This window comes from Buchnera aphidicola (Kaburagia rhusicola ensigallis), assembly GCA_039830025.1.
Taxonomy (GTDB): Bacteria; Pseudomonadota; Gammaproteobacteria; order Enterobacterales; family Enterobacteriaceae; genus Buchnera_B; species Buchnera_B aphidicola_AW.
This window is the reverse complement of record CP140040.1, coordinates 519,042-617,138: the sequence shown is the minus strand read 5'-3', so window position 1 is coordinate 617,138 and position 98,097 is coordinate 519,042. Positions and strand designations below refer to the sequence as shown.

100 protein-coding genes, 8 tRNA genes and 1 pseudogene (1 of these 109 cut by a window edge) are annotated in these 98,097 nt (G+C 26.2%); 83 read left to right on the top strand and 26 right to left on the bottom strand.

The features are described 5' to 3' along the window. The first annotated feature begins 490 nt into the window (after positions 1–490). The 3 genes from U0T55_02815 (at position 491) to der (ending at position 2,532) form a co-directional block, all read left to right on the top strand. Positions 491–1,096: a tetratricopeptide repeat protein gene (locus U0T55_02815; GenBank protein XBC42820.1), complete on the top strand. Its 606-nt coding sequence runs from the start codon at positions 491–493 to the stop codon at positions 1,094–1,096. 63 nt (positions 1,097–1,159) lie between these two features. Continuing rightward, a complete protein-coding gene (locus U0T55_02810) occupies positions 1,160–1,360 on the top strand; it encodes a GTPase (protein ID XBC42819.1) in 201 nt (66 codons plus the stop codon). 47 nt (positions 1,361–1,407) lie between these two features. Continuing rightward, a complete protein-coding gene (gene der / locus U0T55_02805) occupies positions 1,408–2,532 on the top strand; it encodes a ribosome biogenesis GTPase Der (GenBank protein XBC42818.1) in 1,125 nt (374 codons plus the stop codon). 182 nt (positions 2,533–2,714) lie between these two features. Here der and fdx read toward each other — a convergent pair whose 3' ends face one another. The 5 genes from fdx to U0T55_02780 form a co-directional block, all read right to left on the bottom strand. After that, positions 2,715–3,041, bottom strand: a complete 327-nt coding sequence (gene fdx, locus U0T55_02800; protein ID XBC42817.1) for an ISC system 2Fe-2S type ferredoxin — start codon at positions 3,039–3,041, stop codon at positions 2,715–2,717. A gap of 42 nt (positions 3,042–3,083) precedes the next feature. Beyond that, positions 3,084–4,637, bottom strand: coding sequence for a Fe-S protein assembly chaperone HscA (gene hscA / locus U0T55_02795; GenBank protein ID XBC42816.1), 1,554 nt, complete (start codon positions 4,635–4,637; stop codon positions 3,084–3,086). Between the two features lie 27 nt (positions 4,638–4,664). Further along, entirely contained in the window at positions 4,665–5,171 is a 507-nt protein-coding gene (gene hscB / locus U0T55_02790; protein ID XBC42815.1) for a Fe-S protein assembly co-chaperone HscB, read from the bottom strand. Positions 5,172–5,286: 115 nt separating this feature from the next. Beyond that, positions 5,287–5,673, bottom strand: coding sequence for a Fe-S cluster assembly scaffold IscU (gene iscU, locus U0T55_02785; protein ID XBC42814.1), 387 nt, complete (start codon positions 5,671–5,673; stop codon positions 5,287–5,289). Positions 5,674–5,703: 30 nt separating this feature from the next. After that, entirely contained in the window at positions 5,704–6,918 is a 1,215-nt protein-coding gene (locus U0T55_02780; protein ID XBC42813.1) for an IscS subfamily cysteine desulfurase, read from the bottom strand. A 268-nt stretch (positions 6,919–7,186) separates the two neighbouring features. On the opposite strand from U0T55_02780, the gene U0T55_02775 reads away from it, so the two are divergent. The 9 genes from U0T55_02775 to U0T55_02735 all read left to right on the top strand — a co-directional run bounded on the left by U0T55_02775 (position 7,187) and on the right by U0T55_02735 (position 15,589). After that, positions 7,187–7,259 (top strand) — tRNA-Trp (locus U0T55_02775). A gap of 327 nt (positions 7,260–7,586) precedes the next feature. Beyond that, the gene (gene ilvD / locus U0T55_02770; protein XBC42812.1) at positions 7,587–9,422 is read left to right on the top strand and encodes a dihydroxy-acid dehydratase; all 1,836 of its coding nucleotides are present in this window, start codon (positions 7,587–7,589) and stop codon (positions 9,420–9,422) included. A 104-nt stretch (positions 9,423–9,526) separates the two neighbouring features. Next, positions 9,527–10,999: a ketol-acid reductoisomerase gene (ilvC, locus tag U0T55_02765; protein XBC42811.1), complete on the top strand. Its 1,473-nt coding sequence runs from the start codon at positions 9,527–9,529 to the stop codon at positions 10,997–10,999. A 107-nt stretch (positions 11,000–11,106) separates the two neighbouring features. Next, positions 11,107–13,098, top strand: a complete 1,992-nt coding sequence (locus U0T55_02760; GenBank protein XBC42810.1) for a 3'-5' exonuclease — start codon at positions 11,107–11,109, stop codon at positions 13,096–13,098. 90 nt (positions 13,099–13,188) lie between these two features. Continuing rightward, positions 13,189–13,524 carry a thioredoxin TrxA gene (gene trxA, locus U0T55_02755; GenBank protein ID XBC42809.1) on the top strand — a complete coding sequence of 112 codons (336 nt, stop codon included), beginning with the start codon at positions 13,189–13,191 and terminating at the stop codon, positions 13,522–13,524. 200 nt (positions 13,525–13,724) lie between these two features. Next, positions 13,725–14,984, top strand: coding sequence for a transcription termination factor Rho (gene rho, locus U0T55_02750; protein ID XBC42808.1), 1,260 nt, complete (start codon positions 13,725–13,727; stop codon positions 14,982–14,984). A gap of 289 nt (positions 14,985–15,273) precedes the next feature. After that, positions 15,274–15,347 (top strand) — tRNA-Arg (locus tag U0T55_02745). Positions 15,348–15,399: 52 nt separating this feature from the next. Beyond that, positions 15,400–15,475, top strand: a tRNA-His gene (locus U0T55_02740). Between the two features lie 40 nt (positions 15,476–15,515). Then, positions 15,516–15,589, top strand: a tRNA-Pro gene (locus tag U0T55_02735). 824 nt (positions 15,590–16,413) lie between these two features. Here U0T55_02735 and cyaY read toward each other — a convergent pair. Then, positions 16,414–16,749, bottom strand: coding sequence for an iron donor protein CyaY (gene cyaY, locus U0T55_02730; protein ID XBC42807.1), 336 nt, complete (start codon positions 16,747–16,749; stop codon positions 16,414–16,416). A gap of 255 nt (positions 16,750–17,004) precedes the next feature. Here cyaY and dapF point away from each other — a divergent pair, with 255 nt between their 5' ends. The 4 genes from dapF to U0T55_02710 all read left to right on the top strand — a co-directional run bounded on the left by dapF (position 17,005) and on the right by U0T55_02710 (position 22,962). After that, positions 17,005–17,829: a diaminopimelate epimerase gene (dapF, locus tag U0T55_02725; protein XBC43086.1), complete on the top strand. Its 825-nt coding sequence runs from the start codon at positions 17,005–17,007 to the stop codon at positions 17,827–17,829. A 229-nt stretch (positions 17,830–18,058) separates the two neighbouring features. Then, positions 18,059–19,348, top strand: a complete 1,290-nt coding sequence (locus U0T55_02720) for an MFS transporter (protein ID XBC42806.1) — start codon at positions 18,059–18,061, stop codon at positions 19,346–19,348. Positions 19,349–19,561: 213 nt separating this feature from the next. Continuing rightward, positions 19,562–21,061 carry an inorganic phosphate transporter gene (locus U0T55_02715; protein XBC42805.1) on the top strand — a complete coding sequence of 500 codons (1,500 nt, stop codon included), beginning with the start codon at positions 19,562–19,564 and terminating at the stop codon, positions 21,059–21,061. Between the two features lie 728 nt (positions 21,062–21,789). After that, positions 21,790–22,962, top strand: a complete 1,173-nt coding sequence (locus tag U0T55_02710; protein XBC42804.1) for a hypothetical protein — start codon at positions 21,790–21,792, stop codon at positions 22,960–22,962. Between the two features lie 136 nt (positions 22,963–23,098). Here U0T55_02710 and coaD read toward each other — a convergent pair whose 3' ends face one another. Then, positions 23,099–23,539, bottom strand: coding sequence for a pantetheine-phosphate adenylyltransferase (gene coaD / locus U0T55_02705; GenBank protein XBC43085.1), 441 nt, complete (start codon positions 23,537–23,539; stop codon positions 23,099–23,101). Between the two features lie 412 nt (positions 23,540–23,951). Beyond that, on the bottom strand, positions 23,952–24,701 hold the full coding sequence (locus U0T55_02700) for a ferredoxin--NADP(+) reductase (GenBank protein ID XBC42803.1): 750 nt from the start codon (positions 24,699–24,701) through the stop codon (positions 23,952–23,954). Between the two features lie 580 nt (positions 24,702–25,281). Here U0T55_02700 and U0T55_02695 point away from each other — a divergent pair. The 3 genes and pseudogenes from U0T55_02695 to zapB all read left to right on the top strand — a co-directional run bounded on the left by U0T55_02695 (position 25,282) and on the right by zapB (position 28,087). Next, on the top strand, positions 25,282–26,862 hold the full coding sequence (locus U0T55_02695) for an anthranilate synthase component 1 (GenBank protein ID XBC42802.1): 1,581 nt from the start codon (positions 25,282–25,284) through the stop codon (positions 26,860–26,862). A 2-nt stretch (positions 26,863–26,864) separates the two neighbouring features. Then, positions 26,865–27,431, top strand: a pseudogene (locus tag U0T55_02690) (gamma-glutamyl-gamma-aminobutyrate hydrolase family protein). A 416-nt stretch (positions 27,432–27,847) separates the two neighbouring features. Continuing rightward, positions 27,848–28,087 (top strand): cell division protein ZapB, encoded by a 240-nt coding sequence (gene zapB / locus U0T55_02685; protein ID XBC42801.1) that lies wholly within the window; start codon positions 27,848–27,850, stop codon positions 28,085–28,087. A gap of 232 nt (positions 28,088–28,319) precedes the next feature. On the opposite strand, the gene hslU is transcribed toward zapB, so the two are convergent. From hslU to U0T55_02670, 3 genes are all read right to left on the bottom strand, one after another. Next, positions 28,320–29,654 (bottom strand): HslU--HslV peptidase ATPase subunit, encoded by a 1,335-nt coding sequence (gene hslU, locus U0T55_02680; GenBank protein XBC42800.1) that lies wholly within the window; start codon positions 29,652–29,654, stop codon positions 28,320–28,322. Positions 29,655–29,665: 11 nt separating this feature from the next. Continuing rightward, on the bottom strand, positions 29,666–30,196 hold the full coding sequence (gene hslV, locus U0T55_02675) for an ATP-dependent protease subunit HslV (protein XBC42799.1): 531 nt from the start codon (positions 30,194–30,196) through the stop codon (positions 29,666–29,668). Positions 30,197–30,525: 329 nt separating this feature from the next. Beyond that, entirely contained in the window at positions 30,526–30,804 is a 279-nt protein-coding gene (locus U0T55_02670) for a hypothetical protein (protein XBC42798.1), read from the bottom strand. A 305-nt stretch (positions 30,805–31,109) separates the two neighbouring features. Between U0T55_02670 and rpmE the strand changes: the two genes are divergently transcribed. Continuing rightward, positions 31,110–31,316: a 50S ribosomal protein L31 gene (gene rpmE / locus U0T55_02665; protein ID XBC42797.1), complete on the top strand. Its 207-nt coding sequence runs from the start codon at positions 31,110–31,112 to the stop codon at positions 31,314–31,316. A gap of 57 nt (positions 31,317–31,373) precedes the next feature. On the opposite strand, the gene U0T55_02660 is transcribed toward rpmE, so the two are convergent. The 3 genes from U0T55_02660 to orn form a co-directional block, all read right to left on the bottom strand. Then, positions 31,374–32,024: an N-acetylmuramoyl-L-alanine amidase gene (locus U0T55_02660; protein ID XBC43084.1), complete on the bottom strand. Its 651-nt coding sequence runs from the start codon at positions 32,022–32,024 to the stop codon at positions 31,374–31,376. Positions 32,025–32,434: 410 nt separating this feature from the next. Continuing rightward, positions 32,435–32,507: transfer RNA gene (locus U0T55_02655), tRNA-Gly, on the bottom strand. 107 nt (positions 32,508–32,614) lie between these two features. Then, on the bottom strand, positions 32,615–33,166 hold the full coding sequence (gene orn / locus U0T55_02650; protein XBC42796.1) for an oligoribonuclease: 552 nt from the start codon (positions 33,164–33,166) through the stop codon (positions 32,615–32,617). Positions 33,167–33,671: 505 nt separating this feature from the next. Between orn and pgi the strand changes: the two genes are divergently transcribed. From pgi to dut, 12 genes are all read left to right on the top strand, one after another. After that, entirely contained in the window at positions 33,672–35,321 is a 1,650-nt protein-coding gene (pgi, locus tag U0T55_02645) for a glucose-6-phosphate isomerase (GenBank protein ID XBC42795.1), read from the top strand. 453 nt (positions 35,322–35,774) lie between these two features. Then, positions 35,775–37,694, top strand: a complete 1,920-nt coding sequence (locus tag U0T55_02640) for a PTS mannitol transporter subunit IICBA (protein XBC42794.1) — start codon at positions 35,775–35,777, stop codon at positions 37,692–37,694. A 99-nt stretch (positions 37,695–37,793) separates the two neighbouring features. Beyond that, the gene (locus U0T55_02635; protein XBC42793.1) at positions 37,794–38,972 is read left to right on the top strand and encodes a mannitol-1-phosphate 5-dehydrogenase; all 1,179 of its coding nucleotides are present in this window, start codon (positions 37,794–37,796) and stop codon (positions 38,970–38,972) included. Between the two features lie 645 nt (positions 38,973–39,617). Then, on the top strand, positions 39,618–39,812 hold the full coding sequence (locus tag U0T55_02630; protein XBC42792.1) for a hypothetical protein: 195 nt from the start codon (positions 39,618–39,620) through the stop codon (positions 39,810–39,812). Between the two features lie 1,088 nt (positions 39,813–40,900). Next, positions 40,901–41,800 (top strand): tRNA (adenosine(37)-N6)-dimethylallyltransferase MiaA, encoded by a 900-nt coding sequence (miaA, locus tag U0T55_02625; GenBank protein XBC43083.1) that lies wholly within the window; start codon positions 40,901–40,903, stop codon positions 41,798–41,800. A gap of 443 nt (positions 41,801–42,243) precedes the next feature. Next, positions 42,244–43,455 (top strand): FtsH protease activity modulator HflK, encoded by a 1,212-nt coding sequence (gene hflK, locus U0T55_02620; protein XBC42791.1) that lies wholly within the window; start codon positions 42,244–42,246, stop codon positions 43,453–43,455. Positions 43,456–43,458: 3 nt separating this feature from the next. Further along, complete coding sequence (gene hflC / locus U0T55_02615; GenBank protein XBC42790.1) at positions 43,459–44,439, top strand: protease modulator HflC; 981 nt, start codon at positions 43,459–43,461, stop codon at positions 44,437–44,439. Positions 44,440–44,526: 87 nt separating this feature from the next. After that, the gene (locus tag U0T55_02610) at positions 44,527–45,816 is read left to right on the top strand and encodes an adenylosuccinate synthase (GenBank protein XBC43082.1); all 1,290 of its coding nucleotides are present in this window, start codon (positions 44,527–44,529) and stop codon (positions 45,814–45,816) included. Positions 45,817–46,138: 322 nt separating this feature from the next. Beyond that, positions 46,139–46,489 carry a 30S ribosomal protein S6 gene (rpsF, locus tag U0T55_02605; GenBank protein ID XBC42789.1) on the top strand — a complete coding sequence of 117 codons (351 nt, stop codon included), beginning with the start codon at positions 46,139–46,141 and terminating at the stop codon, positions 46,487–46,489. A gap of 108 nt (positions 46,490–46,597) precedes the next feature. Further along, the gene (gene rpsR, locus U0T55_02600) at positions 46,598–46,825 is read left to right on the top strand and encodes a 30S ribosomal protein S18 (protein ID XBC42788.1); all 228 of its coding nucleotides are present in this window, start codon (positions 46,598–46,600) and stop codon (positions 46,823–46,825) included. A gap of 26 nt (positions 46,826–46,851) precedes the next feature. After that, positions 46,852–47,313 carry a 50S ribosomal protein L9 gene (gene rplI, locus U0T55_02595; protein XBC42787.1) on the top strand — a complete coding sequence of 154 codons (462 nt, stop codon included), beginning with the start codon at positions 46,852–46,854 and terminating at the stop codon, positions 47,311–47,313. Between the two features lie 540 nt (positions 47,314–47,853). Then, positions 47,854–48,312, top strand: coding sequence for a dUTP diphosphatase (dut, locus tag U0T55_02590; protein XBC42786.1), 459 nt, complete (start codon positions 47,854–47,856; stop codon positions 48,310–48,312). Positions 48,313–48,361: 49 nt separating this feature from the next. Here the strand turns inward: dut and pyrE are convergent, their stop codons facing one another. After that, on the bottom strand, positions 48,362–49,003 hold the full coding sequence (gene pyrE, locus U0T55_02585) for an orotate phosphoribosyltransferase (protein ID XBC42785.1): 642 nt from the start codon (positions 49,001–49,003) through the stop codon (positions 48,362–48,364). Between the two features lie 47 nt (positions 49,004–49,050). Then, positions 49,051–49,123 (bottom strand) — tRNA-Ile (locus U0T55_02580). A gap of 186 nt (positions 49,124–49,309) precedes the next feature. Between U0T55_02580 and U0T55_02575 the strand changes: the two genes are divergently transcribed. Both U0T55_02575 and sbcB read left to right on the top strand, forming a co-directional pair. Beyond that, positions 49,310–49,382: transfer RNA gene (locus U0T55_02575), tRNA-Asn, on the top strand. Positions 49,383–49,537: 155 nt separating this feature from the next. Continuing rightward, positions 49,538–50,974, top strand: coding sequence for an exodeoxyribonuclease I (sbcB, locus tag U0T55_02570; protein XBC42784.1), 1,437 nt, complete (start codon positions 49,538–49,540; stop codon positions 50,972–50,974). Positions 50,975–51,055: 81 nt separating this feature from the next. On the opposite strand, the gene murI is transcribed toward sbcB, so the two are convergent. The 3 genes from murI to mutY all read right to left on the bottom strand — a co-directional run bounded on the left by murI (position 51,056) and on the right by mutY (position 53,280). Then, positions 51,056–51,868 (bottom strand): glutamate racemase, encoded by an 813-nt coding sequence (gene murI / locus U0T55_02565; GenBank protein XBC42783.1) that lies wholly within the window; start codon positions 51,866–51,868, stop codon positions 51,056–51,058. Between the two features lie 67 nt (positions 51,869–51,935). After that, positions 51,936–52,205: an oxidative damage protection protein gene (locus tag U0T55_02560; protein ID XBC42782.1), complete on the bottom strand. Its 270-nt coding sequence runs from the start codon at positions 52,203–52,205 to the stop codon at positions 51,936–51,938. Then, on the bottom strand, positions 52,198–53,280 hold the full coding sequence (gene mutY / locus U0T55_02555; protein XBC42781.1) for an A/G-specific adenine glycosylase: 1,083 nt from the start codon (positions 53,278–53,280) through the stop codon (positions 52,198–52,200). The genes U0T55_02560 and mutY overlap by 8 nt, the downstream gene beginning before the upstream one ends. Positions 53,281–53,426: 146 nt before the next feature. Here mutY and trmB point away from each other — a divergent pair, with 146 nt between their 5' ends. Continuing rightward, on the top strand, positions 53,427–54,143 hold the full coding sequence (gene trmB / locus U0T55_02550; GenBank protein XBC42780.1) for a tRNA (guanosine(46)-N7)-methyltransferase TrmB: 717 nt from the start codon (positions 53,427–53,429) through the stop codon (positions 54,141–54,143). 575 nt (positions 54,144–54,718) lie between these two features. On the opposite strand, the gene U0T55_02545 is transcribed toward trmB, so the two are convergent. Continuing rightward, positions 54,719–55,387: a YggS family pyridoxal phosphate-dependent enzyme gene (locus U0T55_02545; protein ID XBC42779.1), complete on the bottom strand. Its 669-nt coding sequence runs from the start codon at positions 55,385–55,387 to the stop codon at positions 54,719–54,721. A 294-nt stretch (positions 55,388–55,681) separates the two neighbouring features. Between U0T55_02545 and leuB the strand changes: the two genes are divergently transcribed. The 4 genes from leuB (at position 55,682) to leuA (ending at position 60,824) form a co-directional block, all read left to right on the top strand. Further along, on the top strand, positions 55,682–56,782 hold the full coding sequence (gene leuB, locus U0T55_02540; protein XBC42778.1) for a 3-isopropylmalate dehydrogenase: 1,101 nt from the start codon (positions 55,682–55,684) through the stop codon (positions 56,780–56,782). Next, a complete protein-coding gene (gene leuC, locus U0T55_02535; GenBank protein XBC42777.1) occupies positions 56,779–58,176 on the top strand; it encodes a 3-isopropylmalate dehydratase large subunit in 1,398 nt (465 codons plus the stop codon). Before leuB ends, leuC begins: the two co-directional genes overlap by 4 nt. A 39-nt stretch (positions 58,177–58,215) precedes the next feature. Next, positions 58,216–58,824, top strand: coding sequence for a 3-isopropylmalate dehydratase small subunit (leuD, locus tag U0T55_02530; GenBank protein ID XBC42776.1), 609 nt, complete (start codon positions 58,216–58,218; stop codon positions 58,822–58,824). A gap of 446 nt (positions 58,825–59,270) precedes the next feature. Continuing rightward, the gene (leuA, locus tag U0T55_02525; GenBank protein ID XBC42775.1) at positions 59,271–60,824 is read left to right on the top strand and encodes a 2-isopropylmalate synthase; all 1,554 of its coding nucleotides are present in this window, start codon (positions 59,271–59,273) and stop codon (positions 60,822–60,824) included. A gap of 112 nt (positions 60,825–60,936) precedes the next feature. Here the strand turns inward: leuA and ruvX are convergent, their stop codons facing one another. From ruvX to dnaB, 3 genes are all read right to left on the bottom strand, one after another. Beyond that, positions 60,937–61,395 (bottom strand): Holliday junction resolvase RuvX, encoded by a 459-nt coding sequence (ruvX, locus tag U0T55_02520; GenBank protein ID XBC43081.1) that lies wholly within the window; start codon positions 61,393–61,395, stop codon positions 60,937–60,939. Between the two features lie 537 nt (positions 61,396–61,932). Next, positions 61,933–62,904: a glutathione synthase gene (gene gshB, locus U0T55_02515; protein ID XBC43080.1), complete on the bottom strand. Its 972-nt coding sequence runs from the start codon at positions 62,902–62,904 to the stop codon at positions 61,933–61,935. Positions 62,905–63,370: 466 nt separating this feature from the next. Beyond that, positions 63,371–64,756 (bottom strand): replicative DNA helicase, encoded by a 1,386-nt coding sequence (gene dnaB / locus U0T55_02510; GenBank protein ID XBC42774.1) that lies wholly within the window; start codon positions 64,754–64,756, stop codon positions 63,371–63,373. Positions 64,757–65,692: 936 nt separating this feature from the next. Here dnaB and ssb point away from each other — a divergent pair. Further along, positions 65,693–66,202, top strand: coding sequence for a single-stranded DNA-binding protein (gene ssb, locus U0T55_02505; GenBank protein ID XBC42773.1), 510 nt, complete (start codon positions 65,693–65,695; stop codon positions 66,200–66,202). A gap of 119 nt (positions 66,203–66,321) precedes the next feature. Here the strand turns inward: ssb and bioH are convergent, their stop codons facing one another. Continuing rightward, positions 66,322–67,104, bottom strand: coding sequence for a pimeloyl-ACP methyl ester esterase BioH (gene bioH, locus U0T55_02500; GenBank protein ID XBC42772.1), 783 nt, complete (start codon positions 67,102–67,104; stop codon positions 66,322–66,324). A gap of 285 nt (positions 67,105–67,389) precedes the next feature. Here bioH and U0T55_02495 point away from each other — a divergent pair, with 285 nt between their 5' ends. The 3 genes from U0T55_02495 to deoD all read left to right on the top strand — a co-directional run bounded on the left by U0T55_02495 (position 67,390) and on the right by deoD (position 71,156). Continuing rightward, positions 67,390–67,965: an NfuA family Fe-S biogenesis protein gene (locus U0T55_02495; GenBank protein XBC42771.1), complete on the top strand. Its 576-nt coding sequence runs from the start codon at positions 67,390–67,392 to the stop codon at positions 67,963–67,965. A 1,199-nt stretch (positions 67,966–69,164) separates the two neighbouring features. Beyond that, the gene (locus tag U0T55_02490) at positions 69,165–70,394 is read left to right on the top strand and encodes a phosphopentomutase (GenBank protein ID XBC42770.1); all 1,230 of its coding nucleotides are present in this window, start codon (positions 69,165–69,167) and stop codon (positions 70,392–70,394) included. A 51-nt stretch (positions 70,395–70,445) separates the two neighbouring features. After that, the gene (gene deoD / locus U0T55_02485; GenBank protein ID XBC42769.1) at positions 70,446–71,156 is read left to right on the top strand and encodes a purine-nucleoside phosphorylase; all 711 of its coding nucleotides are present in this window, start codon (positions 70,446–70,448) and stop codon (positions 71,154–71,156) included. A 95-nt stretch (positions 71,157–71,251) separates the two neighbouring features. Here deoD and U0T55_02480 read toward each other — a convergent pair. After that, positions 71,252–71,337 (bottom strand) — tRNA-Ser (locus U0T55_02480). 802 nt (positions 71,338–72,139) lie between these two features. Between U0T55_02480 and aroK the strand changes: the two genes are divergently transcribed. The 4 genes from aroK to trpS all read left to right on the top strand — a co-directional run bounded on the left by aroK (position 72,140) and on the right by trpS (position 75,803). Then, complete coding sequence (gene aroK, locus U0T55_02475; protein XBC43079.1) at positions 72,140–72,664, top strand: shikimate kinase AroK; 525 nt, start codon at positions 72,140–72,142, stop codon at positions 72,662–72,664. Positions 72,665–72,706: 42 nt separating this feature from the next. Continuing rightward, complete coding sequence (aroB, locus tag U0T55_02470; protein XBC42768.1) at positions 72,707–73,789, top strand: 3-dehydroquinate synthase; 1,083 nt, start codon at positions 72,707–72,709, stop codon at positions 73,787–73,789. Between the two features lie 283 nt (positions 73,790–74,072). Beyond that, positions 74,073–74,762, top strand: a complete 690-nt coding sequence (rpe, locus tag U0T55_02465) for a ribulose-phosphate 3-epimerase (GenBank protein ID XBC42767.1) — start codon at positions 74,073–74,075, stop codon at positions 74,760–74,762. Between the two features lie 39 nt (positions 74,763–74,801). Continuing rightward, positions 74,802–75,803, top strand: coding sequence for a tryptophan--tRNA ligase (gene trpS, locus U0T55_02460; GenBank protein XBC42766.1), 1,002 nt, complete (start codon positions 74,802–74,804; stop codon positions 75,801–75,803). On the opposite strand, the gene tsgA is transcribed toward trpS, so the two are convergent. Then, complete coding sequence (tsgA, locus tag U0T55_02455) at positions 75,796–76,956, bottom strand: MFS transporter TsgA (protein XBC42765.1); 1,161 nt, start codon at positions 76,954–76,956, stop codon at positions 75,796–75,798. The genes trpS and tsgA overlap by 8 nt on opposite strands. A gap of 622 nt (positions 76,957–77,578) precedes the next feature. On the opposite strand from tsgA, the gene fkpA reads away from it, so the two are divergent. The 36 genes from fkpA to rplQ form a co-directional block, all read left to right on the top strand. After that, on the top strand, positions 77,579–78,346 hold the full coding sequence (fkpA, locus tag U0T55_02450; protein ID XBC42764.1) for an FKBP-type peptidyl-prolyl cis-trans isomerase: 768 nt from the start codon (positions 77,579–77,581) through the stop codon (positions 78,344–78,346). Positions 78,347–78,412: 66 nt separating this feature from the next. Continuing rightward, a complete protein-coding gene (gene tusD / locus U0T55_02445) occupies positions 78,413–78,799 on the top strand; it encodes a sulfurtransferase complex subunit TusD (GenBank protein XBC42763.1) in 387 nt (128 codons plus the stop codon). 11 nt (positions 78,800–78,810) lie between these two features. Continuing rightward, positions 78,811–79,170, top strand: a complete 360-nt coding sequence (gene tusC / locus U0T55_02440; protein ID XBC42762.1) for a sulfurtransferase complex subunit TusC — start codon at positions 78,811–78,813, stop codon at positions 79,168–79,170. Between the two features lie 9 nt (positions 79,171–79,179). Further along, positions 79,180–79,467, top strand: coding sequence for a sulfurtransferase complex subunit TusB (gene tusB / locus U0T55_02435; protein XBC42761.1), 288 nt, complete (start codon positions 79,180–79,182; stop codon positions 79,465–79,467). A 107-nt stretch (positions 79,468–79,574) separates the two neighbouring features. Beyond that, entirely contained in the window at positions 79,575–79,949 is a 375-nt protein-coding gene (gene rpsL / locus U0T55_02430) for a 30S ribosomal protein S12 (GenBank protein XBC42760.1), read from the top strand. A gap of 93 nt (positions 79,950–80,042) precedes the next feature. Further along, on the top strand, positions 80,043–80,513 hold the full coding sequence (rpsG, locus tag U0T55_02425; protein XBC42759.1) for a 30S ribosomal protein S7: 471 nt from the start codon (positions 80,043–80,045) through the stop codon (positions 80,511–80,513). Positions 80,514–80,609: 96 nt separating this feature from the next. Further along, complete coding sequence (gene fusA, locus U0T55_02420; protein ID XBC42758.1) at positions 80,610–82,721, top strand: elongation factor G; 2,112 nt, start codon at positions 80,610–80,612, stop codon at positions 82,719–82,721. A gap of 43 nt (positions 82,722–82,764) precedes the next feature. Further along, positions 82,765–83,949 (top strand): elongation factor Tu, encoded by a 1,185-nt coding sequence (tuf, locus tag U0T55_02415; protein ID XBC42757.1) that lies wholly within the window; start codon positions 82,765–82,767, stop codon positions 83,947–83,949. Between the two features lie 482 nt (positions 83,950–84,431). Beyond that, positions 84,432–84,746, top strand: a complete 315-nt coding sequence (gene rpsJ / locus U0T55_02410) for a 30S ribosomal protein S10 (protein ID XBC42756.1) — start codon at positions 84,432–84,434, stop codon at positions 84,744–84,746. A gap of 36 nt (positions 84,747–84,782) precedes the next feature. Then, positions 84,783–85,451, top strand: a complete 669-nt coding sequence (gene rplC, locus U0T55_02405; GenBank protein ID XBC42755.1) for a 50S ribosomal protein L3 — start codon at positions 84,783–84,785, stop codon at positions 85,449–85,451. After that, the gene (rplD, locus tag U0T55_02400) at positions 85,429–86,034 is read left to right on the top strand and encodes a 50S ribosomal protein L4 (protein ID XBC42754.1); all 606 of its coding nucleotides are present in this window, start codon (positions 85,429–85,431) and stop codon (positions 86,032–86,034) included. Before rplC ends, rplD begins: the two co-directional genes overlap by 23 nt. Then, positions 86,031–86,333 carry a 50S ribosomal protein L23 gene (locus U0T55_02395; GenBank protein XBC42753.1) on the top strand — a complete coding sequence of 101 codons (303 nt, stop codon included), beginning with the start codon at positions 86,031–86,033 and terminating at the stop codon, positions 86,331–86,333. The genes rplD and U0T55_02395 overlap by 4 nt, the downstream gene beginning before the upstream one ends. Positions 86,334–86,355: 22 nt before the next feature. Further along, the gene (rplB, locus tag U0T55_02390) at positions 86,356–87,177 is read left to right on the top strand and encodes a 50S ribosomal protein L2 (GenBank protein XBC42752.1); all 822 of its coding nucleotides are present in this window, start codon (positions 86,356–86,358) and stop codon (positions 87,175–87,177) included. A gap of 18 nt (positions 87,178–87,195) precedes the next feature. Continuing rightward, entirely contained in the window at positions 87,196–87,474 is a 279-nt protein-coding gene (gene rpsS / locus U0T55_02385) for a 30S ribosomal protein S19 (GenBank protein ID XBC42751.1), read from the top strand. Positions 87,475–87,488: 14 nt separating this feature from the next. Further along, the gene (gene rplV, locus U0T55_02380) at positions 87,489–87,824 is read left to right on the top strand and encodes a 50S ribosomal protein L22 (protein XBC42750.1); all 336 of its coding nucleotides are present in this window, start codon (positions 87,489–87,491) and stop codon (positions 87,822–87,824) included. A gap of 19 nt (positions 87,825–87,843) precedes the next feature. Beyond that, entirely contained in the window at positions 87,844–88,545 is a 702-nt protein-coding gene (gene rpsC / locus U0T55_02375) for a 30S ribosomal protein S3 (protein XBC42749.1), read from the top strand. Between the two features lie 12 nt (positions 88,546–88,557). Then, positions 88,558–88,971 carry a 50S ribosomal protein L16 gene (rplP, locus tag U0T55_02370; protein XBC42748.1) on the top strand — a complete coding sequence of 138 codons (414 nt, stop codon included), beginning with the start codon at positions 88,558–88,560 and terminating at the stop codon, positions 88,969–88,971. A 34-nt stretch (positions 88,972–89,005) separates the two neighbouring features. Beyond that, on the top strand, positions 89,006–89,164 hold the full coding sequence (rpmC, locus tag U0T55_02365; GenBank protein XBC42747.1) for a 50S ribosomal protein L29: 159 nt from the start codon (positions 89,006–89,008) through the stop codon (positions 89,162–89,164). Then, complete coding sequence (gene rpsQ, locus U0T55_02360; protein ID XBC42746.1) at positions 89,157–89,411, top strand: 30S ribosomal protein S17; 255 nt, start codon at positions 89,157–89,159, stop codon at positions 89,409–89,411. The genes rpmC and rpsQ overlap by 8 nt, the downstream gene beginning before the upstream one ends. A gap of 166 nt (positions 89,412–89,577) precedes the next feature. Beyond that, a complete protein-coding gene (rplN, locus tag U0T55_02355) occupies positions 89,578–89,946 on the top strand; it encodes a 50S ribosomal protein L14 (protein XBC42745.1) in 369 nt (122 codons plus the stop codon). 15 nt (positions 89,947–89,961) lie between these two features. After that, the gene (rplX, locus tag U0T55_02350) at positions 89,962–90,276 is read left to right on the top strand and encodes a 50S ribosomal protein L24 (protein XBC42744.1); all 315 of its coding nucleotides are present in this window, start codon (positions 89,962–89,964) and stop codon (positions 90,274–90,276) included. 15 nt (positions 90,277–90,291) lie between these two features. Beyond that, on the top strand, positions 90,292–90,831 hold the full coding sequence (gene rplE / locus U0T55_02345) for a 50S ribosomal protein L5 (protein XBC42743.1): 540 nt from the start codon (positions 90,292–90,294) through the stop codon (positions 90,829–90,831). A gap of 15 nt (positions 90,832–90,846) precedes the next feature. Continuing rightward, positions 90,847–91,152, top strand: a complete 306-nt coding sequence (gene rpsN / locus U0T55_02340) for a 30S ribosomal protein S14 (protein XBC42742.1) — start codon at positions 90,847–90,849, stop codon at positions 91,150–91,152. A gap of 31 nt (positions 91,153–91,183) precedes the next feature. Continuing rightward, positions 91,184–91,579 (top strand): 30S ribosomal protein S8, encoded by a 396-nt coding sequence (gene rpsH / locus U0T55_02335; GenBank protein ID XBC42741.1) that lies wholly within the window; start codon positions 91,184–91,186, stop codon positions 91,577–91,579. Positions 91,580–91,591: 12 nt separating this feature from the next. Continuing rightward, complete coding sequence (gene rplF / locus U0T55_02330) at positions 91,592–92,128, top strand: 50S ribosomal protein L6 (protein XBC42740.1); 537 nt, start codon at positions 91,592–91,594, stop codon at positions 92,126–92,128. A gap of 13 nt (positions 92,129–92,141) precedes the next feature. After that, positions 92,142–92,495, top strand: coding sequence for a 50S ribosomal protein L18 (gene rplR, locus U0T55_02325; protein ID XBC42739.1), 354 nt, complete (start codon positions 92,142–92,144; stop codon positions 92,493–92,495). 20 nt (positions 92,496–92,515) lie between these two features. After that, positions 92,516–93,016 carry a 30S ribosomal protein S5 gene (rpsE, locus tag U0T55_02320; protein XBC43078.1) on the top strand — a complete coding sequence of 167 codons (501 nt, stop codon included), beginning with the start codon at positions 92,516–92,518 and terminating at the stop codon, positions 93,014–93,016. A gap of 4 nt (positions 93,017–93,020) precedes the next feature. Next, positions 93,021–93,212 carry a 50S ribosomal protein L30 gene (gene rpmD, locus U0T55_02315; protein XBC42738.1) on the top strand — a complete coding sequence of 64 codons (192 nt, stop codon included), beginning with the start codon at positions 93,021–93,023 and terminating at the stop codon, positions 93,210–93,212. 11 nt (positions 93,213–93,223) lie between these two features. Continuing rightward, positions 93,224–93,658 carry a 50S ribosomal protein L15 gene (gene rplO, locus U0T55_02310; GenBank protein ID XBC42737.1) on the top strand — a complete coding sequence of 145 codons (435 nt, stop codon included), beginning with the start codon at positions 93,224–93,226 and terminating at the stop codon, positions 93,656–93,658. Between the two features lie 14 nt (positions 93,659–93,672). After that, positions 93,673–94,998 carry a preprotein translocase subunit SecY gene (secY, locus tag U0T55_02305; protein XBC42736.1) on the top strand — a complete coding sequence of 442 codons (1,326 nt, stop codon included), beginning with the start codon at positions 93,673–93,675 and terminating at the stop codon, positions 94,996–94,998. Positions 94,999–95,035: 37 nt separating this feature from the next. Then, positions 95,036–95,152 (top strand): 50S ribosomal protein L36, encoded by a 117-nt coding sequence (gene rpmJ / locus U0T55_02300; protein XBC42735.1) that lies wholly within the window; start codon positions 95,036–95,038, stop codon positions 95,150–95,152. Between the two features lie 119 nt (positions 95,153–95,271). Further along, complete coding sequence (rpsM, locus tag U0T55_02295; protein XBC42734.1) at positions 95,272–95,628, top strand: 30S ribosomal protein S13; 357 nt, start codon at positions 95,272–95,274, stop codon at positions 95,626–95,628. Positions 95,629–95,645: 17 nt separating this feature from the next. Continuing rightward, a complete protein-coding gene (gene rpsK, locus U0T55_02290; protein XBC42733.1) occupies positions 95,646–96,035 on the top strand; it encodes a 30S ribosomal protein S11 in 390 nt (129 codons plus the stop codon). A gap of 26 nt (positions 96,036–96,061) precedes the next feature. After that, positions 96,062–96,682: a 30S ribosomal protein S4 gene (gene rpsD / locus U0T55_02285; protein ID XBC42732.1), complete on the top strand. Its 621-nt coding sequence runs from the start codon at positions 96,062–96,064 to the stop codon at positions 96,680–96,682. Positions 96,683–96,710: 28 nt separating this feature from the next. Further along, a complete protein-coding gene (rpoA, locus tag U0T55_02280; GenBank protein ID XBC42731.1) occupies positions 96,711–97,700 on the top strand; it encodes a DNA-directed RNA polymerase subunit alpha in 990 nt (329 codons plus the stop codon). A gap of 42 nt (positions 97,701–97,742) precedes the next feature. After that, a protein-coding gene (rplQ, locus tag U0T55_02275) for a 50S ribosomal protein L17 (GenBank protein ID XBC42730.1) crosses the window boundary here: on the top strand, positions 97,743–98,097 show its 5' portion. 35 nt of this gene lie beyond the right edge of the window; the window shows 355 of its 390 coding nt (coding positions 1–355); it begins with the start codon at positions 97,743–97,745; its stop codon lies beyond the right edge, outside the window.

The window sequence follows — 98,097 nt, the reverse complement described above, 5'->3', positions numbered from 1 at the left end:
TAATATTTCCTAATTAAAATGTTTAATGCAAAATTACATGTATTTAAGTATATATTTATATATTTAAGTATATATTTATATATTTAAGTATATATTTATATATTTAAGTATATATTTATATATTTAAGTATATATTTATATATTTAAGTATATATTTATATATTTAAGTATATATTTATATATTTAAGTATATATTTATATATTTAAGTATATATTTATATATTTAAGTATATATTTATATATTTAAGTAGTATATATTTATATATTTAAGTATATATTTATATGTTTAAGTATACATGTACTTAAATATGTCTTACATATTTAAGTACATGTATACATGTATATATAAATATATTTATATATACTATTAATTTTGCATGTTTAATTCATAAGTCATTTTTTTAAAAACTAGAATTTATTTTAAAGTGTTGATATTTTTAATTAAAAATTTTATAGTTTAATGTTTTCTTAATACTGAAGAAGTTTTAATATGTTTAAAAGAAAAGATATAGAAATTAATTATGGTCTTAATTATATTCAAAAAATTAGTATATTTTTTTTATTTCTAGTTCTTATATTGATAATTTTTTACTTCAAAAAAGTATATTCTGAAAGTTCTATTTATTTAGACAATTATGAAAGTATTATTCAACAAAATAATATTAGTGATCCAAGTTCAATTGTTAAATTTATTAAATTTATTCAAAACAATAAAAATAGTATTGATGGATCTTTAGCTGCCTTACAATTATCTAAAATGTATGTGTATAAAAATGATTTAAATAGTGCTTTATTAATATTGAAAAAAAGTTTAAAATATACGCCTGATGTTAATATTTTTAATATGATGATATTGAATATTTCTAGGATAAAATTTCAATTATTTCATAACACACAAGCTATAAAAATTATCAATTTAGTTTCAGATAGTTCCTGGGAAAGTTTCAAAAACGATCTTAAAGGAGATATGTTTTTTTTATTAAATAATAAAAAAATGGCTTTTTTATCATGGAAAAAAAGTTTAGATTTTCAAAGTGATTTGGAACTAAAAGAAATAATTAGTATGAAGTTAAATAGAATTAAAAATGAGTATTAGTAAAAACTATTTTAGATAAATAATAATATTTTTCACTTTGTAACGTTTAAGAGGTAATGTGTTATGGTTCCTTTAGTTGTGTTAGTTGGAAGAACTAATGTTGGAAAGTCTACTTTGTTCAATAAGTTAACTTGTTCAAAAGATGCATTGGTATCCAATGTTCCAGAATTAACTCGAGATCGAAAATATGGATATTTAAGAATTCAGAATAATGTAATTTCTGTTATTGATACAGCTGGGATAAATGATAAAAAAAAAATATAGATAAAAAAATATTTGAACAAGTTTTATTTTCTCTTGAAGAAGCACATTTGATTTGTTTTATAGTTGATGCCAGAGATGGATTAGTCCATGAAGATTTAAATATTGCAAAAAAAATCAGAAGATATAAAAAAGATGTGTTAGTTGTAGTTAATAAAATAGATGGATTAAATTTTGATTTAGTAAAATTAGAGTTCTATTCATTAGGATTTTCTAATATTCATGCTATTTCAGCTACTAATGGAATAGGAATTAAAAATTTAGTTCAAGATCATTTTTTACGTTTATTGAGTGGCTCTTTTAAAAAAAATAAAGTAATTGCTTTAGATTCTTATTTTTTAGAGAAAAGAAAAGAAAATATAGCATTAAGTAATAATTTTAATATTATAAAAATTGCTATTGTTGGAAAACCTAATGTAGGGAAATCTACTTTAGTAAATAAGCTACTTAATACGAATAGAATGATTATTGATGATCAACCTGGAACTACTAGAGATAGCATTTGGAGTAATGTTGTATACAAAAAATATAACTATATTTTTGCTGATACAGCAGGAATTAGAAGAAAAAATAAAGTTACCGATTTTATAGAACAATTTTCAGTTAAAAAATCATTAAATTCTATTAAATTTTCTAACGTTGTTATACTTATGTTGGATGCTACAGATGTTATATCAGATCAAGATATAATATTGTTTAATTACATTATTAATTATGGATGTGGAATTATAATAATATTTAATAAATGCGATCAATTGTCTAAATATGATAGAAAAAATCTTGTCAAATCTAAAAAATTAAAGATTATGAATATTGGAATGGTTCATTTTATTTCTGCTATGAATGGATTAGGAGTGAATAAAATTTTTACATTAATAAACCAAGTATTTCATAGTTCTATGAAAAAATTAAGTACTTCAACGTTAACTGAAATTATGAAATTAGCTGTAGAGAAACATCAACCTCCTATTGTTAAAGGTAATAAAATTAAGTTAAAATATGCGCATGTAGGAAAGCAAAATCCATTAACTATTATTATTCATGGAAAAAAATTAAATTATTTATCATGCGTTTATAAGAAATATATTTCTAATTATTTTAAAAAAGAACTAAATTTAATAGGTAATCCTATACATTTCTATTTTAAAAATAATAGCAGTTCTTTCTTAAAGTAAATTTTTATAAGATATATTAGATTTTGTGGAATATGTTTTTGCAATTAATAATCTAAATTTTTTCATAACTTTTTAAATGAAATTAAATTATATTATAACAAATAACTATATTTTATTCAAAAAGTTTCATAATTAATGTTATGAACATATATTGCAATGATATAACAGCTTTTAATAAAATATTAAAATTGATTTATAGTATATACAGGAATTTCAATTTCTACATCTTGATTCATGATTTTAGCTTGACAACTAAGTCGACTATCCAATTGAACCCCCCATGCTTTATCAAGTATATCTTCTTCTTCTTCTTGACAGATTGATAAAGAAAAATATCCTTTTTTTATAAAACAATGGCATGTAGTGCATACACATGCTTTATTACAGGCATGTTCAATGTTGATGTTATTTCTTAATGCAATATCTAAAATAGTTTCTCCTTTTTTAGCGTGAAAAACTCCACCTTTTGGTAGCAATATTTTATGAGGTAAAAATGTGATTTTTGGCATATTATAGTTATATAGTTATATTTTTAAAAAATATTTTTTATTTTAAGTTATTGTTTTTGTTATGTTAAATACTGGAGATTTATTTAATCCATAGGTAGACTTTATTAATATATTTTTTTCAATGTTTGTTGATTTTATTTTGGCTGTTACTGATAGTAGTCCATCGACATCTATTTGAAATTTTACAATGATAATTATTTTTCCAGCAGGTTTTTCTGGAATTCCAGTTAATACAAATTTTGATAAAGACTCACAGTCTTTGACTAAATTTTTTTCACCTTGTAAAATATGAATTAATATGGATTTTTGTTTATCCTTAAAAGTAGTGAATTCTCGAGTTTGTGATATGGGAATTTTAGTATTTTTAAAAATGATTTTTTCAACTACATTTCCCATTACTTCAATTCCTAATGATAAAGGAACTACGTCTAATAATATAACATTATTTTTTTTGTTTTTTTGAGTTAACATATTAGCTTGAATAGCAGCTCCTATTGCCACAACTTGATCTGGATTAATTGAAAATAAAGGAGTTTTTTTAAAATATTTCATGACATGTTGTCTTATTGTGGGAATATAAGTAGATCCTCCTACTAAAATAATGTGATCGATATTCTCAACGAGAGTATTAGCTGCTTTTAATGTATGTTTACAAATAGCTAATGTTTTTAAGACTATAGGTTGAATTATATTATTGAATTCCATTCGAGTAATACAAAAATTATGTGATTTAAATGTAGCAGTAACATAATGTTTGGAACTTAATTGAATTTTAATAGATTGAGCGAGATGTAGTAGTTCTTTATTCAAGGATATATCTTCTGAATGAAATGATATTATTTTATTTTTAATGTAATTCAATAATGCATAGTCAATATCTTCTCCTCCCAAATTAGTATTTCCAGAAGTGGATAACACTTCAAAGATATTTTCATTTAAGTTAAGTATGGAAATATCAAACGTGCCTCCTCCAAGATCATATATTGCGATAGTTCCTTTTTTGTTCAAATGCAATCCATAAGCAATTGCAGCTGCAGTAGGTTCGTTTAATAAACGTAATACATTTAAATGCGCTAATTGTGCTGATGTTTTTATTTCTTGTCTTTGTATATCATTAAAATGAGCTGGTACAGTAATCACTATTCCGCTAATTTGCTTATTAAATATAGAATTTATACGTTTCTTTAATGTTTTGAAAATTTGGCTAGATACGTCAACAGTTTTTATTATAGTATTATTTATGATAAATGAAACTATATTATTTTTATCATTTTTAAAATTATATGGCAAATAAGGATATAGTGTTTTGATTTCTTTTAGCGGGCGTCCAATTAAACGTTTTATTGAAGTAATTGTATTTATAGGATCACTTATAATCATTTTTTGAGCTTCCCATCCAACAATAGGTTTAACATCATTATAGTTGACTATTGAAGGTAAAAGAACACGGTTTTTTTCGTCAGAAATAATAATTATATCATCCAATATAGTAGTTGCTATTAAGGAGTACGTAGTACCGAAATCAATACCAAATGACATAGTACTATTATCTATATTTATTCTTGAATTTTTATTACAATTTCTAATTGTAATCATAATTTTTCCTTTTTAGTTTGTAGTTATTTACTCATATTTCAGTTCGTTTAGTTTATTTTCAAATTTTTTATAAAATAGCAGTTTATATAATGTTATTCCTGCTAGTTTCCATTTTTTTTCATTGAACATTAACTCTAATTCTAATAAATAATGTTTTTTTTTATGTTCAATTATATTAGAAAGATAATGTAACTCTGCTTTTTTCTTTTTTGTTTTTTTTATCGTATCTAATTTTTCATACAATTTTAGTTGTTCATTAAGAAAAATGTTTTGAGATAAGTTTTTTTGTTCCTTTTTGAAATTATATGAGTTTAAAAATAATAAATATTCAGCTCTTTTTAATGGATCTTTAAGAATATGGTAACCTTTATTAATATGCATAGATTTGTTTAAATAGTTTTTATGTTTATGTGTAGAATTATTATATTGTGCGTCGGGATGATATTTTTCTTGTAATTCATAAAATTTTAATAAAAGGTTTTTTATGTCAATTTTAAATTCTTGAGAAATATTGAACAATTGAAAATAATTCATATATTTGTTCCATTTAAATATGTTTGTTGTTGATTTCTTTTAAACGTGTTGAAATGAATTTGAAATTTTCAACACGTTTTATTTTTTAAGTTTATTTTAGGTAGTTTTTATGAAATTATTTATTTGTTTTCTTGTCTCGGTAATCAGCAATAGCTGCTTTAATTGCATCTTCAGCTAAAATAGAACAATGTATTTTCACTGGAGGTAAATCTAGTTCTTTTGCAATATTAGTGTTTTTTATACGCGAAGCTTCTGATAATGATTTTCCTATAATCCATTCTGTTATTAAAGAACTAGAAGCTATTGCAGATCCGCATCCATAAGTTTTAAAACAAGCATCTTTGATAATTTCGTTTTCATCTACTTTTATTTGTAATTTCATAACGTCTCCACATGCTGGAGCTCCTACTAAACCACTTCCTATATTAGGATCTGAATTTGAAAATGAACCTACGTTTCGTGGATTTTCATAGTGATCTAGTACTTTTTTACTATACGCCATTTTATTTTTCCTATTTTTAAATAATTAAAATTAATTATGTGTCCAATTTACAGAATCTAAATTAATTCCAGACTTAAACATTTCCCATAGTGGTGATAAATTTCTCAAGCGATTAATAGCTTTGTGTACCGTTTGAATAGTATAATTTATTTCTTGTTTGGTGGTAAAACGTCCAATTGAAAAGCGAATAGAACTATGAGCTAATTCATCTTTTATACCTAAAGCTCGCAAAACGTATGACGGTTCTAAACTTGCAGATGTGCACGCAGAACCTGATGATATTGCTATATTTTTTAATGCCATAATCAAAGATTCACCTTCTACATAATTAAAACTAATATTCAATATATGTGGAGCTCCATGTTTCATGCTGCTATTTAAATATACTTCTTCAATGTTTTTTAAGCCATTCCATAAATAGTTCCGAAGGTTTGTTAAATTTTTATAATCATTATTAATGTTTTTTTTTGCAAGGTAATATGCCATACCCATACCTGCAATTTGATGTACAGGTAGAGTTCCTGATCTCATACCTTTTTCATGCCCTCCTCCATGAATTTGCGCAGACAATCGTACGCGTGGTTTTCGTCGAACATATAGTCCTCCAATACCTTTAGGGCCATATATTTTGTGTGCAGAAAATGACATTAAATCTATTTTTAATTTTTTAAGATCGATATGTAACTTGCCTATACTTTGGGTAGCGTCTACATGGAATATTACTCCATGATGAGCACAAATATCAGATATGTTTTGTATATCTTGTATTACACCTGTTTCATTATTTACATGCATAATAGAAACAAGTATAGTTTTTTTATTAATTTTTTCTTTTAGTTCTTTTAAGTCAATCGTCCCACTTTTTAGTGGACTAAGATATGTTACATTAAATCCTTTACTTTCTAAATATTTACAAGGATCTAGTACTGCTTTGTGTTCTGTTTTGCTAGTGATAATGTGATTTCCTTTTGTTTTATAGAAATCTGCGATACCTTTAATAGCTAAATTGTTTGATTCAGTAGCACCTGATGTAAAAATTATTTCTCTAAAGTCTGCATTAATTAACTCAGCAATTTGGTTTCTTGCAATGTCAACTGCTTCTTCTGCTTTCCATCCAAATTGATGTGAGCGAGACGCTGGATTTCCAAATGTACCGTTTAATGTTAAAAATCTCATCATTGTTTCCATTACTTGGAATTCCATTGGTGTAGTTGCTGCATAGTCTAAGTAAATTGGAAGTTTCATTACATATTACCTATTGTTATAAATATTAAATTATATCTATTGGTTTTTTGATAATTAATATTTTAGTTAAGTTTTTTTAATTACAAAAAATATTCTAGATATTTTTAATAATAAAGAACATATTAAAAATAAATAATTAGTGAATTTGATAGTAGCAAATGCTAACCTATCAAAATAGGTTGATTCTAGACTTGAATTGTATTTAATAGTATACTAATATTTCATAAAACATTTTTTAGTTATTGTAATAATTTTAACATATTAATTTAGGGGTGTAGTTCAATTGGTAGAGCATCGGTCTCCAAAACCGAAAGTTATGGGTTCGATTCCCTTCACCCCTGAAAATAGTTATTCAAACATTTTTTATAAATCATCATGATGAGTTTTAACTGAAATATTACTTGACAATATTTTTAAAAATATTTTTTTCATTTTTTTAAAGTGATATTTTTCTTAATGTATTTATCAATGATATTTTGCATCAGATTTGCGAAAATATTGTCTATCTATTTTGAATATTTTATATCTACTTTTTAAACATTATTGTTAAGATATGATTTTTTATATTTCTTATAATAAATGTATTTTTATACATACATTTATTATAAGAAATTTAAGATAATCATTTGCAATTTTTAAAAAACTATTTTGTAAAGGAACAAACAATTATGCCAAAGTATCGTTCTTCAACAACTACTCAAGGACGCAATATGTCGGGAGCGAGATCATTATGGAGAGCTACAGGCATGACTGATTTAGATTTTAGTAAGCCTATTATTGCAGTTGTGAATTCTTTTACTGAATTTGTTCCTGGACATATTCATTTACGAACGTTAGGTAAACTTGTTTCTAATGAAATTCATGCAGAAGGAGGAGTGGCTAAAGAATTTAATACTATTGCTATAGATGATGGAATTGCTATGGGACATTCCGGAATGTTGTATTCTCTTCCATCTCGCGAATTAATAGCAGATTCTGTAGAATATATGATTAATGCGCATTGTGCAGACGCTATGATATGTATTTCAAATTGTGATAAAATTACTCCAGGTATGTTGATGGCAGCTATGCGTTTAAATATTCCATCTGTATTTATTTCTGGTGGACCAATGGAGTCTGGACGAATTAATATAAAAGGAAAAGTTAAAAAATTGGATTTAATAGATGCTATTGTACATAGTGCTAACCCAGATATTTCAGATGATTTAGTTAATGAAATCGAGCATTCTGCTTGTCCTACTTGTGGTTCTTGTTCTGGTCTATTTACTGCTAATTCTATGAATTGTCTTACGGAAGTACTAGGTTTATCGTTACCTGGTAATGGTACATTATTAGCAACACATATAGATAGAAAAAAATTGTTTATTGAATCAGGAAAATTAATCGTTAAAATAACTAAAGAGTATTATGAGCATAATAATCAAAATGTGTTACCTCGAAATATAGCTTCAAAAGAAGCTTTTTTAAATGCTATGACTTTAGATATTGCTATGGGTGGATCCACGAATACTATATTACATTTGTTAGCAGCCGCTCAAGAAGGGAAAATTAACTTTAGAATGTCAGATGTTGACGTTTTATCTAGAAAAACTCCTCATTTATGCAAAATAGCTCCAAATAGTCCTATATATCATATGGAAGATTTTCATCGTTCTGGTGGAGTAATGGGTTTACTTGCAGAATTAAATCGTATTTGTTTATTAAATAAAAATACATACAATATACTTGGATTAAATTTGGAAGAAACATTAAACAAATATGATATTTTAACAACAAAAGATAAAAATGTTATAGATATGTTTCATGCAGGCCCTTTTGGAAAAAAAACAGTGCAACCATTTACTCAAGCATATAAATGGAAATCACTAGATAAAGATCGTCAATATGGATGTATTCGATCTTATCAGTTTGCTTTTAGTCATGATGGAGGATTAGCTATATTATATGGTAATATTGCAAAAAATGGTTGTGTTGTTAAAACTGCTGGAGTTAAAAAACAAAATTTAGTGTTTAGAGGTAATGCAATCGTATTTGAAAGTCAAGAAGATGCAGTAACAGCAATTCTAAAAGGAAAAATTAAAAAAGGTAGTGTCATTGTTATACGTTATGAAGGTCCAAAAGGAGGCCCTGGTATGCAAGAAATGTTGTATCCTACTACTTATTTAAAGGCAATGGGTTTACATGAATGTTGTGCTTTAATAACAGATGGTCGATTCTCTGGAGGTACTTCTGGCTTATCTATAGGACATATTTCTCCTGAAGCAGCTAGTAAGGGAAATATTGCTTTAATTGAAAATAATGATGTTATTGATATTGATATACCTCGTCGTGTTATACATTTGAATATTACTCAAGATGAACTATCATTGAGAACAGAAAAAGAATGTAAAAGAAAGCAATCATCTTATACTCCTAAATTTCGGAAACGTTATATATCGTCTGCATTGAAAATGTATGCATTGTTTGCTACAAGTGCAGATCAGGGTGCGATTAGAAAAATATAATTTTTAAATTTATTTTTTTTGAGTTAATTATTTTTTAGTATAACGAAATTTTTTAGTTTCTTACATGTGTAATTTTTTTTATTTTATTAAATAATGGATTTTTTATGAAAAATTATTTCAATTTACTTAATTTTCGTCAAAAATTAAGTAATCTGCAACAATGTCAATTGATAGAAAAACGTTTTTTTTCTGAAAAAAGCAACGTTTTAAAAAATAAAAATATCGTTATTGTCGGATGTGGTTCGCAAGGTTTAAATCAAGGTTTAAATATGCGAGATTCAGGTCTACATGTTTCTTTTGCATTACGGCATACTTCTATTTTAGAAAAAAATCAGTCTTGGATGAATGCTACTACTCATGGGTTTTTTGTAGGTACATATGAAGATATTATTCCTACAGCAGATTTAGTTATAAATTTAACTCCTGATAAACAACATAAACAAGTAGTAACATTGTTGCAAAAGTTTATGAAAAAAAACGCTGTTCTTGGTTATTCTCATGGATTTAATATCGTTGAGATGGGTCAATCTATACGAAGCGATATTACAGTAATTATGGTTGCTCCGAAATGTCCAGGAACAGAAGTAAGACAAGAATATATGCGAGGTTTCGGCGTGCCTGCTTTGATTGCTGTGCATTCTGAAAATGATCCATTTCAAATTGGACTTGATATTGCAAAATCTTGGGCTATTTCTATTGGTAGTCATCGCGCAGGCATTTTACACTCTTCTTTTGTAGCAGAAGTGAAATCAGATTTAATGGGTGAGCAGACTATTTTATGTGGGATGTTACAAGCTAGTTCTTTAGTTTTTTATGAATATCTTGTTTCTCAAAATATTAATTCAAATTATGCAGGAAAATTAGTGCAATCAGGATGGGAAGTTATTACTGAATCACTTAAACACGGTGGAATTACATTAATGCTAGACAGGTTGTCTAATACTGCGAAAATTAGAGCATGTGTTCTATCTACGCAATTAAAACGCATGTTTGCTTCTTTATTTAGAAAGCATATGGATGATATTATTTCAGGCGAATTTTCTAAATGCATGATGAATGATTGGGAAAATAATGATAAAAAATTGAAAGAATGGAGATTAGAGACACGAAATACTGATTTCGAGAAATGCAATACGTATTATAGTAATATACTAGAACAAGAATATTTTGATCATGGGTTATTGATGGTTGCGGTATTAAAGGCTGGTATTGAATTGTCATTTGAAGTTATGATTGAATCAGGAATTAAGGAAGAATCAGCATATTATGAATCTTTGCATGAATTGCCGTTAATAGCTAATACTATTTCTCGAAAACGTCTTTATGAAATGAATTTAGTCATTTCTGATACTGCTGAGTATGGAAGTTATCTTTTTGCGAATACAGCTATGCCTTTATTAAAAGAATTTGTAAATGAACTACAACCAGGTGATCTTGGAAAAAAAATTTTTGATGCAAAAGTGGACAATTTAGTCTTAAACAAGATAAACAATGATGTTAGAAATCATCCTATAGAGTTAGTTGGTAAAAAATTGAGGCAATATATGACTGATATGAAACCTATTAAAATCAGTTAATAAACATGATATTTTTCGAATTTTGTATTATGAGTATAAAATTTTAAAATAAAAAATAATATTGCTGTATGGTAATTTTAGATTAAATGTAACGTTATAAATTTTCTATGGATTTAAATATAAACCAAAATAAAGCTGTTCATTACATTTCAGGTCCTTGTTTAATATTAGCTGGAGCAGGATCAGGAAAAACACAAGTAATTATAAAAAAAATTATTCACTTAGTTGATAAATGTCATTTTAATCCAAAAAATATTTTTGCTATCACCTTTACTAATAAAGCTGCAAATGAAATGAAAAATAGAATTACTAATCAATTAGCTTCTCATGTTGTAAAGCAACTTACTGTTTCAACATTTCATGCGTTAGGATTAAATATTATTAAATGTGAACGTAATTATCTAAATATTCAATCTAATTTTTCTATCTTTGACGAACAAGATCAAATATCTGTATTAAAAAATATTACGAAAAAAAAAGATAAGACATTTTTAAAAACAGTTCGTTTTGCTATTTCTAGTTGGAAAAATAAATTGATGGATTCTTATAACGCAAAAATTAATGCGCAATCTGATTTGGAAAAAGATTATGCATCTTATTATGAATTATATGAATTATATCTCAAGTCATGTAATACATTAGATTTTGATGATTTACTTTTTTTGCCTACATTGTTGTTAAAAAGTAAAACATTTTTACAACAGAAATGGGAAAAAAAAATTCAATATTTATTAGTTGATGAATATCAAGATACTAATAGTATTCAATATGAATTAATAAAGTTGTTAAACATTAATTGTCCAAATTTTACTTTAGTAGGTGATGACGATCAATCTATTTATTCTTGGAGAGGAGCTAGAGTACATAACTTTTTATTATTAAAAACAGATTATCCAAAATTACGTATAATAAAATTAGAACATAATTATCGTTCTTCCGGTAGAATTTTAAAAATTGCAAACTATTTAATAAAAAAAAATCCACATATTTTTGAAAAAAAATTATTTTCTAACTTAGAATATGGATCTATTGTAAATATAATATCTGCTAAAAATGAAGAAGAAGAAGCTAAATTAGTACTAAGAAGAATATTAGCTCATAAGTATCTTAATACAAATAAATACCAAGATTATGCCATATTATATCGAAATAATTATCAAGTTAAAATATTTGAAAAAACATTAATAAATTTTAAAATTCCATATAATATTGTAACTAGTTCATCCTTTTTTTCTCGTCCTGAAATTAAAGATTTATTAGCATATTTAAAATTAATACTTAATCCAAATGATGATATAGCTTTTTTAAAAATAATAAATAAACCCCCTAGAGGGATAGGTATCATTACTTTAAATAAATTAAAAGAATGGAGTAAAAAGAGAAAACAAAGTTTGTTTTATTCCAGTAGTGACTTCGGTTTACAGTTTATTTTAACACCTCGCAGTTTTGATGCGCTACAAAAATTTTTGTTTTTAATCAAAACATTGACAGAAGATATTTATACCCAACCTATAGTTATGTTGAATAATCTTGTTTCTAATATAGAATATGATACATGGCTATTTAAAACTGTGAAAAGTTTAAAATTGTATGAAATTAGCATAAAAAATATGCATATGTTGTTGAATTGGATGGTTGAGTTAATAAAGAAACACAAAAATCCAGATAAATCTCATGCTCTTTCAGAAATTTTAACTCAATTTATTCTTCACAATGAGTTGGAAGATAAAAATCGTAATGGCGATAAAGTTCAATTAATGACGTTGCATGCTTCTAAAGGATTGGAGTTTGCTTATGTATTTATAGTAGGAATGGAAGAGGGAGTTTTGCCCCATAAAAGTTCTGTAAGCAACAATATAGATGAAGAACGACGATTAATGTATGTTGGTATTACTAGAGCTAAAAAAGAACTGTTTCTTAGTTATTCTGAAACGCGTTATCAGTATGGAGAAACAATTTATACTTCTCCTAGTCGGTTTTTGTTAGAATTGCCAAAAAACGATGTATTTTGGACAATAAATCCAGTTAAAGATAATATTAGAAATTTTCATAATAAAAATGTTTTTTGTATTAAAAATATACGTAAACGTTTAGAATAAATGTATGTAATTTATGCAGTTATTTTTAATATGTATTTTTTAATATAGATAATTTTATGTATAACTAATTATTTTTTGTTAAGGATCATTATGAAAGGAAATATAATTAATTTAAATGATGAAAACTTTAATGAAAAAGTTTTGGAATCTAATAAGACAGTATTAGTTGATTTTTGGGCGAATTGGTGCCATCCGTGCAAAATATTATCTCCTATTTTAGAAGAAATATCTATAGAATATAATCAGAATTTAATTATTGCAAAAATAGATATTGATGCTAATCCTAATATTGCGCCTAAATATTCAATTAGAGGAATTCCTGCATTATTGTTATTTCAAAAAGGTAAATTAATAGCTACTAAAATTGGTTCTTTGTCTAAAAGTCAGTTAAAAGATTTTTTGGATACTAATTTAAAACACACATAAAATTCGTATTCTTATTTTAAATATTAAAATTTTTTAAAACTTATAGATTTAATACTACCAGTATGGTAGTATTAAATGTTGCTTAATTTTGAAATATTGTAAACAACAAATTAGTTCTATATGGGTTATTTTATTTGTTTTATTCTATATGTCAAATATCATTTCGAAATCGATTCTGATTTTACTAAGAACCTATCATTATGAATCTTACTGCATTAAAAAATATACCAGTTTCTGAATTAATCATTCTTGGTGATAATGCAGGATTGGAAAATTTAGCACGTATGAGAAAACAAGATATTATTTTTTCCATATTAAAACAACATGCAAAAAGTGGAGAAGATATATTTGGAGACGGTGTTTTAGAAATTTTACAAGATGGATTTGGTTTTTTGCGTTCTTCTGATAGTTCGTATTTAGCAGGTCCTGATGACATTTATGTTTCTCCTAGTCAAATTCGGAGATTTAATTTACGAACAGGTGATACTATTTCTGGTAAAATTCGTCCTCCAAAAGAAGGTGAAAGATATTTTGCATTATTGAAAGTTAATAAAGTAAATTATGATAAACCTGAAAATGCTAGGAGTAAAATTTTATTTGAAAATTTAACTCCTTTGCATGCTAATTCTCGTTTGCGAATGGAAAGGGGTAATGGTTCTACTGAAGATTTAACCGCACGAGTATTAGATTTAGCATCTCCTATTGGAAGAGGACAAAGAGGTTTGATTGTAGCCCCTCCTAAAGCTGGTAAAACAATGCTTTTACAAAATATAGCGCAAAGTATTGCTTACAATCATCCTGATTGTGTTTTAATGGTTTTGCTTATAGATGAAAGACCAGAAGAAGTAACTGAAATGTGTAGATTAGTTAAAGGAGAAGTAGTTGCTTCTACATTTGATGAACCAGCTTCTAGACATGTGCAAGTGGCAGAAATGGTAATTGAAAAAGCAAAAAGATTGGTAGAACATAGAAAAGATGTTATTATATTGTTAGATTCTATTACAAGATTGGCTAGAGCTTATAATACTGTAGTACCAGCATCAGGTAAAGTATTAACAGGTGGAGTAGATGCAAATGCTTTGCATAGACCTAAGCGTTTTTTTGGTGCTGCGCGTAATGTAGAAGAAGGAGGTAGTTTAACTATCATAGCAACAGCATTAATCGATACGGGTTCAAAAATGGATGAAGTGATTTATGAAGAATTTAAAGGAACAGGAAATATGGAACTACCTTTATCAAGAAAAATAGCAGAAAAACGTGTTTTTCCAGCAATTGATTATAATAGATCAGGAACGAGAAAAGAAGAATTATTGACTCAACCTGATGAATTACAAAAGATGTGGATTTTGCGAAAAATAATCCATCCTATGAGTGAAATTGACGCTATGGAGTTCTTAATAGACAAGTTGGCAATGACTAAAACTAATAATGAATTTTTTGATATGATGAAACGTTCTTAATTTTTTTAGTAACTGTTAATGTTATTTTTTAGTAATCATGAATTAAATGCTATCAATTGATATTTAAAATTAGGTTATTTTAGAATCATTATTTAGATTTATAAATTGAATATAAAAAATATCATTATAATAGATAATTTTTTATATTCAATTTTTTCGATATATTTATAGATTTAAATAATTTTAAATTGATTGAAATATGCAATAAAATATGTTAGTTTAAAAATCTAGATTGTAAATAAATAAAATATTTATAGCATAAAATAATACTTTACATTATAAACAAGAAGCGTTCGTAGCTCAGTTGGATAGAGCGCTACCCTCCGAAGGTAGAGGTCTCAGGTTCAAATCCTGTCGAACGCAAATATTGATTTTAAATTTTGTAATATTTTTTATTTACTTTACATCTATTATGGTGGCCATAGCTCAGTTGGTAGAGTCCTGGATTGTGATTCCAGATGTCATGGGTTCGAATCCCATTGGTCACCCCATTTAATATTTTATTAGTTTTTTGTTCAAAAACATTTATCTCGGTGAGTAGCGCAGTTTGGTAGCGCAACTGGTTTGGGACCAGTAGGTCAGAGGTTCAAATCCTCTCTCACCGAAGTTTATTTTTTTAGAATAGTATTATTTCAGTAATAAATAATTAATTATTAATAATTGGTTATTTATTTTTTTTTGAACTTTTATTGAGTTTGCAATGTGTGCATTTTTTACGCGTTCTTTATATTTCTATATTTAATATATTTGAGATTATTTCAATTTTTATTTTATTATTTTTTGAATTACAAAAAGAACTATAATGACTTATTACGATTATGAATAATTATTTTATTATACAATATTTTTAGATAGTTAATTAATTTTTTTATTTTGCTTTTTAAGATTTGCAAAAAATGTATCTAATGCTTATTTTAAATAAAATTTTATGAATGTAGTTCATTTTTTAATTTTTTGTAACATTTATAATTTAATAAATATTGCTTATTTTTTTGGATAAAATTTTTAAAGAATTTTTTTTGATTATTGAATTTATGCTAAATGATGTTTATTATTACAGCAATAATTTATATAAGTATTAATTAGTACTTTATGTAATGTGTGTTATATTTTTGAAATTTTATTTTTTTGAATTTAGCTATACAAGATTGTAGTTGTACTATTATAATCGCCTTTTAAATTAAGATTAATAGAAAATTTGCTTTAATACGTATGGATATTCATTTAAATATTAAATTTTTCTAATTTATATTTAATAAATTTTTACTAAAAAATTTTTAAGATATATTTTTTAGTAATTTTTTATATCGTTTAGTGTTTTATGCAAGTATGTATTTTTAAAGATGTATTGATAGTTTTGAAGTGGTTTAGTAGCATATCGTTGTTTAAAATAGTTTTTTATTTAGTTATGAAAGAATTTATTAATGTCTTATCGTACGTTTAAATTGGAAAATTTAATGTTTTCATGGGTTTGATTTGAACACGATTTTCCTAAAACATACCAGAATTCTTGTTGAGTACGATTACATATCCATTGAGGTTTTTTGTATTCAAAATGGTATCCTAAATCGTGTGTAGCTAACCAAACTTGGTGTAATGGTTCTTGTTTATTAATAATAATTCTTTTTTTATTTTCAAAAGTTATTGTTATTACATTATAATTTTTTTCATAATCAATGTCTGATTTTCCTCTATAATTATCAATATTGTATTCTATCGAAAGAAATAGTTGATCAGTTAATTTATGAAAGTTAAAATTGTTCATCATATATGTTTCTTTTTTCATTATAGTTTTTTAAAAATTTGTATGAAATATAACAATAGTATTATTATAAATAATATACAAGGAAAATGTTTTCACTTGATGTAGTTAATATAAAAAATAAAACGTTTTATAATGTTATTTAAAACGTATAGTACTTTCAAATAAATTATAATTGAATTATATTGTTAAAATAGTACAATTTATTATATTGAAAATAGGAATAAATACAATGATGTTATCTAAAAAAAAATGCGGATAAATTTTTCTAAAATGCATGGATTGGAAAATGATTTTATAGTTTTAAATAATATTGTGGGTAATTTATATTTTACGCCTCAAATTATACAATGTTTATCCCATCGACGTACAGGAATTGGTTTTGATCAATTATTAATGTTAGAATCCCCTATAAAAGAAAAAACGGATTTTCATTATCGTATTTTTAATGCAAATGGAATGGAGGTATCGCAATGCGGAAATGGTGCTCGATGCTTGGCGTTATTTTTAATATTAAATAAAATTGTTAAGAAGAAAATAATTTGTGTTAGTACTAACACTAGGATAATGATTTTACGTATATTAAAAAATCAACAAGTGTGCGTAGATATGGGTGTTCCATTATTTAAACCACAATATATACCTTATTTAGGATTTAGTATTAAAAATTATTTTTCTACTTTAATTTTAGGGAAAACAATAAAATATTATATTGCTTCAATGGGTAACCCTCATTGTATTATTATTGTAAAAGACGTTACAAATTATCCAGTAAAAGAAGTTGGTTCTATTCTGAGTATTCATAAATTGTTTCCTGAAGGAGTAAATGTTGGTTTTATGGAAATTGTATCAACAACACAAATCTTGCTTCGAGTTTACGAAAGAGGAGTAGGGGAAACACGATCATGCGGTAGTGGTGCTTGTGCTGCTGTTGCAGTAGGAATTAAGGAAAAAATATTGTCTAGAAAAGTTCAAGTAGATTTATTGGGTGGGCAATTGAAAATATATTGGAATGGACATTTAGAGCATTTATATATGATAGGTTCAGCTACGCATGTGTATGATGGATATTTTTGTTTATGATGTTACTATAGATTTTTAAATAATATATTTTTATTAATATGCATGATGTACATTTCTTTTTTATATGTTAGTGTAAAAATTTTTCAAATGGAGAAGTATAGTATAATTACCAAGAAAGACTCGATATATACAATATTTCTTTTAGATGATATAAAAATTTTAAATATAATATTTCTAAATATATTTAAAATATTTGATTAAGAATTGTATCCTTAAAAAGGAATATATTTTGCATTTTTTAAATAAAAAATTGATTTTAAAGAATCAACGTCATATTAGTAAATATAAAGATATGCAAATTCAAGAAAGTATAAATGATAATAAATATTATATAGAAAAAGGTACAAAAAAGTTTATAGAAGTAACAATTTCTTTTTTTTTAGCAGGTTTTGCAACATTTTCTATTTTATATTGTGTGCAGCCTATTTTATTTTTATTCTCTAAGAGTTTTTCTTTAACCCCTGCAGAAAGTAGTTTGTCGTTATCATCTTCTACTGCTATGATGGCAATAGGTATGTTATTTACAGGTCCATTATCAGATAGAATAGGCAGAAAGAAAGTTATGTCTATCTCTTTATTACTGGCAACTTTTTTTACTTTTTGTTGTTCTCAAATGAGTAGTTGGGAAAATATTATATTTATGAGAGCCCTAACAGGGTTAGCATTAAGCGGTGTAGCAGCTGTAGCTATGACATATCTCAGCGAAGAAATACATCCAAGTACTTTATCGTTTTCTATGGGATTATATATTAGTGGAAATACTATTGGTGGTTTTTTTGGTAGATTTTTGAGTAGTTTTTTAGCAGAAAGTTTTTCATGGAGATTAGCATTAGAGTGGATTAGTATTTTAGCGTTTATTTTTTCAGTTTTTTTTATATATTTATTACCACATTCAGAAAATTTTCGTTCTGTTTCGTTACATCCCCGAAAGATTTTTACTCATTTTATATTACAATGGAAAAACCCTGTTTTATCTAAATTATTTATGATGGGGTTTCTTTTAATGGGTAGTTTTATTACAATTTTTAATTATATTGGATATAGATTGTTGTCCAAACCATTTTATGTAGATCATAATACGATAGGTATGTTATCAATTATTTATTTAATAGGTGTATACAGTTCTCCTAAAGCAGGTATTCTTATTAAAAAATATACTAAAGGTATCATGCTAATATCATCTTTAATCATGATGATTATCGGTATTTTAATTTCGCAATGGAATGAAATAATTTTAGTTGTATTAGGCTTAATATTTTTTGCAGCTGGATTTTTTGCAGCACATTCCGTGACTAGTACGTGGATAGGACAACATGGAAATAACAATAAGGGTTATACTTCATCTATTTATTTGTTTTCATATTATTTAGGATCTAGTGTTTTAGGTACAATTAGTGGCATGTTTTGGATAATGGGAAAATGGATAGGAATTTCAGTTTTTGTTATTATTGCTTTATGTATTGGAATCATATTAGCAATACGATTAAATAGTATAACTTACAATATAAGAAAACAATAGTATTTTCAAACTAACTTTATTAAATTATTAATATTTATAAAATATTTTTTATAAGGTATTTATGAAATAATACAACGTTTATTTTGTAATTAATGTCATTATTTTTATATAATATTTACATTTATTTTGATTGTATATAATTATCTCTTTCTCTATCTAGATTTCTCGCAGATAATGAATTAAATCTATATCTTTAAAAATGGTTTAAGGATTATGTCTTTTCTGTTTTCTTATTCGAATTATAATAGTAATTTTTTAATAATTATTGCTTTTTTAATGATTTTATCATATGAAGTAATTAATGGTTTTCATGATTCTGCTAATGCCATAGCTACTATAATTTATACTCATACACTTAGTTCAGAGTTAGCTGTTATAGTTTCTGGAATTTTTAATTTTTTAGGAGTCATGTTTGGAGGATTGAGTGTTGCTTATACTATCGTACATCTTCTCTCTATTGACTTATTATTAAATATTAATTCGTTACATGGTTTAAAAGCTATTTTTTCTATTTTATTTGCTGCTATGTTATGGAATTTATGTACGTGGTTTTTTTATTTACCTACTTCTAGTTCTCATACATTGATTGGAACCATTATTGGAATTAACATTACTTATGCTATAAGTAATCATTTTTCTATTATTAACTCTTTTAATTTTAGTAAATTATTAAATGTATTTTTATCTTTGATCATTTCTCCAATATTAGGTCTAGTATTTTCTGGAATTTTAGTTTTACTTTTTCAACGTTTTTGGAAGATTAGTAACAATAATAGTTGTTATTATACTACTAATACAATTCAAAATAGTTATGATCAGTATCATCAACATGTTAGTCCTCCATTTTTAGTTAAAACTGTATTAATTTTATCTTCAATAGGAGTTAGTTATTCGCATGGAGCAAATGACGGTCAAAAAGGAATTGGATTAATTATGTTAGTTTTAATATGTCTTTTTCCATCTGAATATTTTGTAAATTTAAATGCATCGCAATGCGATATCCATCAAACTAAAAGTTCTGTTTTAAATTTAAAAAAATATTATATGCATAATAAATTTAGTTTACAAAAAAGTATAGATATTATGTCTCAACGCGCAACAGATATTAAATTAACGTCTTTTAAACGATCTTCTGATGAAAAAATATTAGAAATTTGTCATTATACATATAATTTATTGCAAGGCAAATCAAGTTATACAGAATTAAATATCGATCAACGTTATAGATTACGTCAGTCATTACTTTATATTACTGAATTTATAGATATAGTTAATCAAGATTTTATGATTAAATCCAACGACAAACGTTTTTTAAATAATTTGAAAAAAGATTTGTCATATACTATTGAATATGCTCCTATATGGATAATTGTATTGGTAGCATTATCATTGTCTATTGGAACTGTTATAGGGTGGAGAAGAATAGCAATGACATTTGGAGAAAAAATTGGAAAGAAAAATATGACATATGCACAAGCTATGGCATCTCAATTAACATCTGCTATTTCTATAGGTACAGCTAGTTATACTGGAATCCCGGTTTCAACTACTCATATTGTTTCTTCGTCTATTACTGGAACTATATTGATTAATGGAGATGAAGTACAAATGCGTACTATAAAAAATATTATTGTTGCTTGGATATTAACTTTTCCTATTTCTATGATATTGTCTAGTAGTTTATATTGGATTAGTTTAAAATTTATTAGTTAAAATTTATAAAATCAGTATAATAATGCATGTTACCACTGTTTAATTTCAGATAAACGTTGAAATTTTAATGTTTATCTGACAGTCTGTAATAATTAAATTTTTTAATAAAAATGTATTATTATGCAGAAATAGGTGTATAATGTTAACGATCTAATAAGACTTTTTATTACATTTTTTAATATTTAGTATTTAAAGACTTTTGATTTAATAATTTGTTGACGTTTTAAAATTTTTATTTATATAATGAATTAATTTTTTATATTTTTAAAATTTAATTTATTTTAGTACAATAATTTACTAGATACCAATTTCTCAAAGTTTATTACGTTTCTATTTTATTGTTATCATAAATATATAATATTATTAAGTTAATTTATGATACGGTCAAATTCATAATATATTATAAAATATATTTTTAACATAATATTTAACATTTTGAATTCTTGTTTTTCGTCTTGAATTAATAGTTTAAATTTTGATCAAATAAATAGAATATTAATAGATACAATTAAATGTATTATCATATATAAATGCATACCTTAAAATAATAGTTAATGAAAAATGAGATTTTTTTAAGGTTTTAAGTAAATTTTAAAAAGTTAATGTGTTTAAAACGGTTAGTTATTTTTATTTTTTAAATATTTTCAATAAAGTTTAATACAAAACTTGACTAAAAAATTAAATTAAAGTAAAAGTAACTAATAAAAAGAGTTAGAGGACGTAATATTATGTCATCAATGTCAGTTGTAGATAGTGTACAATCTGTAAATGTGAATAAAAACACACACCCTCAAGATATTTCAAAAAATAAAAATGCTGTTTATTTTCCTTCTAAACAAAACGATATAGTGCAATTATCTTCTTATCAGGACGACGTTAATGTCACGTATCCTGATGCTTCTAATAGTCAAATTATAGATTTTCCAATGGATGCTACCATGATCCGTGATTTTTCATTAATAAATGAAGATTCACAAAAAACAGATCAATTAAAAGGTTTTGCTTCATTTCTTGTTCCTGCTTTTGCCTTTGTCAAAAGAATTACGCCAGATTTTGTTTTGCCAAGTATGTTACAATTTAATTTTACTCCTTTATCGAATTTTTTTGATTCAATATTAAGTTCAGTATCAGATACTTGCGCATTAATATATGATACTGGAGAACAGGCTTTTAATGCAACTGTTAAATTTATAAAAAATACCAGTGAGTCTGTATTTAACACTTCTGTAGATTTTGGAAAAAGTGTAATATCTACTGTTACTGATTTGTATAATAGTTTGACTTCTAGTTCAGATGATTCTGAAATTCAATCTAATAGTATACCTGTAGCAGATAGTTCTACTCAAGTTAACGAAAAAATAGAAAGTGAAAATTTTAAAAAACCTTATTGGTATGCTTTAAATAAAACCAGCGATGGCAAGGATCAAATATTTTTAGGAAATAAATTTCAAAATTATTTTAATCAATTGCGACAAACTTCTCAATTAAATGATAGTTTTCTTTTTGAAGGTGATGATTCTGTATTACAAGTTAATGGACAACAAATTTCTAATTATTCTCCAGAAGAAATGTTAAATAATTTTAAATATGCAGTTCCTAACTTAGAATCAAGACAATTAATTTCTGCATATTCTAATAAAGATTTGTTTTCTAAACCATATACTGAACTGTTTTCTATACGTCCAGAATTAGCTGATTTAAAAGTGCAAGATGTAAAAACGTCTTATGTTATTGATGAATTAAATGATGGGACATTTCAACTTGTTGCTACTAGTAAATCAAAGTTAGATTCAAGTCATAAGATAGATGGAAATATGCATGATTCCTTTGGATTACAAGCATCAACAATTTTATCTAAAGATAAAATTTCAGATATAGAATATGCGTATTTTTTAATGTAATGTTTAGTAAATAAGTATCTATTCAGATATGTTGTTATGTTTTTAAAGTGTTGGAGTATATAAAATGTCTTTAATTTATATACTCCATTTTTATTATATTTTAGTTTTATACGTGATGTGTAATCAAAAATAGTATTTATTTATAATATTTTACTTTTTTGTACTTTTTTAATAAAGCATTTTGTACTAGTTTTGGAATATAATCTTTTGCATTTCCCCCGTATTTAACGATTTCTTTTATTAATGATGAAGAAATACAAGCGAATTTTGGAGATGGAAAAAATAAAATATTTTCTAAATTTGGAGCTAGTTTTTTATTTATGGTAAACATTTTTAATTCATATTCAAAGTCTAATGATGTTCGAATTCCTCGGATTATATAATTTGTTTTTTCAGTTTGAGTAATATGAACCAGTAGACTTTTAAAACTTATAATTTTTGTGATATCTTTAAATTTGTAAGTAGCTTGTTTTATTAATTTTATACGTTCTTTTATATTAAATAGGGTTTGTTTGTCAGAATCTTCAAAAACAGCAACTATAATAAAATTAAATATTTTTGTTGCTTTCTTTAGGATATCTAAATGACCATAGGTAATTGGATCGAATGTGCCAGGATAAATTGCTTTTTTTTTTCATGGATTACAATGTTTATAGATTATTTTATTAGTGTATAAAATGTTAAAATACATCTTTAAAAATGATTATAATAAGAAAATTAATTGATAGTTTTTATCAATATTATCAATGTATTTAATGAGTACGATTTGTTATTAATGTATAATTTTTAATCATTTTATTATAGTATTTAATCTTTTTAGTTGATGATTTACAAACTTTAAAAATGTGTATAATGATATTTTAAATAAAAAATTGCTTAAATAAGTTTTTAAATAGTATTTTTAAAATTTTTTATGGTATGAATTTAAACATTAAGGTTGCATTAATTTTCATGTATGGTAGATTTTTTATATAGTATAGAATAATATTTTACCAGTAGTTTTCGCTAGTAATTTGACCTGGACTTTTTCGAAGATGTTTTTTCATTTCTCTATTTTCTATAAGAAATTTTTTTGTATCTTTTACCATGTTGGGATTTCCACATAACATCACATGACATGTGTTTTTGTTAATTTTAAATCCTAGTTTATTTTCTAGCATGTTGTTTTCTAGTAATTTTGGAATTCTTCCATGTAACGAAAAACTGGTTATTTCTCGGCTTATAATTATTTGTATATGTAATTTTCCATCATATTTTTTTTTTAATTTGCTAATTAAAGGTAAATATATTAAATCATTGTAATATCGTACTGCATGTACGAGTATAATATTTTTAAATTTGCTAGTATTTTTTTTATTTTTTAAAATAGAAAGATAAGGACCAACTCCTGTTCCAGTAGCAAACATCCATAGGTTTTTACAGCATGGGATTTCGTTTAAAATAAAAAATCCTAGTGCTGTTTTTCTAATCATTATTTTATCCATGTATGATAAGCAATGCAACTTGGGAGTTAATTGACCTTGTGGTATCAGTGTTATATAGAATTCTAAATTAATATCTTCAGGCGCATTGACATATGAATATGCTCTTTGAATTTTTTTTCCATTTTTTTGAATGTACAATAGTCTAGTGAATTGTCCTGGAATAAAGGGATGAATAGATGCATTTAAAACTAAACTGAATAAAGTATTGTTCCATTTTTTAATTTTTATTATTTTAGCTGTAGTCCAATCGTCCATATTATATGCCCCTATTTAATATTATTATACATAGATTTATAAAGTGTCGTATCATTCGCAAATGGTAATTAATTTTATATATTAGATATAAAATTAATTGACTCAATAAAACTATATTTTTTTGAATATAGATTTAAATTATATTTATCATTATAAGTGAAAGTTTGGTAATTCAATGTAAAAAATAAAAGTAATAATTTTAAAAATATTTGTATCTAGTAAAATATTTCTTTTTTTAATTTTATTAATAGGATAACATATTTTATAATTACTATTATTCTCTATGTTTAAAATTTATAAATATATTTTATTTAATCAAACATATCGCAACATTAAATTTTTTAGTATTTTGGTGTTTTTAAATGTTATATATAAAATTATATGTAAAAATAATTGATAACATCATGTAATATCATATTGAACAATTTTAACATTAAAATATTTAAATAAGTCTAATTTATTGTTGTCATAGATCATGTGTTATAATTTTTTGTATAATCATAAGATAACTATATTAGTGTAATAGAAATGCAACATAATGTTTTGCAAATATTTACACTGAATATAGATGTAAAATAATATGAAACAACATAAAAAAATAAATAAACATCTTAATAAAATGGATGTTTTGAAAGTTGAAGCGCAGTACCAATCGAATCCAACAGCTATTTTCCATCATATTTGTCGTGGAAAAAATAATACATTACTTTTAGAATCAGCTGAAATTAATAAAAGGCGTAATTTAGAAAGTATGATGATTATAGATTCTGCTTTACGAATTTCAGCATTAAACCAAATAGTAAAATTAGAAGCATTAACGAAAAATGGAGAGGATTTATTACCTATTTTTAAATCTTTATTACCAAAAGAAGTAAAAATATTATCTTATAGAAAATGTTTAAGAGTGCAATTTCCTGAGATTCCAAAAAATATAGATGAAGATCAAAAATTACATGTATTATCTGTATTAGATTCAATACGGTTTTTAATAAAAAGTGTTGCAAATAATAATATGGATTCTAAATCTATGTTTTTTGGAGGTTTATTTGCATACGATTTAGTATCTCATTTTGAGTCATTACCAAAATTAAAAACAACTCAATCTTGTCCCGATTTTTGTTTTTATTTAGCTGAAACGTTATTAGTTTTAAATCATAAGAAAAAAACTTGTTATATACAAGCTAGTATATTTTCTATGGATATTTTTGAAAAGAGTAGGTTAAAATATAGATTATTAGAAGTAAAAAAGCAACTGTCTCAATATTTGCATTTATTAAAACCTGTAATGTTAAAAAAAATGGTTTTAAAATATAACAAAACAGATCGAGAGTATAGTAATATTATTAAAAACATGCAAAAATCAATATTGATTGGAGATGTTTTTCAAGTAGTTCCTTCGAGACGGTTTTATTTACCATGTATTAATTCATTAGCTGCTTACGATGTATTGAAAAAGAATAATCCTAGTCCATATATGTTTTTCATGCGAGATACTAATTTTACTTTATTTGGAGCATCTCCAGAAAGCGCTTTAAAATATGATGAATCATCTAGACAGATTGAGATTTATCCTATTGCAGGAACTAGACCAAGAGGGAGAAAAATAGATGGATCTTTAGATTTAGATTTAGATAGCAGAATAGAATTAGAAATGCGTACTAATCATAAAGAATTATCTGAACATTTAATGTTGGTAGATTTAGCTCGTAATGATTTAGCTAAAATTTGTGATCCAGGTACTCGCTATGTAGCAGATTTAACCCAAGTAGATCGCTATTCTCATGTGATGCACTTAGTTTCTAGAGTAGTAGGAAGACTAAGATCTAATTTAGATGCATTTCATGCATATCAAGCATGCATGAACATGGGGACTTTAAGCGGTGCTCCTAAAATTCGAGCAATGGAATTAATTGCTAATGTAGAAGGAGAAAAAAGAGGCAGTTATGGAGGATCTATAGGATATTTTACTGCTTCAGGGTCTTTAGATACATGCATTGTAATTAGATCTGCATATGTTGAACATAATATTGCTACTATTCAAGTAGGAGCGGGAATAGTTTTAGATTCTATACCAAAATCAGAAGTAGATGAAAGTAAAAATAAAGCTCAAGCAGTATTACAAGCAATTGCTGAATCGCACTCTTGTCATATAGAGTATTGATAATGAATAATGTACTTTTATTAGATAATATTGATTCGTTTACTTATAATTTAGTTGATCAACTTCGAACTAACAATCATAGTGTTGTTATTTATCGTAATACAACTCCTATTGATATTATTTTAAAAAAAATTTCTAAAATGTTTAATCCAGTGTTAATGTTATCTCCAGGTCCTGGAAATCCTGATAATGCAGGCTGTATGCCTGATTTATTAAAAGAAATGCGAGGAAAGATTCCAATTGTTGGTATTTGTTTAGGACATCAAGCTATTGTAAAGATGTATGGAGGAAACATAGAATATGCTGGAGAAATATTACATGGAAAATCTTCTTTAATTACGCATGACGAAAAAGCAATGTTTTTTGGCATGCCTAATCCTTTTTCTGTAGCGCGGTATCATTCTCTTATTTGTAGTAATGTTCCTAAAACATTGATTGTAAATGCTTATTATAATAATATGGTAATGGCTGTTCGTAACGATAGTGAAAAAATTTGTGGCTTTCAATTTCATCCTGAATCTATATTAACTACACAAGGTGCAGAGTTTTTGAAGAAAGTAATGGTATGGATTTCGGAATAAATAAATTTATATTTCTATAAAATTTTTATATAATGCATTATATAAGGTAAATTTTACGTAATTGAGTTGTTTGTTTATTGATATCTGGAAATATTTTGTCTTATAAAGTATATTAACATTTTATGTTTTAGTTAGTATTATAGTTTTCATTATAAGGGTTTTTAAAAAATAGATTATTTGAATAAATGAGATATTATTATAATAATCTGTATGTAAGCATTAAAAATTTTTATGATATTATTTAACTTAAATGATAGAATTATTAAAAATTATTGTTGCATAAATTCAGAAAAATTTTTAATAATTCTAAAACATAAATATTTTTTTTCTTTTATAAGTTTAATTAAAAGTATTTTTTTAATATAAAAATAAAAATAGCAATATTTTTATAAGGAAATTAATTAATGATTTTTGAAACGTTTTCGAAATTAGAAGAAAAAATACAACAAGCTATTGATACTATTTTGTTATTACAAATGGAAGTAAAAGAACTAAAGGAAAAAAATGATGATCAAAAACAAGAAATTGATTTAATATTATCAAATGGTGTTAAATTGGAAGAAGAAAATAAAAAATTAAAAGAAGAAAGAGATATTTGGAAAGATATGCTAAATGGATTATTGAGTAAAATAAATAATATGTAAAATTTTTTATATGATTTATTAAAATTATTGAAAGATAGTGTATTATGTACATATATTATTCATGCATAAAATTATTACATATTATATCTTGAATATTTAAATTAATATTTATTTTTAACATAATTTTTAAATGAATAACATTTCTTTTTTACAAGTACAATATCTTTCCTATCTTTATGCCTAAGATAGGAAAGTGATTCATTTCTTATTAAAAAATTACTCATTGAAATAATTAAAGAATAAATCGGTTTAGATCATTGTTTAAAACAAGGTTGTCTAAATGTTCACTTACATATTTTTCGTCTATATTAATTGTTAATTCATTTTCATTGTCACTAGCATTAAATGAAATATCTTCCATTAAATGCTCTAATACAGTATATAGTCGACGAGCTCCAATGTTTTCTATTGACTCATTTACTTTCCATGCTGCTTCAGCAATATGTCGAATTCCTTCTTTAGTAAAGTTTATTTGAACTTTTTCTGTTTGCATTAAAGCTTTGTATTGGACAGTGATTGACGCTTTTGGTTCTGTTAAGATTAATTCAAAATCGTCAATTGTTAATGCTTGTAATTCTACTCTGATTGGAAGTCGGCCTTGTAGTTCTGGAATTAAATCTGAAGGGGTAGCAATTTGAAAAGCTCCTGATGCGATAAATAAAATATGATCTGTTCTGACCATACCATGCTTAGTAGAAATTGTACAACCTTCAATTAATGGTAACAAATCACGTTGCACTCCTTCTCGCGAAATGTCAGGTCCTGTTGATCCTCTATTTTTGCATATTTTGTCGATTTCATCAATAAATACAATTCCATGTTGTTCTACTGCATAGATTGCTTCTCGTTTGAGTACTTCTAAATTAATTAATTTGGTTGATTCTTCTTCTATTAGTAATTTCATTGCATCTTTAATTTTTAGTTTCTTGATATTTTTTTTCCTACCTCCCAAATTTTGGAATAATGATTGTAATTGATTAGTTAGCTCTTCCATTCCTGGTGGAGCCATGATTTCTACCCCCATGGGTGCTGTAGAAATGTTTATTTCAATTTCTTTTTCATCCAATTGTCCTTCTCGTAATTTTTTTTTAAATAATTGAATAGCTGCAGTAGGTTTATTAGATATTTCTGATTCTTTCCATTCTTTTTCAATAGTAGGAACTAAAACATTTAAAATGCGTTCTTCTGCCATTTCTTTTGCTTTGTTTTTATTTTTTTTAAATGCTTGATTGCGTATCATTTTTATGGATAGTTCTGTTAGATCTCTAATGATTGAATCTACTTCTTTTCCTACATATCCTATTTCTGTAAATTTTGTAGCTTCTACTTTAATAAATGGAGCCTTAGCTAATGTTGCTAATCGTCTAGCAATTTCTGTCTTTCCTACTCCAGTAGGACCTATCATTAGAATATTTTTTGGTGTTACTTCAGATCTTAATTCTTTTTTTAATTTCATACGACGCCAGCGATTTCGTAAAGCAATGGCTACAGCTCGTTTTGCTTTTTCTTGGCCGATTATGAATCGATTAAGTTCTGTAACTATTTCGCGGGGAGTCATGTCTGACATAAAGATAATCCTTACTTTTCTGAAGTTAGTTCTTTAATAGTAAAAACATCATTTGTGTATATGCAAATTTTAGAGGTAATTTTAAGTGCTGCTTTTACGATCTGTTTTGCAGTAAGAGAAGTGTTTTCTAACATTGCTTGCGCTGCTGCTTGCGCATAAGGACCACCGGAACCGATAGCCATAAGATCGTTTTCTGGTTGAATTATATCTCCGTTCCCTGTAATAATAAATGATTTTTCTTTATTTGCTACTGCGAGCAAAGCTTCGAGCTTACGTAATATTTTATCAGTACGCCAATCTTTAGCTAATTCAATTGCTGCGCGTTGTAGGTGTCCTTGATACATTAATAACTTTTTTTCAAATAATTCAAACAACGTAAATGCATCAGCTGTTCCTCCAGCAAATCCTGCAATGACCTTATCATGATATAATGTTCTTACTTTTTTAACATTACTTTTCATAATAGTATTACCCAATGTTGCTTGTCCATCTCCTCCAATAACTACTTTTTTTTTAAGGCGCACACCAATAATAGTTGTCATAAAATGTATTTCCTTATATACACTTTGATCACATTAAATGTTAATGGTTAAATTTTAACATTTGTAAGAAGAACGTTTAAAATATTTATTGTTGTAATTGTTTTGTATACTATATTTAATAGTTTATTTTTTTACAGAAAAAGTTATTGTTTGTGCTATATGTATGATGTTTTTAGTTTTTTCATTTTTAAAAACAGTAGTTAAGACTGATTAATGTTTTTGATAGGTTATATGAGCAAACACAATATACTAAATACAAACATTATTGCATTAGTTTAATCAGTTAGGTTATTCATATGTTATTTATTTTAAATGAATAAATCATATATTCACGTGTCATTTTTCAACTCATACATGTATTTCCATTTTTCTCTAGGTTGTTTGGGAATACTATCTATGTTTCTTTTTTTTAGTTCTTTAGTTTTTAAAAAACTACTTTTATTTTGTAATATTTTTTGTCCAAATAATATATTGATTGATATGATTAATGATAATATTATAATTGATATTAGCATGGTAATTATAACAATGTTATTAGTTTTAGTATTATTTTTTTTTAGAGTAGTATGCTTAAATGTATTATAGAATAAAAAATCTTTGTTAATCATTTTTTAAAAATGTTATATTGTTTGGAATAAATGTATTATTTTTAATTAAAAATAAATATAAAACAAATTATTTTTTAGGTAATATTTATTTTTAAAAATTTATTAGATAAATGTATATTATAAAATTTAAAAATAAGTATATTAATTTCAGTAGTTTTAAATATATAATAGCAGCATACTTATTTAAAAAAAATAACTTTTTTTGTTCATGATTGTTGATATTATTGTGTTCCATTAAAGTTCGTTTTTTAAAAGTATATTGCGGTATTAAAATTTTTATTTAAAATATAAAAATGGACGGTTTTATGAAAAAAAATATTCATCCTAATTATTCTGAAATATCAGTTGTGTGTTCGTGTGGTAATTCTATTAAAATTTTTTCTACGTTGTGTAAAAATATAAATATTGATATATGTTCTCAATGTCATCCTTTTTATACTGGTAAACAAAGAGTAGCAGATACTGGTGGTCGTATTGAAAAGTTTAATAAAAAATTTAAAATGAATAGTTAAATAGTAAGACCAATTTTTTTAAAATAAAATATGAACTTGTTTTTTAAAGATGATGTTTTATTTTTTTGTTTTGCATAATATTTTGAAAAAGTATTTCGTTAGTCCGAGATATATAGAATCAACAATTTTTTTTTGATAAATTTCATTATTTAATTTTTTTTCTTCTAATTTATTGCTTATAAATCCTGTTTCTATGAGTATAGATGGAAAGTTAGGGGATTTTAATATTCCAAAACTAGCACGTTTAGGATGAGGTTCGTATATACAATTAGTACTTTTAAGTTCTTTTATAATTTTTTTTGCTAATAAGTAACCTGATTTTTGAATATGATTGAATTGTAAGTCTAACATAATTGATTTTAAGTATGGACTTGTATTTTTTTTTGAAAAATGTTTTTTGCTTCTTTTAAATAGTTGTATTTTTTTCGTGTTTTTTTTTGACAAGTAATTTATTTCAGAGTTAATTCTTTTTTTTGATAAAATCCACATAGATAATCCAGATATTCTTGGATTATTTGATGAATTAGTATGAATAGAAATTAATAAATTAACGTTTTTCTTTTTAGCGATGTTAATACGTTTTTCAATAGATAAGTAATAATTTCCATTTCTTATCATAACTACTTTGAATAATTTTGATTTGTTTAATTTGTATTTTAATTTTTCGGAAATTTCAAGATTGATATTTTTTTCTTGAGTGTTATTGATTCCAATTGCTCCAGGATCTTGCCCTCCATGTCCAGCATCAATAGCAATTATAATTTTTTTTATATTTTGATATTTTTGGATACAACTTTTTTTATGAAATGCTTTTCTTTTATAATTTTTATTATTTATATCTGAATTAGCTGAGATTAAATGTTTAAATTGAAAATTTTTAGTTTTAGGACAAATTTTATAAAAAAAATTTTTTAAAAATATAACAAGAACGATAGTGATGCAATGATATTGCGTTATTTTTTATACTAAATGCATATATATTGTTATTATGTTTTTTGCAATTAGACAATGATTTAGATGATGCGCATACAGAATTTAAAGAAATTACATTAAATAAAAAAAATATCACATAAAATACATAATGCAGCATAAATTTTTCCTAAATTTAACATTAAAATAGCGGGAAACGAGATTCGAACTCGCGACCTCAACCTTGGCAAGGTTGCACTCTACCAACTGAGCTATTCCCGCATTAGAATAAACTTTATTATAAAAATAAAAAAAATTCAAGTATTAATTAATAAAATTTATGAATGGTTTTAAAAATGCGATTTTATATAAATCTTTTGTATGTATAATTATAATTCATTTTTTAAGAAATATTTTTTATAGTGTTTTAATTCATATACTGATTCATATAGGTCATTTAATGCTTTATGATCATGGTTTTTTTTAAATTTTTTGTACATTTCAGGATTCCATCTTATAGCTAGTTCTTTTATTGTACTAACGTCTATTTGCCTATAGTGAAAATATTTTTCTAAAGTAGGCATATATTTAAATAAAAACTGTCTATCTTTACTCACTGTGTTTCCACACATTGGAGATGCATTTTTAGGAACCCATTTTTTGAGAAAAGAGATAGTTTTAAGTTCAGCTAATTTGTCGTTGTAAAAACTATTTTTTATTCTTTTTATAAGTCCGCTTTTGTGATGAGTATTATGATTCCATGGATTCATTTGCATTAATTGGGTATGTTTTTGGTAAATAGCTATAACTGGTCCAGTAGATAATATTTCTAAGTTAATATTGGTTATTAATGTAGCAATTTCAATAATTTTATGTTTTTCAGGATTTAGACCTGTCATTTCTAAATCAATCCATATTAAATTATGTTGAGTAATATTCATTTTTCTGTTGCGATAAGCAATAATTAATCATATTCGTCTTATAGTTGTTATGCTATTGTGAAAATTTTAATATAACATATAATTTTAGGAATTTTAAATAATGTAACATTGTTATGTATCATATTATAGACCACTATATATTTATTAATGTTTCAAAATTATTATAAAATTTTTATGCATGTGTGTTTCCATTAGAATAAGTATAATTATTAAAAATGAGATTATGTTAGAATTTTTCTATTTTGTTAAGGTTATTTTTAAAAAAGTAGAAAAAATATGTGTTCTAATAAGTGTAACTGTCCACTTGTTTTAAAAAAATAAATTACGATATGTTGTAGAAACAATATTGTCAATCTTTTATAAGTTATAAATATGATACAAAATATATTTAAAAAATAATGTTAATTTAATCAACAATTTTATATATGAAATGTATTAAAAACATTTTAATATAAAAGTTCTAGAATAACGATGTTTTAAAAATGTTAAATTAGTGAGAGATTTTATGAAAAATATTAATCCTGTTGATACTCATGCATGGAAAAATTTAAAAAAACATTTTCATGATATAAAGAATGTGCATATGAAAGATTTGTTTTATCAAGATAAAGAGAGATTTCATAAATTTTCAATAAATTTTAATGATCAGATGTTAGTTGATTTTTCTAAGAATAGAATTACTAGCGATACAATAGTTAAATTATTAATGTTAGCAAAAGAAGTGGATTTAGTTAATGCAATTCAACTTATGTTTAACGGAGAAAAAATTAATCGAACTGAAAATCGTGCTGCGCTACATACAGCATTAAGAAACAGTAGTCAAAATCCTATTATGTATAATGATAAAGATGTCATGATCGATATTCGCAAAATGCTTAAAAAAATGAAACTATTTTCAAAAGCAGTTATTGGTGGAGAGTGGAAAGGATATACAGGAAAATCAATAACTGATGTAGTAAATATTGGCATTGGAGGATCAGATTTAGGTCCATCTATGGTAGTAACAGCATTGAGTGCTTATAAAAATCATCTAAAAATACATTTTGTTTCCAATATGGATGGCGCGCACATTTCTAGTATTTTGAAAAAAGTTCATCCAGAAACGACTTTATTTTTGATTGTTTCTAAAACATTTACCACGCAAGAAACTATTATGAATGCTAATACTGCTAAATTATGGATGACTGAGTATTTTCATACAAATACATTTTTTGATCAACATTTTATTGCGATATCTGCTAGTGTAACGAATGTTATTAATTTTGGAATTAAACTAGATAATACATTTATATTTTGGGATTGGGTAGGTGGTCGCTATTCACTATGGTCTTCTGTAGGATTATCTGTATCTCTTGCTATCGGATTTGACAACTTTTTACTTCTTTTAAATGGTGCTTATTCTATGGATCAGCATTATTTAAATACAAATTTGAGTCAAAATATACCTGTTTTATTAGCATTAATTGGTATTTGGTATAATAATTTTTTTTTATCAGAAACAGAAGCAATTTTACCTTATGATCAAAATATGCGCCGTTTTCCTACTTTTTTACAGCAAACTAATATGGAATCAAATGGAAAAAATATTGATAGAAACGGTAATCGTGTTGGTTGGCAAACAGGACCTATTGTTTGGGGAGAGCAAGGTACTAATGGACAACACGCGTTTTATCAATTGTTACATCAAGGTACTAAATTAATTCCTTGTGATTTTATTGCATCTGTATGTCCTAATAATAATTCTTTAGTTGATCATCATGTTCAATTACTTTCTCATTTTTTTTCGCAAACTCAAGCTTTAGCTTTTGGACAATCTCACAAAATTGAAAAAAATGAGTTCAATAATGTTAGAACACGATCACAAAAATTATGGAATATATCTCCATACAAAACGTTTGAAGGTAATAGGCCTAGTAATTCTATTTTATTATATAAGATTGATCCTTATAATTTAGGTTCATTAATTGCATTGTATGAACATAAAGTTTTTACTCAAGGTGTAATATTTAATATTTTTACTTTTGATCAGTGGGGAGTTGAGTTAGGTAAAAAACTTGCAAAATCTATTTCTTTTAGTTTAATAAATGATGTTAAAGAAACGACGTACGATTCTTCTACTAATGGATTAATTAATTTTTATAAATCTCTTCGTTAATATGTAATACATAAACTTTTATTGCATGTAGCTTTGATTTTTCCATAATGTTATTGTTTAGGAATAATAAATCTTTTTAGATGCATCAAAGAAATATTTGTTTTATGTATATTTTCGGTAGTCTTACTTTGTATGTTTTTTAAAGCGAGTTGTTTAGGTATAATATGTTGGAAATAATTTAGTATTAAGTTTGCAAAGATATTACAATAATTTATATTTTGATATTTAATTTAATTAAAAACTTTTATTATAAAAAATGTTTGTGGTATTTGATTACCATAAATTATATGTGTATTTTTTTATATATTTGACAGTTGATTATTTAATGTTAAAAGATGATGTTTTAAAGATCGCAGATTTAGGGATATTATTATTAGTATTTTTTAGTTTATATCTATATTGTAAAACAACAATTATTTTTATAAAGTTAATCAATAGGATTGAGGAACAAACATGTCAATGTTAATAAAAGTTAAAATTCAAAATATTGGTCGTTTTTTAAGTAAAATGATTATGCCAAATATTAGTGCTTTTATTGCATGGGGATTGATTAGTGGATTATTTCTTCATTCTGGGTGGATACCAAATGAAAATTTAAAAAAAATAATAAATCCGATGATAATTTATCTTTTTCCGATCTTAATTGCTAGTACTGGTGGTCGGTTAATGTGCGGAAAAAGAGGGGCAATTGTTGGAAGCATAGCTGTAATGGGGGCTATAGTTAATACTACTGTGCCAATGTTGCTAGGAGCAATGATAATTGGACCATTAGGAGGCTGGGCTGTTTTTTGGTTTGATAAAATGGTTAAAAGTAAAGTTTCTAGTAGTTTTGAAATGTTAATAAATAACTTTTCAGCTGGGATAATTGGAATACTATTGTCAATAGTATCTTTTTTTGTTATAGGTCCAGCAATTGAAGAATTTTCTCATATTTTAGAATATGGTGTTAATTTAATGATTAAAAACAATTGTTTGCCTTTAATTTCAATTTTTATTGAACCTGCAAAAATATTGTTTTTAAACAATGCTGTTAATCATGGTATTTTTTCTTCTTTAGGTATGCAAGAAGTAGATATATTTAATAGATCTATTTTCTTTTTGATTGAATCCAATCCAGGTCCAGGAATTGGTGCACTTATGGCTTTATTTTTTATAGGATATAGAAATAAAGACGTTAAACTCTCTTTGAGAAATGCCGTAATTATTCAGTTATTTGGAGGAATACATGAAGTATATTTTCCTTATATTTTATTAAATCCTAAACTAATTATAGCATTAATTTTAGGTGGAATGGCTAATATATTTATATTAATGTTATTTAAAGGTGGATTAATGTCTACAGCTTCTCCTGGTTCTATTATATCAATTTTAGCTATGACTCCAAGGGGTTCATATTTTGTTAATGTTTCTGCAGTTACTGTATCTTTCTTGGTATCTTTTTTAATTTCTTTCATAACATTAAAAATTTTTAATAAAAAAACTCATATAAACATTATAAATCCTCTTAAAGAACATACTAAAGAAAATACTGGATTGAATCATAGTATGAGAGAAATTAGTAGTAGTAATCTCAATTTTTCTAAACAAGTAAAAAATATAGTTGTTGCTTGCGATGCAGGTATGGGATCTAGCGCAATAGGAGCAGGAATATTAAGAAAGAAATTAAATAACTTAAATATTAATGTTGTTGTGGCTAATTTTGCTATTGATTCAATTCCTAATGACATTGATTTAGTGATTACACATAAGAATCTCACTGCACGAGCAAAGATACAACACCCTAAATCTCAGCACTTATCTTTAAATAATTTTTTAGATAATGATTTTTATGAAGCATTAGGAAGTTATTTAATTACAAGAAACATTTGCGATTCTACTGATTTAGTAGAAAATACTACATTAAAAGAAAAAACAGAAGTAGGGCCAAATAATAGTTTATTTTATTTTACTGAACAGAATATATTTCTCAATCAAACTGCTAGAAATAAAGAGGAAGCTATTAAATTCATAGGTATGCAATTAGTAAATCAGGGATATGTAAAAGAAGAATATATTACAGCAATGTTAGAAAGAGAAGAAATCATGTCTACTTGGTTAGGAGAATCAATAGCTTTACCTCATGGAACTATAGCAGCAAAAGATTCTATATTGAAAACTGGAGCTATTTTTTGTCAATTTCCAAAAGGTGTACGTTTTGGAGATTACCCAGATGATATTGCTTTTTTAGTAATTGGTATTGCAGCTCGTAATAACGAACATGTTACAGTAGTAAGTAATATTACGAGTATTTTAGATGATAGTAAAGTAATTAAACATTTGTCTAATACTAGTTGCGTTAGTGATGTATTAAGATTATTTTCTCGAAATACTTAATAATAATTATTTAAAATTTAATATAAATATTCAAAATAAATGTTGTTTTAAAATTAGTGATAGGAATAGATTTATTAATTATTATAACTAGGAATTATGATGAAAGCATTACATTTTGGCGCTGGGAATATAGGTAGAGGATTTATTGGACAGATATTGGTACATTCGGGATTTCATTTAACTTTTTCTGATATTAATGAGGATATTGTTAATTCTATTAATGCGCGTCGCAAATATGATATTGAAATATTGAGTAAAAATCTTTTTTTAGATTCAATTCAAGGAGTACAGGCTATACATATTCATGATCCTAATATTTCATCTATCATAGCAGAATCGGATATAATTACTACAGCAGTAGGAGTAAATAATGTTAATACGTTAGCGAACGTAATTTCGAAAGGAATTATACATAAAATAGAAATAAAAAAAAACAATTGTGTTAATATTATTGCGTGCGAAAATTCTTTTCGTTGCAGTTCGGAATTAAAAAAATGTGTTCTAGGTTTATTATCTAAAAAATATCATCAATATTTAGAGAATAACATTGGATTTGTAGATGCAGTAGTGGATAGAATTATATCATGTAATGATAAAAGAAAGGATGATATATTATTTGTAAGAGTAGAACCGTTTAAAGAATTAATATGCGATATAAATCAATTTCGAGGTAATATTCCTAAAATTGTTGATATGCAATTAAGTAATGATTTAGATGCGTGCGTTGAAAGAAAATTATTTACTTTAAATACTGGGCATGCAATTACCGCATATTTAGGTTTATTATATGGGTATAGTAACGTTTATAGTGCTATTTTAGATAAGAGAATATATGATGTTGTGTATGGTGCTATGAGTGAAAGCGGAAATGTATTAGAATTGCGATATAATTGGGATAAAATTGTACACAATAAATATATTCATTCAATTTTATCTAGGTTTAGAAATGATTATTTAATTGATGATTTAATACGAATAGGTCGTAATCCTTTGAGAAAATTACGTAAAAATGATCGTTTGATAAAACCTATTTTAGGAACTTTAGAGTATCAATGTTCTAACATTAACTTAACAAAAGGCGTAGCTGCTGCATTATGTTATAAAAATTTTTATGATAGTGAAGCAATACAATTGAGTAATCTAATTGAAACTAAAGGAGTTAATTATATTTTATCTGAGATTAGTGGATTAGATTTAAGGTTACCTGTAGTAGATTCAATTAATAAAAATTTTTTCTTTTTTAAAAATCAGTTATGTAACAATAGAAATTTTATTTAATGTTGAGTTTATTTTAAGTATATTAACTTCATTGTATTATAGTTCTATTAGCTTAAATATGTATTTGTACTCATCTACATATTAACTTTAATAAAATACATGTTACATTTAGTGAATGTTTTAGAACTAATGCTGTTTTGCTTATTGCGTATAGACTTGAGCATATGTTTATTTGCATATTACCTAAGATGGTTTTAAATTATATTTTTTACAAGAGAAACGATTTATTTTCCAGCATCTGTAGTAAAAGAATTAGTGAAAAACAGTGTTATAAATTTTAGTGTTGCGTGCATTGGTATTAATGTTTAACAATGGTATATTAGGTTTGGTACATATTAGAGATAATAGTATTGGAATTCGAAAACAAGATTTAGTTTTTTATAGTATTGAACAAATGAAATTTATTTTATACAAGATTTAAAATATGTAATTACTTTAGGACTTCGTGGCGAAGTTATTGCCTAGTATTAGTTCGATATCTCGATTAACATTATCTTTTTTGTTATTATTTAGAAAGAAAAGGATGAAGTGTTGGTATTGATGAAAAATTTTGAGACTTTTTATATTCAATAGCTCGTTTTCAAAAAACGACGCTAGTTTTTTTTAGATTTGTGGTGCAATGAGTTAGTTGGTCGAAAGTAGATCATGCCTAAATATTCTGAATTTATAAAAATTGATGAAATGGTTTGTTACTTATCTTTATCTAGACATTCGGTGAGTGTATGTTTAAAACATAATAGTAAATTAATTTTATATTGTTATAAGTATTCAAATCAAGATGAAAAACAAAGTAGAATTAATATAATTTTTGGATTTGATTTAAATAAGATAACATTTTAGTAACGAATACGGTAACATACATGTTCGCGAGTGGATATATTCATGTTAATAATACTCACAAAATATATTCAATATTGTTATGTTAACAAACTATATTGTTTAAAATAGCGTCATTTAATGTGTGTTTTTCAAGTAGTATAAGAATAATATAATCATGAATATAAAGTTTTATATTTTGTATTTTAATATTAATCTTAATGAATTAAATGTTAATATACATCTTAAAAAAAGAAAGTCAATATTTTTCACATGTATAGCTTATGGATTCATATATTAAGTGATTTTGTATCTTTTAAAAACAAGTTAGTCATTATTTTACTTCAACGTTAAAGTTGCAGTAAATTTTAAAAAAATAAAATTAGTTTTGGCACAAGTCTTTTCTAAAAAGCTCAAGCCAAATAGTATGTTATTTTTGTAGTCTAATGCATAAAACATGAAATTAAATATGAATTAGTTAATTTTGAGTAATAATAGAAAAAATTATCTTATGAAAACTGTTATTTTGTAAAACATTCTATTCTATTTAAAAATTTACTTATAATTATTTATTAATGAAAAAAATAAAAAATTTTGTTGTTATCATTATCTATGGCTAAATGACTAGTATATAAATTTAAGTTGGAGTTAGAAATAAAAACTAATAGAATTAAATTAAGATTTTTTGATATTCTTCATTTTGTTATCATAAATTTAGATTTAAAGCAGATTTTTTATATATGTAAAAATTTGTTATCTTAAATTGGTTTACATTACTTTTCTTTCATAAATTTGATTAATTTTTTTGTTTTTTGTTTTTTATTATAGTTTAGATAACATAATTTTAATTATATGTAAGTTTTTAACTAAACAAGAAATAATATTGTTTTAGTTAATCACAAATGTTTTTGAAAATATTGAAGCTAAGATTTATATTGAAATCATGTATAAATTGCAGTGCTGTTATTGGAATTGAGTAAATATCGTCAGGTGTTTTTAGACTATTCTACTCCAATACTTGTGTAGTCAATTGATATTGATTTAATACTAAGTTTATTAAAAATATGATTGTTGAGTATATAAATTCAGATTTCCCATTAGTAATATTTTTAATGGGTCCTACTGCATGTGGCAAAAGCGCCATTGCGATGAAATTAAAACGATTACTTCCAGTTGAATTAATTAGTGTTGATTCAGCATTGATTTACCGCGAAATGGACATTGGTACAGATAAACCAACAAATTCAGAACTATTATGTAATCCGTATCATTTAATTAATATTAAGGATCCTTCAGAAGTATATTCAGTAGGTGCATTTCAAAAAGACGTATTAAAAGTAATCAAATATGTCCTTTCTTTAGGAAAGATACCTTTATTGGTAGGTGGTACAATGTTTTATTTTAAAACGTTATTGGAGGGATTACCAAGATTACCTGCTTCTAATTATGATTTACGTTCATATTTGTATTTGACCAATAAAAAGAATAAAACAATTTTATACAATAAATTAAGAAAAATTGATCCCATATCTTCAAAAAGAATTCATCCTCATGATTTGCAAAGAGTGTTAAGAGCGTTAGAAATATTTTATATATCAGGAAAAACTTTAACTGAATTAACTCAGCTTAAAAATTATATATTTCCGTATAAGGTAGTTCAATTTTCTATTGTTCCAAAAGATAAAAATTGGCTAGTGGACAATATTTATGCTCGTTTTAAAAAAATGTTATTGCTGGGATTTCAAAGCGAAGTAGAACGTTTGTTACATCGTGGTGATTTAAATTCTGAGCTACCTTCTATGCGTTGTGTTGGATATCGGCAGATGTGGAGTTATCTTACAAAAAATATAAGTTATGAAGAAATGGTATACACGTCAATAATTGCTACTCAAAAATTAGCTAAAAATCAATTAACATGGTTAAAGAATTGGAAAAGTTTACATAAGTTAAAGAGTCATAATAATTCAGATGTTTTAAGTTATAAAATAGTTCAAATTCTCAAAAATTTGTAATGTGTAAAAGTGAATGTGTATTTTATTATATTACAAACGTATAAGTTATATATTTTATAAAATTTTAATGCATAAAATTTTTGATCATAACAAGTATTATCATTTTTATGATATTTGGATCGAATGTTTTATATTTATTTTTTAAAAAAATTTTTATTAAATAAAATCTGATAGTAGTCTTGTACCATGTTTTTTAGTAGATATAATAAAGTATTTTTTTATATCTGCATCAAAGAGTGTATTAGATACTGTTTTTTATGCAATTTAAGGCAGATTTTTAGATGTTTTTCTAATTTGTGTTAAAATTATCTATATAAAACGTATTTTATGGATATAATTTTAGTTGATTAATATAGAACTAAGGTATGTCAATATTTTATGAAATAAATTTTTTATAAACAATTTTAGTTAAAGGAAAATATTAATAATAAATGGAGATAAATATGGTCTGGAATCAGCCAAGTAACAATAAACCTGAACTAGATCCTTGGAGTAATAAAAATCGAAATTCAGAAGATTTTAAAAATAAAAAAAGTAATTTTTTTATTTTTATTGAATTAAAGAAGTTATTCAATTTATTAAAAATGAGAACACAATCGTTTTATAGTGGCTCAGGATCTTTTAAATGTATTAAAAATCCTGTAATATTAATTTCTATTATGATTATATCAGTTTTGATAATTAATGGTTTTTATACCATTAAAGAAGCAGAACGTGGTGTAATTATGCGTTTTGGAAAATTTAGTCATTTAGTAGAACCTGGATTAAATTGGAGGCCAATATTTATTGATCAAGTAATTCCTATTAATGTTAAATCAGTTAGAGAATTAGCTACATCTGGCATCATGTTAACATCTGATGAGAATGTTGTTCGAGTAGAAATGAATATACAATATCGTATCACTAATCCATTTCAATATTTATTTTCAGTAACTCACCCTGATAATAGTTTAAGAGAAGCTACTGATAGTGCATTACGTGGGGTAATTGGTCATTCTACTATGGATCGAGTTTTAACTGAAGGTCGTACTGTTGTTAGAAGTGATACGCAAAAAGAAATAGAAAAAACAATACAACCGTATAACATGGGCATAACTATATTAGATGTAAATTTTCAAACTGCTCGTCCACCTGAAGAAGTAAAATCTGCTTTTGATGATGCCATTGCAGCTAGAGAAAATAGAGAACAATATATTAGGGAAGCAGAAGCTTATGCTAATGAGGTAAAACCCAAAGCTAATGGTCAAGCGCAACGTATTTTAGAAGAAGCAAGAGCTTATAAATCTCGTATTATATCTGAAGCAAGAGGAGAAGTAGTTAGATTTTCGAAAATATTACCTGCATATAGAGCTGCAAAAAGCGTTACTTTAAAAAGATTGTATATCGAATCTATGGAAAGAATTTTTAGCAGTACTAGAAAAATATTTGTTAATAATAATGCATTGCTGTTGTCTTTAGATGGCTTGTTTTTAAAAAACAATACTTTGTTAAAAAATTCTAATTCTACTCAAGAAAATACTCCTTCAAACGATACGTCAACTTCGAAGAAAAAGGTGAGTGATGATATTATTTCTGACGTAGTTCCAAAGAATACAGTCAATCAGGAAGATAATCATTCTATTCAAGTTGATATTTCTAGAAAAGGAAGACAATAAAATATGAATAAAGTTTTTGCGGTAATTTTTAGTACAATATTGATTTTTTTATTTCTTGGTTTTTTTATTGTTCAAGAAGGACAAAAAGGAATTATATTGCGATTTGGTAAAGTTTTGCGTAACAATCAAAATGAACCTTTAGTATATGATCCTGGTTTGTACGTCAAGTTTCCAGTTATTGATACGGTAAAAATGTTAGATGCTAGAATTCAAACTATGGATAATCAGGCAGATCGTTTCGTTACAAAAGAAAAAAAAGATTTAATTGTTGATTCTTATATAAAATGGAAAATCAGTGATTTTAGTCGATATTATCTAGCTACAGGAGGAGGCGATATTTCTCAAGCAGAAATATTATTAAAACGAAAATTTAGTGATCGACTACGATCGGAAATGGGGCGTCTAAACGTAAAAGAAATTGTTACTGATTCTAGAGGTCGATTAACTACTGATGTAAGAGATGCTTTGAACACTGGAAGTATAGATTATTCTTCTGATCATGTAAGAAAACAAAATGAATATATGATGTTAGATATTAAAAAAAATAGGTATAATAGAGTGTTAATTAACACTAATAGTATGACTGAATTAGGAATTAAAGTTGTTGACGTACGTATTAAGCAAATTAATTTACCGGTCGAAGTATCCGATGCAATATATAATAGAATGAGAGCAGAACGCGAAGCTGTTGCTCGGAGTCAGCGTTCGAAAGGTCAAGAAGAAGCAGAAAAGTTACGAGCGTCGGCTGATTATGAGGTTATCAAAGTATTATCAGAAGCACAAAGAAAAGCGTTAATTATAAAAGGTGAGGGAGAGGCCACAGTAGCTAAATTATTTTCTGATTCTGTTAATCGAGAACCTAACTTTTATAGTTTCATTCGTAGTCTATTAGCATATGAAAATAGTTTTAAAAGTGGAAAAGATGTTTTAATCATTAATCCTGAAAATAATTATTTTTTTAAGTATATGAAAAAAATTCAGTAACATTATTGTTTTACAGTTTTGCTTTTTTGTTAAATACTATAGTGTTCATACTAAATTAATGCGTAGAAATAAGGTAATCGCTTAATGATTAAAGATAATATCGTTGTTTTAGGTACTCAGTGGGGAGATGAAGGAAAAGGGAAAATTGTAGATTGTTTAACTGAAAATGCAGATTATGTTGTTCGATATCAAGGTGGTCATAATGCTGGTCATACATTAGTAGTTAATGGAAAAAAAATTGTTTTACATATTTTACCTTCTGGTATTTTACGCAGTAATGTTACTGCTTTAGTTGCTAATGGTGTTGTATTATCACCTATGCATTTTATAAATGAAATTAATTTGTTGAAAAAATACAATTATAATGTAGAAGATCGTATTGTCATATCAGAATCTTGTCATTTAATACTAAGCTATCATGTTGCTATGGACATAGCTAGAGAACAAAAGCGGGGTGAATATTCTATTGGAACCACTAAATGTGGAATTGGACCGGCTTATGAAGATAAAATGGCTAGACGGGGGTTACGTGTAGGTGATTTAAGAGATTGGTCTTATTTTTCTCGTCAATTACAAGATAATGTAGACTATTATAATCATCAATTGGTACATTTTTATCATGCTAAAAGTGTAGATTACAAAAGTATTTCTGCTGATATATTTAAAACAAAAGATATTCTAGTACGAATGTCAGATGATGTTTCTAAAATTTTAGAAACAGCTCAAAATAATAAGAAATTAGTTGTATTCGAAGGTGCTCAGGGAACATTATTGGATATAGATCACGGTATGTATCCATATGTTACCTCTTCCAATAGTATTGCTGGTAGTGCATATATTGGTTCTGGAATAGGACCATCTCATATAAAACATGTGTTTGGAGTGGTTAAATCATATTCTACTAGAGTGGGCAATGGGCCATTTCCAACAGAATTTTTTGGTGATTTAGATGCATATTTTTGTAAAAAAGGAAATGAGTTTGGTTCTACTACTGGAAGAAAGCGCCGTATTGGTTGGTTAGATACTGTTTTGCTTAAAAGATCTATAAACATTAATTCTTTATCTAATTTATGTTTAACAAAATTGGATGTATTAGATGATTTAAGAGAAATTAAGGTTTGTATAGGTTATAAAAATAGAGAAGGTTTTGAACATGATAAGATTCCATGTTGCTATAAGGATTGGCAAGCAATTACTCCTATTTATGAAACTATGAAAGGTTGGAATGATAAGACATTAGGTATTACTAATTTTGATAGTTTACCCATTTTAGCCAAAAATTTTATTTTTCGTATTGAAGAAATATTAGGTGTATCTATTAATATTATATCTACTGGCCCTAATAGAAACGATACTATTTTTAGAAATATATTATAGTATTTTATAGCTAGAGTTAAGAAGTATGATTTAATTCTAGCTTTGAGTGTTTAATATTTGCCTTCTTATTATAATAGGTAATTTTTTGATTATGACTAGCATATATTTAGTATACAACTTTATTTTAAATGTTATAGTATGATTGAATACTATTTTTAAACGTTGATTTTATAGAATATTAAATTTTATGTTAACTTTATATCTTGTATTGAATATTTTTTATTATTGATGTATATTATATATTTATTTTTTACTTTTTTTGTATTGAATATAATTTTTAATGATATTTTAGGAATTAAATCAAGTTATAAGGAGCGATCTAGTGAGGCATTATGAAATAATATTTCTGATTCATCCTGATCATAGTGAACAACTTTTAAGTATTGTAGAACAATATAAAAAGTTAATTTATGATGATCAAGGCATAATTCATAGATTTGAAGATTGGGGGAGGCGTCAGTTAGCATATTCTATTGCTAAACTTCGTAAAGCGCACTATATATTAATGAATATTGAAGTTTCTTCAAATACTATTAAACAATTATCAGATAAGTTTCGATTTAATGATTTTATAGTGCGAAATATGATTATATGTTTAAAGAAACCGATAACAGAAGCATCTCCTATGATGCGTTTTCGAGATGATAAGAAACTTAATAGTGATGTTCATTGAAGTATTTTGTAGATTTTTTTAAAAAGTTGATTTTTATTAAAACATGTTTTTAAAAACGTATCAAAAATTATATTCATGATTTATAAAATTATAAAAGGATATTTCGTCATGGTTCGTTATTTTCGTCGTCGTAAATTTTGTAGATTTACTGCTGATGGAATTCAAGAAATAGATTATAAAGACATTTCTATATTAAAAAATTATATTTCAGAAAGTGGGAAAATAGTTCCTAGCAGGATAACAGGAACTAAAGCAAAATATCAACGTCAATTAGCTCGCGCTATAAAACGTGCCCGTTACCTTGCATTAATACCATATACAGATCAACATCAATAATATAAATTCATAAGGTTATTTCATTCATGCAAATTGTTCTCCTTACTAAATTAGAAAATTTAGGTAATTTAGGCGATGTAATACATGTTAAATCAGGTTATGCACGTAACTTTTTAGTACCTCGTGGTAAAGCAATACCAGCTACTCCACAAAATATTGCATTAGCTTTGAGAAAAAAAGATGAAATGAAACAAAAATTATTAGATAAATTATCCTTGGCTCAGATTCGTGCTAAAAAAGTTCAGTTGGTGTCACAACCAATTATTATATATTCAAAGTCTAGAAAAGAAGGCAAGTTATTTGGTTCTATAGGGTCTCGTGATATTTCTGAATTATTATCTAAGTTAAGTGGAATAGAAGTAAAAAAACGAGAAATTTATCTTTCAAATGGAGTTTTTCGAAAATTAGGACAGTATGATGTTTTTTTTAAACCTCATTATGATGTTTCAATAGCGATTGCGATTAATATTTTATCTAAAGAAGAGTAATTTTTGTATAAAGATAACTAATTGATATTACAATGAGTAATTTAATTGGAATAAAAGTTTTAAGTCAATTTTGTTATTTAAAATTTAAAGTAATATAGATTTTTAGAAGTTATGAAAAAAATCTATTTAAAATAGATAGTTTTTAATAAGGATCTGTAAATATATTATATAAAAATTATGTCTGAATCTAAAAATATAACTGAAATATTAATTTAAAATTTTTAAACTATAATGAGTAATAGGTTAATTATTTAAAATTGTGAACTTATTTTATTTTGTTTGATATTAGCATAGATTTATTTTATTTTCTCAATGTTTTATTAAAAATAACATAGTTTTTATTAATTTATAGTATAAATAACGTTTTAGTTATAGTTTTAAATATAGTTATGTTATTCGTTTAAACTATATAAATTTGCAGAAATAATAATAACACAACGGTATAAAAGTTTATTCTTTTAAAACTGATTTGAATTTAACATTATATGTATTTTAACATACGTTGATTAAAAAATTTATAAAAAGTGACAGTATTAACAAATGAAAATTAATATTAAAATTTTGGATTCTCGTATAAACAATGAATTTTCTGTTCCGAATTATGCTACTACAGGATCTTCAGGTTTAGATTTAAGGGCTTGTATTACGTATAAAAAAGACGTGTTACCGAATACTACCGTTTTGTTACCCACTGGTATCGCTATACACATAGATAATTCACATGTTTCTGCTTTAATTTTACCTAGATCTGGATTAGGACATAAAAATGGAATTGTTTTAGGGAACTTGACAGGATTAATAGATTCTGATTATCAAGGTCAAATTATGGTGTCGATTTGGAACAGAAGTACTAAACGATTTACGATAACTGCTGGCATGAGGATAGCTCAAATAGTTTTTATTCCTATTATTAAGCCTATTTTTAATTTTGTAAAAGATTTCAGTATCAGTAATAGTAACAGAAAAGAACAAGGATTTGGTCATTCAGGATTAGATTAATGTAATTTATAAAAATATGTTTAAAAAATAGAAAGTTTGTAATTATATTTTAATCATGTGTTTTACAAGATGTTTGTTCTATATATTCTAAGTAGTGATATAAATGTTTATTATTTTTTATATAATTAATGATATCTTTTATGTTGATTATAGAAGTTATTTTAAAATTATATTTATGTTCTATATTTATTAGATTTACATTTTTATAAATTCGTCTATCTAAAGCGACTACAATATTTGATATAAGATTTTTATAATTTTCATATGATTCGATGATTTTTATTGTGTTTTGTATAGATGATCCAGATGTAATGACATCATCTAATATAAGAATATTTTGAGTCAAATGATTTCCGACGAACATCCCTTTTTCTCCATGATTTTTAATTTCTTTCCTATTAAAACAATATTTTACATTAATATTAAAATATTTTTTTAATGCTATAGTAGTTGATATAGCAATAGGTATTCCTTTATATGCAATTCCGAATAATAAATTGTAATTAATGTTATTTTGCACTATAGCTTTAGCATAAAAAAATCCAAGTTTTTCAAGATCATGACCTGTATTAAATAAACTGAAATTAAAAAAAAATGAACTTTCTCTTCCTGATTTTAGCTTAAATTTACCAAATTGTAATATTTTTTTTTCAAAGCAAAATTGAATAAATTTCTGGTTCCAATTACTCATTGTATATTTCCGAAATTTAAAAATTCTCTTTAATAGGATTTATTTTTTGGCCCCTGCTGGATTTGAACCAGCGACCAAGCGATTATGAGTCGCCTGCTCTTACCACTGAGCTAAGGGGCCGCCTATATATTTTACAATGTAATATTTTATGTAATATATGAAACTTTATTTATGGTATATTGTAAACAAATTTTTCAATAAAATATATAATAATTGTAATTATACATGTGTTTTATTTAAAAATATATATTTTTTTAAATTTTAACTTATTGACAATATAAAATTTTTTTGTTAAGATTTTATCTTTCCTCTGTAGTTCAGTTGGTAGAACGGCGGACTGTTAATCCGTATGTCACTGGTTCGAATCCAGTCAGGGGAGATAGTATTTTAATTATTTAAATTTTATAGTTCTTAATGTTTTAATAGTATGTAGTAAAATATATGAATATCTAAGAAGTATAAAATTAATCATTTATTTTTTTATATAAGTTTTAAATATTTGAAATAGATTTAAATCCAGTTAATATATAACTTATGAATACTGTTTTAAATTTAAATAGTTCAAGTTTTTTATTTTATGATTATGAAACTTTTGGAATTCATCCAGCTTTAGATAAACCTGCACAGTTTGCATGTATTCGTACTGATATCAATTTTAACATAATTGATACTCCTAATGAGTTTTTTTGTTATCCTCCTATTGATTATTTTCCTGATCCCAATGCTATTCTAATTACTGGAATTTCTCCTTTTTATACGCGTAAATATGGATCTAACGAATTTGAGTTTGCAAGTAAAATTTGTAATCAATTCATGCAACCAAATACTTGTATTATTGGATATAATAATATACATTTTGATGATGAAATTACCAGGAATGTTTTTTATCGTAATTTCATTGATCCTTATGAATGGAGTTGGAAGAACGGAAATTCTAGATGGGATATTTTGGATGTATTGCGTGCGTGTTATGCGTTGCGTCCTGAAGGAATTAATTGGCCTAGCGGTGTACATAATTATTATCCTAGTTTCAAGTTATCAGATATATCAAAGTCCAATGGAATTATTCATGATAAGGCGCACAGTGCTATTAGTGACGTTTTTGCCACTCTACAAATTACGAAATTGTTAAAAAAAATACAACCAAAATTATTCGATTATTTTTTTAAATATCGTAAAAAAAAAGAATTATTGAAGATAATTGATATTTATAATATTAAACCTATGATATATATATCTCGATTTTTTGGATCGTTGCGAAATAATATTAGTTATATCGCTCCAATTTTATGGGATCCCAATAATTCAAACGTATTAATTAGTATTGATTTGGCTAAAGATATTGAGAGTCTCCTTATATATCTTTCAGATGTTACTATTAAAGCTATAAATTATAATTATATTTTTCAGAAAGGCATTGTGTTAATACATGTTAATCGTTGTCCGATATTAGCTCCTATTAATGTGATTGGTATTGAAGACAGATTGCGTTTGAACATAAATTATGAAGTATGTAAAAAAAATTTATTTTTAATACGTAGTAGTGTTTTTTTAAAAAACAAATTAAAAATTATTAATCATAAAGTTCCACAATTACATTTGGAAAACGTTGATTTACAGATGTATAACGCCTTTTTTGGGAATTTAGAAAAAAAATTAATAAAAATTATACATGCATTACTCACAAAACGTTCTTTAAATAGGAGGACATTGCCTATTTTAAGTAGTAGAATTAGACTATTATTATTGCGTTGTATAGCTCGTAATTATCCTCATATTTTGAACGCGAGAGAAAAGTTGTTGTGGAAAAAACATTGTAATGTAGTTGTAAATTCTAAAAGTATATATAAATATGTTAAAAAAATTTTAAATTTGTTAGAGTTAAATAAAAATGATTCTAAAAAAGTGTCTTTATTAAAAGATTTATTGGAATACGTACATATCATTAAACGAGATATCAGAAATATCTAGTATGATAAATATTTAATATTATATAAATATTTAATATCTAAATTGCAGTGTTTTATATATATTTTAATAGTTAAATCGGTGTTATAAATTCAGTTCTGTAAACTTTGTGAAGTTATATTTATTAAATAATCGTAATAAACGTATATTATTTTTAATATCTTTTGAAAAAAAAGCAATATTTTTATTTGTGATAATGCTATTTTTTAAAATTTTGCAGAGTTTTTTTGGTATTACAATATTAGAATCAATTACTTTAGTTTTTTTTAAAAATAAACTTTTAATTTCATGTTTTAAAAAATAAAAATGCGTACATCCTAGTATAATCGTATCTGGAATTTGTGGTGAGATTAACCATGGTTTTAGTATGTTTTTTATGTTTTTTATCTCTAAAAAATTATATTTTAATTTTTTTTCTGCCATGACTACTAATTCTGGGTTGTGTAGTGTTTTTATAGTGATGTTAGGATAGAATGATAAAATTTTGTTTTGAATGTTACAATGATGAATAGTAGTTTTAGTTGCTAGCAATCCAATAATTTTATTTTTTGTTACTTTAACGGATTTTTCTATGTCTGGAATAATTCCAATGATAGGAAAAGGAAAATGATTTTGTAATGTTAATAAACTAGTAATACTAGCTGTATTGCATGCAAGTATTACTGCAGTAATATCTACATTATTGGATATAATATTGATTATTTTAAAACATCGTTTTATAATGAATAGTTCTTTTTTTTCTCCATATGGAAATTCATTATTATCGCATGCATAAACATAATTTACATTTGGAAAGCGATGTTTTATTTTTTTGTATATAGATAACCCACCTAGACCTGAATCAAATATTAAAACATTACATTTCATACTTTTTTTAAAGTTTACTTTGTGGTCCATAATTTTATTATAATATTTTGAATAGTTTTTTAAATTATTTATTAGTTACAAAGATTTTTTATATGTTTCATTCGTGATTTTTCTTATTTTTATCACATATATTTGTATTATTGAAAAGAAAATCGATCATGCTGTGTTCTAACATTTGTCGATGTTCTTTGTTGATCATGCTTAATTTTTTTTCATTAATTATTTTTGTTTGTTGAGATGTCCATTGTTTCCATGCTAATTTTGATATTTTTTTATAAATTTTTTTTCCAAGTTTACCTGGATATGGTTGCGCATCTAAACCAATATCAAATTTTTTTAAGAAGTGACAAAATATATTTCTATTCATGTTGATTAAATTCCTTGAAATTAAGTATGAAGGCATGAAAAATTGTTTTAAATAATTTTATTATTGGTGATGGTAAGCCTATTGTATTTTCTTGACTATACATATTGAACCAAATTTCATTTTTAGATGGATCAGTATAGAACATTTTTTTTATCTGAATGCGTATTGGGATACAAAAAAATTGAAGGTGTGAAAATTTATGCAAAAAAGATTTAAACATTTCTTGTTGAACGAGTTTAATTTTTTTTTCTTTTATCCATATTAAAATTTCTGTTTGGTTGTAAAATATTGGAAAACAATATAGTCCTTTCCATATTCCTGTTAATGTATTTTTTTTTAAAAATATGAAATTTTGATATTGAATAATTAAAAAATATACATTTTTTTGGTTTATAATAATTTTTTTTTGTACATATGGATATGTAGACCAGTCATTTTTTATAAATGATGTACATGTTTTTTTTAACGGACATATATTACATTTTGGTTTAGATTTTATGCAAATTAAAGCACCTATGTCTATTATAGCCTGATTGAATTGTTTTGTATTATATATTGGTGTTATTGATTCTATTTTTTTCCATAATTTTTTTTCAGTTATCGTTTTTGTTTTTTCTCTTATACTAAAATGTCTTAATAAAATTCTTTTTACGTTTCCATCTAGAATACAGGCATGAAAATTAAATCCGAATGATAAAATGGCACCTGCTGTAGTTCGTCCAATTCCTGGTAGTTTAATGATATTGGAGAAATGATTTGGAAATTGTCCATGATATTTTTTTTCAATAATTTGAGCTGTATAATAAATGTTATGAGCTCTATTGTAATACCCCAATCCACTCCATATGTTAAGTATATTATTAATAGAGGTATTTGCTAAAATTTTAATATTTGGAAAATGTTTAATAAATTTTTTGTAATAAGGAATTACAGTTTTAACTTGTGTTTGTTGTAACATTACTTCTGATATCCAAGTATGGTAAGGATTTGCATTTTTTTTCCAAGGTAAATTTTTTCGTCCATATTGATGGTACCAATTAAGTACTAATTGTGAGAATAAAATGCATAGATTCATGAGATATCCATATAGTTTTATATTAAGTTTGCTTATTTTCACGTTTTTAATGAAATAGCATGAATATAAAATTAAATACTATACGTTATACATGCGAATTAGTATATTATCAAAACACATGAATAAAATTTTTTAATATTATAATAATGCGAAATGTTATTACATTACAATATAGCAAAAATGGTACTTTTTTACGTAAAACACATAGTTTTGTATCTAGAAATAGAAAATTAAGTCGTAATAAGCATGATGTTTTTAATAAATTCTGGCCAAAATTTGGAATAAATTTTCAGTCATCTTATATAAATGCAAATAATTTTTTTACTATAAATAATCCAATAGTGTTAGAAATTGGATTTGGAAAGGGTCTTTCACTTTGTAGAACTGCGTTGAACTGTTCATCTAAAAATTTTTTAGGAGTTGAAGTTTATCTACCTGGTATTATTTCGTGTTTAAAATATATTCATTTGTATGATTTAAAAAATATTAGAATTATTTATTATGACGCGGTGGAAGTATTACACAACATGATTCACGATAAAAGTATATTTAAAATTCAAATTTTTTTCCCAGATCCATGGTTAAAAAGGCGTCATCGAAAAAGAAGAATGTTTACCAGATCTTTTGCGCAATTAGTATTGAAAAAATTAGTTCCTAATGGTGGAATATTGCATATATCTACTGATTGCCAATCATATGCAGAGGAAATAATGTCTATAGTTTGTAGTATAGATGAATATATTAATTTATCTAAATATAACAACTATATTGTTAAACCTGATTCCCGCCCTGTTACTTACTTTGAAAAAAGAGGGAAAAACTTAGGTAATACTATATTTGATTTAATGTTTATTGTTCGATAGGTCGAAATTTGTCTTTTAGAGAAATATGTTTTAAACATTAATTATACTGTTTTATCAATGCGTTTTTTAATTTTATTTTTTAAAATTCAATTATGTTTTTAAAATTAAATTGTATATCAGACGAATATAATTTAGATATACTCAAGTACGTTGTAGCATGGTATTCTTTAGTAGCAGTAATTTTTATGTATATTCGTTTTATTTTTAACATTATATGTATTTTAATTTTGTTTGTTATAAGTACTTATAAGCGTATGTATTTATTTTAAAGTAGATTGTTAATAAATATAAATATCTGCATAAACATAAATATAAATTTATACTTGCATTAAAATAAAAACGTTTTTAAAACAATTATTGTAGCAAAACGTTTAAAATATGTATTATTAGATTTTTTAAATTTGTAATTTTTATAAATAGCCATTCCCGGAATATTTATTGAAATGATATAAATATACATCGAAATTAGAGTTAACATTTTATTGATATATAATTAATTGTATCACTTTATAATATATGAAAATAATAACTTTATTATGAAATATTAAAATATATAATTTTTTAAAAAAATTATATTAATTGAAAATATATGATCCTATTCTTATCAAAGTACTACCTGAAATTATAGCTGCTTTTATATCGTGACTTGTTCCTAATGATATAGTATCTACAGAAGAACACATATCTTTCATTATAGAAAAATATAATTGTACATGTTTATATGATTTTATTTGATCTTCATAATGAAGAAATTTATTAGGCATTCCCATGATACCGCGTAAATTTAAATTTTTTAATAGTAGAATTTTTTTTATTAAATTTTTAAAATTATTTATATTAATTCGTGATGTAATAAAATTATTTCTAATGTCTATTTGTATCAGAATATTTAATTTTGGAACAATATTTAAACGATATTTATTTAATGCTTTAGCTATTTTTTCATTTTTTATAGTATGACACCAAGAAAAATTATTAGATATTGTACGTGTTTTGTTAGATTGAATATGTCCGATAAAATGCCAATGAATATTTTTAAATTCACGAGTCTTTAATAAACTTTCTTGTACGTAATTTTCTCCAAATTCGTATTGTTTACATTGAACAACTTCCTTTATTTCTTGAATAGATCTTGATTTACTTACTGTTAGTATTTTTATATTGTTTGAATTAATACAATATTTATTACTTATAGAAGTAATTTTTTCGCGTATATATTTTAAATTTTTTTTTATTTGTGACATAAATGTTATTATGTTATGAAACTAGTGTTAAATATATTATTTTAATAATAAATAAAATATTATATATTAATTGTCTTATCAAATGTTTTAATAAATATGTATAAAATGATTATATACAATAATTTATTGGTATAAGATCTTATATAATAACATTATTTATTAAAAATTTAAATATATTAAGAATTTTTGTATATTTCATACGTAGTATTTTAAAGTAAATTTTATTTTAAATACTGATTTATTATTGCTTTCTAATTTTAAAAAATGTTTTTCTGTAAGGAAGTGTCACTATATATGAAAAAAAGATATAAAATTGCTATTTTACCTGGTGATGGTATTGGACCTGAAATAATGCAAGAAGGGTATAAAATTTTACGAATACTCAAAAAAAATTTTGATATAAATATTCAAACACATGAATATGACATTGGTGGTATTGCAATAGACAGACATGGTGTTGCGCTTCCTAAAAATACGCTAGATGGATGTGAAAACTCTGATGCAATTTTGTTTGGCTCTGTTGGTGGCCCGAAGTGGAATAATTTGCCGCCTAATTTACAACCAGAAAGGAGTGCTTTGTTACCTCTTAGAAAACACTTTAATTTATTTGCAAATTTAAGACCAGCTCAATTATATCCTGGATTAGAAGTAATGTCTCCTCTTCGTTCTGAAATAGCTGTAAAGGGATTTAATATTTTATGTGTTCGTGAATTAATAGGAGGTATTTATTTTGGTCGTCCAAAGGGTACTAAATATAGTAATTTAAAAAAATATTCTTTCGATACTGAAATATATTATCAATTTGAAATTGAAAGGATTGCTCATGTTGCGTTTAAATTAGCTTTAACGAGAAAGTGTCATCTGACTTCTATTGATAAAGCTAATGTGTTAGAAACTTCTATATTATGGAGAAATACAGTTAATAGTGTATCTTTAGAGTATCCTACAGTAAAATTATCTCATTTGTATGTAGATAATGCTGCTATGCAAATAATTAATAATCCTGATCAATTTGATGTAATTTTATGTTCTAATTTGTTTGGTGATATACTTTCAGATGAATGCGCGATGATTACCGGTTCTATAGGTTTGTTACCCTCTGCTAGTTTAAATGAAAAAAAATTTGGTTTATATGAACCGGCTGGTGGTTCGGCGCCTGATATTCAAGGAAAAAACATAGCTAATCCTATTGCATTAATTCTTTCATTAAGTATGTTAGTTAGATATAGTTTTCAACTAGATTTGATAGCAGACATTATTGATAAAGTAGTGTATGAAGCTTTAAGTTTGGGTTATCGAACAAAAGATATATCGGATGGTAATAACAGTTTTACTAGTACTAGTGAGATGGGTGACGTTATTTCTCAATTATTATCTCATAGAAGAATACAATGAAAAAAACACTTTACCAAAAGTTATATGATTCGCATATAGTTTGCGAAGAAGAGGGGCAATCCCCGATTTTATATATAGATTTGCATTTAATACATGAAGTTACTTCTCCTCAGGCATTTCATGAAATGCGCTTGAAAAATAGAGTATTGAGACAACCTAAAAAAACGTTTGCTACTATGGATCATAATGTTCCTACTATTAGTAGAGATATAAATTGCGCTACCGATTTAGCCAGAAAACAGATGAATACATTAATAAATAATTGCCGTAAGTTTAATGTTAAGTTATTTGGTTTAAATCATGTTAATCAAGGTATTATTCATGTTGTGGGTCCTGAGCAAGGTATGACTTTGCCTGGTATGACTATAGTATGTGGTGATTCTCATACGTCTACGCATGGAGCTTTTGGTACGTTATCTTTTGGTATTGGTACATCTGAAGTAGAACACGTTTTTTCGACACAAACGTTAAAACAAAATCGTTATAGAAATATGAATATAGAAATTAATGGTAAAATTAGTGATTTTATAACAGCAAAAGATATAATTTTATTTGTAATTAAAATATTAGGCGTATCTGGTGGAACTGGATATGTGATAGAGTTTTCTGGTAATTTAATTTCTCGTTTAAGTATGGAAAGTAGAATGACTATATGTAATATGGTTATTGAAATGGGCGCAAAATCGGGAATGATTGCTCCAGATCAAGTTACTTTTCAATATTTAGAGAAATGTAAATATTCTCCAAAAGGAGAAAATTGGAAAAATGCGTTATTGTACTGGAGTTCTTTAAAATCTGATTTAGGAGCAATATTTGATAAAAAAATAATTTTGGACGTTTCTACTATTGCTCCACAAATTACTTGGGGTACAAATCCTAGTCAAGTTATTGCTATTGATGAAAAAATTCCGTATTTGAATTCGTACAGTGACTTTCTTGAAAGAGATAGTGCAGAGAAATCATTGCATTATATGGGATTAGAACCAGGAATGCGTTTAACAGATATATCTGTTGATAAGGTTTTTATCGGATCATGTACCAATTCTAGAATAGAAGATTTACGTGATGTAGCTAAAATTATCAAAAATAAACGTGTTTTTGGTTCTGTTCATGCTATTATTGTTCCAGGCTCTGGAATGGTAAAAAGACAAGCAGAACAAGAAGGATTGGATAAAATTTTTATTAAATCAGGATTTGAGTGGCGTTATCCAGGATGTTCAATGTGTTTAGCTATGAATGGAGATTATTTAAATAATAAAGAACGTTGCGCTTCAACAAGTAATAGAAATTTTGAAGGACGTCAAGGAAGAGGTGGAAGAACTCATTTGGTTAGTCCTATGATGGCTGCTGCAGCAGCAATTTTTGGCCATTTTGTGGATATTAGAAAGTTGTAGCCTTAACACTTTAAAGAAAATATTTTTTAGGAAGTTAATATGTCTAAATTTGTTTCTCATGTTGGAACAGCAATTCCTTTAGATATGTCTAATGTAGATACTGATGCGATTATTCCAAAACAATTTTTGCAAAAGGTTACTAAATCAGGTTTTGGCAAGCATTTGTTTAATGACTGGAGATATTTAGATGACTGTGATTGCACATTAAATAAAAATTTTGTTTTAAATAGTCCTCTTTACCGTAATTCTACTATATTATTGTCACGAGAAAATTTTGGATGTGGTTCATCAAGGGAGCATGCTGTTTGGGCTTTGTTAGATTACGGATTTAAAGTAATTTTAGCGTCTAGTTTTGCTGATATCTTTTATAGTAATAGTATTAAGAATGGTTTGTTACCTGTAGCGTTGTCTAAAAAAATTATAAACGAATTATTCAAAATAATATTAAAAGATCCTAATACGCGTATAGTTATTGACTTACTAAATAATAAAGTATTAGTAAATGATCAACATTATAGTTTTGAAATCGATTCTGTTTATAAATATTGTATGTTACACGGATTAGATGATATAGATTTGACTATGAAATGTATTAAAAAAATAGAACGTTATGAGCATAATATTCCTAGATTTTTTACATCTTTTTAATTCATTGCATTGACGAAATACTTTTATGCATTAATATTATATGATTTATTTATACTTACTTTTATTATTTGTATTTTAAATGTATATCAGATAATTGAATTTTATTAATTTTATTTATATATTAACTTTTAATCATAATTAAACTATCATGTTATTGATTTCGTTAGCAATGATATTTAGTTTTTGATGACTATTTTAAATAGTTTTGGTTTATTATAGTGCGTATTATGTATACTGGAATTTATTTATTAAAACGATTGTTAAAAATAATAACAATTATTTTTAAAAATAAATCTTAATAGTTATTACTAAGAATTTAGTATGAATTATTATGCATGATATAAAAATACGATTTTTTGTAAACAATTACAAATAGTGATATTTTGTATTTTTATAAATAGTTAAATAAAATATTATATAATGTATTTCATTTTTTAGGAAAATAAATGACTCAACAATTAATCATCTTTGATACAACGTTACGCGATGGTGAACAGTCTTTGAAATCTAGCTTGAGTGTTGAACAAAAGTTAAAAATAGCTTTTGCTTTAGAGAAATTAGGTGTTGATATAATGGAAGTAGGATTCCCAGTTTCATCACCTAATGATTTTAAATCTACTTGTATTATATCTAAAAGTATTAAAAATTCTAAAATTTGTAGTTTAGCAAGATGTGTGTATAAAGATATAGATGTAGCCGCTGAAGCAATGAAAAGTTCTGATTCATTTCGAATTCATATATTTCTTGGTACATCTAATTTGCATGTAAAATCTAAATTACGGAAGACGTTTGACGAAATTATAAACATGGCAGTATGTTCTATCAAAAGAGCTCGTAAGTATACAGATGATGTTGAGTTTTCTTGCGAAGATGCGAGTAGGACTAATTTAGACGATTTATGTCGTATTGTAGAAGTAGCAATTAAATCTGGTGCTACAACTATTAATATTCCAGATACAGTAGGATATACTATTCCTAGTCAATTTCAAAAAATTATTGCTTCTTTATATTCTAGGGTTCCTAACATTGATAAAGTTATTGTATCTGTTCATTGTCATAATGATTTGGGAATGGCTGTTGCTAATTCAATTTCTGCTATACAAGTAGGAGCGAGGCAAATAGAAGGAACAATTAATGGAATAGGAGAACGTTCTGGAAATGCTGCTTTAGAAGAAGTAATTATGGCTATTCAAACTAGAACAGATATTTTTTCGTTTCGCACTAATATTAAGTGTAATGAAATCTATAATACTAGTAAGATAGTAAGTAAAATATGCAATGTTTCTATTCCTGAAAATAAAGCAATAGTAGGAAGCAATGCTTTTTCGCATTCATCTGGAATTCATCAAGATGGAGTATTAAAGAATAAAAAAAATTATGAAATAATGATTCCGGAAACTATTGGTTTGAAGCCAATTGAATTAAATTTAACTTCTCGGTCAGGTCGAGCCGCGGTCAAACATTATATGTCTAATATGGGATATAAAGACAATGATGATTATGATTTAAATAGTTTATATAATGATTTTTTAAAACTCGCTGATAAAAAAGGACAAGTGTTTGATTATGATTTGGAAATATTAGCTTTTTTTAAGTTGACAGGTAAATCATTTGAATATTTTCAGTTAAAAGACTTTAGTATAAAATTAGGCTTAAATGGAATATCTGATGTTTCAATTATTTTGATGTGTGGAATGAAAGTATATACTAAAAGTATAATAACTAAAAATGGGCCAATATATGCAATATATCAAACATTACAAGAGATAACTACTTTTAATGTTAAAATAAAAAAGTTTTATTTACTAGAAAAAGATAGTATTTTTAATACTATTGGAAAAATAAATGTTGAAGCACAATATGAATGTCGTATGTTTTATGGGACAGGTTCATCTATTAATCTTCTTGAATCGTTTATATTAGCTATGATTGATATATTAAATAATATTTGGCGCGTTAAACAAATTCGCATAAAATTTAATAAATCTTTACAAGTTTAATAGTGATATTTGAAAATTGTTATCTATATTATTGAGTATGGATGTAAAAATTGATGTAATTTTTACGTTCATATATAAATTAGTAACATTACAATGTTTTAAATAGTTAGTTTTAATATAAATTTTTTACATTAATTTTTTTTATATAAAATTTTAAAATATTTTCATTATTTGATAACCAGCTTTCTAAAATAATTGCAGCAGAGGTAGAGTCAATTTTTTTCTGTTCAAAATGTTTGAATCCATTCATTTCAAATAATATAGTTTTTGCTTCTATGGTTGTTAATCTTTCATCATGCAAGTGAACAGGTATTTTGAAATGCGAGAATAATTGTTTTGCAAATTGTTCTGATTTTTTTGTTATGTCTTGTTTTGTTCCATCCATATTTAATGGTAATCCAATAACTATAAGGCATGGTTTCCATTCACGAAATAATGTGTTAAATTTTGTTAAATCTATTTTTTTATTTTTTACTTTTATAGAAGGTAAAATTTGTGCGGTTTTTGTTATATTTTGCCCTACTGCTACTCCAATTCTTTTAGTTCCGAAATCAAATGCTATAATAATCATTATCATGTGTGTCCAAAATCTGTAGTTAATTTTAATATCTATTATTTTTACATTATGTTTTGATTGAATTTATTTTCAAGATAAAAGGGATATTAAATAAAACCTTGGTGCTTTCAATGTTAGTGGTTAATGTCTATTAATAGTTAGTGTATTGTCTAATTGGTTTTTTATATGTAGTAATGTTATTAATATATTTTTTTGATATTATTATGATAAGTTGTATGTTTTAAAGCATTTCGATAGAATGTGATACAATCATCTTTTGATACCGCGATAGCAGAAATGTATTTTTTAAAAGGGCATAAAACAAAAGTATAGTTTGTAGATGTTGGATTCCAATTATTGTAGGTTGTATATAAATAGTTACAATGTTTTTGCGAAATAGTATATTAATTTTAGTTTATTTAGAATGTTTAAATATTTTGTTAGTTTTTAATTATAATTTTCATTTTTCTGTTATTAGTATGTTTGTACATATATGGTATATTTTTTAGAAATAAACTTTTAGAGTAATAATTTTTGAAAATATTGATAATTTTAAACATTCTTAGCAATTAAATGTTGTTCTATGGAATTTAGTATGGTTTTACTAATAGATATTTTACATTTAAATTCGATTTCTTGTATGCAAGTTGGACTAGTAATATTAATTTCTGTTAATTTATTTCCAATAACATCAATTCCTACAAAGTATAATCCTTTGTTTTTTAGAACTGGAGCTATGTTATTAGCTATATTCCAATCGCATGAAGTTAGTTTTTGAACTTTTCCTAACCCTCCTACAGCTAAATTACCTCTATTTTCGTTTGTTTTAGGAATTCTAGCTAAACACCATGGAAATGGTTTTCCATCAATAATTAATATTCTTTTATCTCCATATTTTATATCTGGTATATAAATTTGTGATATACATAATTTTTTACCATAATTAGTCATAGTTTCAATGATAACCATTGTATTAGGGTCATTTTTTTTTATTCTAAAAATAGATAAACCACCCATGCCATTTAATGGTTTAATTATAATGTCTTTGTATTTATTTACGAAATTGTAGATTTGAGAGATATTGCTGGTTACTAAAGTATGAGGAATAAATTCAGGAAACCACATGGTAGATAACTTTTCGTTAAAGTCTCGTAAACTTCTAGGTTTATTAATTACTAAAACACCTTCACTTTCAGCTTGTTCGAGTATATAAGTGACATACATATATTGCTCATCGACAGGAGGGTCTTTTCGCATTAAAATGACGTCTAAATCTAATAATGAAATATTTTTTGATTCTTTAAAAAAAAACCATTTTTTTTTATTTTTTTTTAGTAATAATAATTTAGCTTTCGAGAAAGGTTTATTATTTTTTAGATATAAATCTAATACTTCCATGTAATATATCGAATATTTTCTTTTTTGTGCTTCTAATAATATGGAAAAACTAGAATCTTTTTTTATATTAATAGAAAAAATAGGATCCATTATAATTCCTAATTTTATTTTCATATTTATTTTTATCGTATTTTATTTTGGTTTAAATATGTTACATAAATTCATTTTTGCACGTATATGTTTTAAAATCAATTATTTATATGTTAATAAATTTTTTAAATGAAATATGAGTAAATAATATTAGATGTTATTAATGGATATAGATATTTTTTAATTAGATCTCTTTTTTCAGTATAATTTTAGTTCAATTATAATTGAATATGTTTAATAAATTTTATTGTAGTTTGTTGGAAGTTATTAAGAAATAGTATTTAAATTAAACTTTTTAATTCCAAGAAATATGTATGATTTGATATTATTTTGATTGCAAAAAATAATTTATAATTAATTATGATCTATTGATAAAGGATCAATATGTTAATATTTTAAAACATATACATTAATTTTCTAATGAATTCGAAAATATCTTAATATTGTTTGTGTTAATGGCATAAAATTGTAACTTATGTTTTTACAATAAAACATGGACATTTTATTCTTCATGATATGTAGATCCAGAATAATTGTCAAATCGTGACCAATGACCGTTGAATGTTAGCTTAATTGTTCCTATTGGTCCGTTTCTTTGTTTTCCTATAATTATTTCAGCGATGCCTTTTAGATCTGTGTTTTTATAATATAATTCATCTCGATATATGAACATGATTAGATCTGCGTCTTGTTCTAAAGATCCAGATTCGCGTAAGTCAGAATTAATTGGTCGTTTATCTCCTCTTTGTTCTAATAACCGGTTTAGTTGCGATAATGCTATTATTGGTACTTGTAGTTCTTTTGCTAGCGCTTTTAATGTTCTAGAAACTTCAGCTATTTCTAGTGTTCTGTTTCCTATAAGCGATGGAACTTTCATTAATTGCAAATAATCAACCATAATCAAACTTAATCCGTTGTTTTCTCGATAAATTTGACGTGATCTTGATCGCATTTCAGTAGGAGTAAGAGTTGATGAGTCGTCAATATACATATTTTTTTTCTTTAACAAGATATTTATAGTACTAGAAATTCGAGACCAATCTTCATCATTTAATTGTCCTGTTCGTATTTTTTCTTGGTTGACTCGAGATAAAGAAGATAATATTCTCATCATTATTTGTTCTCCCGACATTTCTAAACTAAAAATTAAAACAGGTTTTTCATAAGTCATCGCGATATTTTCACAAATATTCATAGCAAACGTTGTTTTTCCCATTGAAGGACGGGCTGCTATAATAATTAAGTTAGATGGTTGTAGTCCTGACGTTTTTTTATTGAGATCTTGATATCCCGTATTAATTCCTGTAATTCCTTGATTCGATGTATTAAATAATGTTTCTATATTTTGTAGGGTGGAATCTAATATTTGCTCTATATTTTTAGGTCCAGTATTTTTTTTTAAACGATTTTCTGCGATGTTAAATATTTTTGATTCAGCTATATTTAAAAGTTCTTCACTAGTTCTTCCTTTTAGGTTATATCCAATATGAATTATTTTATGTGCAGATTTAATTATTTCACGGATAATAGCATGATCACGAACTATTTTAGCATATGTTAAGATGTTAGCAGTGCTAGGAATATTTTTAGATAATTCTGCTAAATAAGAAAATCTTCCTATGTTTTCTAGTTCGCCTTTATTTTCTAGAGATTCTGATAAGGTAATTAAGTCGATAGGATATCCGTGATCTAGCAACCATTGCATTTCTCGGAAAATTAATCTGTGAGAGGAACTAAAAAAATCATATTCTGTGATTATTTCTATTACGCATTCCCATTTCTGATTATCTAGCATTAATCCCCCTAAGATGGATTGTTCAGCTTCTAGAGAATGGGGAGGTGCGATGTGTTTTTTAATTTTATTATGTAGTATTTGTTTTTCTGACATTTTTAATATAACACCAAAATTCTATTGTGATGATTTTAAATGGTATCTTTATTTTGAGATAAGATGTTAAATTGTGATTGTTCTAATTATTATATTAAATATTTTGATATTTAAAAAAAGGTTTTATGATAATGATAAATTTTAATAGTACAATAAATAAGAATGTATGCGAATGTTTTCTTATGAAACTAAAGTAAGATTGTGTTTATTGGTATTTCTGTTATGAATGGAATTTAACGTTTGGGAAGTATGTGTATTCTCAATCTCTTTGTTATATGTTGCGTAAATTTTAAAGCGCTTTAATTAGAACAATAAAAATAATGGTCTACACGATGAAATTATGGTTAATTAATATTTTTACACGTAATATATATTTAATGCAAAGGACGTATATTTTGTTTGATTGTTTAAGTTTATTTAAGAATATATAACATATTATTTTATACCTTCTTATTATAAGTTCATTAATGCGTATTGAAATAATTAATGTATATATTAATTTTGATATGTATAATAATATACCTATTAAATTAATTATGTAAAGTTCATAGGAATGAATTAGTATAATTTAGTGCAAGTATAATTTCAAATATATAAGTTTTTATAGTGTTATATTATAGAGGTATAAACAACTTTTTCATAAAAAATATAGTGATTTTTCGTACGTACGTTATTTTATTGACACTCATGTAGTGGATCATAATAAATACGTTATAATTTTTTGCATTTTAATAAATATATATTAAAAAAATCATTCTTTTATTGGGATAGGATATAAATATTATTGGAACTAATCGTTTATATTTTGTTTAAAAAATTTTTTTAATTAATGATATACTTATAATTTATGAGTTTAACATTAGTCATTTTTAGGTAATTGTTTGTTTTGATGTTATATATTTTGTATAAAAAATTTATTAGAGCGAGATAAGTATTATGGCTAGTAGAGGTATAAACAAAGTTATTCTAATTGGATATTTAGGACAAAATCCAGAAGTAAGGTATATGCAAAATGGAGGAGCTGTTACTAATGTTACATTAGCTACATCTGAGCATTGGAAGGATAAAAATACTGGAGAAGTAAAAGAAAAAACAGAATGGCACAGAATTGTTTTTTTTAATAAGTTAGCAGAAATTGCAGGAGAATATTTAAAAAAAGGATCTCAAGTGTATATTGAAGGATCATTACAAACTAGAAAATGGCAAGATCAAAATGGAATAGATCGTTATATTACAGAAATCATTGTGAGTGTTGGTGGAACTATGCAAATGTTAGGTAGTCGTAATATTGATAATCAATCGTCTTCTTTAGGATTTGCAAAAAGTAATACTCGTGAATTGGAAAAACAAATGTTAAATGATAATAAAAAGAATGATGATTCTAAAAAAATTTTAGACAATGATTCTAGTAGTTTAGACTTTGATGATGAAGATATTCCTTTTTAAATATGTATTTTTTAATTTATGTTTGAATATGTAATTTTTAATTTGAATGGCTTTCATTTTTTTTGATACTTTATAAAAGTATTTCATATTAATGATAGAAGGTTTATTTTTTAAAAAAATTATTTTAAAATATGTAAATTCTGAGAAAATTTTAGTATTATAGAACAAAATTTATATTTATTAGAAATAAATGGAGCGTGAGCACATTGATTCATTATTTTATATTGACTGTTAGGTAATTGTTGATCTAATATTACAGCTATTTCTTTTGGAACTAGCGTATCTAAAGATCCGTATATTTTAAGAATAGGAATATTTAATTTAGTTATTTCTTTTCTTAAATCTGATGAATATAATAGTTCTAATCCTTTTTTTAGTGTTGACATAGCAGGTTGTGGTTGAGATAATACAAGATTTTTTAATATATTTATTTCTTGATTAAGACATTTTGAGTTAATATTTTGTATTTTAATAAAATTTGAAATGGTTTCTTTGTAGTTTTCAGTTAATTGATAATAAAATTTTAATAGCTGATATTTAGATATTCCTGGCCAATTTGGACGCTTGATAAAACATGGTGAAGAAGTAACGTGAATTAGTCCTATAATTTTTTTTGGATAATACAATGCAATTTTGCTAGTAATTAGACCTCCCATGGACCATCCCAATAATATAGAATTATTTGGTATGTGTTTTTCTAGCAATTTGGCTGTATCTTTTAAGTTTGTAAATTTTAGCTTATGGTTTTTTCCAAATCCTGGCAAATCTACTAAATGAATTTTAAAGTTTTTATGTAATTCAGAGAATAGCATGTTCCAAATTTTGGAATTAAATCCCCATCCATGTATCAAAACTAAATGTATTTTTCCGGTACCTATTTTATTCCAATGAAGTTCATGCATAGGTTCAAATATTTCCTATATTTGGTTTTTTAACATAAATGTATATTATAAGAAATTATAGTAATGTTATAACTAATGTAATTGGTATTATAAAATATAATTAATTTTAATCATATATAAACAAAATTATTGTTTTTATTTAATTTTTTTAAATTAAATTGTATTTATTATTGAAATATAATTATGTTATATATGCGAAATTTATGTAATGTTATATGTATTATCTAAACGTAATAAATGTATTATTGAAAACTGTTTTTTAAATTAAATGATTGAGTCCATTTTATGATTAATATTTCCAAATTAGCTCAAGATCACTTTTTAAGTTTGCTGTCTAAACAAAAAGGCGACACTAATATTAGAGTTTTTGTAAACAATCCTGGAACTCCTATTGCAAAATGCGGAGTATCTTTTTGTTATCTCGAGGATGTCACTAAACAAGATATAAAGTTTAAATATGACAATTTTAAATTATATATTGATAAATTAAGTTTACCGTATTTAAAAAAAGCAGTAATTGATATTACAATAGAAAATTGTAATTCTCAATTAACTTTGATAGCTCCTTATGCTAAAAAATGTCTTTTAAATAAAGATATTTTTTTAAAACATAAAGTAGAATCGTTTTTAAATTTAAAAATTAATCCTCAGTTACTTGCTCATGGAGGAAAAGTAAGTTTAATAAATATTACTCAATCAGGGTATGTTACTATTAATTTTTTAGGTGGTTGCAATGGATGTTCCATGGTGCAGTATACTTTAAAAAAAGGTATAGAACGTCAGTTATTAATTGCGTTTCCTGAACTAAAAGGAGTATATGATGCTACTAAACATCAAAAAGGTGGGCATTCATATTATTAATATGATAATGTCTTAAGGATTTTTAATAATTTTTTATAGTAGATGATTTTATTTTTTTTTTGTTTTAACTATTTATATGTTTTTATTTGAAGGTTATTGTTTTTATTTAGATTTATTAATCCTATTGATAGACTTACAGCGCTAACAATGTATTTAAGAAAAATTTTTACTATTCTATTGGTTAGATATAATTTATTGTTTTAAATAGTTGAAGGCTTTTAAAATAAAATTGTGTTAATTCAATAGCGCGTTTTATTATGTATCAGATTGCAATTTAAGTAATAAAATTTGAGAATTAATAATAATTTTCCAAATTTTTTAAATTTTTTTAGTATACTAATTATATTTTTAAATGTTATTTAAAATTTTTCAATGTTACAAACAGGAGAATTAAAAGATATGATAAGTAATAGAATTTATTAATAGAAAATAATGTGATTTTAGGTATTTGAAAACTTAAAATATTTAATTGCTTTTTTAATATATATATTAAATGCAACAAGATAGTTGTATGATAATTTTATTCATAGATAATATTTTTTGTAATATAAAATTTTATGTATTCTATAACTTTTACAACATTATATTAATTATAAAAACATATGTATGATAGTAAAATTTTAATAGTTATGGTTAGTTTATAGTGTAATTTTTTAAAAAAAGTATACATATTTGATTGTATTTGTAATGGTTTATTTGACGATTTTTATAAAGTTATTTTATATATGGTGATTTCATGAAATGAGTGTTATAAATAAAAATAAATGCGCATGTTCTTTTATAAATAAATATCAAGATAAAAATCTTGCAAAATATGTACAAGTTATTTTAATATAGATCATTTTTGTGTTGTTTGAATAGTAAATGAACAGCTGAATGTAAGAAATGATTTATTTTGTAACGAATAAGCATTTTATGTAATCTTAATGATATTGATATTTTTTAGTTAGTAGACTAAGGTAAGTTAAAGCACAAAAGCAATCGATTTTAAAAAATGTATTTATTTTAAAAATTTATATAAACTTCATTATTTTATTGCTTTTAAACTTATTAGATAGTATTAACTGTATTAAGTGTTTAATATGTGTATAACATTTTGTATATGTCAAATAGGATTTTATATGTCATATGTGTTTAAAACACTTTATTAGCATATATGAAATTTATAACATTTGAATTAATATTAATTTGGAAATTATATGAAACGCGCATTTATTATAGTTTTAGATTCTTTTGGAATTGGTTCAACGAGTGATGCGCATAAATTTAATGATGTAGGTGCTAATACGTTTGGAAATATAGTAAAATTTTGTTATTTAGGTAAAGCTAATATTGGTAGAGTTGGACCTCTGAATATACCTAATTTAGTATCTCTTGGATTATTACGTGCCGCTAATAAATCTATAGGAAAAGAATTATTTGGAATAAAAGATAGTAAAATACTTTTAGGAAGTTATGCTTATTCTAGTGAAATTTCATCAGGAAAAGATACATCTTCTGGTCATTGGGAAATAGCTGGAGTACCAGTTCTATATGATTGGGATTGTTTTAGTAATGTGAAAAATAGTTTTCCGAAAAATATATTGGATAAAATTGTTAATACATGTAATTTATCTGGATTTTTAGGTAACTGTCATTCTTCTGGAATTTCTATATTAGATGATTTTGGTGAAAAACATATAAATACTAAACAACCTATTTTTTATACTTCTATCGATTCAGTATTTCAGGTTGCTTGCCATGAAATAGTTTTTGGTTTAGATAAATTGTATGAACTTTGTCATGCTATTCGAAAAATATTAGATGAAGCAAAAATAAATGTTGGACGAGTAATTGCTAGGCCATTCATTGGTAATAAAAGTGGTCATTTTCAACGTACAGGAAATCGACGAGATTTTTCAGTTAAACCTCATGATGCAACCATTATGCAAAAGTTAATTAGTGAAAAATCCGGAAAAGTAATTTCAATAGGTAAAATCTCAGATATTTATGCAGGAGAGGGAATTACAAAACAAGTACATGCAACAGGTTTGTTAGAGCTATTTAATGCTACTATATATGAAATAAAAAAATCTACTCATAATACTATTGTTTTTGTTAATTTTGTAGATTTCGATTCTTCATGGGGGCACAGGCGTGATGTTTCTGGTTATGCTAAAGGATTAGAGTGGTTGGATAGTCGTTTACCTAAATTATTAAGTTTAATAAAAAAGGATGATATTTTAATTATTACTGCTGATCATGGATGTGATCCTACATGGATAGGAACTGATCATACAAGAGAAAATATACCTATATTAATTTATTGGCCCAATATTAAACCAAGGTATTTGGGTCATCGTAAAACGTTTTCAGATATCGCTCAAACATTAGCAAAATATTTTGATTTGTCTCCAATGAAGTTTGGAAAAGAAATGTTTTATAAATGATAATGATTTTTATTTTTTTATAATTTTAATTTTAAAAATAGGTAATGCATTATGGCAACCTCTCATATTAACGCTAAAAAGAATGATTTTTCTGATTTTGTACTTATGCCTGGTGATCCTATTAGAGCAAGGTATATTGCAAAAAATTATTTAAATCATGCTATAGAAGTAACTAATGTTCGTTCTATGTTAGGATTTACTGGAGACTATAAAGGAAAGCGAATTTCTATAATGAGTCATGGAATTGGCATGCCTTCATGTTTAATTTATGTATACGAATTGATTACAGAATATAATGTAAAAAAAATCATTCGTATTGGCACTTGTGGTACTGTTTGTGAAGATATAAATCTTAACGATATTATTATTTGCTTAGGCGCTTCTACTGATTCTAAAATAAACAGATTACGATTTAGAAACAATGATTTTGCAGCTGTTGCAGATTTTGATTTAGTTTGCAATTTAGTATTCGCTTCTAAAGATTTAGGAATGCCAGTAAATGTAGGAAATTTCTTTACGACAGATTTATTTTATCATAATAATGACGACGTTTTACAATCTATTAAACAATTTAACATTATTGGTATAGAGATGGAAACGGCTGGATTATATAGTATTTCTGCAGAATTAGGAATCAAATCTGCATCTATTTGTACAGTTTCTGATCATATCATAAAAAATAGTAGAATTAGTTCGCAAGACAGAGAATCTAGTTTAGATAAAATGATTAAAATTGCTTTGAATTCTAGCTTATTGAGTTAGAATTAATTAATGTTATGTGAACAAGGTTTCTTTAAAAATGATATATGGTTGTTTTAATTTAGTTTATTTATTAGTTGATGTTAATAAAGTCATTATGGTGAGAAAGGGATTCGAACCCTTGATACGTTTTTCGTATACATGCTTTCCAAGCATGCTCCTTAAGCCTCTCGGACATCTCACCGTGTATTAAAGTGTTTTATTTTTAAAAAATTATAAGTCAATGTAATTATAAATTTATTTTTGGTATATAGCAAACATTAAAAAAAGTATTTTGAATTAATTTTATATTAGAGAACTTCTATTATTAATATTTATTATAAATTTTATAACTTTTATAAAGTAATTTTTCACGTATGACTGTTAAAAATATAAGTAATAGTATTTTAATATAAAATAAAATAGAAGAATAGATATTTACCAATTTAATTTCTGTATAGAGAATTTTACATGATATATAACACACATGTATTGAAAAAATTTAATATTTTTTATAAAAAATATTAAATTTTATATTGGATAGTTTTGATGTGATAGTAATAGTTATTTTAAACACTGTTGTATTTCAAAATTATTAAATTAAAATTATATTTTTGGTGTAAATGATATGGTTCAGTTATAAATATTAATATTTTAAAAATATTTATAAGAACTTATTATAATTTTTTCATATTTTTAACACGATATATTATTTTATAGGTAAGTATTTGAATTATTTTTTATCATTTGCATAATAATAAATAGCTTGTTTTGAATATTTATTTAAAATAGTACAACATAGATGTTTAGGACATCATTATATCTAGTTTGAATGTCAATTTTAATATAGTTTTTAAAATTAATAATTTTTATCAAATTTTATTGTGATTTTAACGAATCTTCATAACTTTGCATTATTCAGCAATAAACTGAAAACTTTATTTCTTGTCAGCTTAAATAAGCTGTACATGATTGTCACTAACATTAATATAAAACAATATCAAAATATGGCAGAAAAACGCAATATCTTTTTAATAGGACCTATGGGTGCTGGAAAGAGTACTATAGGTCGCCAGTTAGCTCAACAGTTGAATATGGAATTTTATGATTCTGATCAAGAGATTGAGAAACGTACTGGTGCTGATATCAGTTGGGTTTTTGATGTAGAAGGTGAATCAAGATTTAGAGAACGTGAACAAAAGATAATTAATGAGTTAACTAGTAAATATGGAATTGTATTAGCTACAGGAGGGGGATCTGTTAAGTTAAAAGAGAATAGAAATAAACTGTCATCTCGTGGTATTGTTGTATATTTAGAAACTACTGTAGAAAAACAATTAGCTAGAACACAAAAAGATAAAAAAAGACCTTTATTACAGGTTCAAAATGTTCCTATAAAAAATATTTTAGAATCGTTAGCTATTGAAAGAAATCCATTATATAAAGAAATAGCAGATATTATTATTCATATGGATGGTAAAAGTGCTAGAGCAATAGTATTCCATATTATTAATTTATTAAATAAAAATTAATTTATATGTTATTATTTAAAACATTGTTAGGATGTATTAATTTTGGAAAAGTTAAAAGTTACTTTAGGAAATCGAATATATTATATTAATATTGGATCATCTATTTTTGAAGTGGAAAATATTTTTTTTCCATTAATATCAGGTGATCAAGTTATGTTAGTTACTAATAATATAGTATCTAATATTTGGAAAAATAATTTTATATACCATTTGAACAAGTTAGGAGTTAAAATAAATTGTGTGATTTTACCTGATGGTGAAGTGACTAAGAATGTAGGTTCAATGGAATATATTATATCAGAATTATTAAAACATTTACATGGACGAGACACTACTTTAATAGCATTAGGAGGTGGAGTAATTGGTGATATAACAGGTTTTGTAGCTTCAGTGTATCAACGCGGAGTTCGGTTTATACAAATCCCTACTACATTATTATCTCAGGTAGATGCTTCTATTGGTGGGAAGACATCTATTAACCATGTTCTTGGAAAAAATATGATTGGTTCGTTTTGGCAACCATCTTCAGTAATTATTAATCTGGATTATTTATCTACATTACCTAACAGTCAATTAGTATCTGGAATAGCGGAAGTTATAAAATATGCTATTCTTTTTGACGATGTTTTTTTTAATTGGTTAGAAGAAAATATTAACTCTGTATTAAAATTAGAAAAAATAGCAATTTCTTACTGCGTAAAACGATGTTGCGAAATTAAAAAAGTAATAGTAGAGCAAGATGAAAGAGAAAATAACTCCCGAGTTTTATTGAATTTAGGTCATACGTATGGTCATGCAATAGAAACTCATTTAGGATATGGAAAGTGGTTACATGGAGAAGCTGTGTCTGCAGGAATAGTAATGGCAGCTGAGACTTCTGTATTATTAGGAATATTAAATGTATGCGAAAAAAATAGAATTGTTAGTTTATTAAATAGAGCAGGTTTACCAATAAAAGGACCTAAAAATATGACATTTAATTCTTATTATGAGAATTTTTTGAGAGATAAGAAAGTTGCTTCGGGAATGGTGAGATTGGTATTACCTGTATCTATCGGAAAAGCTATGATTTATTCTAATGTACAAAAAAATATATTAATTTCGGCGATAAGTAATTGTAAGTAAATAAGTAATTTTACATTTAATTTTGAAAATTATACTTGATTTTATGTTTGAGTAATGTAATTTGTAGAAAAGTAGTGTGTATTGTATTTAATGTAAACAATTTAAATTTATGATTGTGTTTGAAAGATAATTATAAAAGATATTTTTGTGGTTATAAAAATTTGTATACATTGATTTATTATGTAAAATTAATATTTTTGTATTTCTATAAATTATTCTACATATGTGCATTATATGTAAAATACATAGTGGTGTTAAGTATTATAAATTTTTAGGAAAAATAATGAAGACTATATGGTTAGCTCCTTCAATTTTATCTGCTAATTTCGTTAGGTTAGGAGAAGAGATCACAAGTGTATTAGGAGCAGGAGGAGATATTATTCATTTTGATGTTATGGATAATCATTATGTTCCTAATTTAACCTTTGGACCCATGGTATTAAAATCTATTCGAAATAATGGAATTACATCAATTATTGATGTTCATATTATGGCTGATCCAGTAGATGAATTAATAATTCAATTTTCTAAAGCAGGAGCTAATTTTATTACTATTCATCCAGAATCAACTAATCATTTAGATCGATCCTTAAATTTAATTAGGAATTGCGGTTGCAAAGTAGGATTAGCTATTAATCCCTCAACTACATTAGATGTTTTAGAATATGTTATGGACAAATTAGATATGATTGTTGTGATGTCTGTTAATCCTGGTTTTTCAGGACAACAGTTTATACCGATTATATTTAAGAAGTTATTGGAAGTTCGTAAATTAATAGATAATAGTCATCGAAACATTTTATTGGAAATTGATGGAGGAATTAATTTAAGTAACATTAAAAAAGTTGCATCTCATGGAGTAAATGTTTTTGTTCTTGGTTCAGTTATATTTAGTTCAAAAAATTATACACAGATTATTAAAGACCTTCGTTATCAGATTAATTTAAGGAATGATTGTGGTATTCAAGTTTAATTTTTTAAAAGTGTCTAATATTTTATATGGAAAGAGATAGTGAACAATGTTAAAAAAATTTTATTTAGTGCTATACAACCTTCAGGGCAGTTAACTATAGGTAATTATATTGGAGTTATACGTCCGTGGGTGCAAATGCAAAAGAGTTATACATGTTTGTATTGTATTGCTGATTTGCATGCTATTACCACATGTCGTTCTTCTGTAGAATTACGAAAAAACGTATTAGATACGATAGCGCTGTACTTAGCTTGTGGTATTGATCCATACAAAAGTATTGTGTTTCTTCAATCGCAGGTTCATCAACATTCTCAATTACATTGGATTTTAACATGTCATACTTATTATGGTGAGTTGTCAAGAATGACTCAGTTTAAAAGTAAATCTTTGAAAAATGTTACAACCATTAATTCTGGATTATTAAATTATCCTATTTTAATGGCATCTGATATTTTATTATATAAAACTAATATTGTTCCTATTGGTTATGATCAAATACAACATTTGGAATTAGTCTGTAGTATTGCTCGTCGATTTAATTCATATTATGGTGATATATTTACAATTCCTAAAAAATATATAATGAAAAATGGTTCTCATATTTTATCTCTATTAGATGTAAACAAGAAAATGTCTAAATCTGATTCTAATAGAAATAATGTTATTTTTTTATTAGAAAATGTTAGTAGTATTTCCAAAAAAATACGGTTAGCTGTTACTGATTCTGATGTTCCTCCTAGTATTCATTATGATATAGTTCATAAAAAAGGAATATCCAATTTATTAAATATTTTTTCTAGTTTAATAAATAAAAGTGTTTCTGATTTAGAAATAGAGTTCTCTAGAAAGTCATATAAAGATTTTAAATCAGATATAATTGAAGTTATATCTGATGTAATAGGTAAAATGCAATCTTCTTATTTTTATTATAGGAAATATGAAGATTACTTAGAAAAACTGTTGCATTATGGTGCATCTAGAGCTTGTGTTGAAGCAGATAAAATGTTAAAAAAAGTTAAACAAGTAGTAGGATTTATTTAATTTTATTTCTATTTTTTAAGTTGAATAATATAGATATTACGAAAACTAATCCATATAATATATTAGACGTAATTAAAGCTGAAATTAATCCATAGTGTTTTACAATTGGCCCAGTAACTATAAAAGTAAGTAATGTACCTATTGTTCCACTAGTTAAAATAAAATTAATAATTTTTGGAGAAGGTATTTTTGTTTGTTGGGACGCGAGTGTAATTATAATAGTATAAATAGCACTAGAAACGAAACCTATTAAGACAATAACACATTTTAATAATATATAATTTTGAATATTGTTAAATATGTATATTAATAATGTAGTCATTCCTGTTAAATATATAATGATATTTTTTAAGTCCAAATATTTTAATATAAAACTAAAAGTCCACATTCCTATCATATATGACATCCAAAAGTTGCTAACCAATGTTCCAGCTTGGGTAATGTTTAAGTTAATAGATTTTATAACGTATTCTGGAATCCATGAGATAAAACTTAATTGTCCTAATATGTATAGCAATGCTGACATTGATAGATAAAAAATAGAAACATTCCATTTTTCTATTTTTGGATATTGTTTAATTTCTGCATCTAAAATAGGAAATTTTAAATTTATTGTTAATATAAATATAATTATATATAATATTCCTATTACGGGATAAATCCAATACCATGTAATATGATTAGAAATTAACAATGTTGAAATGATTGGAAAAATGATACCTGACATACTAAAGCATGAGTCAGTTAACAATAATATGGAAGCTCTATTATTTCCTGCGTATAAGTGAGTAATTAGAAAAGTACCGATAGACATTGTTACTCCACTGACTACCCCTAATATGAATATACTAAGAGAAAATAATGTAAGTGTATGATGAAATATTAGTATCCATATAGCTATTATCATGAGTATGAACCCCATGATTAATTGTTTTTTTAACGTGATAGTACTCATAAGCCATGAATTTAAAAAGATAGCAATTAAAACTCCGGCATTTAAAAAAGTGAAAGTATTGCTCATTCTAGTTATAGATACATTGAAATATTCAGATACATTTCCTAAAATTATACCAGTGACAATGATTAATGCTCCTGTTAAAGCGTAAGAGCAAAAACTAATGCAAGTTAGTCCAAAAATATTTTTTTTTTCCATTACTTTAACTTCCTATATAATATGAAACTTATTCATAAATTTGTTGGTATAATATAAAATAATATTTATATTAAATTACATGTATATAAAATTTTCATGAAGCGAGAAAACAAATGACAATTATTATAGCTATTTGATAATTTTAAGTGATATTTTTAAATATCTTTTAATATAAAGTTTATTTTTGAATTGTCATTATTTAATGATAGAGAAAAATTTTTTGCAATGTGTTGGATATATTTTAAATATAATAGTATGTACACATTATTTCATAATTTTCAATATTGATTTTTTTTGACACTTAGTAATGTTTTGTTAAATAATGTTTTAGAAAAATTTGTGTATTGATAGAAAAGTGAGTAAAGTAATAATTATAGTTAAATATAAATTTTTTTAAAAAATTTTTTTTGTAATAATGATGTTTTATTAAAATATTGTTTTATAGTATATTTTTAAAAATTTGATGTATGATATTAATTTTTAACATGTGTTATTATCTTTGGTTAGAAATATATATTACATAATTATAAATTTTTTTTATATTATTTTGATATGACTGAACATGTAGAATGATAATTGATGATTGTTCAAAATAATATTTCATTTTTTGTTTGGAGAGACAATGTTTTTATTTTTATTCAGAGGGATTGTAGTAATAATAATTTGTTTTTTTTCCTCTATAGTTTTCTCAAAAATGATGGATCCTTCGTTAATTTCGTCTCAGTTAAATATAACATTTCTTGATAAGAATTTTAAAAATGATAATGATCAATCGTCTTATGCATTAGGCGTATCATTAGGAAATTATATAAATCATTTTTTTGTAGATCAAAATAAATTAGGAGTGCATTTAAATAAAGAAATTCTATTATCGGGAATTAAAGATTCAATTTTTTTAAAATCTAAATTATCTGCTAGCTCAGTATCTCAAATACTTAATCAATTAGAGAAAAAACTGTTACGTTTAGAAGAAAATATAAAAATTAAAGAAAAAAAAATTAATGCTATTGAAGGAAAAAAATATATTAAAAAACTTTTAATGCAAAATAACATGAAATGTTCCAAGACAGGTTTAGTTTTTCTTATAAAAAAAGAAGGACAAGGATTACATCCACGAGAAAATGATATTGTTACTGTACATTATGTTGGATCATTAATTGATGGACATGAATTTGATAATTCTTATAAGCGAGGTAAACCTTTATCATTTGCTTTAAATAATGTAATTTTGGGATGGAAAGAAGGATTAAAATATATAAAAAAAGGTGGGAAAATAAAATTAGTAATTCCTCCATCGTTAGCATATGGAGAAGATGGAGTTCCTGGTATACCGGGTAATTCTACCTTAATATTTGATATAGAATTAATTAATATTAAATCTAATTTGTAATTGAACTATAATTTTTTAATTACGATAAATATAATACTTTTAAAGTATATAACATGAAAAATAGAAATGAACTATACACTTTTAATCATGGGTCCTCCTTACGGAACTCAAAATGCTAGTACTGCTTTTTTGTTTGCTTGCGCTGTTACTAGTAGTAAAAATAAATTATTAAGTATTTTTTTTCATTGCGATGGAACATCAAATGCTAATAAATATATTTCTTTGTCTTCTGACGAATGTAACTTAGTTGAAAAATGGGAACATTTGCATCATAAACATTCTGTAAAGTTAAATGTATGTATCAGTGCTGCATCTAGAAGAGGTGTTTTTAAAAAAAGCACAAAAAATCAATTTTTTAAAAATATTGATGATGTACGATCATCATTTTTTTTTACTGGATTAAGTGAACTTGCGAGATATATAGAGAAAAGTGATCGAGTAATACAGTTTTAGTGATCAATGTTATGAAAAATATAGCTTTTGTGTTTTCTCATGTACCTTATGGTACTAGTTTAAGTAAAGAAGGATTAGATTCTGTTTTATCTATTTCTATGATTAATCCAAATGTTTCTATTTTTTTTATAGGAGATGGTATATTTCAATTAATGAAAAATCAAAGTCCTGAACATATTTTGTTACATAATTATGTTTCTTCATTTGGAATTTTGCCTTTCTTTGGAATTAATCAATTGTATTATTGCAAAGAGTCTTTGATTGAAAGAGGATTATTTCATGAACATGATTTTTTTTTAGATATTTGTATTATAAGTAGAACTTGTATACGTAAAAAATTGGAAGAATATGATTTAATTATTAATTTTTGAGGAATAAATATGTTACATATCTTAATGCGTTCTCCTTTTGAAATTAATATGATATTATTAATAGATTTATTAAGATCTAATGATGATGTAATTGCATTACAAGATAGTGTGATAATTGCAATAGATAAAAATATTTTTCTTAAAGAATTATTGTCTATTCCAATAGGATTATATGTTATAAAGCAAGATGTCTATGCTCGTGGCATTCAATCAAAAATTTCCAGTAAAGTTAATATCGTAGATTATCTACAATTTGTTTTTTTGACAGTTAAGCATAAAAAACAAATGTCTTGGTAAAGTTAAGTTTTTTAAATTCTTCTTACTGAAATAAAAGTTTGTTTATGTTACATTACATAGAATGTATTGATATAAGTGTTTTTTAATATAAGACAATTAGGATTTCTATGGCTACAGTTAACCAATTAGTAAATAAACCTCGTTTACGTAAAATAACAAAAGGTAATGTTCCAGCTTTAAGTAAATGCCCTCAAAAAAGAGGAGTATGTATTAGAGTATATACTACTACTCCTAAAAAACCTAATTCTGCGCTACGAAAAGTTTGCAGAGTTCGTTTAACTAATGGTTTTGAAGTAACGTCTTATATTGGAGGTGAAGGTCATAATTTGCAAGAACACTCAGTTATTTTAATTAGAGGTGGTCGAGTAAAAGATTTACCTGGAGTTCGTTATCATGTAGTAAGAGGAGCTTTAGATTGTTCGGGTGTAAAAGATAGAAAAAAAAGTCGTTCTAAGTATGGAGTAAAAAAACAAAAATCGTAAGATTTTTTAAAGTAATTCGTTATTTAAATTTTTTAATAATACTTGAAAAGTGTAGTAAAATATATTTTCAATTAGTATTAATTGGAGAATATTATGCCAAGACGTCGCGTTATTGGACATCGTAAAATTTTGTCAGATCCAAAATTTTCTTCTGAAATTATTGCAAAACTTATTAATATAATCATGGTAGATGGAAAAAAATCTATTGCTGAAGAGATAGTATACGATGCATTACAAATTTTATCTAAACACACTAAGAAAAAAGAACTAGAATCATTTGATTTAGCTTTAGATAATGTTCGACCTACGGTCGAAGTTAAATCTCGTCGTGTGGGAGGTTCGACTTATCAAGTTCCAGTAGAAGTACGTTTAATTCGGAGACATACTTTGGCTATGAGATGGATAGTTACTGCTGCTAGAAAACGTACTGATAAATCTATGTCTTTGAGATTGGCGAGTGAGTTACTAGATGCAGTAGAAAATAAAGGATCTGCTGTAAAAAAACGTGAAGAGGTTCATCGTATGGCAGAAGCAAATAAAGCTTTCGCACATTATCGTTGGTAAACTGATAAAGTATATATGAATTTTAATTAATTTATGATTAATTTTAGTTTTTATATGAAATTTTATTATATAAAAATTTAAAATTAGAGGAATATAATGGGACGTACTACACCAATAATACAATATAGAAATATAGGAATTAGTGCTCATATAGATGCAGGTAAAACAACTACTACTGAGCGTATTTTATTTTATACAGGAATTAATCACAAGATTGGTGAGGTACATGATGGTGCAGCAACTATGGATTGGATGGAACAAGAACAGGAAAGAGGTATTACTATAACTTCAGCTGCAACCACTACTTTTTGGTCTGGCATGGCTAAACAATTTCCTCCACACAGAATTAACATTATCGATACCCCTGGTCACGTAGATTTTACTATAGAAGTCGAAAGGTCTATGCGAGTATTAGATGGTGTAGTTATGATTTATTGTGCTGTAGGTGGAGTACAACCTCAGTCAGAGACAGTGTGGAGACAAGCAAACAAGTATAATGTTCCCAGAATTGCTTTTGTAAATAAAATGGATCGCATGGGCGCAAATTTTTTTAATGTAATTAAACAAATAAAAAAAAGACTTGGAGCTAATCCTATTCCTATTCAATTGCCTATTGGATCTGAAGATAGTTTTGTTGGAATTGTGGATTTGATAAAGATGAAAGCAATTCATTGGAATAATGCGGATCAAGGAACTACATTCACTTATGAAGAAATCCCGGTTCATTTAAAAGATCTATCTGAAAAATGGAATCAAAATCTTATTGAAAGTGCAGTGGAGAATGATGAACATTTGATGGAAGAATATTTATCAGGAGAAACAATATCTGAAAAAGAAATTAAAATTGCTCTTCGTAAACGAGCATTGAACAATGAAATAATTCTCGTTACTTGCGGATCTGCCTTTAAAAACAAAGGTGTTCAGGCTTTATTAGATGCTATAATTGAATTTTTACCGTCACCGAGTGATATTACTTCCATTAAAGGTGTATCAAAAAATACCAAAAATAATTTAATAGTGCGTTATTCCAATGATCAAGATCCTTTTTCTGCATTAGCTTTTAAGATTGCTACAGATCCATTTGTAGGAAATTTAACTTTTTTTAGAGTATATTCTGGCGTAGTTAATTCTGGAGATATTGTTTTTAATTCTGTTAAAGGTCAAAAAGAACGCTTTGGGCGTATTGTACAAATGCATGCCAACAAGAGAGAAGAGATAAAAGAAGTTAGAGCTGGTGATATAGCTGCTGCGATTGGTTTAAGAAGCGTAACTACTGGTGATACTTTATGTGATCCTAATTATGTCATTGTATTGGAACAAATGGACTTTCCTGATCCGGTGATTTCTATTGCAGTAGAACCTAAAACTAAGGCAGATCAAGAAAAAATGGGTGCATCTTTAAGTAGATTAGCTAAAGAGGATCCTTCTTTTAGAGTATGGACGGATAAAGAATCAAATCAAACAATTATTTCTGGTATGGGTGAATTACATTTAGAAATAATTATTGAGAGAATGAAAAGAGAATTTAGTGTTGATGCGAATATAGGTAATCCTCAGGTTGCGTATCGTGAAACTATTCGAAATAACGTAAATGATATTGAAGGTAAGTATATAAAACAATCTGGTGGAAGAGGTCAATATGGTCATGTTGTAATTGATTTATTTCCGTTAAAATCTAGCGAAGGAAATTATAAGTTTATAAATGACATTAAAGGAGGAGTAATTCCAGGAGAATATATTTCTGCTATTGATAAAGGAATACAAGAACAATTGCATAGCGGACCTTTAGCTGGTTATCCTGTGTTAAATATTGGAGTTCGATTACATTTTGGCTCTTACCATGATGTTGATTCTTCTGAAATTGCATTTAAATTAGCCGCATCATTAGCATTTAAGAGTGCTTTTAAAAATGCAAAGCCAACATTACTTGAACCAATTATGAAAGTTGAAATAGAAACACCAGAAGAATATATGGGTGATGTAATTGGTGATTTAAATAGGAGAAGAGGTGTAATTGAAGGTATGCAAGATTTGTCGATGGGAAAAATAATTTCTGCTCAAGTACCGCTTTCTGAAATGTTTGGTTATGCCACTGATTTACGTTCTCAGACACAAGGTAGAGCTTCATATTCCATGGAATTTTTAAAGTATTCAGAATCTCCAAGTAACATAGCAACTTTTATTATTGAAGCAAGAGAAAATAGATAGTTTTAATTTTTTTATATTAAATTTTTTAAAAAGGGAAATAGTTGTGTCTAAAGAAAAATTTAAACGTTTAAAACCTCATATAAATGTAGGTACTATTGGTCATGTAGATCATGGTAAAACTACTTTAACAGCAGCTATTACTACTGTTTTAGCGAAAAAATATGGAGGATCTGCTCGAGCTTTTGATCAAATAGACAATGCTCCAGAAGAAAAAGAAAGGGGAATTACTATTAATACTTCCCATGTAGAGTATGATACTAATGTGAGACATTATGCTCATGTAGACTGTCCTGGTCATGCCGATTACATAAAAAATATGATTACTGGAGCAGCTCAAATGGATGGTGCAATTTTAGTGGTAGCTGCTACAGATGGTCCTATGCCTCAAACTCGCGAACATATTTTATTAGGTAGGCAGGTAGGCGTTCCCTACATTGTTGTTTTTTTAAATAAATGCGATATGGTGGATGATGAAGAATTACTTGAATTAGTTGAAATGGAAGTTCGTGATTTGTTAACTCAATATGATTTTCCTGGAGAAAAAACTCCAATTATACGAGGTTCTGCTTTAAAAGCGTTAGAAGGAAATGCTTTTTGGGAAAACAAAATAATTGATTTAGCACATATATTGGATACATATATTCCTAATCCTAAAAGATCTATTGATCAACCGTTTTTACTTCCTATAGAGGATGTTTTTTCTATATCAGGTCGTGGAACAGTGGTTACTGGTCGTGTAGAACGAGGAATAATAAAAGTGGGAGAAGAAGTAGAAATTGTAGGTATTAAGCCTACTGTTAAAACTATATGTACTGGTGTAGAAATGTTTAGGAAGTTATTAGATGAGGGTAGAGCTGGAGAGAATGTTGGAATTCTATTACGAGGTACTAAGCGTGATGATATTGAAAGAGGTCAAGTATTGTCTAAGCCAGGAACAATTACTCCTCACATAAAATTTGAATCTGAAGTATACGTATTATCTAAAGAAGAAGGAGGACGTCATACACCATTTTTTAAAGGATATAGACCTCAATTTTATTTTCGTACTACAGATGTTACTGGTTACATTGAACTTCCAGAAGGAATAGAAATGGTTATGCCTGGAGATAATATTAAAATGGTTATTACTCTAATTCATCCTATTGCAATGGCAGATGGATTGCGTTTTGCTATCCGAGAAGGTGGAAAAACTGTAGGTGCTGGAATTGTAGTTAAAGTCATTAATTAACTTAAAATATATTTTACGTATTATAGAAATTAAGTCAAGAAAAGAAATCATAATTTCGCTCTTTTCTTGATTTTTTATTTTATATTGATTTTAAAATTTAATTTTGTATATTGTTTTCTAATAAAAGTACATTTGTAAGATAAATTGTAAAAAAAGAATGAATTTTCTTATTTCATGCTTTATAATAATTCAAATAAAAATGTTTTTCATATATAAAAATTTTTAATATTAGAATTACAGATTAAATTATGTATATAAATTATAGTGTTAAGTGTTGTTCTATAATTTATTTATGTTTCTGAGTATTATATTGTTCAATAGTTCAATATTTATTTAATTATTTATGATATTTCAGTAGTTCTTATTAAAATTTTTCAAATATGTTCTTTTTTATGTATTAATAACTTAATATTAACATATTCTTTTCAAAATTGAAAAGAAGAATTTTTTGTAATTTTTTATATTATGGGAGTTCTGGTCTTATGCAGCAGAACCAAAGAATACGAATTCGTCTTAAAGCTTTTGATCATAGATTAATAGATCAATCAACTTCAGAAATTGTTGAAACAGCTAAAAGGACTGGAGCACAAGTTCGTGGACCTATTCCTCTTCCAACACATAAAGAACGATTTACTGTACTTATTTCTCCACATGTGAATAAAGATGCTCGTGATCAATATGAAATTCGAACACATAAAAGACTTATTGATATTGTTGAACCTACCGAGAAAACAGTTGATGCTTTGATGAGATTAGATCTTGCTGCTGGTGTAGATGTACAAATTAGTTTGGGTTAATTATACAAATAAATTATTAAAGGAATTGAAGAACACATGATTGGTCTCATTGGTAAAAAAGTAGGAATGACTAGTATCTTTACACAAGAAGGTGCTTTAATTTCAGTTACTGTTATTGAAATTCAAGAAAATCGTATTGTTCAAATTAAAACTATAGATATTGATAAATATAATGCTATTCAAGTTACTACTGGAGTAAAAAAAAGTAAAAAATTTTTAAAATCAGAAATAGGCCATTTTTCTAAATTTGGAATGCAAATTGGTCGTGGTTTATGGGAATTTCGTGTTACCGAGGATGTGTTAGATTTTAAAATAGGACAAAGTTTAAATTTAAATTTATTTTTGAATTTAAAAAAAGTAGATGTAGTTGGAAAATCTAAAGGAAAAGGATTTTGTGGTACAGTTAAGCGATGGCATTTTCGAACTCAAGATGCAAGCCATGGAAATTCTTTGTCTCATCGAGCCCCTGGTTCTATTGGACAAAATCAAACACCTGGTAGAGTTTTTAAAGGTAAAAACATGGCAGGTAGGTTAGGCAATCATCGGGTGACCATACAAAATTTGGATATAGTTAGAATTGATTTAAATCGTAATTTACTTCTGGTAAAAGGGTCAGTTCCTGGTGCTAAAGGAAGTGATCTTATTGTTAAATCAGCAGTTAAGGTGAAAGGAGTAAAAAATAGTGGAATTAGTGCTCAAAGATAGAGGAAGTATTATTAACGTATCTGATATGGTTTTTAACTGTAGTTTTAATGAGGCATTAGTACATCAAGTTGTTACTTCTTATTCTTCTGGTACTCGGCAAGGGACTAAATCACAAAAGAGCCGTTCTGAAGTGTCTGGATCAGGGAAAAAACCATGGCGTCAAAAGGGGACAGGACGTGCCAGGGCTGGTTCTCTAAGAAGTCCTATATGGAGGTCTGGTGGTGTAACTTTTGCGGCTAAATCTAGAAATTTTTGTCAAAAAGTTAATAAAAAGATGTATCGAGGTGCTTTAAGAAGTATTTTTTCAGAGTTAATTAGAAAAAATCGGTTGTTTATTTTTGAAAATTTTTCTATAGATATGCCTAAAACTCAATTTTTAGTTACTAAATTAAAGTCTATAAAGATATCTGATGTTTTGATTATAAAGATAGTTAGAGATAAAAATATATTTTTAGCTTCACGAAATTTATATAAAGTAAATATTAAGACTATTAATGCTATCGATCCGGTAAGTTTAATTATGTTTAAAAATGTTATTATTACTTCTGAAGCCATTAAACAAGTGGAAAAATCATTACTATGACTAATGAAAAAAAATTGTTAAAAATATTTTTTTTCCCGCATATTTCTGAAAAATCTTCTATTTCTGCAGAAAAATTTAATACTGTAGTAGCAAAAGTTCCTATGCGTACAACAAAAATAGAAATTAAACAAGCTATACAAAATTTCTTTAAAGTGCGGGTAAAATGTATTAATACATTAATTGTACAAGGCAAAAAAAAACAAAAGAATGGTCGTACTAGTTATTTACGTAGTTGGAAAAAGGTATATATTTCTTTAAAAAAGGGACAAAATATTAATTTTATGGGAAATATAGAATAAATGTGTATTTAAGGAGAAAAATATGGCTATTGTTAAATGTAAACCAACATCTCCAGGTCGTCGTCATGTTGTAAAATTAGTTAATTACAATTTGTATAAAGGAAAACCTTATGCTCCCTTAATAGAGAAAAACAGTAAAAGTGGAGGTCGAAATAATCATGGTCGTATTACTACTCGTCATATAGGAGGGGGTCATAAAAGATCTTATAGGGTTATTGATTTTAAGAGAAATAAAGACAACATTTCTGCTATTGTTGAACGATTAGAATATGATCCAAATCGATCTGCGAATATTGCTTTGATTTTATATAAGGATGGAGAAAGAAAATATATTTTATCCCCGAAAGGTTTAAAAGTAGGTGATAAGATAATTTCAGGAGAATTATCTGATATAAAATCAGGAAATGTATTGCCTATGAAAAATATTCCGGTTGGAACAATAATTCATAATGTAGAAATGAAACCCGGAAAAGGGGCACAAATAGCTAGATCTGCAGGATCTGGTGTTCAATTAATTTCAAAAGAAGAAAAATACGTGACTTTGCGTTTGCGGTCTGGAGAAATAAGGCGATTAGAAGCAAGATGCAGAGCTACTATTGGTGAAGTAGGAAATGAAGAACACATGTTAGCAATTTTAGGTAAAGCTGGTGCTTCTCGTTGGCGTGGAATTCGTCCTACTGTTAGAGGGACAGCAATGAATCCAGTAGATCATCCTCATGGAGGTGGAGAAGGAAGGAACTTTGGAAAACACCCAGTGAGTCCATGGGGGCTACAAACTAAAGGTAAAAAAACTAGAAGAAATAAACGTACTGATAGATTTATTGTAAGAAGGCGTAATAAATAATTTAAGGAGGAAAAATAAGTGCCACGTTCTCTTAAAAAAGGTCCTTTTATTGATGTATCATTGCTCAAAAAAGTAGAAAAAGCTGTCAAAAATCATGATAAAAAATTAATACGAACTTGGTCTCGTCGTTCAACTATTTTCCCTAATATGATTGGTTTAACGATATCAGTTCATAATGGTCGTCAACATATTCCAATATTTGTTACTGAAGATATGGTTGGACATAAATTAGGTGAATTTTCCGCTACTCGTATGTATCGCGGTCATATTTCTGATAAAAAAGTTCAAAAACGTTAAAGGAAATGTACAATATGGAAATGATTGCTAAGCATCGTCAAGCTCGATCTTCTGCTCAAAAAGTACGGTTGGTGGCTAATTTGATTAGAGGAAAAAAAGTTTTGCGTGCTTTAAATATTTTATATTTTAATAATAAAAAAGCATCGATATTAGTTAAAAAAGTATTGCAATCTGCTATAGCTAATGCAGAACATAACAATAACATGGATGTAAATAATTTAATTATAACAAAAATTTTTGTTGATGAAGGTCCAACTATGAAAAGAATGATGCCACGTGCTAAGGGTCGCTCAGATAGGATTTTAAAGCGTACAAGTCATATCACTGTAGTTGTTTCTGATCGTTTATAATAGTTTGGAGAACTAGTTAATGGGACAAAAAGTACATCCTAATGGAATGAGATTAGGAATAATCAGACACTGGAATTCTGTGTGGTTTTCTAGTACTAAAAACTTCGCAGAAATTTTAAATAGTGATTTTAGAGTGCGTGAGTTTTTAAAAACTAAGTTATTTAAAGCTTCAATTTCTCGTATTGTTATTGAGCGTCCTTCAAAAAGTATTAGAATAACAATATATAGCGCACGTCCTGGTATTGTGATAGGAAAAAAAGGTGAAGACGTAGAGAAATTAAGATTAGCAATTACACAAATCACAGGCGTTTCCGCTCAAATCAATATTTCTGAAGTTCGACAGCCAGAATTAGATGCAAAGTTAGTAGCAGATAATATTACTTCTCAATTAGAACGTAGAGTAATGTTTCGACGTGCTATGAAACGTGCCGTACAAAATGCAATGAGGCAAGGAGCTAAAGGTATTAAAATAGAAATCAGCGGACGTTTAGGTGGAGTTGAAATAGCGCGAAGAGAATGGTATAGAGAAGGCAGGGTTCCTTTACATACTTTGAGAGCTGATATTGATTACAGTTTGTCTGAAGCTTATACTACTTATGGAGTAATTGGTGTCAAGGTATGGATATTTAAAGGTGAAATTTTAGGTGGTATTGCATCTGTTCCGAAGTTAGAAAAACCTCCTACTAAATTTAGAAAACATCAAAAAAAATATAAAAAGTAAGGAGAAATTCTAATGTTGCAACCCAAAAGAACAAAATTTCGAAAAATGCATAAAGGTCGTAATCGAGGTCTTGCTATTGGTACAGATATTAGTTTTGGTTCTTATGGTTTAAAAGCTGTTAGCAGGGGACGATTAAAAGCCAGTCAAATTGAATCAGCTAGGAGAGCGATTTCTAAGTCTATTAAGAGACAAGGGAAAATTTGGATTCGTATTTTTCCAGATAAGCCAATTACTCAAAAACCTTTAGAAGTGAGAATGGGTAAAGGAAAAGGCAATGTAGAATATTGGGTTGCTTTAGTGCAACCGGGAAAAATTTTATATGAAATTGGTGGTGTATCTGAAGAAATTTCTAGAGAAGCTTTTAGATTAGCTTCGTCAAAATTACCTATAAAAACTATGTTTGTAACTAAGAGTATAATATTATGATTTTAAATAATGTAAAAAAAAAACTACACAAGAATTGAATATTGAATTAGTCAGTTTATTGAAAGAACAATTTAGTCTTCGTTTACAATTTTCTTCTAAAAAACTACAAAAATTACATTTACTACGATTAGTACGTCGTAATATTGCTAGAATTAATTTTTTGTTAACTAGAAAGGGAAATTATAGTGAGTAAAAAGATTCGGACATTATTAGGTTGCGTGATTAGTAATAAAATGCAGAAGTCTTCAGTTGTTTCCATTGAACGCATAATTAAACATCCGTTGTACAAAAAATTTATTAAACGCACAACTAAGTTGCATATTCATGATGAAAAGAATGAATGTTCATTAGGAGATGTAGTAGAAGTTCGTGAATGTCGTCCTATTTCTAAAACAAAATCGTGGACATTAGTACGTATTGTTAAAAAATCTATAGTTTGATGATAAATATTGTACAATATTAACATGAGTAGTATGTAGACATTTGCTATTCATGTTTGATTCATTTGATATATCTATTTGTTTTTCTAGTTTTTTTGATAAACTAATTAATATGCGTGTGCGGATCAAGATATTTGTCTTGTTATTATTATATGGAGGGTTTTGCATGATTCAAGAACAGAGCATATTAGATGTTGCTGATAATTCTGGCGCGCGTTTTGTGCTGTGTATTAAAGTTCTTGGTGGTTCGCGTCGTAGGTATGCAAATATAGGCGACGTTATTAAAGTAGCTATTAAGGAAGCTATACCTAGAGGTAAGGTAAAAAAAGGAGAAATTTATAAAGCTGTTGTAGTGAGGACGAAAAAAGGTATAAAAAGGATTGATGGCTCTATTATTAGATTTGATACTAATTCATGCGTTATATTAAATAATAATGATCAGCCTTTGGGTACAAGGATTTTTGGTCCTGTTACGCGGGAATTGAGAAATGAAAAGTTTATGAAAATCATATCACTAGCTCCAGAAGTATTATAATGAGAATCTATTATTATGGCAGCAAAAATTAAAAAAAATGATAAAGTTATAGTAATAACAGGAAAAGAAAAAGGTAAAGTAGGAATAGTTAAAAAATTATTATCTAATACAAGAGTAATTTTAGATGGAATAAATTTAGTAAAAAAACATCAAAAATCTATTCCAGATCAAAATATAACAGGAGGAATTATAACAAAAGAAGCTAGTATTCATATTTCTAACATAGCTATTTTCAATCCTGCTACAAATAAATCAGATCGTGTTGGTTTTAAGATAGAAAATAATAAGAAAGTAAGGTTTTTTAAGTCAAATAATATTATTATTAAGTAAAATGGAGTATTTCTAGTGTCATCTTTTCGTAACTATTATCAAACCGAAATATTAAAAAAGTTGATGAGTAAGTTCAATTATTCTTCCGTTATGCAAGTTCCTAAAATAGATAAAATTACTTTAAATATTGGAGTAGGGTTAGCATCAGTAGATAAAAAACATCTTGATAGTGCTATTTCTGATTTAACTAAAATATCTGGTCAAAAACCATTAGTTACTAAAGCGCGTAAATCAGTTTCTAGCTTTAAAATTCGTAAAGGATATCCTATTGGTTGTAAAGTTACTTTACGCGGAAAAAAGAAATGGGACTTTTTAGAACGGTTGATTGTTATAGCAATACCTAGAATTCGTGATTTTCGAGGCTTATCTGAAAAGTCTTTTGATGGAAGAGGAAATTATAGCATTGGAATTCGTGAACAAATAATTTTTCCTGAAATTGATTACGATAAAATAGATCGTATTAGAGGTATCAATGTTACTATTACTACTACTGCAATGTCTAATGAAGAAGGTCGTGCGTTATTATCTTCCTTTAATTTTCCATTTTGTAAATGAGGTAAAATCACAACAATGGCTAAACAATCAATGAAGGCACGTGAAGTTAAACGTATAAAGTTGGCTAATAAATTTTTTTTAAAAAGAAGTCGTCTTAAAGCTATTATATCTGATATAACTATTTCTAAGGAAAAGCGTTGGAATGCTGTATTAAAATTACAGGAATTTCCTCGTGATTCTAGTCCTATTCGTCAGCGCAATCGTTGCCGTCAAACTGGACGTCCACATGCTTTTTTGAGAAAGTTTGGATTAAGTCGAATAAAGGTACGAGAAGCAGCTATGAAAGGTGAAATTCCTGGATTGAAAAAAGCTAGCTGGTAAAATTATTAATGTTTCTTTTGGAGTAACATGTATGACTATGCAAGATCCTATAGCAGATATGTTGACTAGAATTCGTAACAGTCAATTAGCTAATAAAATATCGGTGATTATGCCTTCTTCAAAGTTAAAAGTAGCTATTAGTATGGTTTTAAAAGAAGAAGGATATATCACAGGTTATGCAATAAAGAATTGTGTTAATAAGCTACAATTGAAATTGATATTAAAATATTTCAATGGAAAACCTGTAATTGAATCTGTGAAGAGAATTAGCTCTCCTAGTTTACGAATATACAATAGAAAAAATAGATTACCAAAAGTTATGGATGGACTTGGTATAGCTATCATTTCTACTTCAAAAGGGGTGATGACTGATAAATCAGCACGTCGAATTGGTTTGGGTGGTGAAGTTATTTGTCATGTAGCTTAATGGGAGAAGAATATGTCTCGTGTAGCAAAAAAAGTCATTATTATTCCTTTTGATGTTTCGGTTACGTTAGTAGGACAAACTATTACTGTTGCAAAAGCCAATAATACTCTTAGCTATACTATTAATAATAGCGTATTAGTTACTTGTATTAGCAATCGTTTAACTTTTAAAAGTAGGATGAATTCTTCTAAAGGTTGGGCACAGGCAGGAACTTCTAGATCATTGGTTAATTCTATGATTGTGGGTGTAACAATAGGGTTTTTTAAAAGATTACAATTATTAGGTGTAGGTTATAGAATTTCTGTAGTAGGTGCTAATATTTTACATATGTTTTTGGGTTATTCTCATGTAATAAAATATTTAGTGCCAAAAGGCATTATTGTAGAGTGTTTGTCTCCATCAGAGATAATTGTTAAGGGTGCTAATAAGCAATTGGTAGGTCAAGTAGCAGCTGATATACGGTCTAATAGAGTACCAGAACCATATAAAGGTAAAGGTATTCGTTATAGTGATGAAGTTGTGCGCATAAAAGAGGCTAAAAAGAAATAGCATGATGTTATCAGTGAATAAAAGAAAAGCTCGCATTCGTAGGGCAACAAAGATGCGGTGCAAATTCAAGGAATTACAATCTATTCGTTTGATTGTGCATCGTACTTCTAGGCATATTTATGCTCAAATTGTTTTTCCTAGGAGTTCTTTAGTTTTAGCAGTTGCTTCTACTTTGGAAAAAAAAATATCGCAATCAATTAAGTATACAGGAAATGTAGAAGCTGCTGTTGTTGTTGGTGATTTTATTGCAAAACGAGCTTTAAAAAGCGGAATTAAGAATGTTTCTTTTGATCGTTCTGGTTTTCAATATCATGGTCGAGTTAAAGCTTTAGCTGATGCTGCGAGAAAAGCAGGATTAGAATTTTAGGAAAAAATAATATAATGGCAATGCACATAGATAAAAAAAATAGCTTAGATCTAAAAGAAAAGTTAATATCAGTCAATCGTGTTTCAAAAACAGTGAAAGGTGGTCGAATTTTTTCGTTTACAGCTTTAACAGTAGTAGGTAATGGTAATGGAAGAGTAGGATTTGGATATGGAAAAGCTCGCGAAGTTCCTGCTGCAATTCAAAAAGCTATGGAAAAAGCACGTAGAAATATGATTAATGTTGCTTTAAATAAAAACACATTGCATCATTCTATTATTGGAACTTACACTGGTTCGAATATATTTATGAAGCCAGCATCAGAAGGAACTGGGATTATTGCTGGTGGTGCTATGAGATCAGTATTAGAAGTAGCAGGGATTTATGATGTATTAGCAAAGACTTATGGATCCACTAATCCTATTAATGTAGTACGAGCTACTATAGCTGGTTTAGAAAATATGAAATCTCCAAAAATGATAGCAGCTAAACGTAATAAATCAATTAGAGATGTTTTGGCATAATATTATGATTAAATATATTAGTGTTACTCAAATAAAAAGTGCAATAGGACGATTACCAAAACATAAAGCAACTTTAATTGGATTGGGATTGCGTCGTATAGGCCATACAGTAAAACTTCAAGATACACCTTCTATTCGAGGCATGATTCAAAAAATATCTTATATGTTAAAAGTTAATTCAACTGTTGCTAAATAGGAATGATTAGAATGTATTTAAATAATTTATCTCCAGCAATTGGTTCCTATAGAACGCATAAAAGAAAAGGTAGAGGAATTGGATCTGGATTGGGAAAAACAGCAGGAAGAGGACATAAAGGTCAAAAATCTCGTTCTGGAGGAAAAATAAATAGAGGGTTTGAAGGAGGTCAAACTCCTTTATATAGGCGTATTCCAAAATATGGATTTGTTTCTTTAAAAAATAAAAATAAAATCGAAGTTAGGTTATCAGAATTATTAAGGTTTTCTAATAAAGTTATTGATTTGAATTTATTGAAACAATTTAATGTAATTAATGAGCATGTAAAGTTCGTTAAGATAATTTTATCTGGAAGTGTTACTGTGCCATTAACTCTTCGTGGGTTACATGTTACGCAAGGAGTACGCAATATGATTGAATTTTATGGTGGAAGGATTCAAAAATAATAAGTAGAGGTATTATGATAGAAAACATATTTAAAACAAAATCTTCAACCACTAGTACTAAATTTAGTGAATTGAAAAGAAGAATTTTTTTTGTATTTATTTCTTTAATAATTTTTAGAATAGGGTCATTTATTCCTATTCCTGGAATTGATACTGCAGTTTTATCACAATTATTGCAACACCATCAAGGCACTCTTATAGAAATGTTCAATATGTTTTCAGGTGGATCTTTAAGTAGAGCTTCAATTTTTGCATTAGGTATTATGCCTTTTATATCGGCTTCTATTATTATACAGATACTTACATTAGTATATCCGAAATTTATAGAAATAAAAAAAAATGGAGAGGAAGGGCGTCAAAAAATTAATGTATACATAAAATATACTACTTTAATGTTAGCTGGATTGCAAGCTATTGGAGTTGCTATAAGTTTACCAAATATATCTGGTGTTAATAATTTAGTTATTAATCCTAATATGTGTTTTTATTGCGTCGCTGTTATTAGTTTAGTGACAGGTACAATGTTTTTAATGTGGTTAGGAGAATTGATTACTGAAAAAGGTATTGGAAATGGTATTTCAATAATAATATTTTCAGGTATTGTTTCTGGTTTACCGTCTGCTATTGAGCATACACTGGCAAAAGTGCAACAAGGAAGTTTAAATTTTTTTCTATTGTGCGGAATAACATTAATTGTGTTTTTAGTGATATTTTTTGTAGTATTTTTTGAAAGGAGTCATAGAAAAATTAATATTAATTATGCAAAAAATTACCAAAAACGTCGAATTTACTCTGAAAAAAATACTCATCTTCCTTTAAAGTTAAATATGGCAGGTGTGATTCCAGCCATTTTTACGTCTAGCATTATATTGTTTCCTGTTTCTATAGTATCTTGGTTTGGTGGAGGTTACAATTGGAAATGGTTAATAAATCTTTCTTTTTATTTGCAACCAACTCAACCATTATATATATTTTTTTACATGGTAACTATTGTTTTCTTTTGTTTTTTTTATACTAAATTAGTTTTCAATTCCCGTGAAACCGCAGATCATTTAAAAAAATCTGGAGCTTTTATTTCTGGAATTAGGCCAGGTATTCAAACAGCTACATATATTAATAAAGTTATGTTGAGATTAACGTTAATTGGTTCTATTTATATGACGTTTATTTGCCTTATACCAGAATTTATGCGTATATCTATGGATGTTCCATTTTATTTTGGTGGCACATCATTGTTAATTGTAGTAGTAGTTATTATAGATTTTATTTCTCAAATACAAACACACATTATGTCCACTCAATATGAATCTGTGTTAAAAAAATCTAATTTGAATATTTAATATGAGCTATAAATATTTTTCATTATAGGTATTTATTATGAAAGTTCGCGCTTCAGTAGGAAAGTTATGTAGAAATTGTAAAATTGTTCGTAGATACAATGTAGTTTATATTATTTGCAGTATAGATCCTAAGCATAAACAACGTCAAGGGTAAATATTATATAAAATCTATGTTTTATAGAGTGTATTATTTGGATGTTATTTTTTGTTTTTAAAGTTTTATTTTGTCAATGGGAATATTATTGTCTGATTGATGAATTTGTGGAGGTTTTGATGGCACGTATAGCAGGTGTTAATATTCCTGATAACAAGCATATTATTATTGCATTAATGAGTATATATGGAATAGGAAAAAAGCGATCTAAATTAATTTGTTCTTTAACAGGCATATCTGAATCTATTAAAACGCGGAATTTAACTGAAAGTCAAGTAGAATTATTGAGAAATGCAATATCTAAGTTTATTGTTGAAGGTGACTTGCGTAGAGAAGTTAATTTAAATATAAAACGTTTAGTAGATTTAGGTTGTTATCGTGGATTGCGTCATCGAAAGAATCTTCCAGTTCGAGGTCAGAGAACAAAGACTAACGCTCGTACTAGAAAAGGTTCTCGTAGATTAGTTAAAAAATAATATTGAGGTTGGACATTATGGTAAAAGATCTTGTTCGTGTTAAGAAACGTATTAAACAACAAATATTGGATGGTATAGCGCATATTCATGCTTCTTTCAATAATACTATTGTATCTATTAGTGATCGACAAGGAAATGTTTTAGGATGGGCAACTTCAGGAGGATCTGGATTTAGAGGATCTAGAAAATCTACTCCTTTTGCAGCTCAAGTAGCTGCTGAACGTTGTTCAGAAATGGTAAAGGATTATGGTATTAAAAATTTAGAAGTGGTGGTCAAAGGTCCAGGACCTGGTCGAGAATCAACTATTAGAGCATTAAATTCTGCTGGTTTTCGTATTACTAATATTACTGATGTTACTCCTATTCCTCATAATGGTTGTCGTCCACCTAAAAAGAGACGAGTATAAGTTATTTTTTAAATTAGGAAATACAAATGGCAAAGTATTTAGGTCCGAAATTAAAGTTGTCTCGTAGAGAAGGAACAGATTTATTTTTAAAATCTGGAATGAGGTCACTTGATTCTAAATGTAAATTAGAACAACTTCCAGGTCAACATGGTTCTAAAAGATCTCGTTTATCAGATTATGGTATTCAATTACGAGAAAAACAAAAAGTTCGTCGTTTATATGGTATTTTAGAATCTCAGTTTCGAAATTATTATAAACGCTCTGTAAGATTAAAAGGGAATACGGGAGAAAAGTTATTAGTGTTATTAGAAAGTCGTTTGGATAATGTAGTTTATAGAATGGGATTTGGAGCTACGCGTTCTGAGGCTCGTCAATTAGTATGTCATAAATCAATTTTAGTTAATAAAAAAATAGTAAATATTCCTTCTTATCAAGTTCATCCTGGTTGTATTGTTAGCATTCGTGACAAATCACAAAAACAAACTCGCATAAGAGCGGCTTTAGAGTTAGTAGAACAACGTGAAAAACCAGCTTGGATAGAGGTTAATACATCTAAAATGGAGGGTATATTTAAACAAGTACCTGAGCGTTCTGATTTATCTGCAGAAATTAATGAACATTTAATCATTGAACTTTATTCTAAATAAAGTATCGATTTGGCTATAAGGAGAAATAATGCAAAGTTTTGTGAATGAGTTCCTAAAGCCAAGATTAGTAGATATCGAACATATTAGTGTAACACATGCTAAAATTACTCTTGAACCGCTAGAACGTGGTTTTGGCCACACTCTTGGAAATGCTTTGCGTCGAATTTTGTTATCTTCTATGCCTGGTTGTGCAGTAACAGAAGTAGAAATTGAAGGAATACTACATGAATATAGCACCAAGGAGGGGATTAAAGAAGATATTATTGAAATTTTACTTAATTTAAAAGGATTAGCAGTAAAATTGTATGGAAAAGATCAAGTTGTACTTACTTTAAATAAATCTGGTATAGGTATAGTAAAAGCATCTGATATCAATCATAACAGTGATGTGGAAATTGTAAATCCTGAACATGTTATTTGTAATTTAACGTATGAAAATGTTTCAATTGTTATGAGAATAAAAATAGAAAGAGGTAGAGGATATGTTACTGCATCTTCTAGAATGAATTTAATAGATAGAGAACATTCTATAGGAAAATTATTAGTAGATGCATGTTATAGCCCAATAGAACGGATCGTATATAATGTAGAAGCTGCTAGAGTAGCACAAAGGACTGATTTAGATAAACTCGTAATAGAAATGAAAACTAATGGTACTATTGATCCTGAAGAAGCTATTCGGAGAGCTGCTACTATTTTATCGGACCAGTTAGAGGCATTTGTAGACTTGCGAGATATTCGCGAACCAGAAGTTAAAGAGGAAAAACCAGAATTTGAACCCATTTTACTTCGTTCAGTTGATGATTTAGAATTAACCGTAAGATCTGCAAATTGTTTGAAAGCGGAATTGATACGTTACATTGGAGATTTAGTTCAAAAAACAGAAGTGGAACTGCTTAAAACTCCTAATTTAGGAAAAAAATCTTTAACTGAAATTAAAGATGTATTAGCAGCGAGAAATTTATCTTTAGGAATGCATTTGAATAATTGGCCTCCTATAAGTATTTTGGATGATTAATTAGGATGATATTTTTAGTTTGTATTTAAAGGTTATATTTTTATGAGACATAGAAAAATTGGTCGAAAGTTTAATAGAAGTAGTACTCATGTAAGATCTATGTTAAATAACATGGTATGTTCATTATTAAATTATGAAGTGATAAAAACAACAGTATCTAAAGCCAAAGAATTACGGCGTATAGTAGAACCTTTGATAACTCGATCTAAAATTGATTCTATTGCTAACAGACGTCTTGTATTTTCTAAAATTCGAAATAATGATGTAGTTACAAAGTTGTTTGTGGATTTAGGTCCACATTTTTTAAATAGATTAGGAGGATATACTAGAGTATTAAAATGTGGTTATCGTGTTGGTGATAAAGCACCCATGGCGTATATTCAACTAATAAATAGAT

Coding starts and splice junctions, on each gene's coding strand:
- U0T55_02815 (XBC42820.1), top strand. CDS start 491: ATGTTTAAAAGAAAAGATATAGAAATTAATTATGGTCTTAATTATATT.
- U0T55_02810 (XBC42819.1), top strand. CDS start 1,160: ATGGTTCCTTTAGTTGTGTTAGTTGGAAGAACTAATGTTGGAAAGTCT.
- fdx (XBC42817.1), bottom strand. CDS start 3,041: ATGCCAAAAATCACATTTTTACCTCATAAAATATTGCTACCAAAAGGT.
- hscA (XBC42816.1), bottom strand. CDS start 4,637: ATGATTACAATTAGAAATTGTAATAAAAATTCAAGAATAAATATAGAT.
- hscB (XBC42815.1), bottom strand. CDS start 5,171: ATGAATTATTTTCAATTGTTCAATATTTCTCAAGAATTTAAAATTGAC.
- iscU (XBC42814.1), bottom strand. CDS start 5,673: ATGGCGTATAGTAAAAAAGTACTAGATCACTATGAAAATCCACGAAAC.
- U0T55_02780 (XBC42813.1), bottom strand. CDS start 6,918: ATGAAACTTCCAATTTACTTAGACTATGCAGCAACTACACCAATGGAA.
- ilvD (XBC42812.1), top strand. CDS start 7,587: ATGCCAAAGTATCGTTCTTCAACAACTACTCAAGGACGCAATATGTCG.
- ilvC (XBC42811.1), top strand. CDS start 9,527: ATGAAAAATTATTTCAATTTACTTAATTTTCGTCAAAAATTAAGTAAT.
- U0T55_02760 (XBC42810.1), top strand. CDS start 11,107: ATGGATTTAAATATAAACCAAAATAAAGCTGTTCATTACATTTCAGGT.
- trxA (XBC42809.1), top strand. CDS start 13,189: ATGAAAGGAAATATAATTAATTTAAATGATGAAAACTTTAATGAAAAA.
- rho (XBC42808.1), top strand. CDS start 13,725: ATGAATCTTACTGCATTAAAAAATATACCAGTTTCTGAATTAATCATT.
- cyaY (XBC42807.1), bottom strand. CDS start 16,749: ATGAACAATTTTAACTTTCATAAATTAACTGATCAACTATTTCTTTCG.
- U0T55_02715 (XBC42805.1), top strand. CDS start 19,562: ATGTCTTTTCTGTTTTCTTATTCGAATTATAATAGTAATTTTTTAATA.
- U0T55_02710 (XBC42804.1), top strand. CDS start 21,790: ATGTCATCAATGTCAGTTGTAGATAGTGTACAATCTGTAAATGTGAAT.
- U0T55_02700 (XBC42803.1), bottom strand. CDS start 24,701: ATGGACGATTGGACTACAGCTAAAATAATAAAAATTAAAAAATGGAAC.
- U0T55_02695 (XBC42802.1), top strand. CDS start 25,282: ATGAAACAACATAAAAAAATAAATAAACATCTTAATAAAATGGATGTT.
- zapB (XBC42801.1), top strand. CDS start 27,848: ATGATTTTTGAAACGTTTTCGAAATTAGAAGAAAAAATACAACAAGCT.
- hslU (XBC42800.1), bottom strand. CDS start 29,654: ATGTCAGACATGACTCCCCGCGAAATAGTTACAGAACTTAATCGATTC.
- hslV (XBC42799.1), bottom strand. CDS start 30,196: ATGACAACTATTATTGGTGTGCGCCTTAAAAAAAAAGTAGTTATTGGA.
- U0T55_02670 (XBC42798.1), bottom strand. CDS start 30,804: ATGATTAACAAAGATTTTTTATTCTATAATACATTTAAGCATACTACT.
- rpmE (XBC42797.1), top strand. CDS start 31,110: ATGAAAAAAAATATTCATCCTAATTATTCTGAAATATCAGTTGTGTGT.
- orn (XBC42796.1), bottom strand. CDS start 33,166: ATGAATATTACTCAACATAATTTAATATGGATTGATTTAGAAATGACA.
- pgi (XBC42795.1), top strand. CDS start 33,672: ATGAAAAATATTAATCCTGTTGATACTCATGCATGGAAAAATTTAAAA.
- U0T55_02640 (XBC42794.1), top strand. CDS start 35,775: ATGTCAATGTTAATAAAAGTTAAAATTCAAAATATTGGTCGTTTTTTA.
- U0T55_02635 (XBC42793.1), top strand. CDS start 37,794: ATGAAAGCATTACATTTTGGCGCTGGGAATATAGGTAGAGGATTTATT.
- U0T55_02630 (XBC42792.1), top strand. CDS start 39,618: ATGCCTAAATATTCTGAATTTATAAAAATTGATGAAATGGTTTGTTAC.
- miaA (XBC43083.1), top strand. CDS start 40,901: ATGGGTCCTACTGCATGTGGCAAAAGCGCCATTGCGATGAAATTAAAA.
- hflK (XBC42791.1), top strand. CDS start 42,244: ATGGTCTGGAATCAGCCAAGTAACAATAAACCTGAACTAGATCCTTGG.
- hflC (XBC42790.1), top strand. CDS start 43,459: ATGAATAAAGTTTTTGCGGTAATTTTTAGTACAATATTGATTTTTTTA.
- rpsR (XBC42788.1), top strand. CDS start 46,598: ATGGTTCGTTATTTTCGTCGTCGTAAATTTTGTAGATTTACTGCTGAT.
- rplI (XBC42787.1), top strand. CDS start 46,852: ATGCAAATTGTTCTCCTTACTAAATTAGAAAATTTAGGTAATTTAGGC.
- dut (XBC42786.1), top strand. CDS start 47,854: ATGAAAATTAATATTAAAATTTTGGATTCTCGTATAAACAATGAATTT.
- pyrE (XBC42785.1), bottom strand. CDS start 49,003: ATGAGTAATTGGAACCAGAAATTTATTCAATTTTGCTTTGAAAAAAAA.
- sbcB (XBC42784.1), top strand. CDS start 49,538: ATGAATACTGTTTTAAATTTAAATAGTTCAAGTTTTTTATTTTATGAT.
- murI (XBC42783.1), bottom strand. CDS start 51,868: ATGGACCACAAAGTAAACTTTAAAAAAAGTATGAAATGTAATGTTTTA.
- U0T55_02560 (XBC42782.1), bottom strand. CDS start 52,205: ATGAATAGAAATATATTTTGTCACTTCTTAAAAAAATTTGATATTGGT.
- mutY (XBC42781.1), bottom strand. CDS start 53,280: ATGAATCTATGCATTTTATTCTCACAATTAGTACTTAATTGGTACCAT.
- trmB (XBC42780.1), top strand. CDS start 53,427: ATGCGAAATGTTATTACATTACAATATAGCAAAAATGGTACTTTTTTA.
- U0T55_02545 (XBC42779.1), bottom strand. CDS start 55,387: ATGTCACAAATAAAAAAAAATTTAAAATATATACGCGAAAAAATTACT.
- leuB (XBC42778.1), top strand. CDS start 55,682: ATGAAAAAAAGATATAAAATTGCTATTTTACCTGGTGATGGTATTGGA.
- leuC (XBC42777.1), top strand. CDS start 56,779: ATGAAAAAAACACTTTACCAAAAGTTATATGATTCGCATATAGTTTGC.
- leuD (XBC42776.1), top strand. CDS start 58,216: ATGTCTAAATTTGTTTCTCATGTTGGAACAGCAATTCCTTTAGATATG.
- leuA (XBC42775.1), top strand. CDS start 59,271: ATGACTCAACAATTAATCATCTTTGATACAACGTTACGCGATGGTGAA.
- ruvX (XBC43081.1), bottom strand. CDS start 61,395: ATGATTATTATAGCATTTGATTTCGGAACTAAAAGAATTGGAGTAGCA.
- dnaB (XBC42774.1), bottom strand. CDS start 64,756: ATGTCAGAAAAACAAATACTACATAATAAAATTAAAAAACACATCGCA.
- ssb (XBC42773.1), top strand. CDS start 65,693: ATGGCTAGTAGAGGTATAAACAAAGTTATTCTAATTGGATATTTAGGA.
- bioH (XBC42772.1), bottom strand. CDS start 67,104: ATGCATGAACTTCATTGGAATAAAATAGGTACCGGAAAAATACATTTA.
- U0T55_02495 (XBC42771.1), top strand. CDS start 67,390: ATGATTAATATTTCCAAATTAGCTCAAGATCACTTTTTAAGTTTGCTG.
- U0T55_02490 (XBC42770.1), top strand. CDS start 69,165: ATGAAACGCGCATTTATTATAGTTTTAGATTCTTTTGGAATTGGTTCA.
- deoD (XBC42769.1), top strand. CDS start 70,446: ATGGCAACCTCTCATATTAACGCTAAAAAGAATGATTTTTCTGATTTT.
- aroK (XBC43079.1), top strand. CDS start 72,140: ATGGCAGAAAAACGCAATATCTTTTTAATAGGACCTATGGGTGCTGGA.
- rpe (XBC42767.1), top strand. CDS start 74,073: ATGAAGACTATATGGTTAGCTCCTTCAATTTTATCTGCTAATTTCGTT.
- tsgA (XBC42765.1), bottom strand. CDS start 76,956: ATGGAAAAAAAAAATATTTTTGGACTAACTTGCATTAGTTTTTGCTCT.
- fkpA (XBC42764.1), top strand. CDS start 77,579: ATGTTTTTATTTTTATTCAGAGGGATTGTAGTAATAATAATTTGTTTT.
- tusD (XBC42763.1), top strand. CDS start 78,413: ATGAACTATACACTTTTAATCATGGGTCCTCCTTACGGAACTCAAAAT.
- tusC (XBC42762.1), top strand. CDS start 78,811: ATGAAAAATATAGCTTTTGTGTTTTCTCATGTACCTTATGGTACTAGT.
- tusB (XBC42761.1), top strand. CDS start 79,180: ATGTTACATATCTTAATGCGTTCTCCTTTTGAAATTAATATGATATTA.
- rpsL (XBC42760.1), top strand. CDS start 79,575: ATGGCTACAGTTAACCAATTAGTAAATAAACCTCGTTTACGTAAAATA.
- rpsG (XBC42759.1), top strand. CDS start 80,043: ATGCCAAGACGTCGCGTTATTGGACATCGTAAAATTTTGTCAGATCCA.
- fusA (XBC42758.1), top strand. CDS start 80,610: ATGGGACGTACTACACCAATAATACAATATAGAAATATAGGAATTAGT.
- rpsJ (XBC42756.1), top strand. CDS start 84,432: ATGCAGCAGAACCAAAGAATACGAATTCGTCTTAAAGCTTTTGATCAT.
- rplC (XBC42755.1), top strand. CDS start 84,783: ATGATTGGTCTCATTGGTAAAAAAGTAGGAATGACTAGTATCTTTACA.
- U0T55_02395 (XBC42753.1), top strand. CDS start 86,031: ATGACTAATGAAAAAAAATTGTTAAAAATATTTTTTTTCCCGCATATT.
- rplB (XBC42752.1), top strand. CDS start 86,356: ATGGCTATTGTTAAATGTAAACCAACATCTCCAGGTCGTCGTCATGTT.
- rplV (XBC42750.1), top strand. CDS start 87,489: ATGGAAATGATTGCTAAGCATCGTCAAGCTCGATCTTCTGCTCAAAAA.
- rpsC (XBC42749.1), top strand. CDS start 87,844: ATGGGACAAAAAGTACATCCTAATGGAATGAGATTAGGAATAATCAGA.
- rplP (XBC42748.1), top strand. CDS start 88,558: ATGTTGCAACCCAAAAGAACAAAATTTCGAAAAATGCATAAAGGTCGT.
- rplN (XBC42745.1), top strand. CDS start 89,578: ATGATTCAAGAACAGAGCATATTAGATGTTGCTGATAATTCTGGCGCG.
- rplX (XBC42744.1), top strand. CDS start 89,962: ATGGCAGCAAAAATTAAAAAAAATGATAAAGTTATAGTAATAACAGGA.
- rpsN (XBC42742.1), top strand. CDS start 90,847: ATGGCTAAACAATCAATGAAGGCACGTGAAGTTAAACGTATAAAGTTG.
- rpsH (XBC42741.1), top strand. CDS start 91,184: ATGACTATGCAAGATCCTATAGCAGATATGTTGACTAGAATTCGTAAC.
- rplF (XBC42740.1), top strand. CDS start 91,592: ATGTCTCGTGTAGCAAAAAAAGTCATTATTATTCCTTTTGATGTTTCG.
- rpsE (XBC43078.1), top strand. CDS start 92,516: ATGCACATAGATAAAAAAAATAGCTTAGATCTAAAAGAAAAGTTAATA.
- rpmD (XBC42738.1), top strand. CDS start 93,021: ATGATTAAATATATTAGTGTTACTCAAATAAAAAGTGCAATAGGACGA.
- rplO (XBC42737.1), top strand. CDS start 93,224: ATGTATTTAAATAATTTATCTCCAGCAATTGGTTCCTATAGAACGCAT.
- secY (XBC42736.1), top strand. CDS start 93,673: ATGATAGAAAACATATTTAAAACAAAATCTTCAACCACTAGTACTAAA.
- rpmJ (XBC42735.1), top strand. CDS start 95,036: ATGAAAGTTCGCGCTTCAGTAGGAAAGTTATGTAGAAATTGTAAAATT.
- rpsM (XBC42734.1), top strand. CDS start 95,272: ATGGCACGTATAGCAGGTGTTAATATTCCTGATAACAAGCATATTATT.
- rpsK (XBC42733.1), top strand. CDS start 95,646: ATGGTAAAAGATCTTGTTCGTGTTAAGAAACGTATTAAACAACAAATA.
- rpsD (XBC42732.1), top strand. CDS start 96,062: ATGGCAAAGTATTTAGGTCCGAAATTAAAGTTGTCTCGTAGAGAAGGA.
- rpoA (XBC42731.1), top strand. CDS start 96,711: ATGCAAAGTTTTGTGAATGAGTTCCTAAAGCCAAGATTAGTAGATATC.